Annotated in this window: 106 protein-coding genes and 1 pseudogene (2 of these 107 running past the window's edge); 60 read left to right on the forward strand and 47 right to left on the reverse strand. The window is 61.0% G+C overall.

Going from position 1 to position 113,275, the window contains the following annotated elements; translation table 11 throughout:
• Positions 1-129: the end of a threonine/homoserine exporter RhtA gene (rhtA, locus tag AB4O16_RS07845; protein WP_160388981.1), read on the forward strand. The gene continues 759 nt to the left of window position 1, outside the view; only the last 129 of its 888 coding nucleotides appear in the window; its start codon lies beyond the left edge, outside the window; the stop codon is at positions 127-129.
• Between the two features lie 169 nt (positions 130-298).
• On the forward strand, positions 299-580 hold the full coding sequence (locus tag AB4O16_RS07850; protein ID WP_160388980.1) for a hypothetical protein: 282 nt from the start codon (positions 299-301) through the stop codon (positions 578-580).
• A 15-nt stretch (positions 581-595) separates the two neighbouring features.
• On the opposite strand, the gene AB4O16_RS07855 is transcribed toward AB4O16_RS07850, so the two are convergent.
• Positions 596-1,156: a TetR/AcrR family transcriptional regulator gene (locus AB4O16_RS07855; RefSeq protein ID WP_160388979.1), complete on the reverse strand. Its 561-nt coding sequence runs from the start codon at positions 1,154-1,156 to the stop codon at positions 596-598.
• Between the two features lie 94 nt (positions 1,157-1,250).
• Here AB4O16_RS07855 and AB4O16_RS07860 point away from each other — a divergent pair, with 94 nt between their 5' ends.
• Complete coding sequence (locus tag AB4O16_RS07860; RefSeq protein ID WP_460157464.1) at positions 1,251-1,979, forward strand: SDR family oxidoreductase; 729 nt, start codon at positions 1,251-1,253, stop codon at positions 1,977-1,979.
• 36 nt (positions 1,980-2,015) lie between these two features.
• Positions 2,016-2,606, forward strand: a complete 591-nt coding sequence (locus tag AB4O16_RS07865; protein WP_160388977.1) for a 2-hydroxychromene-2-carboxylate isomerase — start codon at positions 2,016-2,018, stop codon at positions 2,604-2,606.
• Here AB4O16_RS07865 and AB4O16_RS07870 read toward each other — a convergent pair.
• Complete coding sequence (locus AB4O16_RS07870; RefSeq protein ID WP_460157465.1) at positions 2,603-3,601, reverse strand: zinc-dependent alcohol dehydrogenase family protein; 999 nt, start codon at positions 3,599-3,601, stop codon at positions 2,603-2,605. The two genes, AB4O16_RS07865 and AB4O16_RS07870, sit on opposite strands and share 4 nt — an antisense overlap.
• Positions 3,602-3,704: 103 nt before the next feature.
• On the opposite strand from AB4O16_RS07870, the gene AB4O16_RS07875 reads away from it, so the two are divergent.
• Complete coding sequence (locus AB4O16_RS07875) at positions 3,705-4,625, forward strand: LysR family transcriptional regulator (protein ID WP_460157466.1); 921 nt, start codon at positions 3,705-3,707, stop codon at positions 4,623-4,625.
• Here AB4O16_RS07875 and AB4O16_RS07880 read toward each other — a convergent pair.
• From AB4O16_RS07880 to AB4O16_RS07895, 4 genes are all read right to left on the reverse strand, one after another.
• The gene (locus AB4O16_RS07880; RefSeq protein WP_460157467.1) at positions 4,618-6,426 is read right to left on the reverse strand and encodes an aminopeptidase P family protein; all 1,809 of its coding nucleotides are present in this window, start codon (positions 6,424-6,426) and stop codon (positions 4,618-4,620) included. The two genes, AB4O16_RS07875 and AB4O16_RS07880, sit on opposite strands and share 8 nt — an antisense overlap.
• Before the next feature lie 65 nt (positions 6,427-6,491).
• On the reverse strand, positions 6,492-7,649 hold the full coding sequence (locus AB4O16_RS07885) for a cysteine desulfurase family protein (RefSeq protein WP_160388973.1): 1,158 nt from the start codon (positions 7,647-7,649) through the stop codon (positions 6,492-6,494).
• Positions 7,650-7,854: 205 nt separating this feature from the next.
• Entirely contained in the window at positions 7,855-8,469 is a 615-nt protein-coding gene (locus tag AB4O16_RS07890; RefSeq protein ID WP_460157468.1) for a LysE family translocator, read from the reverse strand.
• Between the two features lie 100 nt (positions 8,470-8,569).
• A complete protein-coding gene (locus AB4O16_RS07895; RefSeq protein WP_460157469.1) occupies positions 8,570-8,839 on the reverse strand; it encodes a hypothetical protein in 270 nt (89 codons plus the stop codon).
• A 275-nt stretch (positions 8,840-9,114) separates the two neighbouring features.
• Here AB4O16_RS07895 and AB4O16_RS07900 point away from each other — a divergent pair, with 275 nt between their 5' ends.
• The 10 genes from AB4O16_RS07900 to AB4O16_RS07945 all read left to right on the forward strand — a co-directional run bounded on the left by AB4O16_RS07900 (position 9,115) and on the right by AB4O16_RS07945 (position 17,060).
• Positions 9,115-9,573: a VOC family protein gene (locus tag AB4O16_RS07900; RefSeq protein WP_460157470.1), complete on the forward strand. Its 459-nt coding sequence runs from the start codon at positions 9,115-9,117 to the stop codon at positions 9,571-9,573.
• A 163-nt stretch (positions 9,574-9,736) separates the two neighbouring features.
• Positions 9,737-10,612, forward strand: a complete 876-nt coding sequence (locus AB4O16_RS07905) for an alpha/beta fold hydrolase (protein WP_460157471.1) — start codon at positions 9,737-9,739, stop codon at positions 10,610-10,612.
• 304 nt (positions 10,613-10,916) lie between these two features.
• Positions 10,917-12,119 carry a PepSY-associated TM helix domain-containing protein gene (locus AB4O16_RS07910; protein ID WP_460157472.1) on the forward strand — a complete coding sequence of 401 codons (1,203 nt, stop codon included), beginning with the start codon at positions 10,917-10,919 and terminating at the stop codon, positions 12,117-12,119.
• Entirely contained in the window at positions 12,116-12,658 is a 543-nt protein-coding gene (locus AB4O16_RS07915; protein ID WP_160388967.1) for a thiamine pyrophosphate-binding protein, read from the forward strand. Before AB4O16_RS07910 ends, AB4O16_RS07915 begins: the two co-directional genes overlap by 4 nt.
• Positions 12,655-12,984 (forward strand): hypothetical protein, encoded by a 330-nt coding sequence (locus tag AB4O16_RS07920; protein WP_160388966.1) that lies wholly within the window; start codon positions 12,655-12,657, stop codon positions 12,982-12,984. The genes AB4O16_RS07915 and AB4O16_RS07920 overlap by 4 nt, the downstream gene beginning before the upstream one ends.
• Complete coding sequence (locus AB4O16_RS07925) at positions 12,981-13,553, forward strand: DUF6162 family protein (protein WP_160388965.1); 573 nt, start codon at positions 12,981-12,983, stop codon at positions 13,551-13,553. The genes AB4O16_RS07920 and AB4O16_RS07925 overlap by 4 nt, the downstream gene beginning before the upstream one ends.
• Positions 13,554-13,588: 35 nt before the next feature.
• Entirely contained in the window at positions 13,589-14,518 is a 930-nt protein-coding gene (locus AB4O16_RS07930) for a metal ABC transporter substrate-binding protein (protein WP_160388964.1), read from the forward strand.
• On the forward strand, positions 14,515-15,258 hold the full coding sequence (locus tag AB4O16_RS07935) for a metal ABC transporter ATP-binding protein (protein WP_460157473.1): 744 nt from the start codon (positions 14,515-14,517) through the stop codon (positions 15,256-15,258). Before AB4O16_RS07930 ends, AB4O16_RS07935 begins: the two co-directional genes overlap by 4 nt.
• Complete coding sequence (locus AB4O16_RS07940) at positions 15,258-16,157, forward strand: metal ABC transporter permease (RefSeq protein WP_160388963.1); 900 nt, start codon at positions 15,258-15,260, stop codon at positions 16,155-16,157. The genes AB4O16_RS07935 and AB4O16_RS07940 overlap by 1 nt, the downstream gene beginning before the upstream one ends.
• Complete coding sequence (locus tag AB4O16_RS07945) at positions 16,158-17,060, forward strand: metal ABC transporter substrate-binding protein (RefSeq protein ID WP_460157474.1); 903 nt, start codon at positions 16,158-16,160, stop codon at positions 17,058-17,060.
• 73 nt (positions 17,061-17,133) lie between these two features.
• Here AB4O16_RS07945 and AB4O16_RS07950 read toward each other — a convergent pair whose 3' ends face one another.
• From AB4O16_RS07950 to AB4O16_RS07965, 4 genes are all read right to left on the reverse strand, one after another.
• Complete coding sequence (locus tag AB4O16_RS07950; RefSeq protein WP_150718166.1) at positions 17,134-17,358, reverse strand: MbtH family protein; 225 nt, start codon at positions 17,356-17,358, stop codon at positions 17,134-17,136.
• An 81-nt stretch (positions 17,359-17,439) separates the two neighbouring features.
• Positions 17,440-18,840 (reverse strand): diaminobutyrate--2-oxoglutarate transaminase, encoded by a 1,401-nt coding sequence (locus tag AB4O16_RS07955; RefSeq protein WP_460157475.1) that lies wholly within the window; start codon positions 18,838-18,840, stop codon positions 17,440-17,442.
• A 183-nt stretch (positions 18,841-19,023) separates the two neighbouring features.
• Positions 19,024-20,349: an ATP-binding protein gene (locus tag AB4O16_RS07960; RefSeq protein ID WP_460157476.1), complete on the reverse strand. Its 1,326-nt coding sequence runs from the start codon at positions 20,347-20,349 to the stop codon at positions 19,024-19,026.
• Positions 20,346-21,026, reverse strand: a complete 681-nt coding sequence (locus tag AB4O16_RS07965; protein ID WP_008020398.1) for a response regulator — start codon at positions 21,024-21,026, stop codon at positions 20,346-20,348. The genes AB4O16_RS07960 and AB4O16_RS07965 overlap by 4 nt, the downstream gene beginning before the upstream one ends.
• Before the next feature lie 312 nt (positions 21,027-21,338).
• On the opposite strand from AB4O16_RS07965, the gene AB4O16_RS07970 reads away from it, so the two are divergent.
• The 4 genes from AB4O16_RS07970 (at position 21,339) to dsbG (ending at position 25,487) form a co-directional block, all read left to right on the forward strand.
• Complete coding sequence (locus AB4O16_RS07970) at positions 21,339-22,058, forward strand: hypothetical protein (protein ID WP_160388959.1); 720 nt, start codon at positions 21,339-21,341, stop codon at positions 22,056-22,058.
• 95 nt (positions 22,059-22,153) lie between these two features.
• Positions 22,154-23,890, forward strand: coding sequence for a protein-disulfide reductase DsbD (gene dsbD / locus AB4O16_RS07975; RefSeq protein WP_460157477.1), 1,737 nt, complete (start codon positions 22,154-22,156; stop codon positions 23,888-23,890).
• Positions 23,890-24,744, forward strand: a complete 855-nt coding sequence (locus tag AB4O16_RS07980; protein WP_460157478.1) for a TlpA family protein disulfide reductase — start codon at positions 23,890-23,892, stop codon at positions 24,742-24,744. Before dsbD ends, AB4O16_RS07980 begins: the two co-directional genes overlap by 1 nt.
• Positions 24,720-25,487 (forward strand): thiol:disulfide interchange protein DsbG, encoded by a 768-nt coding sequence (dsbG, locus tag AB4O16_RS07985; RefSeq protein WP_160388956.1) that lies wholly within the window; start codon positions 24,720-24,722, stop codon positions 25,485-25,487. The genes AB4O16_RS07980 and dsbG overlap by 25 nt, the downstream gene beginning before the upstream one ends.
• Before the next feature lie 147 nt (positions 25,488-25,634).
• Here dsbG and AB4O16_RS07990 read toward each other — a convergent pair whose 3' ends face one another.
• Together AB4O16_RS07990 and AB4O16_RS07995 are read right to left on the reverse strand one after the other, a co-directional pair.
• Complete coding sequence (locus AB4O16_RS07990; protein ID WP_460157479.1) at positions 25,635-26,447, reverse strand: alpha/beta fold hydrolase; 813 nt, start codon at positions 26,445-26,447, stop codon at positions 25,635-25,637.
• A 205-nt stretch (positions 26,448-26,652) separates the two neighbouring features.
• On the reverse strand, positions 26,653-39,651 hold the full coding sequence (locus AB4O16_RS07995; protein ID WP_460157480.1) for a non-ribosomal peptide synthetase: 12,999 nt from the start codon (positions 39,649-39,651) through the stop codon (positions 26,653-26,655).
• A 377-nt stretch (positions 39,652-40,028) separates the two neighbouring features.
• Between AB4O16_RS07995 and AB4O16_RS08000 the strand changes: the two genes are divergently transcribed.
• Complete coding sequence (locus AB4O16_RS08000) at positions 40,029-40,577, forward strand: RNA polymerase factor sigma-70 (RefSeq protein WP_160388953.1); 549 nt, start codon at positions 40,029-40,031, stop codon at positions 40,575-40,577.
• Positions 40,578-40,696: 119 nt separating this feature from the next.
• On the opposite strand, the gene AB4O16_RS08005 is transcribed toward AB4O16_RS08000, so the two are convergent.
• The 3 genes from AB4O16_RS08005 to AB4O16_RS08015 form a co-directional block, all read right to left on the reverse strand.
• On the reverse strand, positions 40,697-41,710 hold the full coding sequence (locus tag AB4O16_RS08005; RefSeq protein WP_460157481.1) for a GNAT family N-acetyltransferase: 1,014 nt from the start codon (positions 41,708-41,710) through the stop codon (positions 40,697-40,699).
• A gap of 75 nt (positions 41,711-41,785) precedes the next feature.
• Positions 41,786-42,604 (reverse strand): substrate-binding periplasmic protein, encoded by an 819-nt coding sequence (locus AB4O16_RS08010; protein ID WP_460157482.1) that lies wholly within the window; start codon positions 42,602-42,604, stop codon positions 41,786-41,788.
• A 93-nt stretch (positions 42,605-42,697) separates the two neighbouring features.
• Positions 42,698-43,324, reverse strand: coding sequence for a TetR/AcrR family transcriptional regulator (locus AB4O16_RS08015; RefSeq protein WP_460157483.1), 627 nt, complete (start codon positions 43,322-43,324; stop codon positions 42,698-42,700).
• 178 nt (positions 43,325-43,502) lie between these two features.
• Here AB4O16_RS08015 and AB4O16_RS08020 point away from each other — a divergent pair, with 178 nt between their 5' ends.
• The 8 genes from AB4O16_RS08020 to ppnP all read left to right on the forward strand — a co-directional run bounded on the left by AB4O16_RS08020 (position 43,503) and on the right by ppnP (position 52,821).
• The gene (locus AB4O16_RS08020) at positions 43,503-45,305 is read left to right on the forward strand and encodes an acyclic terpene utilization AtuA family protein (RefSeq protein WP_460157484.1); all 1,803 of its coding nucleotides are present in this window, start codon (positions 43,503-43,505) and stop codon (positions 45,303-45,305) included.
• Between the two features lie 12 nt (positions 45,306-45,317).
• Positions 45,318-46,187 (forward strand): SDR family oxidoreductase, encoded by an 870-nt coding sequence (locus AB4O16_RS08025; protein ID WP_460157485.1) that lies wholly within the window; start codon positions 45,318-45,320, stop codon positions 46,185-46,187.
• Between the two features lie 3 nt (positions 46,188-46,190).
• Positions 46,191-47,807, forward strand: a complete 1,617-nt coding sequence (gene atuC, locus AB4O16_RS08030) for a geranyl-CoA carboxylase subunit beta (RefSeq protein WP_460157486.1) — start codon at positions 46,191-46,193, stop codon at positions 47,805-47,807.
• Between the two features lie 24 nt (positions 47,808-47,831).
• Positions 47,832-48,989, forward strand: coding sequence for a citronellyl-CoA dehydrogenase (gene atuD, locus AB4O16_RS08035; protein WP_160388947.1), 1,158 nt, complete (start codon positions 47,832-47,834; stop codon positions 48,987-48,989).
• Positions 48,986-49,783 carry an enoyl-CoA hydratase-related protein gene (locus AB4O16_RS08040; RefSeq protein WP_460157487.1) on the forward strand — a complete coding sequence of 266 codons (798 nt, stop codon included), beginning with the start codon at positions 48,986-48,988 and terminating at the stop codon, positions 49,781-49,783. Before atuD ends, AB4O16_RS08040 begins: the two co-directional genes overlap by 4 nt.
• Before the next feature lie 109 nt (positions 49,784-49,892).
• Complete coding sequence (locus AB4O16_RS08045) at positions 49,893-51,854, forward strand: acetyl/propionyl/methylcrotonyl-CoA carboxylase subunit alpha (protein WP_460157488.1); 1,962 nt, start codon at positions 49,893-49,895, stop codon at positions 51,852-51,854.
• A 70-nt stretch (positions 51,855-51,924) separates the two neighbouring features.
• Positions 51,925-52,467, forward strand: a complete 543-nt coding sequence (locus tag AB4O16_RS08050; RefSeq protein ID WP_150718148.1) for a 3'-5' exonuclease — start codon at positions 51,925-51,927, stop codon at positions 52,465-52,467.
• A 69-nt stretch (positions 52,468-52,536) separates the two neighbouring features.
• A complete protein-coding gene (gene ppnP, locus AB4O16_RS08055) occupies positions 52,537-52,821 on the forward strand; it encodes a pyrimidine/purine nucleoside phosphorylase (RefSeq protein ID WP_007940055.1) in 285 nt (94 codons plus the stop codon).
• Positions 52,822-52,904: 83 nt separating this feature from the next.
• Here the strand turns inward: ppnP and AB4O16_RS08060 are convergent, their stop codons facing one another.
• A complete protein-coding gene (locus tag AB4O16_RS08060) occupies positions 52,905-53,711 on the reverse strand; it encodes an MOSC domain-containing protein (RefSeq protein WP_160389335.1) in 807 nt (268 codons plus the stop codon).
• A 177-nt stretch (positions 53,712-53,888) separates the two neighbouring features.
• A complete protein-coding gene (locus AB4O16_RS08065; RefSeq protein ID WP_160389334.1) occupies positions 53,889-54,824 on the reverse strand; it encodes a chemotaxis protein CheV in 936 nt (311 codons plus the stop codon).
• Between the two features lie 468 nt (positions 54,825-55,292).
• On the opposite strand from AB4O16_RS08065, the gene AB4O16_RS08070 reads away from it, so the two are divergent.
• From AB4O16_RS08070 to AB4O16_RS08080, 3 genes are all read left to right on the forward strand, one after another.
• Positions 55,293-55,763, forward strand: coding sequence for a hypothetical protein (locus AB4O16_RS08070; protein WP_160389333.1), 471 nt, complete (start codon positions 55,293-55,295; stop codon positions 55,761-55,763).
• A 466-nt stretch (positions 55,764-56,229) separates the two neighbouring features.
• Positions 56,230-57,123: a sensor histidine kinase gene (locus AB4O16_RS08075; protein WP_160389340.1), complete on the forward strand. Its 894-nt coding sequence runs from the start codon at positions 56,230-56,232 to the stop codon at positions 57,121-57,123.
• Positions 57,120-57,779 carry a response regulator gene (locus AB4O16_RS08080; protein WP_460157489.1) on the forward strand — a complete coding sequence of 220 codons (660 nt, stop codon included), beginning with the start codon at positions 57,120-57,122 and terminating at the stop codon, positions 57,777-57,779. The genes AB4O16_RS08075 and AB4O16_RS08080 overlap by 4 nt, the downstream gene beginning before the upstream one ends.
• Here AB4O16_RS08080 and yegS read toward each other — a convergent pair.
• Positions 57,763-58,680 (reverse strand): lipid kinase YegS, encoded by a 918-nt coding sequence (yegS, locus tag AB4O16_RS08085; protein ID WP_460157490.1) that lies wholly within the window; start codon positions 58,678-58,680, stop codon positions 57,763-57,765. The genes AB4O16_RS08080 and yegS overlap by 17 nt on opposite strands.
• Before the next feature lie 211 nt (positions 58,681-58,891).
• Between yegS and AB4O16_RS08090 the strand changes: the two genes are divergently transcribed.
• Complete coding sequence (locus AB4O16_RS08090) at positions 58,892-59,146, forward strand: hypothetical protein (protein WP_256678338.1); 255 nt, start codon at positions 58,892-58,894, stop codon at positions 59,144-59,146.
• A 62-nt stretch (positions 59,147-59,208) separates the two neighbouring features.
• Here AB4O16_RS08090 and AB4O16_RS08095 read toward each other — a convergent pair whose 3' ends face one another.
• Both AB4O16_RS08095 and moaB read right to left on the reverse strand, forming a co-directional pair.
• Positions 59,209-60,396, reverse strand: coding sequence for a molybdopterin molybdotransferase MoeA (locus tag AB4O16_RS08095; protein ID WP_460158043.1), 1,188 nt, complete (start codon positions 60,394-60,396; stop codon positions 59,209-59,211).
• Positions 60,397-60,418: 22 nt separating this feature from the next.
• The gene (moaB, locus tag AB4O16_RS08100; RefSeq protein ID WP_160389330.1) at positions 60,419-60,958 is read right to left on the reverse strand and encodes a molybdenum cofactor biosynthesis protein B; all 540 of its coding nucleotides are present in this window, start codon (positions 60,956-60,958) and stop codon (positions 60,419-60,421) included.
• 81 nt (positions 60,959-61,039) lie between these two features.
• Between moaB and mobA the strand changes: the two genes are divergently transcribed.
• Positions 61,040-61,642: a molybdenum cofactor guanylyltransferase MobA gene (mobA, locus tag AB4O16_RS08105; RefSeq protein ID WP_160389329.1), complete on the forward strand. Its 603-nt coding sequence runs from the start codon at positions 61,040-61,042 to the stop codon at positions 61,640-61,642.
• A 78-nt stretch (positions 61,643-61,720) separates the two neighbouring features.
• The gene (locus AB4O16_RS08110; RefSeq protein ID WP_160389328.1) at positions 61,721-61,942 is read left to right on the forward strand and encodes a YgdI/YgdR family lipoprotein; all 222 of its coding nucleotides are present in this window, start codon (positions 61,721-61,723) and stop codon (positions 61,940-61,942) included.
• A gap of 84 nt (positions 61,943-62,026) precedes the next feature.
• Here AB4O16_RS08110 and AB4O16_RS08115 read toward each other — a convergent pair whose 3' ends face one another.
• The 4 genes from AB4O16_RS08115 to AB4O16_RS08130 all read right to left on the reverse strand — a co-directional run bounded on the left by AB4O16_RS08115 (position 62,027) and on the right by AB4O16_RS08130 (position 65,028).
• Entirely contained in the window at positions 62,027-62,917 is an 891-nt protein-coding gene (locus tag AB4O16_RS08115; RefSeq protein WP_460157491.1) for a pseudouridine synthase, read from the reverse strand.
• A 71-nt stretch (positions 62,918-62,988) separates the two neighbouring features.
• Positions 62,989-63,306 carry a transcriptional regulator gene (locus tag AB4O16_RS08120; protein WP_104448902.1) on the reverse strand — a complete coding sequence of 106 codons (318 nt, stop codon included), beginning with the start codon at positions 63,304-63,306 and terminating at the stop codon, positions 62,989-62,991.
• A 171-nt stretch (positions 63,307-63,477) separates the two neighbouring features.
• The gene (locus AB4O16_RS08125) at positions 63,478-63,714 is read right to left on the reverse strand and encodes a glutaredoxin family protein (RefSeq protein ID WP_160389326.1); all 237 of its coding nucleotides are present in this window, start codon (positions 63,712-63,714) and stop codon (positions 63,478-63,480) included.
• Positions 63,715-63,819: 105 nt separating this feature from the next.
• Entirely contained in the window at positions 63,820-65,028 is a 1,209-nt protein-coding gene (locus AB4O16_RS08130; protein ID WP_460157492.1) for an ammonium transporter, read from the reverse strand.
• Between the two features lie 328 nt (positions 65,029-65,356).
• Between AB4O16_RS08130 and AB4O16_RS08135 the strand changes: the two genes are divergently transcribed.
• The 8 genes from AB4O16_RS08135 to AB4O16_RS08170 all read left to right on the forward strand — a co-directional run bounded on the left by AB4O16_RS08135 (position 65,357) and on the right by AB4O16_RS08170 (position 75,990).
• Entirely contained in the window at positions 65,357-65,671 is a 315-nt protein-coding gene (locus AB4O16_RS08135) for an ElaB/YgaM/YqjD family protein (protein ID WP_007983472.1), read from the forward strand.
• 1 nt (position 65,672) lies between these two features.
• Entirely contained in the window at positions 65,673-66,062 is a 390-nt protein-coding gene (locus AB4O16_RS08140; protein ID WP_160389324.1) for a phage holin family protein, read from the forward strand.
• Positions 66,059-66,403 (forward strand): hypothetical protein, encoded by a 345-nt coding sequence (locus tag AB4O16_RS08145; protein WP_150718135.1) that lies wholly within the window; start codon positions 66,059-66,061, stop codon positions 66,401-66,403. Before AB4O16_RS08140 ends, AB4O16_RS08145 begins: the two co-directional genes overlap by 4 nt.
• A 173-nt stretch (positions 66,404-66,576) precedes the next feature.
• The gene (locus AB4O16_RS08150; RefSeq protein ID WP_150718134.1) at positions 66,577-67,905 is read left to right on the forward strand and encodes a deoxyguanosinetriphosphate triphosphohydrolase; all 1,329 of its coding nucleotides are present in this window, start codon (positions 66,577-66,579) and stop codon (positions 67,903-67,905) included.
• A 178-nt stretch (positions 67,906-68,083) separates the two neighbouring features.
• A complete protein-coding gene (locus AB4O16_RS08155) occupies positions 68,084-68,476 on the forward strand; it encodes a response regulator (RefSeq protein WP_160389323.1) in 393 nt (130 codons plus the stop codon).
• A 248-nt stretch (positions 68,477-68,724) separates the two neighbouring features.
• On the forward strand, positions 68,725-69,351 hold the full coding sequence (locus tag AB4O16_RS08160; RefSeq protein WP_150718132.1) for a response regulator transcription factor: 627 nt from the start codon (positions 68,725-68,727) through the stop codon (positions 69,349-69,351).
• Positions 69,352-69,359: 8 nt separating this feature from the next.
• Positions 69,360-73,001 carry a transporter substrate-binding domain-containing protein gene (locus AB4O16_RS08165; RefSeq protein WP_460157493.1) on the forward strand — a complete coding sequence of 1,214 codons (3,642 nt, stop codon included), beginning with the start codon at positions 69,360-69,362 and terminating at the stop codon, positions 72,999-73,001.
• A 49-nt stretch (positions 73,002-73,050) separates the two neighbouring features.
• Positions 73,051-75,990, forward strand: coding sequence for an HD domain-containing phosphohydrolase (locus AB4O16_RS08170; protein ID WP_460157494.1), 2,940 nt, complete (start codon positions 73,051-73,053; stop codon positions 75,988-75,990).
• On the opposite strand, the gene AB4O16_RS08175 is transcribed toward AB4O16_RS08170, so the two are convergent.
• Positions 75,991-76,473, reverse strand: coding sequence for a GAF domain-containing protein (locus AB4O16_RS08175; RefSeq protein ID WP_160389320.1), 483 nt, complete (start codon positions 76,471-76,473; stop codon positions 75,991-75,993). It abuts the gene before it with no gap.
• Positions 76,470-77,360, reverse strand: a complete 891-nt coding sequence (locus AB4O16_RS08180) for an ATP-binding protein (protein ID WP_160389319.1) — start codon at positions 77,358-77,360, stop codon at positions 76,470-76,472. Before AB4O16_RS08180 ends, AB4O16_RS08175 begins: the two co-directional genes overlap by 4 nt.
• A gap of 122 nt (positions 77,361-77,482) precedes the next feature.
• Here AB4O16_RS08180 and AB4O16_RS08185 point away from each other — a divergent pair, with 122 nt between their 5' ends.
• Positions 77,483-79,846 (forward strand): hybrid sensor histidine kinase/response regulator, encoded by a 2,364-nt coding sequence (locus tag AB4O16_RS08185; RefSeq protein ID WP_460157495.1) that lies wholly within the window; start codon positions 77,483-77,485, stop codon positions 79,844-79,846.
• Here AB4O16_RS08185 and AB4O16_RS08190 read toward each other — a convergent pair.
• From AB4O16_RS08190 to msrB, 3 genes are all read right to left on the reverse strand, one after another.
• Positions 79,830-80,291, reverse strand: a complete 462-nt coding sequence (locus AB4O16_RS08190; protein ID WP_460157496.1) for a MarR family winged helix-turn-helix transcriptional regulator — start codon at positions 80,289-80,291, stop codon at positions 79,830-79,832. The two genes, AB4O16_RS08185 and AB4O16_RS08190, sit on opposite strands and share 17 nt — an antisense overlap.
• Positions 80,288-80,773 carry a glutathione peroxidase gene (locus tag AB4O16_RS08195; protein ID WP_110659420.1) on the reverse strand — a complete coding sequence of 162 codons (486 nt, stop codon included), beginning with the start codon at positions 80,771-80,773 and terminating at the stop codon, positions 80,288-80,290. The genes AB4O16_RS08190 and AB4O16_RS08195 overlap by 4 nt, the downstream gene beginning before the upstream one ends.
• Positions 80,774-80,953: 180 nt before the next feature.
• Complete coding sequence (msrB, locus tag AB4O16_RS08200; protein ID WP_460157497.1) at positions 80,954-81,349, reverse strand: peptide-methionine (R)-S-oxide reductase MsrB; 396 nt, start codon at positions 81,347-81,349, stop codon at positions 80,954-80,956.
• A gap of 226 nt (positions 81,350-81,575) precedes the next feature.
• On the opposite strand from msrB, the gene AB4O16_RS08205 reads away from it, so the two are divergent.
• Both AB4O16_RS08205 and htpX read left to right on the forward strand, forming a co-directional pair.
• Complete coding sequence (locus tag AB4O16_RS08205; RefSeq protein WP_007973513.1) at positions 81,576-82,787, forward strand: pyridoxal phosphate-dependent aminotransferase; 1,212 nt, start codon at positions 81,576-81,578, stop codon at positions 82,785-82,787.
• A 318-nt stretch (positions 82,788-83,105) separates the two neighbouring features.
• On the forward strand, positions 83,106-83,996 hold the full coding sequence (gene htpX, locus AB4O16_RS08210; protein ID WP_095061105.1) for a protease HtpX: 891 nt from the start codon (positions 83,106-83,108) through the stop codon (positions 83,994-83,996).
• Between the two features lie 172 nt (positions 83,997-84,168).
• Here the strand turns inward: htpX and AB4O16_RS08215 are convergent, their stop codons facing one another.
• Positions 84,169-84,825: a thiopurine S-methyltransferase gene (locus AB4O16_RS08215; protein ID WP_460157498.1), complete on the reverse strand. Its 657-nt coding sequence runs from the start codon at positions 84,823-84,825 to the stop codon at positions 84,169-84,171.
• A gap of 102 nt (positions 84,826-84,927) precedes the next feature.
• Between AB4O16_RS08215 and AB4O16_RS08220 the strand changes: the two genes are divergently transcribed.
• Complete coding sequence (locus tag AB4O16_RS08220; protein ID WP_460157499.1) at positions 84,928-85,695, forward strand: DODA-type extradiol aromatic ring-opening family dioxygenase; 768 nt, start codon at positions 84,928-84,930, stop codon at positions 85,693-85,695.
• Positions 85,696-85,771: 76 nt separating this feature from the next.
• Here AB4O16_RS08220 and AB4O16_RS08225 read toward each other — a convergent pair whose 3' ends face one another.
• Positions 85,772-87,445, reverse strand: a complete 1,674-nt coding sequence (locus AB4O16_RS08225) for a DEAD/DEAH box helicase (protein ID WP_034150150.1) — start codon at positions 87,443-87,445, stop codon at positions 85,772-85,774.
• A gap of 422 nt (positions 87,446-87,867) precedes the next feature.
• Between AB4O16_RS08225 and AB4O16_RS08230 the strand changes: the two genes are divergently transcribed.
• Entirely contained in the window at positions 87,868-88,659 is a 792-nt protein-coding gene (locus tag AB4O16_RS08230; RefSeq protein ID WP_460157500.1) for a crotonase/enoyl-CoA hydratase family protein, read from the forward strand.
• A 123-nt stretch (positions 88,660-88,782) separates the two neighbouring features.
• On the opposite strand, the gene AB4O16_RS08235 is transcribed toward AB4O16_RS08230, so the two are convergent.
• A complete protein-coding gene (locus AB4O16_RS08235) occupies positions 88,783-89,538 on the reverse strand; it encodes a spermidine synthase (protein ID WP_160389312.1) in 756 nt (251 codons plus the stop codon).
• 150 nt (positions 89,539-89,688) lie between these two features.
• On the opposite strand from AB4O16_RS08235, the gene AB4O16_RS08240 reads away from it, so the two are divergent.
• Complete coding sequence (locus AB4O16_RS08240; RefSeq protein WP_056727104.1) at positions 89,689-91,035, forward strand: class II 3-deoxy-7-phosphoheptulonate synthase; 1,347 nt, start codon at positions 89,689-89,691, stop codon at positions 91,033-91,035.
• Positions 91,036-91,147: 112 nt separating this feature from the next.
• On the opposite strand, the gene AB4O16_RS08245 is transcribed toward AB4O16_RS08240, so the two are convergent.
• The 3 genes from AB4O16_RS08245 to AB4O16_RS08255 form a co-directional block, all read right to left on the reverse strand.
• A complete protein-coding gene (locus AB4O16_RS08245) occupies positions 91,148-92,377 on the reverse strand; it encodes a winged helix-turn-helix domain-containing protein (RefSeq protein WP_460157501.1) in 1,230 nt (409 codons plus the stop codon).
• A 67-nt stretch (positions 92,378-92,444) separates the two neighbouring features.
• Positions 92,445-92,684 (reverse strand): DUF1127 domain-containing protein, encoded by a 240-nt coding sequence (locus AB4O16_RS08250; protein WP_460157502.1) that lies wholly within the window; start codon positions 92,682-92,684, stop codon positions 92,445-92,447.
• A gap of 162 nt (positions 92,685-92,846) precedes the next feature.
• Complete coding sequence (locus tag AB4O16_RS08255; protein ID WP_150717529.1) at positions 92,847-93,068, reverse strand: DUF1127 domain-containing protein; 222 nt, start codon at positions 93,066-93,068, stop codon at positions 92,847-92,849.
• Between the two features lie 95 nt (positions 93,069-93,163).
• On the opposite strand from AB4O16_RS08255, the gene AB4O16_RS08260 reads away from it, so the two are divergent.
• Positions 93,164-94,018, forward strand: a complete 855-nt coding sequence (locus AB4O16_RS08260) for a LysR substrate-binding domain-containing protein (protein ID WP_460157503.1) — start codon at positions 93,164-93,166, stop codon at positions 94,016-94,018.
• On the opposite strand, the gene AB4O16_RS08265 is transcribed toward AB4O16_RS08260, so the two are convergent.
• Positions 94,008-94,742 carry a sulfite exporter TauE/SafE family protein gene (locus AB4O16_RS08265; protein ID WP_460158044.1) on the reverse strand — a complete coding sequence of 245 codons (735 nt, stop codon included), beginning with the start codon at positions 94,740-94,742 and terminating at the stop codon, positions 94,008-94,010. The two genes, AB4O16_RS08260 and AB4O16_RS08265, sit on opposite strands and share 11 nt — an antisense overlap.
• Before the next feature lie 125 nt (positions 94,743-94,867).
• Here AB4O16_RS08265 and AB4O16_RS08270 point away from each other — a divergent pair, with 125 nt between their 5' ends.
• The 4 genes from AB4O16_RS08270 (at position 94,868) to AB4O16_RS08285 (ending at position 98,170) form a co-directional block, all read left to right on the forward strand.
• The gene (locus tag AB4O16_RS08270; protein WP_460157504.1) at positions 94,868-95,824 is read left to right on the forward strand and encodes a LysR family transcriptional regulator; all 957 of its coding nucleotides are present in this window, start codon (positions 94,868-94,870) and stop codon (positions 95,822-95,824) included.
• A gap of 67 nt (positions 95,825-95,891) precedes the next feature.
• Entirely contained in the window at positions 95,892-96,353 is a 462-nt protein-coding gene (locus tag AB4O16_RS08275; RefSeq protein ID WP_160389306.1) for a MarR family winged helix-turn-helix transcriptional regulator, read from the forward strand.
• Between the two features lie 346 nt (positions 96,354-96,699).
• A complete protein-coding gene (locus tag AB4O16_RS08280) occupies positions 96,700-97,119 on the forward strand; it encodes an organic hydroperoxide resistance protein (RefSeq protein WP_046031808.1) in 420 nt (139 codons plus the stop codon).
• 34 nt (positions 97,120-97,153) lie between these two features.
• A complete protein-coding gene (locus AB4O16_RS08285) occupies positions 97,154-98,170 on the forward strand; it encodes an alpha/beta hydrolase (RefSeq protein ID WP_460157505.1) in 1,017 nt (338 codons plus the stop codon).
• A gap of 131 nt (positions 98,171-98,301) precedes the next feature.
• On the opposite strand, the gene AB4O16_RS08290 is transcribed toward AB4O16_RS08285, so the two are convergent.
• The gene (locus AB4O16_RS08290; protein ID WP_160388943.1) at positions 98,302-98,871 is read right to left on the reverse strand and encodes an elongation factor P; all 570 of its coding nucleotides are present in this window, start codon (positions 98,869-98,871) and stop codon (positions 98,302-98,304) included.
• A gap of 48 nt (positions 98,872-98,919) precedes the next feature.
• Positions 98,920-100,062: an elongation factor P maturation arginine rhamnosyltransferase EarP gene (gene earP / locus AB4O16_RS08295; RefSeq protein WP_160388942.1), complete on the reverse strand. Its 1,143-nt coding sequence runs from the start codon at positions 100,060-100,062 to the stop codon at positions 98,920-98,922.
• 124 nt (positions 100,063-100,186) lie between these two features.
• On the opposite strand from earP, the gene AB4O16_RS08300 reads away from it, so the two are divergent.
• Complete coding sequence (locus AB4O16_RS08300) at positions 100,187-100,597, forward strand: hypothetical protein (RefSeq protein WP_160388941.1); 411 nt, start codon at positions 100,187-100,189, stop codon at positions 100,595-100,597.
• Positions 100,598-100,599: 2 nt separating this feature from the next.
• Positions 100,600-101,082, forward strand: coding sequence for a GreA/GreB family elongation factor (locus AB4O16_RS08305; RefSeq protein ID WP_460157506.1), 483 nt, complete (start codon positions 100,600-100,602; stop codon positions 101,080-101,082).
• A gap of 16 nt (positions 101,083-101,098) precedes the next feature.
• Here the strand turns inward: AB4O16_RS08305 and cysB are convergent, their stop codons facing one another.
• From cysB to AB4O16_RS08330, 5 genes are all read right to left on the reverse strand, one after another.
• Complete coding sequence (gene cysB / locus AB4O16_RS08310; protein WP_015094029.1) at positions 101,099-102,073, reverse strand: HTH-type transcriptional regulator CysB; 975 nt, start codon at positions 102,071-102,073, stop codon at positions 101,099-101,101.
• 113 nt (positions 102,074-102,186) lie between these two features.
• Positions 102,187-102,690, reverse strand: a complete 504-nt coding sequence (locus AB4O16_RS08315; protein ID WP_160388939.1) for a universal stress protein — start codon at positions 102,688-102,690, stop codon at positions 102,187-102,189.
• A 95-nt stretch (positions 102,691-102,785) separates the two neighbouring features.
• A complete protein-coding gene (locus tag AB4O16_RS08320; protein WP_150717542.1) occupies positions 102,786-103,691 on the reverse strand; it encodes a 5'-nucleotidase in 906 nt (301 codons plus the stop codon).
• A 26-nt stretch (positions 103,692-103,717) separates the two neighbouring features.
• Entirely contained in the window at positions 103,718-104,671 is a 954-nt protein-coding gene (locus tag AB4O16_RS08325) for a putative 2-dehydropantoate 2-reductase (RefSeq protein ID WP_460157507.1), read from the reverse strand.
• Positions 104,668-105,054: a thioredoxin family protein gene (locus tag AB4O16_RS08330; protein ID WP_460157508.1), complete on the reverse strand. Its 387-nt coding sequence runs from the start codon at positions 105,052-105,054 to the stop codon at positions 104,668-104,670. The genes AB4O16_RS08325 and AB4O16_RS08330 overlap by 4 nt, the downstream gene beginning before the upstream one ends.
• Between AB4O16_RS08330 and AB4O16_RS08335 the strand changes: the two genes are divergently transcribed.
• Positions 105,053-105,496, forward strand: coding sequence for a PilZ domain-containing protein (locus AB4O16_RS08335; RefSeq protein WP_110659444.1), 444 nt, complete (start codon positions 105,053-105,055; stop codon positions 105,494-105,496). The genes AB4O16_RS08330 and AB4O16_RS08335 overlap by 2 nt on opposite strands.
• Positions 105,497-105,683: 187 nt before the next feature.
• Entirely contained in the window at positions 105,684-106,760 is a 1,077-nt protein-coding gene (locus AB4O16_RS08340) for a 3-deoxy-7-phosphoheptulonate synthase (protein ID WP_160388935.1), read from the forward strand.
• An 84-nt stretch (positions 106,761-106,844) separates the two neighbouring features.
• Here AB4O16_RS08340 and AB4O16_RS08345 read toward each other — a convergent pair whose 3' ends face one another.
• A complete protein-coding gene (locus AB4O16_RS08345) occupies positions 106,845-107,132 on the reverse strand; it encodes a GNAT family N-acetyltransferase (protein WP_007973562.1) in 288 nt (95 codons plus the stop codon).
• Positions 107,133-107,772: 640 nt separating this feature from the next.
• Here AB4O16_RS08345 and oprI point away from each other — a divergent pair.
• Positions 107,773-108,024: an outer membrane lipoprotei OprI gene (oprI, locus tag AB4O16_RS08350; RefSeq protein WP_003199355.1), complete on the forward strand. Its 252-nt coding sequence runs from the start codon at positions 107,773-107,775 to the stop codon at positions 108,022-108,024.
• Between the two features lie 124 nt (positions 108,025-108,148).
• Here oprI and AB4O16_RS08355 read toward each other — a convergent pair whose 3' ends face one another.
• The 3 genes from AB4O16_RS08355 to AB4O16_RS08365 form a co-directional block, all read right to left on the reverse strand.
• Positions 108,149-109,123, reverse strand: a complete 975-nt coding sequence (locus tag AB4O16_RS08355) for a L,D-transpeptidase family protein (protein WP_160388934.1) — start codon at positions 109,121-109,123, stop codon at positions 108,149-108,151.
• Positions 109,124-110,127: 1,004 nt separating this feature from the next.
• Complete coding sequence (locus tag AB4O16_RS08360; RefSeq protein WP_007991769.1) at positions 110,128-110,421, reverse strand: hypothetical protein; 294 nt, start codon at positions 110,419-110,421, stop codon at positions 110,128-110,130.
• A 56-nt stretch (positions 110,422-110,477) separates the two neighbouring features.
• The gene (locus tag AB4O16_RS08365) at positions 110,478-111,083 is read right to left on the reverse strand and encodes an arylesterase (protein ID WP_160386032.1); all 606 of its coding nucleotides are present in this window, start codon (positions 111,081-111,083) and stop codon (positions 110,478-110,480) included.
• Between the two features lie 10 nt (positions 111,084-111,093).
• Between AB4O16_RS08365 and AB4O16_RS08370 the strand changes: the two genes are divergently transcribed.
• Positions 111,094-111,777 (forward strand): ABC transporter ATP-binding protein, encoded by a 684-nt coding sequence (locus AB4O16_RS08370; RefSeq protein WP_150717549.1) that lies wholly within the window; start codon positions 111,094-111,096, stop codon positions 111,775-111,777.
• Positions 111,777-113,275, forward strand: a pseudogene (locus tag AB4O16_RS08375) (ABC transporter permease) (it continues 1,005 nt past the right edge of the window). Before AB4O16_RS08370 ends, AB4O16_RS08375 begins: the two are co-directional and overlap by 1 nt.

Consider the following 113,275-nt stretch of genomic DNA (forward strand, 5'->3'; position numbering starts at 1 on the left):
GGCTTGCTGTTCCTGCATGAATACCTCTCGCTGTCGCAGTGGATGGCAATCATGTGCATCATTCTGGCTTCTGTCGGTGCAACCATGACCATGGGCGCTGCCGCCAGGCCCGCTGTAGCGGCAGATTGATAGCAGATATGACGCGGGTCTGGTATTTGCCGCTCAATTAGGCCATGTTTAGCCCCGCACTCCAGAGTCATGCCATGGACAATTTCAGATAGGGATATCGGTACGCTTCAAGCGAAAGCGAATGCAGTCAGACTCGGGCACAAGACCCGGGGACGCTATAAGGACAGTAATGAAACGAATTTTGATACTGATCGCCGTACTTGCAATTGCGGGCTGCGCAGCGACTTCCAACACACAGACCAAGCACGGCAAGAAAGGGTTACATATCAACTGTTCGGGGCTGTCTTCGTCCTGGGACAAGTGCTACGCCAGCGCCGCCAACTCCTGTGCGCCCAAGGGGTACAAGGTCATCGCCAAGTCGGGCGACTCCGTGGAAGAGCCCGGTGATTATCCGTTTGGTCTCAATCCTGCCGGCTATACCAGCCGCAGCATGATTGTCATCTGCAAATAGGCAGGGGCCGTCGAGTCAGGTTCTCGGGCTTGCGATCTGACGGCCGATTTCGTCGTAGCTGGACTTCAGCACTGTGCGCTGGATATCCGGGCTAGCCAGCATGCGCGCAACGACCAGCGCGCCAATGCATTGCGACAGGATTGCCCACGCCAGGCTGTCGCTTTGCAGGACACCCGCCCAACTTTCCTGAAGCCGACAAATCCAGTGCTCTGCCTGTTGCCGAACCGCCAGGTCGGAACGGGCGATTTCCGCTCCCAATGCCGGTAGCGCACAACCGGTTTCCGGACTCTCGACGTGAGACATGCTCAGGTACAGTTTCAGGCAGCGCTCAAGCTTGTCCCGGTCCTGTCCTACCCCCAGCCGCGCCAGGCTTTGTCCCAGCTCACGCTCGACAATGATGGCGAACAACTCGTCCTTGGACGAAAAGTGGCTATAGAAGGCCCCGCCACTCAAGCCAATCGCTTTCATCAGGCCGTCCACCCCCACCGTTGAAAATCCGGACTTCTTGGCCGACAACGCACTGCTTTCCAGCAGCTTCTGCCTGGTTTCCAGCTTGTGACTGGCCGAGTAACGCATTGTCCTTCTCCCGTAGTTGATCACCTTGACGCCTGTTCAATCGTAGCATAACGTTCGTTTAGTTAACGATCGTTTACCAAAAAGGGATCTACCCATGAATAACAAGAAGGTCGTACTGGTCGTCGGTGCAGGGGATGCCACGGGCGGCGCCATTGCCAAGCGTTTTGCCCAGGAAGGTTTTGTCGCCTGCGTCACCCGCCGCAGCGCGGACAAACTCCAGCCATTGGTGGATGCCATCAAGGCCGATGGTGGCGAGGCCCAAGGTTTTGCCTGCGATGCACGCAAGGAGGAAGACGTGATCGTGCTGGTCGAGCAAATCGAAAGCCAGATCGGCCCCATCGAAGCCTTTGTCTTCAACATCGGCGCCAACGTGCCGTGCAGCATTCTCGAAGAAACCGCCCGCAAGTATTTCAAGATCTGGGAAATGGCCTGTTTTTCCGGTTTTCTCAACGGGCGTGAAGTGGCCAAACGCATGGCTAAGCGCCAGCGCGGCACGATCCTGTTCACCGGCGCCACCGCCGGCATGCGTGGCGCTGCCGGCTTCGCTGCATTTGCCGGTGCCAAGCACGGCATTCGCGCGCTGGCGCAAAGCATGGCTCGAGAGCTTGGCCCGATGAACATTCACGTTGCCCATGTCGTCGTCGACGGCGCGATCGATACCGACTTCATCCGCGAAAGCTTCCCCGAAAAATACGCCACCAGGGAACAGGATGGCATCCTCAATCCCGAGCATATCGCCGAAAACTACTGGTACCTGCACAGCCAGCCCCGTGACGCCTGGACCTTCGAGCTGGACCTTCGCCCCTGGAGCGAACGCTGGTAATTACCCTCAGACAACAATAAGACGAGCGCCTTGAACATGAGCAAAACCGTGGAGTTCTACTTCGACCTCGGCAGCCCCGCCACCTATCTGGCCTATACCCAACTGCCAAAGATCTGCGCACAGACTGACACCCAGTTGATCTACATACCGCTCTTGCTGGGCGGAGTGTTCAAAGCCACCGGCAATGCCTCTCCGGCGACGGTCCCGGCGAAGGGCCGCTACATGTTTCAGGACCTGGACCGCTACGCCAAACGCTACGGCGTACCCCTGAAATTCAATCCGCACTTCCCGATCAACACCTTGATGCTGATGCGCGCAGTGACAGGCATGCAGTTACGCCACCCTGAACGGTTTGCCGCCTTCATCGACTGCCTGTTCAAGGCCCTTTGGGTCGACGGTCGCAGCCTGGACGAACCGGCGACCGTCGCCGCAGTGCTCAGCGAAAACGGTTTCGATCCACAAGAGGTACTGGCCCTGACTGCCGATGAAGAAGTCAAAGCCCTGCTCAAGGACAACACCGAAAAAGCCGTACAGCGAGGCGTATTCGGAGCCCCGAGCATGTTTGTCGATAACCGGCTGTATTTCGGCCAGGACCGACTGGACTTCGTACTCGAAGCCTTGAGTTAGATCTCGACCACCAACCGCCCCTTTGCCGCTCCCGACAAGAGCAGTTGATGGGCGGCCTCTGCGGACTCCAGCGTGAACGAGTGCGGGTCAAGCAATGGCGCGAGCTTGCCCGCTTCGATCAACCGCGCCGCATCGCGCAGAATCTCGCCGTGATGCTCGCGCCCCTGCCCCGTCAGCAACGGCAGCAAAGTGAAGACCCCGGAGTAAGTCGCCCCGCGAAAGGAAAGCGGTGCCAGACTGTGCTGCCCCCATCCAAGGCAACTGAGCACATGCCCGTGATACATCCGTACCGCCTTGAATGACGCATCCAGGGTTTCGCCCCCCACTGTGTCATAGACAAGGTCGAAGCCCTCACCGGCCGTATGTTCAGCCACATAGTCCTCAACCGAAGACTTGCGGTAATCGATGAACGTCGCGCCGAATCCTTCAATGATCGCTTGTTGCCCGGCCGAGCCCGTGGCAAAAACCTCGGCGCCAAAAGCGCTGGCGATTTGCACGGCGACATGGCCAACGCCACCGGCACCGCCATGAATCAATACCTTCTGCCCGGCTCGAACGCGAGCCCGGTCCACCAGGCCTTCCCACGCCGTAATCAACACCAGCGGCAATCCGGCAGCCTCGCGCATGCTCAGGTTGTGCGGTTTGCGAGCCAACAGTCGCGCATCGACCGCCGCATATTCGGCCAATGAACCTTGAACACCGCCAATGCCGGTGGCCATGGCGTACACCTCATCCCCCGGCAGCCAGCCACTGACGCCCTCCCCCAGCGCCTCTACGGTCCCGGCCAGATCCATTCCCACTATCGCCGGCAATGGTTGAGCAGCATGGGCCGCCTGCCCGCAGCGGATTTTTCCATCCAGTGGATTCACACCGCTGGCCTGGATCCTGACCAATACCTGCCCTGCCTGGGGCTCCGGACGTGCAATGGATACCAAACGCAATGGCGCATTGGCAGAGTCGACCATCAGAGCGCGCATATTCAGTGAGTCAGTCATTTCGCCATGTCCCGTCAGAAGTGGATGTGGACCCATTCTGCTTCGTTCAACTCATGCCGATAAGACGCCATATCGCTATAGTGATCATGCCTGTTTCGCATGAATGAGGAATCCCGTGGACAAACTCAACGCAATGGCGATTTTCGTGAGGGTGGTCGAACGAGGCAGTTTCTCCGCCGTTGCCCGGGAGTTGCAGACCAGCCAGCCGACCATTAGCAAAGTGCTGCAGGCGCTGGAAAGCCAACTGGGCGGAAAGCTGATTGCCCGCAGTACCCGCAAGTTATCCCTGACAGACGAAGGTCAGCGCTATTACAACGAATGCCGGATGATCCTGGCCGCCGTGGATGCCGCAGAACATAGCTTCCAGTCCGGTCGGGAAAGGGTTGCCGGGGCGCTGAAAATCGGTTCGTCGGTCAGTTTCGGCCGCCTGCAGATCGCCCCGCGGTTGCCGGACTTTCTCAAACACTACCCCGACGTACAGATAGATTTGCAATTGAGTGATCAGAACCAGGACCTGGTCAGCGAAGGGATGGACGTCACCTTCCGCATCGGCACCCTGAACGACAGCGGCCTGATCGCTCGCCTTGTCGGCACCACCCATCGGGTGACCGTCGCCTCACCTGACTACCTCAGGCAAAACGGCCAGCCGCAAACGCCAGAGGAACTGGGCAGGCACAACTGCCTGATGTTCAACCTGCTGAGCAGTCAGAACCTGTGGGCTTACACAAAAGACGCGGAACGTCACGAGGTGCGGATCAAGGGCAATGCACAGAGCAACAATTCCGAGGCGATCCGCGAACTGGTGCTGGGGGGATTGGGAATTGCGCTGTCACCGGTGTGGTTGTTCAGCGAAGACCTGATTGCTGGCCGGGTGGTCGCGATTCTGCAGGACTACAACACGCTGTCGCTGCCGATCCATGCCGTATCCCCGGCGAATCGTCGCCAATCCGCCAGGGTCAAAGCCTTTGTCGACTTTATGGCTCAGGCGCTGGATAACGCGCCTGAGTTGCAGCCGGTCAAATAGCTGCGGTGCGGGTATTGAGCCACTCCAGTGCGGCGCCCTCGACCAATGGGCTCAGGCGTTCGCGCACTTCGGCGTGGTAGGCGTTGAACCACTGTTTTTCCTCTATGGTCAGCAGCGATGTTTCCAGGCAACGCGTGTCGATCGGGCACAGGGTCAGCGTTTCGAACTGCAAAAACTCGCCGAATTCGCTTTTGCCTGCCTCACGGTTCATCGCCAGGTTTTCGATGCGCACACCCCAACGCCCCGGACGGTAGGTGCCCGGCTCGATGGACGTGATCATGCCCGCTTGCATCGCGGTTTGCGGTGCAGGTGCGGCCTGATAGGCGATGACTTGCGGACCTTCGTGGACGTTGAGGAAGTAACCGACGCCATGACCGGTGCCGTGACCATAGTCGACACTTTCCGCCCAGATGGGCGCGCGGGCGATGGCGTCGAGCAGCGGCGACAGAATGCCTTTGGGGAACTGCGCGCGGGACAAGGCAATCACGCCCTTGAGCACGCGGGTGCAATCGCGTTTCTGCTCTTCGGTCGGCGTGCCCACTGCCACCATCCGTGTGATGTCGGTGGTGCCGCCCAGGTACTGGCCGCCGGAGTCGATCAACAGCAGACCGTCCCCTTCGATGACCGCGTGTTCCTCTTCAGTGGCGTGATAGTGCGGCATCGCGCCATTGGCGTTGTACGCGGCGATGGTATTGAAGCTCAGCGACACATAATCCGGGCGGCGCTCACGGGCCGCGGTGAGTTTTTCGTCGATGGTCAGTTCGGTGATGCGCTCGCGGCCCAGCGCCGAGTCCAGCCAGGCGAAGAATTCGCACAGCGCCGCACCGTCCTGTTCCATGGCCTGGCGGATGTGTTCGGCATCGGCCAGGCTTTTTTGCGATTTGGCCAGGGTCGTCGGGTTCAGGCCTTCGATCAGTTTCACCCCGCTGTCGAGGTTGTCCAGCAACCCCGCGGTGACCCGCGCCGGGTCGACTTGCAGGCTCGCGCCACTCGGCACGGCACGCAATGCGGCAGCGACTTCGCTGTAATCGCGCAAGGTCACGCCGTCCTGTTCGAGGACTGCACGCAACTCGGCGCTGACCTTGCTCAAGGCCACGAACAGCGTGGCCTGTTGCTGATTGATCAGGGCAAAGGAAACGAATACCGGGTTGAACGACACGTCGCCGCCGCGCAGGTTGAACAGCCAGGCGATGTCATCCAGTGTGGCGATGAAATGCCAGTCGGCACCCCGCGCCTTGAGGGTGTCACGCAGTTGGGCGAGTTTTTCGCCACGACTGACCGTCGCTTGCGGTGGCAGGTGTTGATAGATCGGTTCGTTCGGCAGACCTGGGCGGTCGCTCCAGACACCGCTCAACAGGTCGATGTCGGTGCGCAGACGGGCGCCACGCTCTTCAAGTTTGCTGCCCAGGGTCCGTGCCGAAGCCACGGCCATGACCGCGCCATCGACTGCCACAACGCCACCCTCGGGAGTTTGCTCGGCTAGCCATTCCAGTGGCCCGGGTTGACCCGGTTGCAGCTTGACCAGGTCAATGCCGCTGCCCTTGAGTTCCTTGGTCGCCTGCTCCCAATAACGGCTGTCGGCCCAGACGCCGGCAAAATCCGCAGTCACGATCAGGGTACCGACCGACCCATGGAAACCCGACAACCACTGGCGCCCCTGCCAGTAACCCGGCAGGTATTCGGACAGGTGCGGGTCGGCCGACGGCACCAGCAAGGCGTGAATGCCCTCCCGGCTCATCAGTTCGCGGGTTTGCGCCAGGCGCTGGGGCACCGATCCATTGATCGAAAACTGCGTATTCATCGTGTCTCCTGCTAACCACTTGGTCATTATTGTTGAGCGCCGATCAATGTCGGCGCTTCCTCGCCCTATTGCCAGAATGCCGGGGCACTGGCGCAGGCTGCCTTGATCAGTTGAACCGCCTGGTCGATATCCTGCTCGGTGGTGAAGCGCCCGAGGCTCAAGCGGATGGTGCGGCTGGCCGAACGGGCATCATGCCCCAGGGCCAGCAGCACATGGGATGGGGCATTGCTCGCGGAATTGCAGGCCGAGGTCGCGGAAAACGCGATCGAGGCCAGTAACGCCGCCGGGTTGAACTCGCCTTCACTGAAGGTCAGGCTCAGGGTATGGGGGATGCGCCGGGTCGGGCTGCCGTTGAGACGCACACCGGGAATGCTCTGCAATTGCTCGAGCAAGCGCTCACGCAAATGCACGATGGTGGCTTTCTCTTCATCGAAGGACGCTGCCGCCAGTGCGAATGCCGAACCCATGGCCACGATCTGATGGGTCGCCAGGGTGCCGGAGCGCAAACCGCCCTCATGCCCGCCGCCATGGATCTGCGCCTGCAATCGCTGCTGTGCACGCGGCCCGACATACAACGCACCGATACCCTTGGGGCCGTACAGTTTGTGCGCGGAAAACGACATCAGGTCCACCGGCCACTGCGCGAGGTCGATCGCCACTTTGCCCGCACCCTGTGCGGCGTCGACATGGAACAATGCCCCGCGCTCACGCACCACCTGGCCAATGGCGGGTATGTCGTTGAGGGTACCCAGTTCGTTGTTGACCAGCATCAGCGACACCAGGAAGGTGTCCTCGCGCATGGCTTCGCTGACTGCCTGCGCAGTGATCAGGCCCTCGGCGTCCGGCACCAGATACGTCACGGCCACACCGGCATCCTGCAATTGCCTGGCGGTATCGAGAATGGCTTTGTGTTCGATCTGGCTGGTGATGATATGGCCGCCGCCGGTACCGCGGGCCTGGGCCACGCCCTTGAGCGCGAGGTTGTTGGATTCGGTGGCGCCTGAGGTCCAGACAATCTGCTCGGGCATCGCACCGACCAGTTCGGCGACCTGGCGTCGCGCCTGTTCCACCGATAGCCGGGCCTGCTGGCCGAAGATATGGGAGCTGGAGGCCGGGTTGCCGAAATTGCCGGTAAAGCCCAGACACTCGACCATCACTTTGATGACCCGCTCATCCACCGGCGTGGTGGCGGCGTAATCGAAATACAACGGACGTTTATTCATAAAAGACTCGCAGAGCGTGTTCCGGGATCAGGAAGCTCGTGACTGCAAACGGCAAAGCGCAGCCTTGTGAGCTGCGCGCTGTTTTCAGAACGTACCAATACCTGATCGGATGCCGTTAAAGAAGAACTACTTCATTTAAAAGTGCGTAGGAACGCTCCTGAAAAGTCAGCTTAACAGGCATCGGGCAACCGGTTGAAGCAATGCGTCAGCCAAAGCTTTCGAGCAACAGCGGATACAGCGAGGCCACGAGCAGCGCGGCCATGCCCCAATTGAACAGGCGCAGCCAGCGGCGATCCTTCAGAACGCTGCGCAACAGCGTGCCGCAAGCGGCCCAGACACCGACGCTCGGCAGGTTGATGATGGCAAAAACCGCCGCGATCACGATCACATTGGTGAAGTAACCCTGCATCGGCGTGTAGGTGCTGATGGCGCCAATGGCCATGATCCAGGCCTTGGGATTGACCCACTGGAACGCGGCGGCGCCCAGATAACTGATCGGTTTCGCCTCGCTTTGCTGACTCTCCGACATGGGGCCGGAATGGGCGATTTTCCACGCCAGATACAGCAAATACGCCGCCCCCACATAACGCAGCACGGTGTAGAGCAAAGGGTACGTCTGGAATACCGCGCCAAGGCCAAAGCCGACCGCCACCACCAGTACAAAGAAGCCACAGGTGATGCCGAGCATGTGCGGAATCGTGCGGTTGAAGCCGAAGTTCACCCCGGATGCCAGCAACATGGTGTTGTTCGGACCGGGAGTGATCGAGGTGACGAGGGCGAACAGGGCGAAGCCCAGCAGCAGGTCGAGTGAGAGTGTCATGGCGGGCAGTCCGTGAGGTCGGTCAGGTGTTGACCCTATCGCACACCCCGGGCGAAACCCATGGACAGTTACGCGAAACTTGCAGCAGTACAGTTTTGCCTCAGCTTGGACGACCGTGCAGCTGTACAGATCGCCCGACGCTCATTTCACCCTGATTATCGAAGCCGAACGACTTGCGCGGCTCACCGAGCAGTTCGGCTTTTTTCGCGTGGTATTCCTCGAAGGACAACCCGCGACGGTTCAACGCTTCCAGCGCCAGTTCCTTGCTTTCTTCAGCCGTGTAAGGGCGAAGTTCGGGGGAAACATGGCTGGCGCATCCGGCGAGCAGGGAGACGGCGAGCATCAGCATCGTAGCGATCATGGGTTTCATATCTGGCGTCCTGGCGACTGGGTTCGAGGCAATGAACACAGGCTACCCGCGCCTCCCGGACAGCAGAAATCAACGCTTTCAATAGTGGCTATCAGGAAATGGCGATCATTGTCGAGGCGAAGGGAGTGAGTTGGCTGGAGCCGAGCTGATGGCACTTGTATTGCGCTGCTGCTCGTCGGCCGCTCGGTAAGCGCAAAGCGGCTGGCCTATATTTATTCGGTCGTACAACGGCACGGGCCGTTTCCATTCACACAATAAAAACAGGGAGATCCATCATGAGCGTCAAACCCATTCCAGAGGGGTATCACAGCATTACGCCCTATCTGGGCATCCGCAAAGCCGCCGAAGCCATCGACTTCTACAAAAAAGCCTTCGGCGCCACTGAGGTCATGCGCCTGGCCATGCCCGACGGTGGCATCGGTCACGCCGAGCTGCGCATCGGCGACTGCCCGATCATGTTGGGCACGCCCTGCGATCAGGGACCGTTGAGCAATCCGGACAATTCGCCGTCCGTGGGTCTGCATTTGTACGTGCAGGATGTCGACAAGTCCTACAAACAGGCCATCGATGCCGGTGCAACGGTTGTGTCCGAGGTCAAGGATCAGTTCTACGGTGACCGCTCGGGCACCTTGAAGGATCCCTACGGGCACCTGTGGTTCCTGGCCACGCGCAAGGAAGACCTGACCCAAGAGCAGATCGAGCAACGGGCCAGGGAGATGTTTGCCCAGGGGTGAAATCTTCAGGGTTGGAGCGGGCCTCTTCGCGAACAGGCTCGCTCCACAGTGGCGTACTGGCTGCCCGTTACACACGGTTCATGAATAAACACACCACGGTTTGTACCTTGCTCTCGGCCGCCGGGGATTTCAGGATGGCGGCAACCATTACAGGGAGCCACCCATGTTTGCCGGATTCCGCAAAGACCAGCGCCACGTCAACGCTGTAGAAATCGCCTATCGGATCGGCGGTAGCGGGCCTGCCCTGCTGTTGCTGCACGGTCATCCACAGACTCACGTCATCTGGCACAAGGTCGCCGAGCAACTGGCTGCGCACTTCACCGTGGTGGCCGCCGACCTGCGCGGTTATGGCGATAGCGGCAAGCCGCCGGCCGATGAACAGCATGCCCACTATTCAAAACGGGAAATGGCCCGGGACGCCGTCGAATTGATGCGATCCCTGGGCTTCGAGCGGTTTTCCGTGCTGGCCCACGACCGTGGCGCGCGGGTGGCTCATCGACTGGCACTCGATCATCCCGAGAGCGTGCAGCGCATGGTCTTGCTCGATATCGCCCCGACCCTGTCGATGTATACGCAAACCAACGAAGCCTTTGCCCGTGCCTATTGGCACTGGTTCTTCCTGATCCGTCCGGCACCGCTACCGGAAACCCTGATCGAGGCCGACCCGCAGGCCTATCTGCGCAGCGTCATGGGCAGCCGCAGCGCCGGGCTCAAGCCCTTCACTGACGAAGCCTTCGGCGAATACCTGCGCGGCCTGAAACAACCGGGCGCCGCACGCGGCATCTGCGAAGACTATCGCGCCAGCGCCAGCATCGACCTGGACCACGACCGCGCCGATATCGAGGCCGGTCATCATCTGAAGCTGCCCCTGTTGGTGTTGTGGGGTGCCGAAGGTACGGTCGGGCGCTGCTTCGAGCCACTCAAGGAATGGCAACAAGTGGCGTGCGACGTGCGTGGCAAAGCGTTGCCGACCGGCCATTACATTGCCGAGGAGGCGCCAGAACTGCTGCTCGCCGAGGCGCTAGACTTTCTGCGCTGATACGTCCCCCCCGCGCCGGGTTCACCGCGCGCGGGTTGGTTCTCTCGTTGTTTCTCTCCCCTCCTCTGTGCCTCGCTCGCAATCACTGCGCGGCCCCTCCAGGCACTTTGCCAGCAAGCCAACTCCAGGTTTGCGGCAATGCGAAACATTTTCTTTCATTTCCCCGTTCGGGATTTCCTTTGCTCATCCGTCTTACATAGATGCAGTCCTGTCGCGTAGGCAAAAGCCACGACTGGACGTTCAGGGCGCTCCCCCCTGCGAAGCCCGCAGACGAGCTGCCTCTCATCCAGGCAAGACCTCCAATATGTCGAAGAAGTCCCGTTCAAAAATCTGGTTCCTGGTCCATAGCTGGCTGGCGCTGCCAATCTGGTTTTTCGTGCTGATCGTCTGCGTGACCGGCACCCTGGCGGTGATCAGCCAGGAAATCGTCTGGCTGGCCAACCCGCCCATGCGCGCCAGCCAGCCCGTGGACGATGCACCGCTTCTCAGTTATCAGCAGGTCATCGAGGCCATCAACAAGGCCGAGCCGCAGACCGTGGTGCAGAGCATCAGTCGGCCCGACGAGTCGCACTTCGCGCTGGATGTCGAAGTCAGCTATCCCGACGGGCGCTCGGTGGTGATTTACGTCAATCCGTACAGCGGCGTGATCCAGGGTGTCGCGCCGGAGTTCAACTTCCGCGCGTTCACCCGCGCCCTGCACGGTTGGTGGCTGGTGCCGTTCACCAATGGCTATAGCTGGGGCTGGTACCTGGTGTCGTTTCTTGGCTTGCCGCTGCTGGCTTCGCTCGTTACCGGACTGGTTGTCTACAAACGTTTCTGGAAAGGCTTTTTCCGCCCGACCCTGCGCATTCGCCACGGCGCGCGGATTTTCTGGGGCGACTTCCACCGCTTGAGCGGCATCTGGTCGATCTGGTTCATCGCGGTGATTTCTGTCACCGGCACCTGGTTCCTGATCCAGGCACTGCTGTTCGACAACCATATTTCCATTTCCACGGAAAAGATCATCCCGGCGATGTCCCGCGAAGCGGTACCGCTGTCGTCCGATGGTTCGCCTGCGCCGCGCATCGACCTTGACCGCGCGATTGCCATTGCCTCGCAGAAGATTTCCGGACTGGAGGCCAGTTTCGTCAGCCTGCCGGGCAATGCCTACAGCCATCTGGATGTCGGTGGACGCGGCTGGTATCCGCTGATGTTCCAGACCGCGACCATCAACCCGTATAACGGCGAAGTCGCCGCCACGCGCCTGATTTCGGACCGTTCGACCCTGGAGTTCGTCACCGAGTCCATGCGCCCGCTGCATACCGGCGACTTCGGTGGCCTGTGGATCAAGCTGATCTGGGCGTTCTTCGGCCTGTTGCTGAGCATGATGGTGCTCAGCGGTTTGTTGATCTGGACCAAGCGCACGGCCCTGGCCACGGCCAATGCCTTCAAGCGCAGCAACAAAAAAACCCGTATTACCGCTGCGCAACCGGCCACGAACAATGAACCATCGGAGGTCAACCTGTGAGCAAAGTCATTGCGGCCTCACAACCTTCGCGCCTGAGCGTGTTCTGGCACAAATGGCGCTTTCACCTGAATGTCCTGTTGCTCCTGATTCCACTCGGTTTCATGCCCAAGTACTTCGCCGACGAAGCGCTGATGCGTGGCGACAGTGGCCTGGGCGAACGCGAAGTCGGTGAAGTCCAGGTCGGCCCCTGGAGCCTGCGCCTGGCGGAGCTGCGCAACGCCGCGCCCACGCTCGATGGCCCGGCCGGCTACATGAAGGGTTTCAACGCGGCGCTGTGCGAGGCCTGCATCGGACAGGTCAAGGCCACTTACCTGCGCATCGGCAAACCCCGCAGCCTGCGCGCCGCCGGAGTGATTTTCTTCGGCACGCCGTACCGCATGGGCGCTTCGCTGCCCGTCCCGGAAAAGACCACGGCCAACGCCGAGCTGTGGATCACCATGGAAGGCTGGGACGGCTCCATGCATCAGGCATCCATTCCTTTGAGCCAGGCCTCCCCCTCCACCATCGCCTGGCTGAACAAACAAGGAGGCAAACCATGATCAACCCGCTTCGTCCACTCAATGCCGTGTTGCTGCTGCTATGCGCCGGCTTCAGCGCCAGCGCGCTGGCCCACAACCCGATGTGCGAATGCAAGGCCATCGACGCCGAGCAGATCAAATGCACCGGCGGTTTTTCCGACGGCAGCGGCGCGCCGGGCGTGACCCTCGATGTGATCGGCTACGACGAAACCATTCTGGTGCCGGGCAAACTCGGCGCCGATTCGACCCTGACCTTCAAGAAACCGGGTGCCGAGTTCTACGTGCTGTTCGACGCAGGCCCGGGTCACGTGGTGGAAATCGACCAAGCGGACATCGAGGCACCATGAGCACGCCAACGACCCAAGTCGTACGCCCGGCCGGTGCCGGCCACGAAACCCTCTACGTCCTGCTTCTGTGCCTGCTGATCCTTGCGGTCGCAGGCTCGGTGGTGCTCTGGCGCGGTGAGTCCCATGAGGTCAGCAGCGTCAACAGCCACCAACTGGATGCGCGCCGCGACCTCAGTGCTTCCGAGCAAGGCATCTACGCCGATTTGCGGGTGACGCTGGACGAAATTCATTTGCTGCGCCAGGAACAGCAGACCCTGCCGACTCCCGAGGTCCTCGCCGACGAGGGTTTTGCCCCGTTTGCCCAGGACGCCAGCTCCGTCAGCCGTGGCGGCCATGCCTGGCAATTGCTCAACGCCAAGGCCTACTTCGGCCTGAGCCAGGTACCGACGGTCGCCGGCTCATTCCTGATGCGCCTGACTGCCACCGATGACGCTCCTGACATCTGGCTCAATCGCGCCAGCACGCTCACGGCTCCGGCCGATCTCAGCGATACCGCGCTCGAAAGCTCGGGCTGGCAACAGATCGTCGCGCAATACGATGCCGGCGTGACTCGCCAGCACCGGCACTGAATCCTCGCCCCCATCCGAGAGAAGACCGCTTTCCCATGCCCATTCCATCTCAACGTTCCACCTTGCGCTTGCTGCTGGTCGGCCTGCTGGCCTGCCTGCTGCCATCCCTCGCCAGTGCCGACGACGCAGCCAAACGCCTGCGCATCGGCATCACCCTGCATCCTTATTACAGCTACGTGGCGAACATCGTCGGCGACAAGGCCGAAGTGGTACCGCTGATTCCGGCCGGCTTCAACCCGCATGCCTACGAACCCCGCGCCGAAGACATCAAGCGCATCAGCGGGCTGGACGTGGTCGTGCTCAACGGCGTGGGCCATGACGATTTCGCCGACCGCATGATCGCCGCCAGCGAAACCCCGAACGTGCCGGTGATCGAAGCCAACGAAAACGTGCCGCTGCTGGCGGCCACCGGTGTGGCTGCACGCGGTGCCGGCAAAGTGGTGAACCCGCACACCTTCCTGTCGATCAGTGCCTCGATTGCCCAGGTCAACAACATCGCCCGGGAGCTGGGCAAACTCGATCCGGCCAATGCCAAGGCCTACACCGAGAACGCCCGCGCCTACGGCAAGCGCCTGCGCAAGATGCGCGCCGATGCCCTGGCCAAACTGACCCAGGCGCCGAACGCCGAGCTGCGGGTGGCCACGGTGCACGCGGCGTACGACTACCTGCTGCGCGAATTCGGCCTGGAAGTGACAGCCGTGGTCGAGCCGGCCCATGGCATCGAGCCGAGCCCGAGCCAGCTGAAAAAAACCATCGATCAGCTGCGTGAACTGGACGTGAAAGTGATCTTCTCGGAGATGGACTTTCCCTCCACCTACGTCGACACCATCCAGCGTGAGTCCGGGGTGAAGCTGTATCCGCTGTCGCACATCTCCTACGGCGAATACACCGCCGACAAGTACGAAAAGGAAATGACCGGCAACCTCAACACCGTGGTGCGGGCGATTCAGGAGTCTGGCGCATGACGGCTCAAGAAAACCTGCTCCTGCAAAACCACGGCCCGACGCTGGATTTTGCCGACATCAGCCTGACCCTCGGGCGCACGACAATCCTCGACAACGTGACCTTTCAGGTCCGCCCCGGCAGCGTGCACGCACTGGTCGGCCCCAATGGCGGCGGCAAGAGTTCACTGATCAAGACCCTGCTCGGGCAGATGCCGCATCAGGGCCGCTTGAGCCTGCAATGGCCGGGCGAGCCCGGCACCATTGGCTACGTGCCACAGGCACTGGAATTCGACCGGGGCTTGCCGATGACCGTCGACGATTTCATGGCCGCCATGTGCCAGCGTCGCCCGGCCTTTCTCGGCTTGAGCAAACATTTCGCGGCGGCGATTGGCGAGGCCCTTGAACGGGTCGGCATGCAGGACAAACGCAAGCGCCGCATGGGCGCACTGTCTGGCGGTGAGCGCCAACGGGTGTTGCTGGCCCAGGGGTTGATTCCGCCTCCGCAATTGCTGGTGCTCGACGAGCCGATGTCGGCCCTCGATGAGGCCGGCATTCAAGTGTTCGAACGCTTGCTCGGTGATTGGCGAGCGGCGGGCATCACCGTGCTGTGGATCGAGCACGACCTGGAAGCGGTCGGGCGCCTGGCCGATCACGTCACCGGGCTCAATCGCCGCGTGCTGTTCGACGCCACACCGCAACAGGCACTGACGCCGGAACGCCTGCTGACCCTGTTCTCGACCCACCCACGGAGCCTTGCCTGATGAGTTACGAAGCTTTTCGCCTGATGGTCCAGGGTTGGGCATCGTCGGGTTATCTGCCCGAGGCGCTGGCCTATGGGTTTGTGGTCAATGCCCTGCTCGCCGGCCTGCTGATCGGCCCGGTGCTGGGTGGCCTGGGGACATTGGTGGTGGTCAAGCGCTTCGCGTTTTTCTCCGAGGCGGTCGGTCACGCCGCGCTCACCGGCGTGGCCGTCGGCATTTTGCTCGGCGAACCCTACACCGGCCCCTACGGCAGCCTGTTCGGTTACTGCCTGCTGTTCGGCATCTTGCTCAACTACCTGCGCAACCGTACCGGCCTGGCACCGGACACCTTGATCGGCGTGTTCCTCTCGGTGTCGCTGGCCCTGGGCGCGAGCCTGCTGTTGATTCTGGCGGGCAAGATCAACGTGCACATTCTGGAAAACGTGCTGTTCGGCTCGGTGTTGACGGTGAACGGCAATGACCTGCTGGTGTTGGCCATCGTCGGTTCGCTGGTCATGGCCCTGGCCTTGCCGTTGTACAACCGCATCATGCTCGCCAGTTTCAATCCGCAACTGGCGGCCGTGCGCGGGGTGGCGGTGAAGACCCTGGATTATCTGTTCGTGATTCTGGTGACGCTGATCACCGTTGCCGCGGTGAAAGTCATCGGCGCGATTCTGGTCGGCGCGCTGCTGGTGATTCCGGCGGCGGCGGCACGTTTGCTCAGCCAATCGCTGAAGGGCTTTTTCTGGTGTTCGGTGTTGATCGCCACCGTCAGCACGCTGTGCGGGATTCTCGCGCCGATTGTCTTCGACCTGCCGATTCCGTCCGGCGCCGCGATCATCCTCGTGGCCGGCATCGCCTTCGCCCTGGCCGCCCTCGCGCGCGGCATTGTCCCCAGCCTGAAAGGAAACCTTGGATAAATGATTTTTTCTCTGCGCCAACTGACCCTCGCCGTGGCCCTGTGCGGGCTGGCCACCACGACCTTCGCCGCCGGCAGCGGCAAACCGCTGCGGGTGCTGGCCTCCTTGCCGATTACTTATGGCCTGGGTGAGGTACTGCTCAAAGGCACCGATGTCAGCCTTGAACGCGCCGCGCCGGCCAATCTGCCCGGCAGTCGCCAGACCGCCTACTTCACCGGACGTGGCGCACCGGCGCTGGCCGGTCTGGCGAACGATGCCGACGCGGTGATCGGCCTGCGCTCACTGTGGCCGGATGACCCGCTGTACCCGATCTCCCGACGCAGCAATATCCGCATCGTCGAAGTCGATGCCGCCCGCCCGGTGGATGGTGCCCTGCCCGGCATTGCGGTACAGCCCGACAACAAGGTCGACGGACTGAACAGCCAGCCCTGGCTCTCCAGCAACAACATGGGACGCATGGCCGATGTGATGGCGGCGGACCTGGTGCGACTGGCTCCCGAGGCCAAGCCGACCATCGACGCCAACCTGGCCGCGCTGAAACAGCGCTTGCTCAAGCTCAGCGCCGCCAGCGAGGCGCGACTGGCCGATGCGGACAACCTCAGTGTGATGAGCCTGAGCGATCATTTCGGCTACCTGATCGGTGGTCTCAACCTGGAATTGATCGGTCAGGATGCACGTCCCGATGCCGAGTGGAGCGCCGATGCGCTCAAGCAACTGGGCACAACACTCAAGGACAACGACGTGGCGGTGGTATTGCATCACCGGCAGCCGTCGGATGCTGTGAAAGCGGTGATTGCCGGAGCGGGTAGCCGCTTGGTGGTGCTGAGTACCGATGCCGAAGATCCGGTGGCGGAGCTGGAGGGGAATGTGGATCTGGTCATCAAGGGGCTGAGTGGCGCGTAACCCCGTGTTGCACACGACATGAAAAAGCCCGCTGACTGTCACCAGTCCAGCGGGCTTTTTCATGTGTGACGAATCAGTGTGCCACAGCCGCCTCGTCCATCTTCTGGCGCAGGCTCAACGGGCGCATGTCGGTCCAGGTCTCTTCGATATAAGCCAGGCATTCCTTTTTCAGGCCGCTTTTGCCCACGGTGCGCCAGCCTTGCGGCACGGCCTTGTAGTCGGGCCAGATCGAGTATTGCTCTTCATGGTTGACCACGACCTGAAAGAGGATGTCCTCGCGGTCGAATACTGAAGTCATGCTGTCTCTCCATCGATGTTGGGCGGGCTACGCCGTGTGCGCAGCCGTTATGTAGAAGGAACGTTGCGCACAGCGAAAAATTTATAGGTCGCGGGTGGCCGCAGCCAGGGCTCGGCCGAAAATCCCGGCCACCTGATCGATTTCCGCAGCACTGATCACCAGCGGCGGCAGGAAACGCACCACCGCGCCATGACGGCCACCGAGCTCCAGGATCAAGCCACGCTTGAGGCATTCGCGCTGCACCAGCGGTGCCAGGCGGGCGAAGGCCGGTGGATGACCCTGGGCATCCAGCGCACCCGTCGGATCGACCAGTTCGACACCGAGCATCAAGCCACGCCCACGAATATCGCCCAGTTGCGGGAAGTCCCGCTGCAGGATGCGCAGGTGCTCGGCCAGGCGCTCGCCCATCGCGGCGGCATGCTCGCAGACCTTGTTTTCGACCAGATAACGCATCACCGCGGAACCGGCGGCCATGGCCATCTGGTTGCCACGGAACGTCCCCGCATGGGCACCCGGCAGCCAGGTGTCGAGCCAGTCGCGGTAGACCACCACCGCCAGCGGCAGGCTGCCGCCGATGGCCTTGGACATCACCACGACATCGGGAATGATCCCGGCGTGCTCGAAGGCGAACATCTTGCCGGTGCGGGCGAATCCACTCTGGATCTCATCGACGATCAGCGCGACACCCGCCTTTTCGGTGATCCGCCGCACACCGCGCAGCCAGTCCAGATCCGCCGGGATCACCCCGCCCTCGCCCTGCACCACTTCCACAATCACCGCCGCCGGTAGTTGCACACCAGCCTCGGGATCGTTGAGCAGGTTTTCCAGATAACTCAGGTTGGCGTTCACCCCTTGCGCACCGCCGAGCCCGAACGGGCAGCGGTAATCGTATGGATACGGCATGAACTGCACGCCGCTGCCAAGCAAGGCGCCCAAAGGTTTTTTCGGCCCAAGGCTGCCCATCAGGCTCAACGCGCCCTGGCTCATGCCGTGATAACCGCCCTGGAACGAGATCACGGTGCTGCGGCCGGTGGCGGTACGCACCAGTTTCAGGGCAGCTTCCACGGCGTCGGTGCCGGTGGGGCCGCAGAACTGGATCTTCGCTTCAGCGGCCAGCGCAGGCGGCAGCAGACCGAACAGATCCTGAACGAACTGGTCCTTGACCGGCGTGGTCAGGTCCAGGGTGTGCAGCGGCAGTTCATCGGACAGCACTTGTTGGATGGCTTGGATCACCACCGGGTGGTTGTGCCCCAGGGCCAGCGTCCCGGCACCGGCCAGGCAGTCGATGAACGTGCGGCCTTCGACGTCTTCGACATGGATGCCCTTGGCGCGCTTGAGCGCCAGGGGAATGCGTCGCGGATAGCTGCGGGCGTTGGATTCCTGCTGACTCTGACGGGCGAGCAATGGCGATTCGTTGAACTGATAAAGCGTCTCGGCGGACGTCGCCGGCTGCTCTTCGATAAGGCTGGTAGCGACTGACATCTCTCTAACCCTCAATGAAGTTTTCCTGTTCTGGAAACGCATCAGCGCTTGAGGGATTTAGGCGGTAACACGCAAACCTCTGCTCGCGATGGACTCAAGAACACCGCGTGCATTCAGAAAGCACGCGTTTTCGTTTTCGACCATCGCGAGCAGAGCTCGCGCCTACAGTGGCATGTGGTGTTTTCAGACCGGTTGCAGTGGCATCGTCAGCTCGACCCGCAGGCCATCCGGTCGGCTATCGAATTGCAACGTGCAGCCGCAACGCTGGACGATGGCCTGGACAATCGCCAGCCCCAGGCCACAACCGGTGCTCTGGCCGTTGCGCCAGAAGCGCTGGGTCAAGTGTTGCAAATCCTCTTCGGCAATCCCCGGCCCATGGTCGCGCACCACGAACTGCACTCGATTGCCGGTGGTTTCCAGGCTCAACTCCACGGCCTTGTCGGCGGGGGTATGGCGCAGTGCGTTGTCGAGCAGGTTGCGCAGCGCGGCAATCGACAGCACGGCGGGCATTTGTACAGGTGCCGCGGAGACCTTGCCCGGCGCCTGGAACCTGATGCGCTGGCGATCACCGCTCGCCGCGTCCTGGATCGCCAGTTTCGCCACTTGCTCGGCGTTGCACTGCACACCGTCGTCAAACGACAGGCTGCCCTCGACTCGCGCCAGTAGCAGCAATTGCTCGAGGGTGCGGTGCATGCGGTCCGCGCCTTCTTCGGCGCGCGCCAGGGACTGGTCCCGGGCGTTGCCGTCGGTCATGCGCGCCACTTGCAGGTGGGTCTTGATGGCGGTCAGCGGGCTGCGCAGCTCATGGGCCGCGTCCCCGGTCAGGCGTCGCTCGCGTTCGATGGTCTTGCCGATGCGCTGCAGCAACTGGTTCTGGGTTTCCAGCAAGGGTTGCAACTCGCTGGGCAACGGCTGGATCTGCAACGGCTCGAGGGAGTCGGCACTGCGGCGCATCAAGGCGTCACGCATGCGGTTGAGCGGCGCCAGCCCCTGGCCGATGCCCAGCCAGAGCAGGCACAGGCAACCAAGCAGCGCCACGCCCACCGGTACCGAGGCGGCCAGCAGGATCGACATGTTCAACGCCTCGCGTTCGATCTGCCGGTCGGCGGTGGTGATGCGCAGATCGCCCCGGACCAGAGTGAAACTGCGCCAGGGCGCGCCGTCGATCATCTGATCGTGAAAGCCCAGTTTCTCGGCCTCCAGGGTCTGCTGCGGATCGGTATGGCTGCGGGCAAGGATTTCACCGCGCAGCGAGCTGACCTGACAGGCCATGCCTCCCGGAATGTTCAGTTGTTCGGCGCTGAAGTGGGTGCCCTCGCCCTTGCTCGGCACAGGCGGCAGTTGCTCCATCAGGCCGGCGACCATGCGCGCCGACGCCACCAGGCGCTGGTCGAGGGAAAACATCATCTGATTGCGCAGATCGCTGAGCATCCAGGCCGCGGCCAGGGCCCAGATCAGCGCAAACGCGGCACCGAGCGTCAGGCTCAGGCGCAAACGCAGACTCATCACTTCGATTCTTCTCCGCCATCAGCCGGCCCCAGGCGATAGCCCAGGCCGCGCACGGTCTCGACAATGCCGTTGCCGAGCTTGCGCCGCAGGTGATGGATATGGACGTTGAGGGCGTTGCTCTCCAGTTCGTCGTTGAAACCGTAGACGCTGTCCTTCAATTGCTCGGTGGACAGCACCCGGCCACGGTTATGCAACAAGGCCTGCAGCAGCGACTGCTCGCGACGCGAGAGGTCCACCGGCTGGCCTGCAAGTGTGGTTTCGCGGCTGCTCGGGTCGTAGGTCAGGGCGCCGTGTTCGATCAGGTTGACGCTGCGCCCCGCCACCCGCCGCAACAGCGTGTGCAAGCGCGCAGCAAGCTCACGCAGGTCGAACGGTTTGAGCAGGTAATCATCGGCGCCGGCCTGCAGGCCATCGACGCGGTCGGTGACCGAATCACGCGCGGTGAGGATCAGGACCGGCAGTTCCAGGCCTTGATGACGCAATTGCTGGAGCAGCTTGAGACCGTCTTCGTCCGGCAAGCCGAGGTCGAGCACCATGACATCGAACTCCGCGACCTTCAGCATCGCCCGGGCGGCGGACGCGGTGGCGACGTGCTCCACGGTCAGGCCCTGGGCAGTCAGGCCGGCGACAATGCCGCTGGCGATCAGCTCATCGTCTTCACAAACCAGTACGTGCATGGCAGATCCCTGATTAAAAACGTGAGTCAAGCAGGTGAGGATTAAGGCTCAATTATGACAAGCCATTTGAATGAGGAGAAGCGCCAGGACCGCCCAGAGCCGTTGTATCAGCTATCACCTGCCCTTTGAACAAACCTGAAACAACTAACATTTAATCAGGCCATTTAAATAACGAAACAAAGCTCACTGAATAGATCTTTAAAAACTGCATAAAGTCATACAACTGGCGCCCCCCCTCACGCTATCGCCAGACTGAATATAGATCCAAACCTACCGCTGAATAACATCGATAAAACTGAAAGGAATCAGAACATGCGTACATTAAAAAACATGGTCGCCGTCGATTGGCGATCCGGAAAAGATCGTTATTACTTCTTTTTCACAGACACCGAAACCTACACCCGCTTCGATATTGGAGACAACAGCGTTCCTGACGGATACCCAGCATCAGTCACGCCAGATAATTGGGACAGCTTTCACTCGGAGGTCAAAAACCTGCGATTCGGGTTCTCAACCACCAATCTTTACAAGTTCGATGGGCAGGAAGCTTTTGACCGGGATTATCTTCTGCTCTTCTATTACGAAGGCAAAACACCCATGTGCTGCTGGTACGACCAAGATGATGACAAGGTAACTCGCCGTCGACCCGTGGCAACTACTCATTGGCGCCCTATTCTTCCGTACTTTGATAAAATTGTGGCGGGCACATGGTGGGAAACCGGCGGTGCAAACTGGATAGGCAAACCGTCACCCTTTCGATTCCTTATGAGCGACGGGCAGTGTTTCTGGTTTGATATTTATAGGTCGGATGTGCTCCTTCAGCCCATCGATGAACAGACCTGGCCTGGCTTGGCACCGTACAAGGATCGGATTCTCACCGGCGTACAAAATGACCGAACTCTGGCACAGAGTCATTTCCATATCTTCCTGACCAATAATGAGTTCATGACCTATACCATTCCTAATGGCGAACTCGTGCACGGCCCCGAGAAAGTCGATGAACAGACCTGGCCCGGTCTGCTTCGCGACTGAGCCTGGCCAGACCACAGCAGGTAAGCGGTGGTTAATCATCGGTTAATCGCCGTCATCCATTGTCCTTCTCACTTGCACAGGGACAAGGCTTACCCATGCGTCGATTGTTTTTCCTCTTTGCTCTATTGATCTCGGGCCTGGCCCAGGCCAGTACCAATCCGTTCGAAACCAAACCTGACTTTCTTCCGGTCGGCAACGCGTTCATTTTTACTTCCGAACGCCTGGAATCCGGTGAAACCCAGCTGTTCTGGCAGATTGCCGACGGCTATTACCTGTATCAGAAGCGCCTGAAATTCGATGGTCTGCCGGAACAGCACAAACCCGTGCTACCGGAGGGCGAAGCCCACAGCGACGAGTTTTTCGGCGAGCAGCAAGTCTACCGCCAGGGTCTGGAACTGAAGATACCGGCCGGTGCCAGCGGCCAGGTCAAGGTCAGTTACCAGGGTTGTGCCGATGCCGGTTTGTGTTATCCGCCGCAAACCCAAGTCGTGGACCTGGGTAACGTCAATGCGCAGAGCGCGGCCAATGAAGCACCAGACCAGGCGCTGGCCAGCAGCCTGCAACAACGGGCACTGGGCTGGAGCCTTTTGTTGTTCTTCGGCCTTGGCCTTCTGCTGGCCTTCACCCCGTGTTCATTGCCGATGCTGCCGATTCTGGCCGGGTTGATCGTCGGTAGCGGCGCCACGCCCAAACGCGGTTTCGCCCTGGCCAGCAGTTACGTGTTCAGCATGGCGCTGGTGTATGCGGCGATGGGGGTTGTGGCCGCCTCCCTCGGTGCGAACCTGCAAGCCTGGCTGCAGAACCCCTGGCTGCTGGGCAGTTTCGCGGCGATATTCGTGTTGCTGGCACTGCCGATGTTCGGTTTCTTCGAGCTGCAACTGCCTGTGGCCGTGCGTGATCGACTGGAAAACGTTTCGCGCAATCAGCGCGGCGGCAGCCTGATCGGCGCCGGAGTGCTGGGAGCCCTGTCCGGCCTGCTGGTCGGTCCCTGCATGACCGCACCGCTGGCCGGCGCCCTGCTCTACATCGCGCAAAGCGGTAACGCGCTGCATGGCGGATTGATCCTGTTTGTCATGGGCATCGGTATCGGCGTTCCGCTGCTGTTGCTGGTAACCGTCGGCAATCGCTTCATGCCCAAGCCCGGCGCCTGGATGAACCTGATCAAAGGCATCTTCGGTTTCCTGTTCCTCGCCACCGCGCTGCTGATGCTGCGCCCGGTGCTGGACGAATCCCTGTGGGTCGGCCTGTGCGGTGCCCTGCTGTTGATCACGGCCTACAGCGCCTGGAAGCAGTCGGAAGGTTTCGGCCGTATCGCGCAGCTGTTTGGCGCCAGCTCGTTGCTGCTCGGTTTGTGGGGCAGCCTGCTGGTGATCGGGGCGGCCGGTGGCAGTGACGATCCGTTCAAACCGTTGCAGGTCTTCCGTGCCTCGAACCAGGCGGTGGCCGCCGTGCCGGTTGGCCACGATGCCTTCACCACCATCAAGGACCCGCAAGCCTTGCAACGTGAACTCGACGCGGCACAGGCTCGGGGCCAATGGGTGCTGCTGGACTACTACGCTGACTGGTGCGTGTCGTGCAAGGTCATGGAAAAACAGGTCTTCGGCAAAACCAACGTCATGCAAGCCTTGAGCGATGTGCGCTTGCTCCGCCTGGACGTGACCGCCGACAATGCCGCCAGCCGCGAGCTGCTCGGCCGTTACAAAGTGCCGGGGCCACCGAGCCTGCTGTGGATTGGCGCTGACGGTGAAGAGCGGCGCAGCCGGCGCATCACCGGCGAGGTCGATGCCGAGACTTTCCTGCAACGCTGGATTAGCACCCGAGACGCCCATTAATGCTGACCTTCACCCTCGGCACCTTTGCCATCGCGCTCAATCACCTGCTGCTGATCAGTGCGCTGGCGCTGGCCACTTTTGTCGGCTGGCGGGTCGCCAAGCGTGGCGGCGAAAACCCCGAGTCGGCGCTGTTCAGCCTGTTTCTGCTGGGCATGCTCGCGGCCCGGATCAGTTTCGTGGCGGTGTATTGGGCGCACTACCGCAACGATCCGTGGCAGGTCATCGACCTGCGCGATGGCGGCTTCCTCGCCTGGCCCGGGGTGATTGTCGTTGTGCTTGCCACGCTGTATCGAGGCTGGCGTCGCCCGGGTTTGCGCCGTCCATTGGGCTTTGGCGCGGCCAGCGGCCTGGCGTTCTGGCTATTGGCAACGTTCTCCCTGTCGATCTATGAACAAGGCACACGCCTGCCGGAAATCACCCTGCGCAATGCCGCCGGCGAAACCGTGCAGTTGGCCGACTACAAGGGCGGCCCGTTGGTGATCAATCTCTGGGCCACCTGGTGCCCGCCGTGCCGCCGGGAAATGCCGGTGCTGGAAAACGCCCAGCAACAGCGGCCGGACCTGACGTTCCTGTTCGTCAATCAGGCGGAAAGCATGCAGAGCGTGGCGACCTTTCTGGAAACCCAGGGCCTGAGTTTGTCCAACGTGCTGTTCGACGGCGGCGGACGACTGGGCCAGGCCGTCGGTTCCATGGCATTGCCGACTACGCTGTTCTACAACCCCGAAGGTCGCCTGCTGGGCAGCCATCTGGGTGAGTTGTCGGACGCCAGCCTGGCCCGCGCGCTGGAAAATTTCGACACCGTACCCGCCACTTCTTCAAGGAAACTGCCATGCCCCGCCTCCGCCACCTGCTGACCCTGAGCCTCGGTGCCGTCCTGTTGCACCTGCCATCGGTGCAGGCCGAAGAGCTGCCCGATGCCGTCAAGAAAATCGAGGCCAAGGGCGCGAAAATCGTCGGCCAGTTCGATGCCCCCGACGGTTTGCGCGGTTATGCCGCGCAGTATCAGGGCCGCGGTATGGCGCTGTACCTGACACCTGACGGCAAACACGTGTTGCTGGGCAACCTGTACGACGCCGAGGGCAATGATCTGAGCAGCGCGCCGTTGCAGAAACTGGTGTATGCGCCGATGGCCAAGGAAGTCTGGGCCAAGTTCGAAACCAGCAACTGGATCGGCGACGGCAAAAAGGATGCACCGCGCGTGGTGTACCTCTTCAGCGACCCGAATTGCCCGTACTGCAACATGTTCTGGGAACAGGCGCGGCCCTGGGTCAAGGCCGGCAAGGTGCAGTTGCGCCACATCATGGTGGGCATCATCCGCGAAGACAGCCCGGGGAAATCCGCCGCACTGCTCGCCGCCAAAGACCCGGAAAAAGCCCTGCAAGACCACGAAGCCGCCGGCAAGGGCAGTTCGCTCAAGGCCTTGAAGGAAGTGCCGCCAGCCGTTCAGGCAAAACTGGCGGCCAACATGCAATTGATGGAAGAGCTGGAGTTGCAGGCGACACCGGCGATTTTCTACATGGACGACAAGGGGGAACTGCAACAACAGCAGGGCGCGCCGTCGCCGGACAAGTTGGCGAAGATTCTCGGGCCGAAGTAAGTAGTCCGCCGTCGGATTCACGGTGACAACGCTGACGCCATCGCGGGCAAGCCCGCTCCCACAGGAGTCTAGGGTGCCCACAAAATATGTGTTCACCACCTGCCCTTGTAGGAGCGGGCATGCCCGCGATGGGACCAGGACAACCGGCTAAGTTCTCTCAGCTAAAAAATTCAGCAGTTCGGTGGTGACGAACCCGGGATTCTCCAGATTGGAAATATGCCCCGCCTCCGGCACCAATACACACGGACAACCAATCAATTCGGCCATTTCTCGAGCTTCACTCGGTGGCCGAGGCTTGTCCTGGTCGCCGCACATCACCAGTGTGTTCGCTGCGTCCAGTTCGCCCAGTCGTGATAACTGGTCATCGCGTCCAAATGTAATCCGCCCCATCGGCACGATACTTTCACGCAGGCGATCCGCCGGTAGAGCCGCGAGGGAAGCACAAAAATCCCGGTAGAGCGCCGACTGCGGATCAATGCCCGGCCGGAAGAAAATCGGCACCACGATATCCAGCAGTTCTGGCGTGATGACACCAGCCTCTTCGATCTGCTTCAACAGTGAAAAGTAATACTGGCGAGTCGGCTCCGGCTCGGCGCCCAGGTAGGTGTCCATCAGCACCAGCCCGTTGATGCGCTGCGGCGCCGACAGCGCCAGGCGCGCGCCCCACATGCCGCCCACCGACAGGCCGACCAGCGTTATCCGCTCGATGTCCAGATGATCGAGAAGGAGCAGGGCCTGACGCGCAATGTCATCAAGTGACGTGGTACCGACAGGTATTGGCCCGGATTGGCCATGTCCCCAAAGATCGAGGGCAATCACTCGATACTGCTGCGCCAGCGCCGCAATCTGCGGCGCCCACATGCCCTGGTCCCACAGGTAACTGCCGGCCAGCAGCACCACCGGGCCGGTGCCTTGGTCAATGTAGTGAAGGGCTTGTCCGTCTATCGTTACGAAGGGCATCGACTGTCTCCGCGAGCAAAAATGGGAGCCGGAAGACTGAGCGGCAGACAGTCCATCGTCAACCGTAGGAGTGTGTGCGCTTGTGCCACCGCCTTCGCTGACAAGCCAGCTCCCACAGGTTTTGAGGTGTTCATATCTCATGAGTCCACCACCGAACTTGCAGGAGCCCGCTTGCCCGCGATGAGGTCCCTCCAGCCGCTGGAGACTACAACCCCTCCAGCTCCGCCATCAGGTCATTCAGGCGATCCACCTTCTCCTCGGTGATATCCGTCGCCGCCAGCCCCTCGATGTACCCGGCCAGTTCCTCGACCGTGCTGCATTCGAACATCGCACGCAGTGGCACATCCCGCTGCAGGGTTTTCTGCACCCGTGAGGCAATTTGCGTGGCCAGTAGCGAATGCCCGCCCAATTCGAAGAAGTTGTCGCGAACGCCTACCCGTTCGACCTTCAGCACCTCGGCCCAGATGTCAGCCAGGGTTTGCTCCAGTTCATTGCGCGGGGCCTGGTAGTCGTGACTCTGAACCTGGCCGATCTCCAGCACCGGCAGGGCCTTGCGGTCCAGTTTGCCGTTGGCGTTGAGTGGCATCTTGTCCAGCCATAGCCAGTGCAGCGGCACCATGTATTCCGGCAGTTCAGCGCGCAAGCGTTGCTTGATGCGCTCAAGACTTTCCGCCGGACTCAGCGAGAGGCCCGCCGCGACCAAATAGCCGACAAGGTGCTTGCCATTCACGCCTTCCTGCACGCCAACCGCCGCATCACGAATCTCCGGCTGCTCATGCAGGCGCGCTTCGATCTCTCCCAACTCGATGCGGTAGCCGCGAATCTTGATCTGGTGGTCGACCCGGCCAACGTATTCCAGAACACCATCACTGCGACGGCGGGCCAGGTCGCCGGTGCGATACAGGCGTTCACCGGGTGCGCCGAACGGATTTGGCACAAACACCGGGGCGGTGCGCAGCGGATCGCTGACATAGCCGCGCCCGACCCCGGTCCCTGCCACGCACAGTTCACCCACCGCGCCCAACGGCACCAGCTCCAGCGCTCCGTCGAGCAGGTACAAACGGTTGTTGTCGGTCGGCGTTCCGATCGGCAGGTAGCTGCCGCGAGTCGACGCCATATCGACACGGAAGAACGCCACGTCGTCCGAGCACTCCGCCGGACCGTAGGCGTTTACCAGGCCGATGTCCGGATAGCGCTGCAACCATTGATGCGCCAGCTCCGGCGGCATCGCCTCACCGGTCGGCAGCATCCAGCGCAGACCGTCGAGGCTCATGCGCTCCTGGGCGAGCATGCCCTGGATCAGCGACGGCACGCTTTCCAGCACGGTGATGCCCTGGGTCGCGACATGCGCCAGCAAGCCCTGGGGATCATGGGCGATGGTGTTCGGCACGATGTCCACCCGCGCGCCGAACAACGGCGCGGCGAGGAACTGCCACACGGAAATGTCGAAGCTTTGCGAGGCGGTCTGGGCGATGACGTCAGCGTCGCTCAGGTTCAGGTACGGCACCTTGCTCAACTGGTTATTGAGCATGCCGCGCTGTTCGACCATCACGCCTTTGGGCAAACCGGTGGAACCGGACGTGTAGATCACGTAGGCCAGGTTGTCCGGGGTGCTGTAACGACCAGGATTGTCCGCCGACAACGCCAGGGCCTGAACCTCTTCCCAGACCAGCAGTCGTGGCCGGCTGACGCAGGCGAATTCGTCGAGCAGAGCCTGCGCCTGTTCACGGCACGCTTCGGTGCACACCAGCAATGGCGTGCGGCTCAGGTCGATGATCCGGCTCAGACGCTGAGTCGGCAGCCCCGGGTCCAGTGGCAGGTAACCCGCCCCCGCCTTGAAGCTGCCGATGATCATGCCCAGCAATTCGAGGCTGCGTTCGGCCAGCAGCGCCACCGGTTGATCGCGCCCGACTCCGGCGGCGATCAGCGCATGACCGAGACGGTTGCTGCGCTGGTTCAGCTCCAGATAACTGTACTGGCGGTCCAGACAACTGGCGGCAATCCGCTGCGGGTGCATCGCGACCTGGGTTTCGAACATCGCAACGTAGCTCTGTTCCAGCGGATAGTCGTGTTCGCTCTGGTTGCAACCATGGATGAGGAAGTCCTGCTCCTCGGTACCCAACAACGGCAGGTCGGCCATGTCGCCATGGAAGCCGTCCACCAGCGCCAGCAGCAATCGCTTGAACTCGCCGAGCATGCGTTCGACCGTGGCCACATCGAAGTAGCGCTGGTCGTAGGACAGGTGCAAGCCCAGGTCATCCCCCGGATAACACACGGCCGTCAGCGGGAAGTTGGTGTGCGTGCGGCCCGAATCCGAGGTCGCGTTGAGGCTTTGCGCTCGGTCCAGCACCGAGACTTCCACCGGGGCGTTTTCAAACACGAACAGGCTGTCGAACAGCGGTTGGCCTTTCGGTAGTTCGCTTTGTTCCTGGATATTCACCAGCGGCAGGTATTCGTACTCACGCAGTTGCATGTTGCTGTCGAGCAGCCCGCTGAGCCACTGGCGCACGCTGCAACGCTGACCGTCCTCGGGCATTTTCACTCGCAGCGCGATGCTGTTGATGAACAGGCCGACGGTGCGCTGCATCTGCGGCATGTCCACCGGACGTCCGGCCACGGTGACGCCGAACAGCACGTCGCGATCACCGCTCATGCGCCGCAGCACCAGCGCCCACGCCGCCTGGGCGAAGGTGTTGATGGTCAACTGATGGGCCTGGGCCAGTTCGCGCAATTGCGCACCGTCACGGGCATCGAGCCTTGTGTAGCAGTCGCCGACGATCATGCCGCCGCTGTCGCCGGCATGTTCGCGCAGCAATGGCCGGTCGCTCGGGATCGGCGTGGTCCGCTCGAAGCCTTGCAGGTTGGTTTTCCACCATTGCCGCGCTTCGGCCAGGCTCTGGCGTTGCAGCCAGCCGATGTAGTCGCGATAGCGCGGCGGCACCGCTAATTGCGCTTCCCGGCCTTCGCCCAGGGCGCTGTAGATTTCGAAGAAATCGTTCATCAGCAGCGAACGGCACCAGGCATCGATGAGGATGTGGTGGTTGCTCATCATGAACCAGTAGCGCGCCACGCCGACCCGGATCAGGCGCAAGTGGAACGGCGCCTGGTTGAGCAGATCGAAACCCGCCTCGCGTTCGGTCTTGAGCAAGGTTTGCAGCTTCGGCTCTTGCTCGGCTTCGTCAATGTCGCTCCAGTCGAGGTACTCGATCGGCGTGCTGCCCGGTTTGTGGATCACTTGCAGCATGTCTTCGCCGACGTTCCAGCAGAACGACGCGCGCAACGCTTCGTGGCGGGCGATCACCGCTTGCCAGGCCTGGGCGAAACGCTGCGGATCGAGCTCGCTGTTGATGCGATAGCGGTCCTGCATGTAGTACAGGCCGGTGCCCGGCTCCAGCAAGGTGTGCAACAGCATGCCTTCCTGCATCGGGGTCAGCGGGTAGACGTCTTCAATGACAGCGGCCGGCACCGGCAGTGCATCCAGTTGCGCCTGATCGAGCTGCGCCAGAGGGAAATCCGACGGCGTCAGGCCGCCCGCGTCGTCGCGCAGGCAATGCTCGATCAGGCTGCTCAACTCGCCGAGGTAGGCATCGGCCAACTCGCCGATGGTTGTCGGATCGAAGCGTTCGGCGCTGAACGTCCAGCGCAACACCAGTTCACCGCCATACACCTGACTGTCGACGCTCAGCTCGTTGGGCAACGGCGCATTGGCATCGTGGGCCGCGCCGATGGCCTCATCCAAAGGATGGAACAACGCGTCAGACCCGAAGCTCTGGTCGAACTGGCCAAGGTAGTTGAAGGTGATCGGTGCCTGTGGCAACGCCGCCATGCTGTGGCGACTCGGCTCATCGGCGAGGTAGCGCAGCACGCCATGACCGAGGCCTTTGTGCGGCACGGCACGCAATTGCTCCTTGATCGCCTTGATCGACGCGCCCTGCCCGGCGGCCTCTTCGACGTTCGACGGCGTCAGGCGCAGCGGATAGGCGCTGGTGAACCAGCCGACGGTGCGGGTCAGGTCGATCTCGTCGAACAGCGCTTCGCGGCCGTGGCCTTCCAGTTGAATCAGCGCCGATGTCTGACCGCTCCAGCGGCACAGCACCCGGGCCAATGCGGTCAACAGCAAGTCGTTGACCTGGGTGCGATAAGCACTCGGTGCCTGTTGCAGCAACTGCCGCGTACGCTCGCTGTCGAGACGCACGCTGACAGTTTGCGCGTGGCGGTTCTGCCGTCCGCCATCAGGGTGATCGCAGGGCAAACCGGCTGTTGGCCCGGCCAGTTGCGCCTGCCACCAACCCAGTTCTTCACGCAGGGACTCACTGCCGGCGTAGGCCTGCAAGCGAGCAGCCCAGTCCTTGAAAGCGCTGGTTTTCGCCGGCAGTTTCACCGCCTGCTGCGCATCCAGTTGGCGGTACACCGTTTGCAGATCATCCAGCAGCACCCGCCACGACACTCCGTCCACCACCAAGTGGTGAATGGCGATAAACAAACGCTGCTGGCTTTCAGGTCCATCGACCAGCAATACGCGCAGCAACGGCCCCTCTTCCAGGTCAAGACTGCGTTGAGCATCGGCGAACAGGGCGGCGCACTTGTCCATCGACGAAACCCGCACTTGCCACAGCACCGGCGCATCCCAGATCGGCTGGTGCATGGCCTGCCACTGACCGGCGACCTTGCTGAAGCGCAGGCGCAAGGCGTCGTGCTGTTCGATCACCGCCAGCAGCGCTTGCTCCAGACGATGAGGTTCCAGGACCGCCGCCGGCTGCAGCAGCAACGCCTGGTTCCAGTGCTGGCGTTGCGCGATGTCGGTGTCGAAGAACCAGTGCTGGATAGGCGTCAGGTGCGACTCACCCATGATCAGGCCCTGCTCGGCGCTGATCTGCTCGCTGCGAGTGGCGACGGCGGCGAGGGTCTGCACCGTCTGGTGCTGGAACAGGTCGCGAGGGCTGAAGTGGATGCCCTGCTGCCGCGCCCGGCTGACCACCTGGATCGACAGGATCGAGTCGCCGCCCAGTTCGAAGAAGTTGTCGTTCAGACCCACCTGAGCGACGTTCAGCACGTCGCACCAGATCTGCGCGAGCGTGACTTCGAGCTCGTTGCTCGGCGCCACGTAATCCTGGCGATTCGACTCCGGGTCCGGCGCCGGGAGCGCGCGGCGGTCGAGTTTGCCGTTGGCGGTCAGTGGCATGCTCGCCAGCAGGATCAGGTGCGCGGGCACCATGTAATCGGGCAATTGCGATTTCAAATGGGCCTTGAGCGACTCACGCAATGCGCTTTGTTGTGCTTCGTCCTGTTCGGCAACATCGGTCACCAGGTAACCGGCCAGTTGCTTGCCGCTCGGGGCATCCAGCGCCAACACCACGGCTTCACGGATCGACTCGTGCTCCAGCAGGCGGGTTTCGATTTCACCGAGTTCGATGCGGAATCCGCGAATCTTCACTTGATGGTCAATACGCCCCAGGTACTCCACCAGGCCATCGGCACACTGACGCACCAGGTCGCCGGTGCGGTAAATACGCCCGCCGTCTTCTGCGAACGGGTCCGCCACAAAACGTTCAGCCGTCATCCCCGGGCGCTGGTGGTAACCCTGCGCCAGCCCCGCGCCACCGACGTACAACTCCCCCGTCGCGCCTTGCGGCACCAACGCCAGATCGGCATCGAGAATGTAGGCCACGCGGTCGCCGATCACGCTGCCGATCGGTACGCTGCCGACGCCCTCCTCCAGCACTTCGGGCGCCAGGCTGGCCAGCGGCATGACCACGGTCTCGGTCGGGCCGTAGGCGTTGAAGAACTGGCTCGGCGTGAAAGCTGCGCGAATGCGCGCCAGGTGTTCACCGGTCAGCGCTTCGCCGCCGGTGATGATCATGCGCACCGGCAGGGTCTGGTCCCGGGTCGCCAGCCATTGCGCCAATTGGCTGCCATAGCTCGGCGTGAAACCGAGCACATTGATCCGGTGACGACGGATCAGGTCACAGATTTCTTCCGCGTCCCACTGTCCTTGAGCCCGCAGCACCACTTGCGCGCCGCTGAGCAGCGGTACCAGCAAGCGCTCGGTGGCGGCGTCGAAGTTGATCGAATAGAAGTGCAGTTCGCAGTCATCGGCGCGCATGCCGAAACGCTCGATCACCGCGCGGCAATGCATGGCGATTTCGCCGTGGGACACCACCACGCCCTTGGGTTTCCCGGTCGAGCCCGAGGTGTAGATCAGGTAGGCCTGATGCTGCGGCAAGCTGATCAGCGGCAGCTCGGTGGCCGGGTAACGGGCGAGCGCGGCTGCGTCTTCTTCCACGCACCAGCGGCCAACCGTTGGCGGTAGCTCGCCGAGCGCCTTGAACATCGCCGCATCGCTGAGCAGCAAACCGACGCCGCTGTCTTCGATCATGTAATGCAAGCGGTCCAGCGGGTATTCCGGGTCCAGCGGCACATACGCACCGCCGGCCTTGAGGATCGCCAGCAAGCCGATGACCATCTCCAGCGAACGTTCCAGCGCCAGCCCCACACGCACCTGCGGTCCGACGCCACGCTCACGCAGCATCCAGGCCAGGCGGTTGGCGCGGCTGTCGAGTTCGGCGTAGCTCAGGGTCTGCCCGGCGAAAATCAGGGCCGGCGCGTCCTGGCGCATCAGGGCTTGCTCGGCGAACAGATGATGGATGCATTGATCCAGCCGATGTTCGCCCGCCTCGACGCCGAGGCTGTCGAGCAGACGTTGTTGTTCGCCGGATGCCAGCAGCGGCAACTCGCTCAGGCGCTGTTGCGGATCGGCGATCAGCGCCTCCAGCAGATTGCGCCAATGCCCCGCCATGCGGGCGATGCGCGGTTCGTCGAACAGGTCGGTGCTGTAGGTCAGGCAGCAACCGAGGCGATGGTCGAGGTCGGTGACTTCCAGGTTGAGGTCGAACTTGGTCGCGCGGGCATCGTTGGCCAGGTACTCGACCGTCATGCCGGCCAGGCTCCGGCGTTGCTGGAACTCCCAGCGTTGCACGTTGCACATCACCTGGAACAGCGGGTTGTAGGCTGCGCTGCGCGGTGGCTGCAAGGCTTCCACCAGATGGTCGAACGGCAAATCCTGATGGGACTGGCCCTCGATCACCGTATGGCGCACCTGCTCGAACAGCTCGCCGACAGACATCTGCCCGTCGAGCTGGCAGCGCAGCACCTGGGTGTTGAGGAATGCGCCGATCAGCCCTTCGCTTTCCGGCCGGATGCGGTTGGCCACCGGCGCGCCGATGCGCAGATCGGTCTGGCCGCTGTAGCGGTACAGCAGCGTCGCCAGGGCGGCGGTCATGGTCATGAACAGGGTCAGGCCATGTTGCGCATTGAAGGCGCGGACCCGTGCCGCCAGATCATCGCTCAGGTCGAAGCGGTACAACTCACCCTGATGGCTTTGCACCGGCGGGCGCGGACGGTCGGCCGGCAACTCCAGCAGCGGGTGTTCGCGGCCCAGTTGCGTGGTCCAGTAGTCGAGCTGGCGCTGACGTTCGCCGGACTCCAGCCACTGCCGCTGCCACACGCTGTAGTCCAGGTACTGCACCGGCAACGGCGCGAGCGGCGACTCACGTTCATCGACAAAGGCTTCGTACAGCGCGCTCAGCTCCCGGGCAAAGATGTCCATCGCCCAGCCTTCGGTGACGATGTGATGCAAGGTCAGGACGAAGTAGTGTTCCTGCTCGGCGGTCTTGACCAGGCACGCGCGCAGCAAGGGGCCGGTTTCCAGATCGAACGGCTGGTGCGCTTCGTCGTCGGCCAGTTGCTGGACCTGCCACTCGCGGCCATCGGCATCCAGCGCAGTGAAATCCTTCCACGCCATGCGCACTCCGGTTTGCGTGTGCACCTGCTGGCGGGCGACGCCGTCGATGCTCGGGAAGGTAGTGCGCAAGGTTTCGTGACGCATGATCAAGGCTTGCAGCGCCGCTTCGAAACGCACGACATCCAGCACGCCGCGCAGCCGCGCCATGCCGCCGACGTTGTAGGCCGGGCTGTCCGGCTCCATCTGCCAGAGGAACCACATGCGCTGCTGGGAATAGGACAACGGCACCGCCTGACTGCGGTCGACTTTTTCAATCGGCGGCTGTTTGTTGGTGCTGCCGCTGGCCTGGATCAAGCGAACCTGTTCGGCAAATGCACCGAGTTCGCTGTGCTCGAACAGCGCTCGCAGTGGCAACTCGACGTCGCAGGCCTGACGGGTACGGGAGATGATTTGCGTGGCCAGCAGCGAGTGGCCGCCGAGCGCAAAGAAATCATCGCGCAGACCGACTTGTGCCAGGCCCAGCACCTGGCGCCAGATAGCGGCAATCTGTCGTTCCAGTTCGGTCACCGGCTCGACGTGTTCGCGCACTTGCCATTGCGGCTCCGGCAAGGCGCGGCGGTCGAGTTTGCCGCTTGGGCCCAGGGGCATTTCTTCCAGGCGCATCAGCTGTGCCGGGACCATGTACTCCGGTAGCTCTGCCGCCAGCGCCGCTTTCAGGCGAGCCGTCTGCGCATCGATGGCTTCGCTGGTGTCGGTGGCGGTGAAGTAACCGATCAGTTGCCCGCCCGCCGACGTTTCGCGCACCAGCACCACCGCTTGGGCGACACCCTCCTGCGCCAGCAGGCGTGCTTCGATTTCTTGCGGCTCGACGCGGAAGCCGCGCAGCTTGACCTGCTGATCGAGGCGCCCGAGATATTCAATCACGCCATCGCCCATCCAGCGTGCACGGTCACCGGTGCGGTACAGGCGCGCGCCATGCTCGCCCAACGGATCGACGACAAAGCGTTCGGCGGTCAGGCCCGGACGACCCAGATAGCCGCGGGCCAGGCCCACGCCGCTGATGCACAACTCACCCGGCACGCCGGCCGGCACCGGATTGAGCTCGCTGTCGAGCACGCGGCAGATCACATTGCCCAGCGGCCGGCCAATCGGCGAGCGTTCGCCGTCAGCGCCGGAGCACTGCCAGTGCGTGACGTTGATCGCGGTTTCGGTCGGGCCGTAGCGGTTGTGCAACTGTACCGCCGGCAGTTGCGCCAGCACGCGGTTGCGCAGCTCCGCAGGCAAGGCTTCGCCGCCGGAGAACACCCGGCGCAGGCTGGAGCATTGGGCACTGAGCGGTTCGTCGATGAACAGCGAAAGCAGCGGCGGCACGAAGTGCAACGTGGTCACGCCATGCGCTTGCACAAGCTGTGCGATGCGCTGCGGATCGCGGTGTTCGCCAGGGTCGGCGATCACCAGCCGTGCACCGGTGATCAGCGGCCAGAAGCACTCCCACACCGACACGTCGAAGCTGATCGGCGCCTTTTGCATCAGCACATCGGTTTCGTTCAGTTGATAGGTCTGCTGCATCCATTGCAGGCGCTCGGCCAGCGCCGCGTGGGTGTTGCCGACGCCTTTTGGCTGGCCGGTGGAGCCGGAGGTGTAGATCACATAGGCGAGGTTGTCGCCGTGCAGGTGCAGGCCCGGCGACTGGCTAGGCCAGCTCTCCAGATGCAACGCATCCATGGCGATCACGCTGACGCCGTCGCTGGCCGGCAACCGGTCGAGCAGTTCAGTCTGGGTCAGCAGCAGTTCAACGCCGCTGTCGTTGAGCATGTAGGCCAGGCGGTCGGCCGGGTAGTCCGGATCCAGCGGTACATAGGCACCACCGGCCTTGATGATCGCCAGCAGGCCGATCAGCAGTTGCGGCGAACGTTCGCAGGCGATGGCCACGCAGACATCCGGGCCGACGCCCTTGTCGCGCAGGTAATGGGCCAGGCGGTTGGCGCGGGTGTGCAGTTCGGCGAAGTCCAATTGACCGCCGTCCCACAAAAGTGCGGTGCGCTGCGGGGTCAGTCGGGCTTGTTCGTTGAGCAGTTCCGGCAGCCATTGGCTGGCAGGTGCGCACGGCGCAACGGACCAGTTCGCTTGCTTATCGTGCTCGGGTTCAGTCAGCAGCTGCAGATCGCCGAGGGCCGTTTGTGGGCGCTCGCAGACTTCGCCCAACAGGTTGGCGTAATGCTCGGCCAGACGCTCGATGGTCGTCGCATCGAACAACTCGCTGGCGTAGTCGAAGGACAGGTTCAAGCGACCGTTGCGATCTTCTTCACTGTGCAACTGCAAATCGAACTTGGCTTCGCGGCTGTGCCACGGCAGCTCTTCGGCCAGTAATCCCGGCAGGCGTTTCAAGGCACCGAGGTCGCGTTGCTGGTGGTTGAACATGACCTGGAACAGACCCTGCTCGCGAGCCTGCGGGAAAGCTTCAAGCAACTGCTCGAACGGCAGGTCCTGATGCGCTTGCGCACCCAATGCCGCCTGACGGGTTTGCCCCAGCAGTTCAACGAACGGCAGACGCGAATCCACCTCGGCGCGCAGCACCTGGGTGTTGATGAAAAAGCCGATCAAGCCCTGGGTTTCCAGGCGTGGCCGGTTGGCGTTCGGTACGCCGATGCGGATGTCACGCTGGCCGCTGTAGCGATGCAACAGCGTCTGGAACGCGGCGAGCAACAGCATGAAGGTAGTTGATTCATGAGCCTGGGCGGTCTGGCGAATCGCATTGCTCAGGGCCGCGCCCAGACGCACAGTGTGGCGGGCGGCGCTGTGCCGTTGTTGTGCCGAGCGCGGATGGTCGGTAGCCAGGTTCAGGGTCGGATGTTCATCGCCCAAGCGGTCTTTCCAGTAGGCCAGTTGCCGCTCACCCTCCCCTTGCGCCAGCCATTGGCGCTGCCAGCTGCCGTAGTCGGCGTACTGCGTCGGCAACGGCGCCAGTTGCGCTTGCTGGCCCTGGGAAGCCGCCGCATACAGGCGCGAGAACTCGTCGATCAGCACATTCAGCGACCAGCCGTCGGCGATGATGTGGTGCAGGGTCACCAGCAACTGATGATCCTCATCGTCGAGGCGTACGAGTGTCACCCACAGCAGCGGCCCCTGTTGCAGATCGAACTGGGTACGGGCTTCGTCCTCGCGGATTTGCACTGCACGGGCTTCACGCTCGGCAACCGGCAGGTCGCTGATGTCGATCATTTGCAGGTTGAATTCAGTGGCCGGATCGACCTGTTGCAACGCCACGCCATCACGCTCGAAGAACCGCGTGCGCAGGGATTCGTGGCGCTCGATCAACTGCTGGAAGCTGGCGCGCAACGCGTCCTCATCCAGCTCGCCACGCAAGCGCAAGGCACCCGGAATGTTGTAGGCGCTGCTGTGCGGGTCGAGTTGCCAGGTGATCCACAAACGGTTTTGTGCCAGCGATTGCGGCATTGGTTGCTGGCGCGACAGCGCAGTGATCGCGCCCTGGGCCAGGCCACCGTCCTGCTGCTGACGGGCCACGACATCAGCGAATGCGCCGAGGGTCGGCGCTTCGAACAGCAGGCGCAGGTTCAACTCCAGCCCCAGCTCTTCACGCAGGCGCGCCACCACTTGCGTCGCGGCGATGGAGTTGCCGCCGAGCAGGAAGAAATGATCGTCGGCGCCCACCTGCCCAACCTGCAACTGTTCGCACCAGATGCGACCGATGAGATCTTGCAGCTCGGAGCCCGACTCGACCAGCCCTGCACTTTCGACGCTGGCCGACGGGAATACCGCATAGCTGTCGAGGCTGCCATCCGCCAGGCGACTGCGGCACGCCGAGCGCTGCAATTTGCCGCTGGAGGTCTTGGGCAGCGCACCCGGGTTGAGCAGCACCACCACGCTCGGTGCCTCCTGATACGCCTCGGCGACGGCCTGGCGAATGGCTTTGATCAGGGATTCGGGCGGCAGGATTTTCTGCACGCTGCGGCTGATTTCGGCGGCGATGCCGATGCCTTCCTGACCATCGACAGTGACGGCAAAGGCGGCAACGCGGCCCTTGCGCACCACTTCCACTTCACGTTCGACGGTCTGCTCGATGTCCTGCGGATACAGGTTGTGCCCGCGCACGATCAGCATGTCTTTCAGGCGGCCGGTGATGAACAGTTCACCGTCGCGCATGAAACCCAGGTCGCCGGTGCGCAGCCAGGTCTGGCCAGCGTGCTGGACGAAGGTCTTGGCGGATGCCTCGGGGTTGCGCCAGTAACCGAGGGCGATGCTCGGCCCGCTGGCCCAGACTTCGCCGACGACGTTGTCGGCCTGTTCGCTGAGCGAGACCGGGTCGATGATCAGCACGGCGTGAGCCGGCTGGCTGCTACCACAGCTCATGATCGGGCTGCCCTCGCCCGCTTCGACCCGGTTCTGCGCCAGGGCCTGATCGTCCACCCGCAGGTTGCCGATGCCTTCGCCGCGCGGCGTGCCGGCCACGAACAGCGTGGCCTCAGCCAGGCCATAGGAGGCCATGAAGCTGTCCGCGCTGAAGCCGCAGGTCGCGAACTTCCCGGCGAAGCGTTCCAGGGTGTCGAGGCGAATCGGTTCGGAACCGGAATACGCCACGCGCCAGCCACTCAGGTCGAGCCGTGCCAGGGCTGACTCGCTGACCCGCTCGCTGCACAGGCGATAGGCAAAATCCGGCCCGCCGCTGATGGTGCCGCCGTATTCGCTGATCGCCTCCAGCCAGCGCAATGGCCGGCCGAGGAAGTACGCAGGCGACATCAACACACAAGGCACGCCGCTGAAAATCGGCTGCAGCAGGCCGCCGATCAGGCCCATGTCGTGATACAGCGGCAGCCAGCTGACGATCACGTCGTCAGGGTTGAGGTCGATGCCGAAACCGTGACGAATCAGCAACTCGTTGGCCACCAGGTTGCCGTGGCTGACTTGCACGCCCTTGGGCAGCGCGGTGGAGCCGGAGGTGTATTGCAGGAACGCGATGTGGTCGTCCTGCAAATCCGCCGCGACCCAGCGTTCGGCCAGTGCCTCGTCGAGGGTATCGACACACAGCAACGGCGGCGCCCCTTCGATTTGCTGCAACGCATCGCGCAGGCCGGCGCTGGTCAGCAGCAGGCGCGGCTGGGCATCGCCGATGATCGACAGCAGGCGTTCCTGGTGATGACGGCGCGCCGATTCCGGCGGGTAGGCCGGCACCGCGATCACCCCGGCGTACAGGCAACCAACGAACGCCGCGACGTAATCCGGACCGCTGGGGAACAGCAACACGGCGCGATCGCCGAAATCCGCCTGAGCCTGCAATGCGCCGGCAATCATCCGCGCCCGTTGATCCAGCTCGCGATAACTGAGCACCACAGCGTGTTCCGGGGTCTCGGCGAGAAAACGCAGGGCCACCCGATCCGGCGTCAGGGCCGCGCGGCGCTGAAGGGCTTGGACCATTGTGCTGGGGAGTTCGAACGCGTCGGTCATGAGGTTTCCTGCCTGATTTCGGCTTGCAATTGGAATCGGTTTTCTGACGTCGCACCCTGATCGAGGGCGCGCGGGACGCGGTCTTCGCCGACCGCGCAAGGCATTGGCAATGCGCTTGTGACCGGGGCTGCTGCCCGGTGCCATTCACCAATGAGAACGGATGACGTCTTGAAATAATTAGTCGTCAGGCTGCAACACCAGGCGTGTTGAGGGGGCGTCAACGTGTCGCAGTTCGCACTCTGCGCCTTTGTAGTGCATTAGTTCTTCTTCTCATTTGACAATCATTATCATTAAGCCTAATTTGTCGCTCGATTGTGCAGGACGGCCCCCCGGTTTCTCCCCCGTCCCACTAACCTTTTGGCAGCAGGGTGATTTCCATGATGGAACCAGTGTCCACAAGCAGGTGCGATACACCGCTACTTCAGGCATTCGTCGATAATCGACTGATTCTGGTGAAGATCGCAGCCCGTATTACCGGTTGCCGCTCGCGAGCCGAGGATGTGGTGCAGGACGCGTTTTTCCGGTTGCAATCGGCACCGCCGATCACCAGTTCGATCAAGGCCCAGCTCAGCTACCTGTTCCAGATCGTGCGCAACCTGGCGATCGATCACTACCGCAAGCAGGCGCTGGAGCTGAAGTATTCCGGACCTGAAGAGGAAGGGCTGAACGTGGTGATCCAGGGTGCGTCACCGGAAACTTCGCATATCAACTTCTCGACGCTGGAGCACATTGCCGATGCGTTGACCGAGCTGCCGAGCCGCACCCGCTACGCCTTCGAGATGTATCGCCTGCACGGCGTACCGCAAAAAGACATCGCCAAGGAACTCGGCGTCTCGCCGACCCTGGTGAACTTCATGATTCGCGATGCGCTGGTGCACTGCCGCAAGGTGTCGGGCACGCGTGGTGATATGGCTGCTCGCCAGTAAAATCCGGGATCTGCATCGCGCCCATCGCGAGCAAGCTCGCTCCCACAGGTTCAGCGCACACCCTGTGGGAGCGAGCTTGCTCGCGATGGGGCACTCAAGAACACCAAAGATCTTGAGTATCAAGCCAGCCTGCACCGGTCAAAAAACCGCTCCCGCCCCAACACCATCAAGGCTGCGCGCTTGTGCGGGAAGTCGAACTCTTTCTCGCAGTGAAAACACTGGTTCTGCATATACCCGATCATCTTCGCGTTATCGGCGCGCGGTTCGGCAACCACCCGATGTGTGCGCGGATCATCGAGAAACAGGTAATGCACCAGCGCCGATAACCAGCTCGCCACCTTGTGCGGACCGCGATGGTTTTCTTCGCCCACCAGCATGTGAATGCCACGGTCGTAATCGCCGGCATCGTAGAAAGGTGCGATGCGATCTTCCTTGGCCCAATAGGCTTCGAAGTAAGCGAACGGCTGATCGTCAAAACACCCGATCAGCGTCAGGGTGTGCGGATCGGCCGCGAGTTTGCCCAGGTATTGGCGATGCTGTTCGAGGCTGCCCTCCTCCTGCCAGAAACCGGCGACGCGCGGGCTGTTCTGCCAGCGATTGAAACGCGCCAGGTCTTGCTCGATTTCCAGCGTGCGCAGGGACACCCAGGCGCCCAGCCGGGCATCGAAGCGTCGATACACCTCACCCCGGGGTTTCACCGCTCGCAGCGGATGACGCTTGCCACCGGTGATGACCATTTGCTGCGGGTAACTGCCGGTCAACGAATGGCCCAGCCATGGCTGCGGCAACTGCCAGAACAAGGTGCGCTCGCAGAAATACTGGCCACTCACGGGCGTCGAAATCAGCAAACCGCTCAGCAGCGCTTCGCTCGGTACCTCTTGCAGTTGCCAAATCAGGCGCTGACAGTCGGGGTCGCGAGCGAACAGCCAATAGCAGGCCGCCCAGATCGCTTGTCCTTCGGGGCGACTGAAACGCTCGAGCAATTGCACCTGCAACTCGGGGCCAGGGCTCATCTGCAGGGTGAGCAACGGTTGCCCTTCCAGGCTGAGGCTCAGGCGGCCTTGCGTTTCATCGGCGGCAAGACAGCTGCCGGTCGGCAGACACAGGTCAGTCAGGTCATTCAGATTGGACATGGGGCGGGCTCACGATAATCGTCGACAGTTCAACGAGGTGACGTCAGCCACGGCGGGAAATTTAGGGGGAAACCGTCAATTGGCGACTTGAGCTGCCGGTTCGTCGTGCGGCACCGGCACCACCGCAATCTTGTACGGATCGAAAATCCTCAGCATCTGGCCATTGTCCCGCAAGCCTTGCAACAACTTGCCGAAGGCCTCGCCGCTGATGGGCGCGGCCGGGCGCAGGATGGCGTAGTGGTGATAGACCTGATCGATGCGATCGGACACCAGCAGCTCTTTGGCGACATTCAGATTGCGCAAAAAATAGTCATTGAGGTAGGAGCGCGTGACCAGGGCGATGTCGGCGCGACCGCGTAATACCATCAGCAGATTGCTGTCATGAGAATAGGTCAGCGTGGCGTTGTAGTTTTGCGCCAGGTACCGGGGCTCGGCATTGAAGTTGGCGAACTCGTAGTGATAGCCGCTGAACAGTGCCAGACGCTTGCCGCTCAGGTCGGCAAAATAGCCTTGCTGCCGATCGGGCAGGCGTTGCGCGACAAAAATCTCGGCGTCTTCGAGCCCCATGTCGACGGCGCTATGGGGAATGTCTTCCCAGCCCCAGGCCGGATTTTCGAAGATGGCCATGTCGATCCGGCCCTGCTTGAAGTCACCGAAGCGCCGTGGAATGGAGGTGGGCACCAGGACAAACTGATAGTCGTTTTGCGCTGCGTTGAGGGCCTCGACCAGTTGCGGCAGCAACCCGGTATCGGCCCCGGATTCGGGGCGCACGGTGTAGGGCGGAAAGTGCGCGGCACCAATGCGCACCAGTTGCGCAGCCTGGGATGGCAGCACCGTTAATGCCGCAAGCGTCGCCAGCAAAAGCCGCGAGGCTGTCCGAATTGGCGAACCCATCAAAACAAGTCCACTCCCCAATAAAACGGCATCAATGCCTTCAAGCCAGGCGTTTTCGTCCAGTTAGCCAGTTTAATGCTGGCCAGCACAAGCCTATTGCTGGTCTTTCAACACCAGAATCAACGCTTCTTCGGCCAACTGGTCGAGGCTCATGCTGCCGCCGGCGCGAAACCAGGTGGTGGTCCAGGACAACGCGCCGGTCAGGAAGCGTCGGGTGATGAACACATCGCCGCGAACGAACCCGGCGGTCCTGGCTTCACCCAGTACTTGCAACCAGATGTCTTCATAGATGTCGCGCAACTCCAGGACCTTGGCCTGGCCCTCTTCGGACAGTGAGCGCCATTCGTAGACCAGCACCGCCATGGCCTCGCCGCTGCCGCCCATGATCGACTGCAATTCACAGCGGATCAGCGCCAGCACCCGCTCGCGCACATTGCCGGCGTCGGCGATGGCCGCACGCATCAACGCGGTATTGTAGCGTATGGTTTCTTCCATCACGGCGCGCAGGATTTCGTCCTTGCTCTTGAAGTGATGAAAAATACTCCCGGACTGAATGCCCACGGCACCGGCCAGGTCGCGCACGGTCGTGCGTTCATAGCCTTTATTGCGGAACAGGTGGGCGGCCACTTGCAGCAGCTTGCCACGGGCGCTGTCCGGGTCGGTCAACTGGCCGCCGTCGACCAATTCACGCATGACCCTCAGGGCTTTTTGCTCGTCCACCCGTTCTCTCCTACAGTCGATCAATCAATAACGCCGAGCCCCCCGAAAACACCGGGGTTGCGCGGGCAATTTAAGCTGACGGATGGAACCAAGCAAGCGCTTGGGCAGAAGAAAATCAAGTCATTTACAAACCAAGCGCTTGCTTGGTAATGTCGATACACTTCGGTTGGAGGTAGCTATGGAAAGGACTGCGCCCAAAACAATTCGCATCGGTTGCGCCAGCGCCTTCTGGGGCGATACCTCGACCGCTGCCGCGCAACTCGTGGAACACGGGCATCTGGACTATCTGGTCTTCGATTACCTGGCCGAAATCACCCTGTCGATCATGGCCGGTGCGCGGATGAAAGATCCCCGGGCCGGCTATGCGGGCGACTTCATCGAAGTCCTCGCGCCCTTGCTGCCGCAACTCGCGCAACACAACATCCGGGTCATCAGCAATGCTGGCGGGGTCAATCCCCAAGCGTGCGCCGCCGCCCTGCAAGCGGCCTGCGACAAGGCCGGGGTGGCGCTGAAGATCGCCGTGCTGCTGGGTGATGACCTGCAACCGCAATTCAAACAGCTGGGCAGCCAGGGCATTCACGAAATGTTCAGCGGCGCGCCCCTGCCATCGATGTGCGTGTCGACCAATGCCTACCTCGGCGCACCCGGCATTGTCGAAGCCCTGCGCCTGGGCGCGGACATCGTGATCACCGGGCGCGTGGTCGACAGCGCGGTGGTCAGCGCCGCGCTGGTGCATGAGTTCGGCTGGTCGTGGCACGACTACGACAAGCTCGCCCAGGCGGCATTGGCCGGGCACATCATCGAATGCGGCGCCCAGTGCACCGGCGGCAACTTCACCGACTGGCGCGACGTGCCCGACTACGAACACATCGGCTTTCCCATCGTCGAAGTCAGCGCCGACAGCCAGTTCATCGTCAGCAAACCCGAAGGGACCGGCGGGCTGGTCACGCCACTGACGGTGGGCGAGCAGATGCTCTACGAAATCGGTGACCCGCGGGCGTACCTGCTGCCCGATGTGGTGTGCGACTTCACTCAGGTCAAACTGCTGCAACAAGGCAAGAACGCGGTGCAGGTGCACGGTGCCAAGGGCCTGGCGCCGACGGCTCAATACAAGGTCAGCGCCACGTACCCCGATGGTTTTCGCTGTACCGCCAGTTGCCTGATTGCCGGCATCGATGCCGTCGACAAGGCGCGGCGCGTTGGCGATGCGATCATCAACAAGACCTCGGAAATGTTCCGCCAGCGCGGTTGGGCGCCGTACAGCGACGTGAATATCGAGTTGCTGGGCAGCGAGGCCACCTACGGTCCCCACGGCCAACGCCAGGACAGCCGCGAAGTGGTGATCAAGCTCGCCGTGCGCCATCCCGACAAGCAGGCATTGATCGTGTTCTCCCGGGAAATCGCCCAGGCCGCCACCGGCATGGCGCCGGGGCTGACCGGCATTGTCGGTGGCCGGCCGACGGTGTATCCGCTGATCCGTCTGTTCTCGTTCCTGATCGACAAAACCGCCTGCACGCTGGAGATTGATTTCATGGGCCAGCGCCACGGGTGCGCCCTGCCCGCCCTCGATGTGCTCGACCCGCTGGACCTGCCAGCCGCGCTGGCGCCGCCGAAACCGACTGGCCTGGCCGACGCCAGCGTGGCCCTGGTCAAACTGGCGGTCGCCCGCTCCGGCGACAAGGGCAACCACAGCAACATCGGTGTCATGGCCCGCGAGCCCGAATTCCTGCCCTGGATCGCCGAAGCCCTGACCCCGGAAGTGATCGTCGACTGGATGGGCCACGTCCTCGACCCGATTCATGGGCGGGTCGAACGCTGGTACTTGCCTGCCAGCCACAGCCTGAATTTCCTGCTGGAGAACGCCCTCGGCGGCGGCGGTGTCGCCAGCCTGCGCATCGATCCGCAAGGCAAGGCCTTCGCCCAGCAACTGCTGGACATCCAGATCCCGGTGCCACAGCGCATCGCCGACCAGTTCAACTAGAGGATTGCCGCCATGGCCTACGATTCGATTTTCAAAGCCGATCTGTTTGCCGGCCAAAACATCATCGTCACCGGTGGCGGCAGTGGCATCGGCCGCTGCACCGCCCACGAACTGGCGGCTCTCGGCGCCCATGTGCTGCTGGTCGGGCGCAAGGCCGACAAGCTGAAAAACGTTGCGGCGGAGATCGCCGACGACGGCGGCAAGGCCGATTGGGCGATTTGCGACATCCGCGAGGAAGAAGCGGTGACGCACCTGGTCAGCGAATTGATCCGCAAGCATGGCCCCATTCATGGCCTGGTCAACAATGCGGGCGGGCAGTACCCGTCGCCCCTGGCCTCGATCAATCAGAAGGGTTTCGAAACCGTGATGCGCACCAATCTGGTGGGCGGTTTCCTGATGGCCCGGGAAGTCTTCAACCAGTCCATGAGCAAACACGGCGGCGCCATCGTCAACATGCTCGCCGACATGTGGGGCGGCATGCCCGGCATGGGCCACTCCGGCGCGGCACGTTCGGGCATGGACAACCTGACCAAGACCGCCGCGTACGAATGGGGGCATGCCGGGGTACGGGTCAATGCCGTGGCGCCGGGCTGGATTGCCTCCAGCGGCATGGACACCTACGAAGGCGCCTTCAAGGCGGTGATCCCGACCCTGCGCGAACACGTGCCGCTCAAGCGCATCGGCACCGAATCGGAGGTCAGCGCGGCGATTGTTTTCCTGCTCAGCCCGGCCGCGGCGTTCGTCAGCGGCAGCACCTTGCGCATCGACGGCGCCGCCAGCCTCGGCGGACGCGCCTGGCCGATCCACAAGGCGACCAACAGCGAGTCGTACAACGGTTTCCACCGCGCCTACATACCCGACGTGTTGAAGGACAAGGAATAACCCATGCCGGTGATTCAGTCGTTACTCGATCCCCACAGCGAGCCGTTCGCCCGCAACCGTGTGGCGATGCTGAGCGCCATCGAACAAGTCCGCGCGCTCGAACAGAACTTGCTGAACAAGGCGGCCGAAGCCCAATCGAAATTCGAAAAGCGCGGTCAGTTGCTGCCCCGCGAACGCCTCAATCTGCTGCTGGACCCCGGCGCGCCGTTTCTCGAACTGGCCAGCCTGGCCGGCTACAAGCTGCACGACGACAAGGACGGCAGCTCCGCCGGTGGCGGCCTGATCGCCGGCATCGGCTACGTGTCCGGCGTGCGCGTGCTGGTGGTGGCGAACAACAGCGCGATCAAGGGCGGGACCATTTCCCCCAGCGGTCTGAAAAAATCCCTGCGCCTGCAACAGATCGCCATGGAAAACAAACTGCCGGTGATCACCCTCGCCGAAAGCGGCGGCGCCAACCTCAACTACGCGGCGGAGATTTTCGTCGAGGGCGCACGCAGCTTTGCCAATCAGGCGCGGATGTCGGCCATGGGCTTGCCGCAGATCACCGTGGTGCACGGCTCGGCCACGGCGGGCGGTGCCTATCAGCCGGGGCTGTCGGACTACGTGGTGGTGGTGCGCGGCAAGGCCAAGCTGTTTCTCGCAGGTCCGCCACTGCTCAAGGCCGCCACCGGCGAAGTCGCCACCGATGAAGAGTTGGGCGGCGCCGAGATGCACGCACAAACCGCCGGCACCGCCGAATACCTGGCTGAAAACGACGCCGACGGTGTGCGTCAGGTACGCGAGATCGTCGCTTTGTTGCCGTGGAACGAACAGTTGCCGCCGCGCCCCGAACGTCGCTGGGATGACCCGCTATACCCCATCGACGAACTGCTGGGCCTGATCCCGGATGACCCGAAAAAGCCCTACGACGTGCGCGAAATCATTGCTCGCCTCGCCGACGCTTCGAACTTTCTTGAGTTCAAAGGCGAATTCGATCAGCAGACCGTCTGCGGCCATCTGAAAATTCAGGGCCGCGCCTGTGGCTTCATCGGCAACAACGGCCCGATCACGCCGAAAGGCGCGAGCAAGGCCGCCCAGTTCATCCAGCTGTGCGACCAGAGCCAGACGCCGCTGCTGTTTTTCCACAACACCACCGGGTTCATGGTCGGCACCGAATCGGAACAGCAAGGCGTGATCAAACACGGCGCGAAAATGATTCAAGCGGTGGCCAACGCCCGCGTGCCGAAGCTGACCATCGTCGTCGGCGGCTCCTATGGCGCCGGCAACTATGCGATGTGCGGACGCGGCCTCGACCCGCGCTTCATCTTCGCCTGGCCCAACAGCCGCACCGCCGTGATGGGCGGTGCGCAAGCGGGCAAGGTGCTGCGCATCGTCACCGAGGCCAAACAGGCCAAGGACGGCCTGGTGCCCGATCCAAAAATGCTCGACATGCTCGAACAGGTCACCGCGCAGAAACTCGACAGCCAGTCCACGGCGCTCTACGGCAGCGCCAACCTGTGGGACGACGGCTTGATCGACCCGCGCGATACCCGGACCTTGCTCGGTTACTTGCTGGACATCTGTCACGAGGCCCAGGTGCGGCCATTGCAAGCCAACAGTTTTGGCGTAGCCCGCCTCTAGGCCGGCTCAAGGAGAACAATAAAAATGATCTTCACCCAGGAACACGAAGCACTGCGCCGCACCGTTCGCCAGTTCGTCGAGCACGAGATCAACCCCCACGTCGAGGAATGGGAAAAGGCCGGGCGCTTCCCCATCCACGACATCTTCCGCAAGGCCGGCGACCTCGGCTTGCTGGGGATTTCCAAGCCGGAAAAATTCGGCGGCATGGGGCTCGACTACAGCTATTCGATCGTCGCCGCCGAAGAGTTCGGCACCATTCATTGTGGCGGCATCCCGATGTCCATCGGCGTGCAGACCGACATGTGCACCCCGGCGCTGGCCCGGTTTGGCTCTGATGAGTTGCGCGAGGAATTCCTGCGCCCGGCCATCAGCGGCGAGCAGGTCGGCTGCATCGGTGTCTCCGAAGTCGGCGCCGGCTCCGACGTCGCCGGGCTGAAAACCAGCGCACGCAAGGACGGCGACGACTACGTGATCAACGGCAGCAAGATGTGGATCACCAACTCGCCGAGCGCCGACTTCATCTGCCTGCTGGCCAACACCTCGGACGACAAACCGCACATCAACAAGTCGCTGATCATGGTGCCGATGAACACGCCGGGCATCAGCTTGAGCTCGCACCTGGACAAGCTCGGCATGCGCAGCTCGGAAACCGCCCAGGTGTTTTTCGACAACGTACGCGTGCCGCAACGCAACCGCATCGGCCATGAAGGCGCGGGGTTCATGATGCAGATGCTGCAGTTCCAGGAGGAGCGTCTGTTTGGCGCGGCCAACATGATCAAGGGCCTGGAATACTGCGTCGACAGCACCATCGAGTACTGCAAGGAGCGCAAGACCTTCGGCAACGCGCTGATCGACAACCAGGTCATCCACTTCCGCCTGGCGGAACTGCAAACCGAAATCGAATGCCTGCGCGCGCTGGTCTATCAGGCCACCGAGCAATACATCAAGGGCCAGGACGTCACGCGCCTGGCCTCCATGGCCAAGCTCAAGGCCGGGCGGCTGGGGCGCGAAGTCAGTGACAGTTGCCTGCAATACTGGGGCGGCATGGGCTTCATGTGGGACAACCCGGTGGCCCGGGCTTACCGCGATGTGCGGCTGGTGTCGATTGGCGGTGGCGCCGACGAAATCATGCTGGGGATCATCTGCAAACTCATGGGCATTCTGCCGGGGAAAAAGAAATGAACAACCTGCCGGTTTGCCAGACGCTGTTGCTGGAACTGCACAACGGCGTGTTGCACATCACCCTCAACCGCCCGGAATACCGCAATGCGATGAGCCTGCAGATGGTCGCCGAGTTGCGCTCGGTGCTGGCCGCGGTTCGCGATAAACCAGGGGTTCGCGCACTGGTGATCGGCGGCGTCGGTGGGCACTTCTGTGCCGGCGGCGACCTCAAGGACATGGCCAACGCCCGCGCTCAAGGCCCAACGGCACACCGGGATATGAACCGGGTGTTCGGCGCGCTATTGCAAGAAGTGCAAAACGCACCGCAAGTGGTGATCACGGTGCTGCAGGGTGCAGTGCTCGGCGGCGGTCTCGGCCTGGCCTGTGTCAGCGATGTCGCCCTGGCCGATCACCAGGCACAATTCGGCCTGCCGGAAACCAGCCTCGGCCTGTTGCCGGCGCAGATCGCGCCGTTCGTGGTGCAGCGCATCGGCCTGACCGAGACCCGGCGCCTGGCCCTGACGGCCGCGCGTTTTGACGGCACTCACGCGCGGCGCATGGGGCTGGTGCATTTTGTCGAGCATGATCCGCAAGCCCTGGCCGAGCGTCTCGATGAGGTGTTGGCCCATGTGTTGTGCTGTGCGCCGGGGGCGAATGCGGCGACCAAGAAACTCTTGCTGGCGAGTGCCGGGCAGCCCTCGGATGCCCTGCTGGATCAAGCAGCTGAATGGTTCAGCGAAGCGGTGATAGGAGCCGAAGGCGTCGAGGGAACCATGGCCTTCGTGCAAAAGCGCAAACCGGGGTGGGCCTCTTAAAAGCTTCGCGAGCAGGCTCGCTCCCACATTTGCAATGTATTCCCCTGTGGGAGCGAGCCTGCTCGCGAAGAGGCCAGCACTTTCACCGCACAACTTGAGAGACGTCCCTATGCCCGGACTCAAGAAAATCCTCATCGCCAATCGCGGTGAAATCGCCTGCCGCATCCAGCGCACGGCCCAGGCGCTGGGTTATCGCACGGTCGCCGTGTTCAGCGATGCCGATGCCGATGCCCTGCACGTGCAGATGGCCGACGAAGCGGTCAACATCGGCCCGGCGGCGGTGCAACAGTCTTACCTGAACATCCCCGCCATCCTCGACGCGGCCCGGCGCACGGGGGCGGATGCGATCCATCCGGGCTACGGTTTCCTCTCGGAAAACCCATGCTTTGCCCTCGCCTGCCGGGATGCCGGCCTCACCTTCATCGGCCCCAGCCCCGAAGCCATCGAACTGATGGGCAGCAAGCGCCTGTCGAAGATCGCCATGCTCGAAGCCGGCGTGCCCTGCATCAAGGGCTATCAAGGCGCCGAACAGGACGACGCCACCCTCAGTCGCGAAGCCGCGCGCATCGGCTATCCGTTGATGATCAAGGCCAGCGCCGGCGGTGGCGGACGCGGCATGCGCCTGGTGCACGATGCCAGCGATTTGCCGGATCAGATCCGTACCGCGCGTTCCGAAGCCTTGAACGGTTTTGGCAGCGGTGAACTTATTCTCGAGCAGGCACTGGTCGAACCTCGTCATGTCGAGATCCAGCTGTTCGGTGACCAGCACGGCAACCTGATCTACCTCGGCGAGCGCGATTGCTCGGTGCAGCGCCGACACCAGAAAGTCATCGAGGAAGCCCCCTGCCCGGTGATGACGCCTGAACTGCGTCAGGCCATGGGCGAAGCGGCGCTCAAGGCCGGGCGGGCAGTGCAGTATGTCGGTGCGGGCACCGTGGAGTTTTTGCTGGATGCGCGCGGACAATTTTACTTCCTGGAGATGAACACCCGGCTGCAAGTGGAGCACCCGGTCACCGAACTGATCACCGGGCTGGACCTGGTGGCCTGGCAGTTGAACATCGCCGAAGGGCAGCCGCTGCCCTTGCGCCAGGAACAGGTGCAACTCCACGGGCACGCCATGGAAGTGCGCCTGTATGCCGAAGATCCGGCCCAGGGTTTCCTGCCGCAGACCGGGCGTGTCGTGGCCTGGGAACCGGGTCTGCAGGACGGCGTGCGGATCGACCATGGCCTGATCGAAGGTCAGGTCATCAGCCCCTTCTACGACCCGATGCTCGGCAAGCTCATCGCCCATGGGGCCACCCGCGAGGAAGCCCGGCGCAAATTGCTGCGGGCGGTGCAAGACAGCGTACTGCTGGGCGTGCAAAGCAATCAGCGCTTGCTCGCCAACCTGCTGGATCACCCGCAGTTCGCTGGCGGCGATTTCAGCACCGGGTTCATCGCGCAGCATTTTTCCGCGCATGCCTGCCTGCAACCCCACGCCCCTGACGCGCAACACCTGGCGATCGCCACCGCCCTCCTCTATCAGGCTTCGGCGCAGGCTCATCCGGCCCCGCTTTGTGGTTGGCGCAACAACGCCAGCGTACCGCTGCACTATCGCATCGGCCTTGAGGATCAGGACTGGCCCGTAGCGCTGCTCGCCATCCCGGGCGAACCGCTGCGCATTCAGGCCGCCGAACGCACCCTCGAACTGAAGATCATCCATTGCGACGGACGCTGGGCCACCCTCGAAATCGACGGTATCCGCCAACGTCACGCCTACCGTCTGGAGACCGGGCGACTTTGGTTGTTCACCCGGCCCGGCAGTCTGCAGTTCACCGATCGCACTCAAGCGCCGGTCAGCAGCCAGGCCAATGTCAGCTCCGGTACCCTCAAGGCACCGATGGACGGGGCGATTGTCGACGTCCTGGTCAACGAAGGCAGCAAGGTGACCAAGGGCCAACTGCTGGTGGTGCTGGAGGCGATGAAAATGGAGCACCCATTGAAATCGGGCGTCGACGGCGTTCTCAAGCGCTTGCAAGTCAAAGTCGGGGATCAAGTGAAAAACCGGCAGATTCTGTTGGAGGTCGAATAAGCCGCTAGGCGGAACCGCCGGGTTTGGCTACGCTCAAACCCTACAGGACGCGGATACCAGGAACCCTGCAATGCCTCATTGGCTGGTCATTGATCTGGAGGCCACCACCGATGAGGGGGGATGGCCCGTAACGGATATGGAAATCATTGAAATCGGCGCCACTCTGGTGGACCGCAAGGGACGCGAACTGGATCACTTCCAGCGCTTCGTCCGCCCTGTGCGGCGGCCGTTGCTGACGCCGTTTTGCCGCGAGCTGACGCACATCACCCAGGCAAACATCGATGCCGCACAACCGCTGGGTGAAGTCTGGCCGGCGTTTGAGCGCTGGCTTGGCCATCACCACACGCGTCTCGAAGGCTGGGTCAGCTGGGGCGATTACGATCGCAAACAACTGCTTCAGGAATGGCAGCGCCTGGGACTCGCCAGCGTGCTGGCCAACGTGCCGCACATGAACCTCAAACAGCGCTTTGCCAAGGCCCGCCGCCTGGAACGTCCGCTGGGGCTCAACGGCGCGCTGCAACTGGCCGGGCTGCAGTTTACCGGCCAGCAACACCGGGCACTGGAGGATGCGCGCAATACCGCACGCCTGCTGCCACTGGTTCTTCCGCTTTAGACAGGTGACGACTCCCGGGGCCTTGTGCATACTGGCCGGCCCTTTTTAGCCCTTTTCGAGGAATCGCCCATGTTTAAAGTCAACGAGTACTTCGACGGCACCGTCAAGTCGATCGCCTTTGGCACCGCAGAAGGTCCAGCGACCATCGGCGTCATGGCACCGGGCGAATACGAATTCGGCACCAGCCAGCGTGAAATCATGCACGTGGTCAGCGGTGCACTGACCGTCAAACTGCCGGACAGCAGCGACTGGGAAACCTTCGCCGCCGGCAGCCAGTTCAACGTACCGGCCAACAGCAAGTTCCAGCTGAAAGTCGCCGTCGACACCGCTTACCTGTGCGAATACCGTGGCTAAACCTGCGCGGCCTCTTCCAAAAAAGTCGCCGCAATAAAAATGCCCGTGTTGTCAGACACGGGCATTTTTTATTCTGCAAAAAACTACTCGAGGATCTCCACCGGCATGCCGACTTCGAGTCGACCGTTGCCGTCGTTGACCAGGTTCTGGCCGAACATTGCGCCGTCGGCCTGCGAACGGTATTTCTGCAAGGTTGCCAAGGGCTCGCGGTCGTCGCTGCGCTCCCCGGTCTGCGGATCGATAGTGGTCAGGATGCAACGTGAACAGGACTTGACCACGCGGAACTCGACCTCGCCGATACGGACACGCTTCCAGCCGTCCTCGGCGAAGGCTTCACTGCCTTCGATCACCAGGTTTGGCCGGAAACGCAGCATCTCCAATGGACGCCCGACCCGTTGCGACAAGTCCTCGAGGGAGGCCTGGCCAATCAGCAGCAGCGGATAACCATCGGCGAATGCCACCTGATCGTCGTCCTTGCCGAACCCGGCCTCGGTCATCCGCGCCCGATCCAGCGGCACTTGCACCAGGCGTGTCGGCTTGCCAATGAACCGGCTGACCCAAGCCCCTGCTTCATCGCCTGCATCGGGGACTCGCAAGGTGTCGCGCCAGATGGTCACGCCACGCAGCTCTGCATCACTGCCGGGCAAAGCGATGTCGATCGGCGAATGGCCGGCTGCACTGAGGGTCAAGCCGCCTGCGGCATTCCACAACGCCGACAACTGGCTCATCTGCGCCACCGCACGCTGGGTCAGGAAGCGACCGCTGGCCTCATCCACCAGCATCCAGCGGCGATCGCCGTCCAACCCGAGTTTATCGAGACCGATCTGTTGCAGGGCCTCACCCCTGGCGGACTTCAACGGATAACGATACAACGCGCTCAGACGCAACATGGCCAGCTCCCTGGTTAGCAAAACGCCACCCTATACGAGCTTGAAGGCCGAATCAAAGGCTGACGAGCACCCTGTGGGAGCGAGCTCGCTCGCGATTGCGGTAGGACAGTCAACATTGATGCTGAATGCAATATCGCCATCGCGAGCAAGCTCGCTCCCACAATGATCGTATCTTGATCAGGCCGGTACTTCGTCCAGCATCAGGCGCTGACGGACCACGTCGACGAGTTTGTCCGGCTGGAACTTGGAGAGGAAATTGTCGCAGCCGACCTTTTTCACCATCGAGTCGTTGAAGCTGCCGGACAAAGACGTGTGCAGCACCACGTACAAGCCACGCAGGCGCGGGTCGTTGCGGATCTCGGTGGTCAGGCGATAGCCATCCATTTCCGGCATTTCCGCATCGGTGAAGACCATCAGCAGCTTTTCGGTCATGTCCACGCCGGTGTCGGCCCAGGCCTTGAGCATGTTCAACGCCTTCAACCCGTCGCTGGCGATGTGCATCTTCACGCCCAGTTGTCCCAGGGTATCGCGCAACTGCGCCAGGGCGACGTTGGAGTCATCCACCAACAGCACTTCACGGCCACGGGCGCGTTCCAGTACCGGATCTTCAAGTTTTTCGCGAGAGACCTTGGCGTTGTACGGGACGATTTCGGCCAGGACCTTTTCGACGTCGATGATTTCCACCAGTTGATCATCGACTTTGCTGATGGCCGTCAGGTAGTGCTGGCGGCCGGCGCTGGTCGGCGGCGGCAGGATGGCTTCCCAGTTCATGTTGACGATCCGGTCAACGCCACCGACCAGGAAGGCCTGCACCGAACGGTTGTATTCGGTGACGATGATCGTGCTGCCAGGCCCCGGCACCAAGGGACGCATGCCGATGGCCTGGGACAGGTCGATCACCGGCAGGGTCTGACCACGCAGGTTGACCACGCCGCACACGAAAGGATGGCGCTGCGGCATCAGCGTCAACTTTGGCAGTTGCAAGACTTCCTGTACTTTAAAGACGTTGATCGCGAACAGTTGTCGTCCGGCGAGGCGGAACATGAGAATTTCCAGGCGATTCTCACCCACCAGTTGCGTGCGTTGGTCTACCGTGTCGAGAATGCCGGCCATCAATGACTCCTGGTCTTGTTCGGATGAATCCACTTGAAGAAGGTTATCGGCTGTCTTTGCCGAAGCTTGACCCTCGCTAAAATGCCACGCGCAGGCATTGATGTCACATTAACATCATGCTTAACTGACGCTGCAGTTACATCTCATCCGCCGCACTTCAACGCCTCGCGACCCCGGTTTTCGTGAAAGGTTCCGCTGCGTAAGGGATTCCCCTATCAACAATCAGGTGCAACCTGATATTCGCAATATCCAATAGCCATTAATGTGACGCCATTCTCATTGCATGAACGGAGTCAGGCTTTTGTGTGCGATCGCAAGTAAGTGGCCAACCACCCTCTCGTGTTCCCCAGCCTGCCTGTGGGCCAGTCGCAGCCCGTCCACCCGACGACTCGGCAATGCCGGGGTCCCGACCGCCCTCGTCGACACACACGATATCCCCTCATTTGCCATGACGTTGTGGAGATAAGTATGCCGAACGACCGTAAAGAGTGGGCCCTGCGGCTCCCGGAGTTTCTCGTCGAGGCTGAAACACTCCTGGCTAAAACCGAGGAATGCCTGAGTCATCTTCAACTGATCAGCAATGACAAGGACGCCATCGACTGCATGCTCAGTACGCTGCTCAAGCTGGCCAACAAGGCCGATGCCCTGGCATTGGCCGCCGTGTCGGAATTTTCCCTGCATATACATGGCCTGCTGAACCACGCACAGAACACCATGAGCCTGCACGACGAGGCGTTGAGCGCACTGAAAGACTGTCTGACCCTGATTGCCTGGCAACTCGAACTCATCGACCAGACCACCGGACAACTCAGCCTCGACGACAGCGAACAGGCCACCCTTATCGAAGCCTTCGCCTTTCAGGTCGGACAAAGCCGGTTCCAGCCACCGGTCAACGCCAGGCCGTTCACCCTCGTGTCCTATTCGGAACGTCAGGCGTGAACTGACCCAACTCTGCCGTCTGGCGTGACTGGGTTATCAATCCCGCACTGTTACTTGAGTGTGCACATGTCGCAAATGAATATCTCATAGCTATAAGCGACATCTTTCAACAACCACTTTTACTCATCGACTAGTTCACGACCGTATAGACAAGGGCATTGCCTGACCTCGGCATTCTGCCAACTTGCTGCATTATGGAACCATCGTCCAAACGGCTGAATTCCTGACTTCCCGGACATGTATACAGACGCGACCAACGGTATCTTAAGTGCTACTATGCCGCCTGTTAGTTGGCGCCAATTAATGGCAGTGTGGTTGCAGCCGGACACAGCTCGCTCCCGTTCGGGGCGAACTCTCCATTTAAAAGTACATTCCGTTGAAGTCGACGCTCCACATAAAAAAACAGGGGCCTGTCAGCCAGCATGACCGGTCAGCCCGCAGCGAACATCCATTGGCTCCATCCGCTATGCACGCCAGCCTCAAGTCAATCGCCACGTGGCCACCTTCCCGAGAAAATGCACGCACATTCACGCTGTTGCTATGCACCTTCTCGACGCTTGGCAGTTTGCTGGTCTATGGCTTGTCCATCCCTTTGCCCCTGCCATTGCTGCTGCTCGACATTGCCGCCCTGAGCAGCGTTGCCGTGCAGTACCGCCTCTCGCGCAAATCCATCAAGTTCCAGCCTCAGGAACTGGCCGACCGGCTGCTGCAGGTGCAGGAAAACGAACGTCACCGGTTGAGCCGCGAACTGCATGATGACATCGGCCAATTACTGACCGCCGCAAAGCTGCAAAGCGACTGGCTCAAGCGCCGGATGCCCGAAGAACTCCACGGGCAATGCTCGGTCCTGTGCGACACGCTGGAGGAAACCCTGGCCAAAGTGCGTGACGTCTCCGCCATTCTCAATCCCCGGCAGTTGACCAGCCTCGGGCTGGAAGCCAGTCTGCGCGCGCACTTGCTCAAGACCCTGGCCAACACCCCGGTGAACTGGAGCCTGGAATGCCAGCAGCGCCTGACCGGCATACCGGAGGAAATGGCCGTGGCCGCTTTCCGCATCACCCAGGAAGCGGTCACCAACATCCTGCGCCATGCCCAGGCCAAGAACCTGCTGGTATGCCTGCAGCGCCTGCCCCAAGGCCTGCAGTTGCAGATCCGCGATGATGGCCAGGGTTTCGCGCCGGCAACCGACCCAGGGCGCGAAGGGCAACGTGGCATGGCCGGGATGTCGGAACGGATCGACCAACTGGGCGGCACGCTGACCGTGACCAGCGAGCCGGGCAAAGGCACTCAAATCGAAGCTCTATTTCCCTGGGCGCCCCGTGCACTCGAACGGGCCAGTTCGAATAAGGTTATGCATTGACTTGTAATTTACTACTGGTGGATGACCACTCGCTGATCAGGGCTGGCGTGCGCGCCCTGGTGATGGACCTGCCCGGCTATGCCGTCATCGGTGAGGCCAGTGACGGCTCGCAGTTGCTCGAAATGGTCGCGCATCTGTCCCCGGATATTGTTCTGCTGGATATTTCGATGCGCCACACCGGCGGCCTCGAAGCCTTGCAGCAGCTCAAGCGGGTGCGCCCGCAGAGCAAGGTCCTGATCCTGTCGATGCACACCGACCCGACCCTGATCATGCAGGCGCTGGAATCCGGCGCCCACGGCTACCTGCTCAAGGACACCACGGCGACCGAACTCGAGCATGCGCTGGACGCCTTGCGCAACAACGAGCGCTATCTGAGCCCGGCCATTGCCCACACGGTGATCACTCAGGCGCTGACCCGCAACCAGAAGCACCAACCCGACCCTGCCGACTCGCACAACCTGACGGCACGTCAGCTGGAAATCCTGCGGTTGATCGTTCGCGGCAAATCCACCCGAGAGATCGCCAACGGTCTGGGGCTGAGCGTGAAGACCGTCGAAACCCACCGTTCGCAGATCATGAAGCGTTTGCAGATCTACGATGTGGCCGGCCTGGTGCTGTTTGCCGTGCGTGAACAAATCATCAGCCTTGATGACTAGGTACTTCACTGGCCCGTAGCAGCGGTGATTTTTCGGGCATATGCACGAGCAACGCCGCCGGGCGAACCGCGAAACGCAGGCTGTCCCCTTCAAGAGGCTCACCATCCAGGTTGATATAGAGCCCTTCCGAGACCTTGATCTCGACCCAGGGCAGGCGCGCACGGACAAACATGCTGTCGATGCCAAAGCCTTCGGTCAGCAGGTTTTTCAATGTAGCGACCACCTCCTGCGGTGCCGGCAAGATACTGATATCCAGCAAACCGTCGTCTACCAGCGCCTGCGGGCACAACTCCCGTCCACCACCTGCCTGCCGGCCATTGCCGATGCCCAGCGCCAGCAGATCGCCGCGCCATTGAAAACCCGGTCCCTGCAATTCACCGTAGGCGGTATGCAGCTCATTGAAGCGTGACAGGCCGGTAAACAGGTACGCCGCGCCGCCGAGGATTTTCTTCAGATCCTCCGGGGTGTTCGCTGTGACCTGGCTGCCAAACCCACCGGTCGCCATGTTCAGGAATACCTGCCCGTCGACCTCGCCCAGATCAATGGCAGTCGGCACCACATCTAGCAGCGCCAGCGCCTGATCGGGCTCCAGGGGCACGCCCGCCGCACGCGCAAAATCGTTGGCGGTTCCCAGCGGCATCAAAACCAGGCTGGCCGTTTTCGGATGCTCCGCCATGGCTTCGGCAATATCGCGCAAAGTGCCATCGCCGCCACCGGCAATGATGTGTCGATACCCTGCCGCCAACGCTTCGCCCACCAGTCTCTGCGCATCGCCAGCTTCCCAAGTCAATCGAACAGCCAGCTCCCAACCTTGCTCACGCCGGCTTTCGACAGCGGCGCGAACCGCCTCGTTGAGTGCCTGTTTGCCGTGCAGAATCAACAATGCCTTGCGATCGCCCATCAGTTCACTCCCGGTTTGGATGCCATCTGGGAGATGTTGACCGCAAAGGCTCGGTTAAAAGTCGCAGACAACCGAATTATTTCCATTCGGACAGTCTTGATCGCTACACAACAGGATTTTTCTTACAAAACATGAGGAATCGGCTCAATTGACCGGAAATCCGAATTGGGAGACTTTTGGGGGCCACAGCAGGACACCACAAGGACGTGCCATGCAAAGCCAAGACCTCGGATCAGCGGCCAGCACAAAGGCCACGGGAGAAATTGATATGGAACCGCGCGTCACCGAGCTGGAAACACACCTCAAGCACATACGCAGGGACATGGACGAAATCCGCGCTGACCTCAATTCCATCAAGCACAGGCTTGCCTACTCGGCATGCGGAACGATCGTGATCCTCGGCCTCCTTGGCTGGATCGCCAATAGCCGCTTCGAACAGGTCGTTTCATTGCTTCTGGCGAGTTGAATGACCATCAACCTGAAACCCGGTCAATCGACCGGGTTTCATGTAACAAAGGCGCTGCAATTTCAGCTCAGGACTTCGCTCAGTGGAATGAAGAAAACGCTGTCGCCCTGAACCAGTGTGCGACCTTCCAGGACTTCTACCAGCCCATCCGCCCAGGCAGCGCTGCGCAGCACGCCGGAACTCTGGTTTTTGTAGATAGTCGCCCTGCCGTTCTCCAGCCGCCCGCGCAAATACTCACGCCGATTGCCAGGCTGCGGCCAGTCAAACCCTGCCGGCACCTGCACCTTCAGTGGCTCAACCTCTTTTACACCCTGACGACGCAGGAGATATGGCCTGGTCAACAAGGCAAAGGTCACGAGGGTCGATGCCGGATTGCCCGGCAAGCCAATCACCGGCACCCCGCGAAAATGCCCGAACGTCAGCGGTTTCCCAGGCTTGATGGCGAGCTTCCACAGCGTCAACTCGCCCTCTTCGCGCAAGGCGATACCGAGAAAATCGGCTTCTCCCACCGATACGCCGCCGGTCGAGAGGATCAGGTCGACATCCTTCAACTCAGCCAATCGGGAACGGGTGGTTTGCAGATTGTCCGGCAGAATGCCCGCGTCGACGACCTCACACCCCAAACGCTGCAACCAGCTACACAACAACACCCGGTTGCTGTTGTAGATCTGTCCTGGCCCCAGCGTTTGCCCGGGTTCAATCAATTCGTCGCCGGTAGACAGCACCGCCACTCGCACCTTGCGAACCACTTCCAGCTCGGCGCACCCCAGCGAGGCAGCCAGCCCTTGCTCGATCGGCCCCAGCCGCGTACCCGCTGGCAGAATCAATTCGCCGACGGTGGCTTCCTGGCCTTGCGGGCGAATGTTCTGGCTTTGGGCCAGGGCTTGGGTGAAGCGCACTCGCTCATCGGCCTGAACCTCGGCGTTCTCCTGCATCTCGACACAATCGGCACCGGCGGGCACAGGTGCCCCGGTGAAAATGCGCGCACAGGTGCCTGGCTGCAACGGATCGGGGGCCTGGCCGGCAAACACCTTCTGGCTGACCGCCAACGGCTCTCCCGTCCAGTCCGCCATGCGCAAGGCATAACCGTCCATGGCACTGTTGGGCCAGGGCGGCAGGTCAAGGGTCGACAGCAGATCTTCAGCCAGTACACGCCCCTGTACCTGCGCCAACGGCAAGCGTTCACGCTCGACAATCCTTGAGGCCTCGGCCATTTCCAGCAAGCGCGCCAGCGCCTGCTCGACCGGCATCAGGCTGCCGGTCTTGCCAGGCTTACCCACGGGATTCACAAGGCGCAGCCTGTTTCAGGTGAGGCACGAAATTGCACGGACGATGCCGCGCATCCAGTTGCTCGGCCAGAATGCCGTCCCAACCGGTGCGCACGGCATTGGTCGAGCCCGGCAAACAGCAAACCAGCGTGCCATTGGCCAGACCGGCCAACGTCCGGGACTGAACGGTCGAGGTGCCGATATCGGCAACCGAGATCTGGCGGAACAGCTCGCCAAACCCATCAACCTGTTTGTCCAGCAGGCAACTGACGGCTTCCGGCGTGCTGTCACGCCCGGTAAAACCGGTGCCGCCGGTGATCAGGACAACCTGTACGACATCGTCGGCAATCCAGTTGGCGACTTGCGCGCGAATTTTGTAGAGATCATCTTTGAGCAACACCCGGGCTGCCAGGTTATGACCGGCAGCGGTCAAACGGTCGACAAAGAGCTGGCCCGAAGTGTCGGTGTCCAGTGTGCGGGTATCGCTGACAGTCAGCACAGCAATGTTCAGCGGTGCGAAAGGTACATCAGCCTTGGCTTTCATAGGCTCGTCCAGTTGTAGGAGAAACAGCCCGGTGTTATATCACAGCGCTCCGTTTTTTCGCCGCTCCCATGGAGAGCTGCCATGACCACGAATTCACAATTGCCGCCCTGCTCCATTCTGCTCCTGGCGGGCGGTCGCGGCCAACGCATGGGTGGCCAGGACAAAGGGTTGCTGGACTGGCGTGGCGAACCACTGATTGCGCATTTGCATCGCAAGACTCGCCCGCTGACCGATGACCTGATCATCTCCTGCAATCGCAACCTAGAGAAGTACGCCCCCTACGCCGACCAGTTGGTCCACGATGACGAGGGTGACTTCCCCGGGCCGCTGGCTGGAATTCGCGCTGGCCTCAAGGCTGCCCGGCACACCCACCTGCTGGTCCTGCCCTGTGACGTTCCGGGCATTGATGCGGCACTGATCGGCACGATGCGCGAGACCGCCAACCTGCACCCGGACAAGCCGCTGATGGTGCGGCATGACGAGCACTGGGAGCCATTGTTGTGTGTAATTCCCGTGCTGCACGGGGCAGCCTTTGAACAGGCCTGGAACGAGGGTGAGCGCAGCCCTGGCCGATTGATGCGCAAGCTCGGCGCGACCGCGCTGCAATGTCCCGACAAAGACCCGCGGCTGGCCAACCTCAACACGCCGGAACTATTAAGCGGTCATGACACTGTGTCAGACTGACGGTGATCCGGAACTTGCGCGGGCGGTACACGTCTCAAGTTCAGTAACCAAAGATTTCTTATTCGGAGACACACACTCATGACTCAACGGACCCTCGCCACTTTCATGCTCGCACTCGGCCTGGCCACCCTCGCCGGTTGCGCATCACCTACGGTGATCACCTTGAATGACGGTCGCGAAATCCAGGCCGTCGACACGCCAGAGTTCGACAAGGATTCCGGTTTCTACGAATTCGAACAGCTTGACGGCAAGCAGACCCGCATCAACAAGGATCAGGTTCGTACCGTTAAAGAGCTGTAATCCGACGCTGCCGGATACAGAAAAGCCCGCTTGATGCGGGCTTTTTCATGCCTGAAGCACGGCACTGCAGGGGCGCTTTCCTGATCACCATTGCAGGGTGATTTCACTCTCGAACACTCGCTCCTGGCCCGTGACCGGATCGATGAACTTCAGCCCCTGAGCCAACAGTTTCAAAGGATTGGCGTAGTCATCCTGCGCATCCTTGAGCACCTCGGGGTAAAACGGGTCGTTGCAGATAGCGGCGCCCAACGCGGCCATGTGTACCCGCAACTGATGTTTCTTGCCCGTCACCGGGTAAAGACCATAACGCCAGAGATCGCCCTGTTTCTCCCTGACTTCGACCGCCGTCTCGGTGTTGCTGGCCCCAGGCCCTTCCTGCATGCGGAAGAACGGCTCGCCATCGACCAGCCGGCTTTTATGCACCAACGGGAAAGCAACGTCGGGCAACGCCGCTGCGATGGCCTCGTAGCGTTTTTCGATCCGACGGGTAGGAAACAACGACTGATAAGCCGAGCGGCTCTGCGGATTGGCGGAAAACAGGACCAGCCCTGCGGTATGCCGGTCGATGCGATGCAATGGCACCAGGTGCGGATTGTCCAGGCGACGGATCAAGCGCCTCAGCAGCGTCTGTTCGACGTATTCGCCCGCCGGCGTCACGGGTAGAAAATGCGGTTTGTCCGCCACCACCAGATGCTCGTCCGCGTACAGGATCGACTCGGTCACCGGAATCGGCTTCTCATCCGGCACTTCGCGAAAATAATGAATCCGCAAACCTTCCTTGTAGGCCAGATCGAGGGCGATCGGCTTGCCCTGCCCATCGAGGACCCGGCCACGGGCGATTCTGTCCAGCCATTGTTCACGACCGATGGCGCTGAAATGCTCACACAGGCAATCGACAACGGTGTGCCACGGGCCAGGTGGCAAGTAGAGCGTACTGGCCTGACTGTGTGCCGCGGAAAAAGAAGAAGTGGACATACGAAAGCTCTAACCCTCAGTGCAGGGCAGCATTATCCAACAGCAGCGGAAATGAACCTAGAGGAGATTCCTCAAGCCGGGATCTGCGTGCGTGCCGCGGCTTCGGTGTACTCCTTGAGCCAGCGCAGTACATCGACCGCCTCCCAGCGAGCCGGGTCATAAAGGGCGTAAAGCAATCCCTGGTAACCCACGACATCGAGTTGCCGGTGATAGCCCGCGCGTTGAAACAAAGCTTCGATTTCAGCGAAACAGGTATTGAAATGCGTTTTGTTGAAGGGCGTTTTCCCCTCGGTCACCAGTCCGTCCAGGCGCAACTCCAGGACGGCCTCGCGCACGATGTCCGCGGACATCCGGTTCACGCTGTTCTTCAACTGTTCGACATTGACCACTATTCATCCCTCTCACGCCCGGGGCCGCCTGCTTACTTCCGAAAATCGGCTACGGCAAGGCAGGCACCGCGAATAACTGTATGCGCATACAGTATCCGATCAACACCGATTAAGCCAAGGGGATCAATCGCAAAGTTCGACAGGCGGGACATGCCGCCAGGGCAAAACCGCTTAACGCAGGAACGCCACCACCTCATCGGCACTGAACGGCCAGCCCAGTTCGGCACCGGTGTCGACTCGCCGCAACACCGGAATACGCAGGCTGTAGGCGGCGAACCAGGATTCATCCTCAGCGATGTCCACCAGTTCCACCAGCAGGCCACGCTCGACAAACTCCATCAGCATGGCTTCGGCTACTTCACAGAGATGGCATCCAAGGGTGCCGAACAGCTGACATTCGGGAAGCATGAGCGCTCAACCAGAAAATGAAGTGACCATTCTAGGCCTGCCCCGAAAAACCGTCGAGCCATTGAATCTCCTGCCCGGATGCCACCAACGATGAAGAGACCCGAGTCAGTCCTGACTCACGGCGCCGATCTTGTGGATCGACAGGTCCGCGCCGTAATACTCCTGTTCCTGGCTCAGGCGCAAGCCATGCAGCGCCTTGATCACGCCATACACCGCGAAGCCGCCGACCAGTGCCACAGTCACGCCCAGTGCAGTGCCGATCAACTGACTGATCAGACTGACTCCACCCAGCCCGCCCAGCGCGCTCTGGCCGAAAATGCCGCAGGCAATGCCGCCCCATACACCGCACAAGCCATGCAAAGGCCAGACACCCAACACATCGTCGATGCGCCATTTGACCTGGGCGGCGGTAAAGCACCAGACAAACAAGGCGCCCGCGACGGCGCCAGTGACCAGCGCGCCGACAGGATGCATCAGGTCGGACCCGGCACAGATTGCCACGAGCCCCGCCAACGGGCCGTTGTGCAGGAAACCGGGGTCGTTGCGCCCGACAATCAGCGCCGCCACCGTACCGCCAACCATGGCCATCAGCGAGTTCACCGCCACCAGTCCGCTGACGCCTTGCAGGGTTTGCGCGCTCATGACGTTGAAGCCGAACCAGCCAACGATCAGGATCCACGAGCCCAACGCCAGAAACGGGATGCTCGAGGGTGCGAACGCGACCAGCCGTCCCTCGCGATAGCGGCCATTGCGCGGCCCGAGCAACAGCACCGCCGCCAGTGCCAGCCAACCGCCCATGGCATGCACCACCACTGATCCTGCGAAATCATGGAAACCGGCGCCAAAGCGCTCCAGCAACCAGGCCTGCAAGCCCAGGTTGCCGTTCCAGACCATGCCTTCGAAGAACGGATAGATGAACGCGACGATCAATGCGGTTGCACACAGTTGGGGAACAAACCGGGCGCGCTCGGCGATCCCTCCGGAAATGATCGCCGGGATCGCCGCAGCAAAGGTCAACAGGAAGAAAAATTTCACCAGCCCATAACCATGATCGGCATTTAGCACGGCCGCCGGTTGCATGAACGTCACGCCATAAGAAATCCAATAGCCTATAAAGAAGTAGGCCAGTGTCGATACGGCGAAGTCGCTGAGGATTTTCGACAACGCATTGACCTGGTTTTTCTGTCGCACGGTTCCGACTTCAAGAAAGGCAAAACCGGCGTGCATGGCCAGAACCATGACCGCACCGATCAGAATGAACAGCGTGTTGGAACTATGGACCAGGGTGTCCACTGCGCTTTGCAGATTTTCCATGGGATGGGCAGACCTTATGGCAGAAAAAAGCACCAAAGCAGTTCGCGACGACCATCCATGCACCAAGTTGCGGCTTCGAAGCATCAGAGGACTGAACTCGTCGAACCACTTTGGCGCACGGACACCGTCCAGGAAAAACCTGCCCCGGACGTTTGCGCGAGTTTTTGATTGTTGGTCCTACGGTTTTACTGAAATCATGCCCGGCTATAGCGCAATGGTGCGGACCGGCGCACCACGACACAGCAAAAGTTGTACCAGTCATTTGTACTGAACCTTCGCCGAAGGCTCATACTCGAACACATCAGAAAGCCACTTATGGAGATCCCCCATGGCCCGCACCCAGGCAAAGACTGCTCAAGAAATCCTGATGAACGACTTTCAGACACTGGTCAGCGATACCGAACGCTTGCTGGAGCACACCGCGACCCTGGCAGGTGACCAGGCCGACGAGTTGCGCGAGCAGATTCACGACAGTCTCCTGCGCGCCCGTGAAACCCTGAAACTGACCGAAGACTCCCTGCGCGAACGCGGCAAGGCTGCTGTCACCGCCACGGAGGACTATGTCCAGGCCAACCCTTGGCAATCCGTCGGCATCGCGGCCGGTGTGGGATTCCTGATCGGCCTGCTGGCCAGCCGGCGCTGATATGTCGATCGGCGAATCCGGCCCGTCCATGACGGGAACAAGCTCCTCATCGCGGCGCCTGGGTGCTGCCTTCCTTGGGTTGCTGCACAGTCATGTCGAACTGTTCGGCATCGAATTGCAGGAACAGAAAGCCCGCACCGTCAGCCTGTTGCTGTTTGCCGGCCTGGCGCTGGTGTTTGCCTTGCTGTTGTTGGTGGGGCTGTCGACGCTGGTGCTCATCCTGTTCTGGGATACGTATCGCCTGGCCGCGATCATCGGGCTCTGTGTGTTCTACACCCTCGCCGCCATCTTCTGTGGAATGCGCTTGAGAGCGGCGATTTTCGATGAGTCCTCGCCCTTCCACGGCACCCTGGAAGAGCTGGCCAACGATCGGGAGCGCCTGCTGCCATGAGCCTGCCTGAATTGCCACAAAACAGCTCACGCACGGAAATGCGCAAGGCGCTGATCCGCCTGCGCATGGAAATGCATCGCCAGGAAATCCGCCACGAATCCGCGCAACTGCTGCAGCCTTTGCAACGGGTACGTGGAATGACGCAAAACCTGCAGGACGGTTTCGGCATCAAACACGCGCCACTCTGGGGCGTGGCCGCCGTCACCCTGCTGGGTTTTCTGACCGGCAAGGGTGCAAAAAACGGCGGAGGCCTGAGCAGCCTGACCAGGCTGGTCCGCCTCGGCACCACATTGGGGCCGCTGATCAAACTGATCATGCAGGGTTCTTCACGCAAAGACTGATCTTGACGCACGCTTGCAATGTTCACGGAATGCCCCCCTCCATCGAGGGGCGCAATCCTGTGCGCCTGCCCGGCTGCTCATCGATATCGACTTCACCGGCTCCCGTTCCCCTTGCAGGTCCGCGCGCGAAACGGGAAGCTAGGCCATCAGTCACCTGACGGAGAGACCCCGCCTTGGATTGGCACACCCTGCTCACCCGCGAACGCCTCGGAAAACCTCTGCACAGCCCGGAAGAACTCGGCCGCAGCCCTTTTCACAAAGACCACGACCGCATCATTTTCTCGGGGGCTTTCCGCCGCCTCGGGCGCAAGACCCAGGTCCATCCGGTGTCCAGCAACGATCACATTCATACGCGCCTGACCCACTCGCTGGAAGTCAGTTGCGTGGGGCGCTCACTGGGCATGCGGGTCGGTGAAACCATCCGCAACACCCTGCCCGACTGGTGCGAACCCAGCGACCTGGGAATGGTGGTGCAATCGGCCTGCCTGGCGCACGACATCGGCAACCCGCCTTTCGGCCATTCCGGTGAAGACGCGATCCGCCACTGGTTCCAGCAGGCCGCCGGGCGTGGCTGGCTGGATGCAATGAGTGAAGCCGAGCGCAATGACTTCCTGAATTTCGAAGGCAATGCCCAGGGCTTTCGGGTGCTCACTCAACTGGAGTACCACCAGTTCGACGGCGGCACCCGACTGACCTATGCAACGCTGGGCACCTACCTGAAGTATCCATGGACGGCCAAGCACGCCGACTCGCTGGGCTACAAGAAACACAAGTTCGGCTGTTATCAGAGCGAGCTGCCGCTACTGGAGCAGATCGCCCAGAAACTCGGCTTGCCGCAACTGGAGGAGCAACGCTGGGCGCGGCATCCGCTGGTGTACCTGATGGAAGCCGCCGACGACATCTGCTATGCGCTGATCGACCTGGAAGACGGCCTGGAAATGGAGTTGCTGGAATACGCCGAAGTCGAGTCCCTGCTGCTGGGCCTGGTGGGCGACGACTTGCCGGAGACCTACCGCCAACTCGGCCCCGGCGACTCGCGTCGACGCAAGCTGGCGATCCTGCGCGGCAAAGCCATCGAACACCTGACCAATGCCGCAGCCCGCGCCTTCGTCGAGCAACAGGACGCACTGCTGGCCGGCACATTGCCCGGCGACCTGGTGGAGCACATGCACGGCCCCGCCAAACGTTGTGTGCTGAACGCCAAGGACATGGCCCGCAAGAAAATCTTCCAGGACAAGCGCAAGACCCTGCACGAAATCGGCGCCTACACCACGCTGGAAATCCTGCTCAACGCCTTTTGCGGCGCAGCTCTGGAGCAGCACAACGGTCGGACTCCGTCGTTCAAAAGCCGGCGCATTCTTGATCTGCTGGGTAACAATGCTCCCGACCCTCACGGCCCGCTGCACACCTCCTTTTTACGCATGATTGATTTCATCGCAGGCATGACTGACAGTTATGCCAGTGACATGGCCTTGGAAATGACCGGACGCGCCAGCCACTGAGGTGTATCGAGTGATCAGCCATTGCGGCATTCGTTATGGCTGATCCCCCCTTCAACAACCAACAGCGCTCAAGCTTCGTCGAATCGCCCTACAACACATGGCGAGCGAACTGATCGCTTGTCCGCCACTCTCGCGAAACAATCCCCATTCCTTCTGTTCGACAGATGAAGTGCGCCCCATGGCCGAAGACGATCTACGCATCCTCGTGGTGGAGGACCACCCCTTTCAACTCATAGCGACTCAATATCTGCTGGAAAGTTATGGCTTCACCCGACTGACGACCACCGACAGCGCCAAAGGCGCCATGCAGCGAATGCTCGAGGTCGACCAGCCATTCGACATTCTTTTATGCGATCAATGCCTGCCTGATCTGACAGGACTCGATCTGGTCCGGTTCGCCGGCCGGCAAGGGCTGATCAAGCATGCAATCCTTCTGAGCAGCCTGACGACCTGCGAACTGGACGAATTGGTAAAAACGGCCACTGAAGACGGATTGCCATTATTGGGTTACTTGATAAAACCTTTGAAACAATCTGAATTTAGAGACTTGTTGACCTCAGCATCAACATAAGAAATAGACATATATAAAAAACCGACAAAGACACTACGTAAAACTTACAAACAACCTTCTCAAAAAACGCACTAGATAACTGATTTTTCCTATCCTTCCTAATAAGAAACCTAGTTAATGCGTAGTCCTATTCCTTTTAATTTGTAGGACTTCTCCTAAATTGCTGCTACAGCTCGGTCCGTTCATGCGTCCCTGCAAGTATCTGAGCTAAGGTGCGCGCTTTATTTGAGCTCGCATGGGACTTGATTATGAACTCCGTTTTTATTGTCGACGATCACCCGGTTATCCGCCTTGCTGTTCGAATGCTGCTGGAACACGAAGGTTACAAAGTTGTCGGCGAAACTGATAATGGGGTCGACGCCATGCAGATGGTTCGCGAATGCATGCCGGACCTGGTCATTCTCGACATCAGCATTCCAAAACTCGATGGTCTGGAAGTGCTTTCCCGCTTCAACGCAATGAGCAACCCTCCTAAAACACTGGTACTGACTGCACAATGCCCGACACTCTTCGGTATTCGCTGCATGCAATCCGGTGCCTCGGGTTATGTCTGCAAACAAGAAGACATCAGTGAACTGGTCAGTTCCATAAGAGCGGTATTTTCAGGTTACAACTATTTCCCGAGTGAGGCATTGAACCCCATCCATGGCGATGAAACACGCTGTATTGAATTGGAACTTTTCAAATCCGTAAACGACCGGGAACTGATGGTCTTGCAACTTTTTGCCCAAGGTCGCACAAACAAGGAGATCGCCAAGGGCATGTTTCTGAGCAACAAGACCGTGAGCACTTACAAAAAGCGCCTCATGCAAAAACTCAAAGCCAAATCCCTGGTTGAACTGATCGAGATGGCAAAACGTAACGCACTCGTGTGAGAACCTGGATGCCCAGCCGCTTGAAGGTCTACCTGATTCAATTGACCGCAGGTCTATGCGTGTGTACCTCGTTGTTCGGGGCACCGGCCAATGAAAATTACACCCTGCTCAGCCGCTCGAAGGCCGGGGCTCTGGAGATTCGACTGGATGAATCCCAGCGCCAATGGATAAAAAACAAAAATCAGCTGACGCTCGGCACCTCAGCCCCCGACTATCCTCCTTTCGACCTGACCACCAGCGGCCAGGACTATGAAGGGTTTACCGCCGATTACGCCGGTCTTCTGGAAAAAGTAACCGGTTTGCCCATCAAGGTTCAGCGCTTCGATTCCCGAGGGGCCGCGATCGCTGCGCTGCAGAACGGCGATGTCGATCTGCTTGGCACCGCCAATGGATTCGAAGCCGGCATTGCCGGCATCACACTGTCCATACCCTATGCCGTCGACCAACCCGTGTTGGTGACCCGCGAAGGAGAAACCCGATCCCTGACCGATGGCCTGGCCGGATTGCGCCTGAGCATGGTGTATCACTACTTGCCGCTGGAGGAAGTCAAGGCGCTGTATCCAAAGGCCATCATCACGTCCTATCCGTCCTACCAGAATGCGATCAACGCCGTTGCATTCGATCAGGCGGACGTGTTTCTCGGTGACACGATTTCAACGCACTACATGATCAACAAGGGGTACCTGAACAACATCCGGATGGCCAACTTCGGCAAACATGAAGCCCATGGCTTCAGCTTTGCCGTCAGCAGGAACAACCCCGAGCTGCTCGTCATCATCAACGCGATGATCAGGGCCATCCCCCCCAGCGAACGTGAAAACATCGCCAAACGCTGGAGCGCCGGCAGCGACATCCTGCTGACCGATCAAAAACTGCAGCTCACTGATCGGGAAGAACGCTGGCTGGCGCACCACCCGACTGTGCGAGTCGTCGTCAACGAAGCTTTTGCACCCCTGTCGTTTTTCGACAGCGATGGCAACTTTCGCGGAGTCACCGCAGATTTGCTTGAGCTGATCAGGCTGCGCACCGGTTTGCGCTTTGACATCCAGCGCAGTCGAAGCGATCACGAGATGATCAAACAGATCAAGGACGAAAAGGCCGATGTGATCGCCGCGTTGCTCCCCAGCGCCAAACGTCAGACCCAACTGAACTTTACCCGCCCCTTTCTGGAAAATTCCTACGTCCTGCTGACCCGCAAAGCCGTCGACAGCCCGACCAACCTCGAGCAGTTGCAGGGCAAACGCCTGGCCATTGCCCGCGGCAATCCACTCATGGATTACCTGCGCAAAGAATTTCCCCGGATCAAATTGATCGAAGCCGCGGACACCTTCAGCGCCGTAGAGCTGCTCGACGAAGGTCAGGCCGAGGGCGCGGTGAACTCACTGGTGATTGCCAACTACTTCATTTCGTCACGGCTGTTCGAGCACTCATTGCAAATCAGCACCACCATCGGCACCGAGCAGGCAGCGTTTTCCCTTGCCACCGCCCGGGGTGCCAGAGAGCTCAACGCCATTCTGAACAAGGCGTTACTGAGCATCTCGCCTGAAGAGCTGGGCGTCATCAACAGTCGTTGGCGCGGCTATTCGGCGTCCTCGCAAAGTACCTGGCGCAACTATCAAAGACTGTTCTACCAAATCGCCATCGGTGCCGGTGCGCTATTGCTGATTTCCATTGCGTGGAACGACTACATGCGACGCCAGATCAAGCAGCGCAAGGCCGCCGAGCGAGCCTTGAACGATCAGTTCGAGTTCATGCGCTCGCTGGTCAACGGCACCCCTCATCCGATCTACGTACGTGATCGCCAGGGGCTGCTGCAAAGTTGCAACGACAGTTACCTGCAAGCGTTCTGCGCCAGGCGTGAAGATGTCATCGGCAAAAGCGTCATGCACGGATCGATGAGCAATGTGTTCGAAGCCCGGGAGTATCAGGCTGACTACCAGCGCGTAGTGGCCGAGGGCAGACCGCTGATCGTCGATCGCGAACTGCACATAGGTGGCCGGCGGCTGACGATCTATCACTGGATTCTTCCCTACCGCGATTCCAGCGCGAAAGTGCAAGGCATTATCGGTGGCTGGATCGACATCAGCGAACGGCGGCAGCTGCTCGATGACCTGCGTTGCGCGAAAGAGCGCGCCGATAACGCCAACCGGGCCAAAAGCACGTTTCTGGCTACGATGAGCCATGAGATCCGCACGCCGATGAACGCAATCATCGGCATGCTTGAACTGACCCTCAAGCGTCTTGATCACCAGCACCCGGAGCGTCCGGCCATCGATGTCGCGCACAACTCGGCGAAAGGATTGCTGGAACTGATCGGCGACATCCTCGACATAGCCAGAATCGAATCCGGGCGCTTGAGCCTGAGCCCGGAGCGCGTCAATCCGGGTGAACTCGTGGCCTCGGTCGTGCGGATTTTCGATGGCCTGGCCCGACAGAAGGAACTCGAACTGATATTGGAATTTTCTCCGGCCACCCCGACCTTCGATGTGTTGTTGGACCCTTTACGCTTCAAGCAGGTGCTGTCCAACCTGATCAGCAATGCCATCAAGTTTACCGAGCAAGGCCAGGTCCGGATCATTGTCGACCTGCACCCGGCAACGCTGCCTGATCGCGCGCAAATGCGGGTGCAGGTCCACGACAGCGGTATCGGGATCAGTGAACAGGATCAATACCGGCTGTTCGAACCTTTCGCCCAGGCCGACAACGCCATTCAATCGGCCAGGGGCGGCGCGGGACTGGGGCTGGTCATCAGCCGCAACCTCTGCGAGATGATGGGCGGCAGTCTGCAATTGCGCAGCGAACCGGGCGTCGGCACCCAGGTGGAGGTATCGCTGCAGCTGGAAACGTTGCCGCTGCAACCCTCAGCCCAGGTGGCCGAAACGCAAATTGTCGTTGCCACAACCCCTTTGAATGTTCTGGTCGTCGACGATCACTCGGCCAATCGCTTGCTCACCTGCCAGCAACTGGAGTTCCTTGGCCATCGATTTACCGTTGCGGCCGATGGTCAGGAGGGATTGGAGGCTTGGAAAGGCCAACCGTTCGATCTGGTGATCGCCGATTGCAACATGCCGGTCATGAACGGTTACGAGCTGGCCCGCGCCATTCGAAAGCAGGAAAGACAAAACCATCGTCCTCCCTGCACCGTGCTCGGCTTTACCGCCAACGCCCAACCGGAAGAAATCCAACGCTGCAAGCAAGCCGGGATGGACGACTGCCTGTTCAAACCCCTCAGCCTCGGCGCCTTGAGTCAGTGGCTGGAAAACATTCAACCCACCCGGATAGCCCCGGCGTTCAGCCTGCACGGATTGAAACTGCTGACCGGCGGCAATCCGGTGTTGAACCGCAGATTGCTCAATGAACTGGTGAACAGCAACCGCCAGGATCTGCAAACGCTGTTGTCGCTATCCAGCTCCGGGGATACGCAGGCGCTGCTGGATATTGCCCACAAAATCAAAGGCGCAGCCCGGATCGTGCAGGCCTCCCCCCTGATCGACCGCTGCGAGGCGCTCGAAGCTGCCTGCCATGAGGATTTCGCTCACGAAAAAGTGGCTGGATGCTGCAAATTCATGGAGCGCACGATGCTTGAGTTGGAGGACGCGTTAATACGTCAGATCGCCCATTACGACGAAGGCAAAATCGCAGAGCCTTAACTATGCTTGGACCCTCGGCAGTGTGTTGACCATCATGGAGAAACCCGCAATGCCACTGCGCACGGTTCAACGCCGGTTTCCACTGCATGTCCATATCAGCGTGATGTTCACCTTCCTGTTGTTGCTGACCGGAGTGCTGCTGGGTCTTTTCAACTACCGGCAAACGACCCAGATCATATTGTCGAGCAGTGAAAAACTCTTCAACCGTATCGAGCAGGATGTCCGGCTGGACCTGCACTCGACCTATGCACCCATTCGCCATCTGTTGAGCCTGCTGGCACTCGATCCGGCGGGCCAGTCCGCTGACCTGGAGCACCGCCTGGCACTGCTCGAGCCGTTCAGCCAGTCGCTCGAGGACAACCCCAATCTGGCTTCGCTGTACCTGGGCTACGACAATGGAGACTTTTTCATGGTCCGCCCGCTACCTACCCCAGAGGTCAAGGCCCTGGTCAAGGCCCCGGACACGGCGGCTTACCAGGTCTGGAGCATCGAGCACGACAGCAGCGGCCAGGCCCGTTCCCAGTCGTTGTTTTTCGACACGAACCTGGCACTCGTCAGCCGCCAGGACAACCTGAACGACCCCTACGACCCTCGCAGCCGTGCCTGGTTTACCAGTGCGCGCAACGACAGTGACCAGATCACGACCGAACCCTATATCTTTTTTTCCACCCATAACATTGGCACAACGCTGGCACGACGCAGTGGCGACAAGGCAATCATCGCCGCCGACCTGACCCTGGCCGAACTCAGCGCGACCCTGGCCAAACACGTCGTGACTCCCAATACCGAAATCGTGCTGTTCGACGGCGAAGGCAATGCCATTGCCTACCCCGACAGCCGCAGGCTGATCATCGACGATCAGACATCGCGCCTGATCAAGGCGGCGGATCTGAGCCCCAGCCTGGCTGCGTTGCTCGGCAACCCCGCGCAAGGCAATCGCCTGGACGCCAATGGCCGACAGTGGATCGTCGCCCGCAGCAGCATGCAGGAAGGCGGACCACAAGGTCTGCAACTGGCTTTGCTGGTACCGGAAGACGAGTTGCTCGTCGATGCTTACCGGATGCGCTGGCAAGGCGCGCTGATTACTCTGGCAACATTGCTGTTATGCGTGCCGCTGGGCTGGCTGACGTCAAGGATCCTGGTCAAACCCTTGCGCGCCCTGGTGCAGGAGGCCGATGCGATTCGCAGTTTCGATTTCAACTTTCCGCTTTCCCGTCGCTCACCGGTGCTCGAAGTCGACCAACTGAGTGTGTCGATGGCACGGATGAAAGACACGCTGGCGAGCTTCTTCCAGATCACTGACAGCCTCAGCGCGGAAACCCGTTTCGCCCCGCTGCTGCAACGGGTGTTGTTTGAAACGGTGAAAATCGGGCAGGCCCAGGCCGGCCTGATCTATCTGCGCGAAGCTGATGGCGGGCACATGCAACCCCACGGACTGGTCATCAATAACACCGCCGAAAACCTGCAATCCTTCGGCATCCGCGGGCATTCGCTGGAAAACCCGCAAAGCCCGCCTTGGCTGCAGCAATTGGCAAACGTCGACAATGTCGTCAGCAACCTTGGATTCGAGCAGGCGGGCGATCTGCAGAAAGTCTTGCTCGCGCTGAACAGTCCCCGGGTCCATCTGGTCGGAATCCGCCTGCACAACCGTCACAACGAAACCGTGGGACTGCTGGTGTTGCTATTGGCCGACAGTGGCGAGCAGAGCGACCTGGACAAACTGCGGCCGGACCGCATTGCGTTCCTCCAGGCCGTATCCGGCGCGGCGGCCGTGTGCATCGAAAGCCAGCGCCTGCAAGCCCGGCAAAAACAACTGCTGGACTCCTTCATACAGCTGCTGGCCGGTGCCATCGACGCCAAAAGCCCCTATACCGGCGGCCATTGCCAGCGCGTCCCGGAACTGACCCTGATGCTGGCCCACGCGGCGGCGGCCAGCCAGGAACCGGCCTTCAGTGAATATCAGCCGAGCGAAGATGAATGGGAGGCACTGCACATCGCCGCCTGGCTGCACGATTGCGGCAAGGTCACCACACCGGAATACGTCGTCGACAAAGCCACGAAGCTGGAAACCCTGACCGATCGCATCCACGAAATCCGTACCCGCTTCGAGGTGCTCAAGCGCGATGTCTGGATCGGTTACTGGCAGGCCATTGCCCTGGGCGGCGACGAGCAATCGCTGGCAGAACTGCGCAATGCCAACCTGGCCGGGCTGGATGACGATTTCGCCTTCGTTGCCCGCTGCAATCTGGGTGGCGAAGCCATGGCCGACGCTGATCTGCATCGCCTGCGCAACCTGGCCGGACGCACCTGGACCCGGACCCTGGATGACCGGCTGGGCGTGTCCTGGGAAGAGAACCGGCGTCAGGCCCGAACGCCCGCCCCCACCCTGCCCGTCTGCGAACCGTTACTGGCGGACAAACCCGAGCACCTGTTCGAACGCAACGAAAACGAAGTGATACCACAAGACAATCCCCTAGGCTTCAAACTCGACGTTCCGCCTCACAAATACAATCGCGGCGAGCTGTACAACCTGAGCATTGTCCGCGGCACCCTGACGAGCGAGGAGCGTTATGTCATCAATAACCACATCGTCCAGACGATCCTGATGCTCAACCATCTGCCGTTTCCCGCGCACCTGCGCAGCGTCGCGGAAATAGCCGGCGGGCATCACGAGAAAATGGACGGCAGCGGTTACCCGAAACGCTTGAAGCGGGAAGAGATGAGCCTGCCGGCGCGGATGATGGCGATTGCCGATATCTTCGAAGCGTTGACGGCAGCCGACCGCCCCTACAAAAAAGCCAAGACCTTGAGCGAGGCGCTGGGCATCATGGCGTTCATGTGCCGTGATGCCCACATCGACCCGGAACTGTTCGGGCTGTTCATCAAGGCGCAGATCTACTTGCAGTACGCCAGACGCTTCCTCGACCCTGCGCAGATCGATGCGGTGGACGCATCGGGCCTGCTGGCCAAGGCCGGCCTGGCGTCTTGATCAGCAGTCGGTCAGGCGCAGGAAAATCGTCGCCAGTTGTTCGATGCCGGCCTGGTCCTGCGCAGTGAAACGCGCCAGTTTCGGGCTGTCGAGGTCGAGCACGCCGATCAACCGGCCGTCCTTGACCAGCGGTACCACCAGCTCGCTGTTCGAGGCGCTGTCACAGGCAATGTGACCGGGGAACGCATGCACATCTTCGACCAACTGAGTCTGCAAGGTGGCGGCCGCCGCCCCGCAGACACCACGCCCGAAAGGGATCCGCACGCAGGCGATCTGCCCCTGAAACGGGCCGAGCACCAGCTCCTCATTACGGTTGAGGTAGAACCCGGCCCAGTTCAGGTCATCGAGCTGATTGAACAGAAACGCCGAGAACTGCGCGGCATTGGCGATGAAATCCCGCTCGTCCGCCAGCAAGGACTCCAGTTGCGCATGCAGCATGCCGTAGCCTTCGAGGCCCTGGCCGCTCTGCTGTAAATCGATCATGCCTTGTGCTCCAACAGTTTCAGCCCGACCCAGTAACGGGCAAATTGATAGGCGCAACGTCCATTGCGATTGCCCCGGCCGGTGGCCCAGCGTACCGCCAGAATGTCCAGCTCTTCGCTGCGTTGCCATGCCAGCCCGGCCTTCGCGGCCAACTGGCCGATCCAGTGCTCGACAACGTTGAGGAAGTGTTCCTGGGTAAACGGATAGAACGACAGCCACAGGCCGAAGCGGTCCGAGAGCGCGATCTTGTCTTCCACGGCTTCGCTTGGATGCAGCTCGCCGTCGACCCGTTTCCAGTTTTCGTTGTCGCTTTCCTTTTCCGGCACCAGGTGGCGACGGTTGGACGTGGCGTACAGCAGAACGTTGTCCGGTGCCTGCTCCAGCGAACCATCCAGGACGCTTTTGAGCACTCGGTAATCGCCCTCGCCCGACTCGAACGAAAGGTCGTCGCAAAACAGCACGAAACGCTGGGGCAGCTTGCCGATCTGTTCGACCACCCGCGGCAGGTCTGCCAGGTGATCGCGTTCAATCTCGATCAAACGCAAACCGGCTTGAGCGTGCTCGGCCAACAAGGCGCGCACCAGCGACGACTTGCCGGTGCCGCGCGAGCCCCAGAGCAAGGCATGGTTGGCGGGCATGCCATCGAGGAACTGCTGGGTATTGCGCCCCAACTGTTCGACTTGCCGGTCGACGCCAATCAGGTCGGACAGGCGCATGTCGAGGCTGACTTCCAGCGGCATCAGATAACCGCCGCGCGACTCACGCTGCCAGCGCGCGGCCAGGCATTGCGTCCAGTCGATGGCTGGCCTTGGTGCCGGCAGCAACGGCTCGATACGGGCCAGAACGGCATCGGCACGTTCAAGAAAAGCATTCAATCGGGAATCCACGACTTCTCCTCGGGCACGTTCACAGTAATGATGGTGATACAGCGGCCAAACACCGCGTCACACAGTGGCTGACCCCGCAGTACAGGCCTCGCGAGAACGTCAGCAGACAGACATGATCGGCTATGCTTGAGCAGCGAAAGGAAACGGAAGTGGTTCACCCCCCCATGGACATCAAATTCACCAACCGGCTGTCATTCAAGCAAGCCCGGCTTACCGTGCTGGTCGGTTTCATTTTGGGCACGCTGCTCAGCCTGCTGCAAATAGGCATCGATTATGCCAGTGAAGACGCCTCCATCAATCGTGAAATCCTTTCATTACTTGAAATCAGCCACAACCCGGCCTCGCGAATCGCCTACAACATCGACGCCGAACTCGCCAAGGAACTGACCCAGGGCCTGCTGCGCTCGCCGGCAATCATCGGCGCGAAACTGACCGACAACAACGGCACCGTGCTGGCCAACGTCAAACGATCCGGCATGCAGAACGACTATCGATTGTTCAGTGACTTCCTGTTCGGGGCCAATCGGCAGTTCGAAGACCGGCTCTACCTGGATCATTTACCCAACGAGTCCCTGGGCACACTGCGGCTGAACGTCGACACTTATGCCTTCGGCAACCGTTTCCTGCGCCGGGCCGAAGTGACCCTGCTCAATGGCTTCGCCCGTAGCCTGCTGCTGTCCGGCATCCTGCTGGCGCTGTTCTATGTGATGCTGACCAAACCTCTGGTGCGGGTCATCCGCGAGCTCAGCGGTCGCGACCCGAGCAGTACCGAACCGACGTCGCTGGAGTGTCCCGCCGGGCACGCCAACGATGAGATCGGCGTGCTGGTCAAGGTTGCCAACCAGCAATTCAAGAACATCGCCACCGAAATCCAGCAGCGGCGCAATGCGGAAAACCGTCTGACCGAATATCTGGGTCAACTGGAAAACATCGTCTCGGCCCGCACCGCCGAGCTCAAGGCGATCAACGCCCGGCTGAGCCAATCCAATGAGGAACTGGAAGCCGCCCGCAGTACCGCCCTGGACATGGCCGAAGCCCGCTCGGTGTTCCTGGCGAACATGAGCCATGAAATCCGCACGCCCCTCAACGGCTTGCTCGGGATGATCGCACTGTCCCTCGACGGACCGCTGAATGCCGAACAACAGCAACAACTGTCGATCGCCCATGACTCCGGCAAGGTGCTGGTGGAATTGCTCAACGATATTCTCGATCTGTCGAAGTTCGATGCCGGCCAACTCGAACTCGAACACATCCCTTTCGACCTCGGCTCGCTGATCGAAGACACCGCCAACCTGTTGTCGCAGAACGCCGCCCCCAGTGTCGAACTGACCTGCCTGATCGATCCGCATTTCCCGGCGCTGGTGCTCGGCGATCCGACCCGCGTGCGGCAGATCGTCAGTAATCTGCTGTCCAACGCTCTCAAGTTCACCCGGTTCGGGCGAGTCGACGTGCGCCTGTCGACGTTCGGCGACGGTGTCCGGATCGAGGTGTGCGACACCGGCATCGGCATTCCTCAAGATGCCCAGGTCAAGATATTCCAGCCCTTCACCCAGGCGGGTGCCGGCATTACCCGCCAGTTTGGCGGTACCGGGCTGGGTCTGGCGCTGACCTACAACCTGTGTGAAGCCATGCAGGGACGCCTGTCGATCAGCTCCGAGGCGGGTTTTGGCAGCCAGTTCTGCGCGGACTTGCCATTACCCAGCCATACCCGCGCAATGCCTGCCGTTTCGCTCAAGGGCAAAGTCATCGCCATCACGGCCGCCAGCAGCGGGCTGGGCGAGCTGCTGAACAGCCTGTTGCCTGGCTGGGGGCTGGACTATGAACGGCGCTCCATGGATGACCCACTGCTTGGCCTGGCGGCCGACGTGCTCATCACCGACTGCCCCGAATGCCTGTTCACTTTGCGCCCCACCCTCAGTGCGCCGATCCTGCTGATCACCGCCTATGGTAATTTCATGCCCGGCGAAGAGGTCCACGCCCTCGCCCCCCTGCAACAACAGGCCCGCCCCCTGGCCCGCAATACGCTGTTTCAGACCTTGCGGCGGATCCTGCAACCGCAAGCCCGGCCGGTCAACGATGTCCCGCTCGACGCGCAATGTCCGCAACGACGCGGGCGCGTACTGCTGGTGGAAGACAATCCGGTGAACCAAATGGTGGCCAAGGGCATGCTCGGCAAGCTCGGCTGCGAGGTCACCACGGCGGCTCATGGTGGCGAGGCCCTGGATCAACTCGAACAACGGGAGTTCGATCTGGTGCTGATGGACTGCAACATGCCGGTGATGGACGGCTATGAAGCCAGCCGGCAAATCCGCCGCAGCGGACGCTGGCCTCAACTGCCGATCGTCGCCCTGACGGCCAACGCCATGTCGGAGGAGCGCGAGCGCTGCCGTGCCGCGGGTATGAGCGACTACCTGGCCAAACCCTTCCGGCGCGAAGAACTGGCCGCCCTGCTGGACTTGTGGATCCCCGCTACGACAGCGCCTTGATCTGCCCCAGCAGATGATCGAGACCATCGCGCAAGTCGTTGAGACGATTCGGATCGACCCCGCTGTCGCACAACAGGCGCGCCTTGAGTGGCCCGACCTGATCGCGCAAGGCCATGCCGGCCGGGGACAGGCTCAGATGCACCTCACGCTCATCGCGCGCCGAACGCTGACGCTGCACCAGTTGCAGTTGTTCGAGGCGCTTGAGCAAGGGTGTCAGCGTGCCGGAATCCAGGGCCAGACGCTCACCCAATGCCTTCACGGTCGGTTGCTCGGGAGCTGCCTGCTGCCACTCCCACAGCACCAGCATCGCCAGGTACTGAGGGTAAGTCAGGCCCAACTGATCGAGCATGGGCTTGTAGGCGCGAATCACCGCCCGGGAAGCAGCGTACAGCTTGAAACACAGCTGGCTGTCGAGCTTCAGGGAATCAACTGACAAGGTGGTCATTTGAGCAGGGCTTCGATCTCTTGGGTCAGGTCCTGCGGCTTGGTCGCCGGGGCGAAGCGCTTGACCAGTTGCCCGTCCTTGCCGATCAGGAACTTGGTGAAGTTCCACTTGATGCCCTGGGAGCCCAGCACACCCGGAGCGCGCTTTTTCAATTGCACGAACAGCGGATGGGCGTCGGCACCGTTAACGTCGATCTTTTTGAACAGTGGAAAGCTGACACCGAAGTTCAGCTCGCAGAACTCGGAGATCGCCCCTTCATTGCCCGGCTCTTGCTTGCCGAACTGGTTGCAGGGAAAACCGAGCACCACCAGGCCCTGGTCCTTGTAGGTCTGCCAGAGTTCTTCCAGGCCTTTGTACTGCGGAGTGAAACCGCATTTGCTGGCCGTGTTGACCACCAGCACGGCTTTGCCGGCGAAATCCGCCAGGGTCTTTTGCTCACCCTTGATCGTGGTGCAAGGGATGCTCAGCAGGTTGTCGCTCATGTTTGGGGTTCCGAGTGAATGCCAGAGACAACAAAATAGCGAGCAATTGAATTGTGTGCAATTTAAATAACTGCACAAGCGATCAACTGTAGGAGCTGGCTTGCCAGCGATGGCGTCCGTTGGTGCACCGCTGCACTTGAGGGCCTCTTCGCTGGCAAGCCAGCTCCTACAGGGCTCGCATTACGAGCGGGGTACGAGGTCCAGGCACACCGAATTGATGCAATAACGCAGGCCCGTCGGCGGCGGACCATCAGGGAATACATGCCCCAGGTGCGCGTCGCATTTGGCGCAGACCACTTCGGTGCGGATCATGCCGTGGCTGACATCACGGATTTCGGTCATGGCGCTGTCGCCGATCGGCGCATGGAAGCTGGGCCAGCCGCAGCCGGAATCGAATTTGGTCGCCGAGTCGAACAGCGGCTCGTTGCAGCAGATGCAGTGGTAGACACCGTCGGTCTTGGTGGCGTTGTACTTGCCGGAAAACGGTCGTTCGGTGCCTTTGAGGCGGCACACGTTGTACTGCTCTGGATCGAGCATCGCCTTCCATTCTTCCAGGGTTTTTTCCAACTTTTCCATCATCACACCTCAGCGGCTGAAAAAGCCCGATCTGTACCTTTTCCACGGATCGGGCGGCACGTATGATTGCGCCTCGTCAAACGCCAGTCTGGCAGCCAGACCACGCGCATTCAAACGGAAATATGGGTGCTGCATCTCAAGGCGTCAGGCCTGTGTGAATACGCAGGATTCCCAGTACGGTTGTCCAAACGCCGTCTGGATCGTTCATTTTCGGGAACACATCGCCATGCAGGTCAGCAAATCGAACAAGCTCGCCAACGTCTGCTACGACATTCGCGGCCCGGTGCTCAAGCACGCCAAGCGCCTGGAAGAGGAAGGCCATCGCATCCTCAAGCTGAACATCGGCAACCCGGCGCCTTTTGGTTTCGAAGCGCCGGATGAAATCCTCCAGGACGTGATCCGCAACCTGCCGACAGCCCAGGGCTATAGCGATTCCAAGGGTCTGTTCAGTGCGCGCAAGGCCGTGATGCAGTACTACCAGCAAAAGCAGGTGGAAGGCGTCGGCATTGAAGACATTTACCTGGGCAATGGCGTGTCCGAACTGATCGTGATGTCGATGCAGGCCCTGCTCAACAACGGCGACGAAGTGTTGGTGCCCGCTCCCGACTATCCGCTGTGGACCGCAGCCGTGAGCCTGTCCGGCGGCAATCCGGTGCACTACCTGTGCGACGAGCAGGCCAACTGGTGGCCGGACCTGGCCGACATCAAGGCCAAGATCACCCCGAACACCAAGGCGCTGGTGATCATCAACCCGAACAACCCGACCGGCGCGGTGTATTCGAAGGAAGTGCTGCTGGGCATGCTGGAACTGGCCCGCCAGCACAATCTGGTGGTGTTCTCCGACGAGATCTACGACAAGATCCTTTATGACGATGCCGTGCACATCTGCACCGCCTCCCTGGCGCCGGACCTGCTGTGCCTGACCTTCAACGGTCTGTCCAAATCCTATCGCGTGGCCGGTTTCCGTTCCGGCTGGATCGCCATTTCCGGCCCGAAACACCACGCCCAGAGCTACATCGAAGGCATCGACATGCTGGCTAACATGCGCCTGTGCGCCAACGTGCCGAGCCAGCACGCTATCCAGACCGCCCTCGGCGGTTATCAGAGCATCAATGACCTGGTGCTGCCGCAGGGCCGCCTGCTGGAACAACGCAACCGCACCTGGGAATTGCTCAACGATATTCCGGGCGTAAGCTGCGTCAAGCCGATGGGCGCGCTGTATGCATTCCCGCGCATCGACCCCAAGGTCTGCCCGATCCATAACGACGAAAAATTCGTCCTCGACCTGCTCCTTTCCGAAAAGCTGCTGGTGGTTCAAGGCACTGCATTCAACTGGCCATGGCCAGACCACTTCCGCGTCGTGACCCTGCCACGGGTCGATGACCTGGAGATGGCCATCGGGCGCATTGGCGGCTTCCTCAAGTCATACCGCCAGTAACCGGCCCGTCACCGTGCGACGCTGCTGCAGCGTCGCACGGTGATTCATTCAGCAACACATGCATGCGCGCCACCGGTGGCAGCCGCTTCGCGCCCTGCCGGATGTCGCCCGACCTGCTCGCGCCTAACAAAGGCGGGGGCTTTCGACAGGATTTGACTGACAAACACTTCCCGCACTCGCGCCGGAAATGCCCTGCAAGCAGCTAGACTATTGCCGTAGGACACAGTTTGAAATAGTCACCCGGTTGAATACCCCGGTGCAGCACCTTATATACCCCGCAGTAAGCTACATCTTTAGCATGAGGAGATTTCTACAACCATGATGCGCATCCTGCTGTTCTTGGCCACTAACCTGGCGGTCGTGCTGATTGCCAGCATCACCCTGAGCCTTTTCGGCTTCAACGGGTTCATGGCGGCCAATGGGGTTGATCTGAACCTCAATCAGCTGCTGATCTTCTGTGCGGTCTTTGGTTTCGCAGGTTCGCTGTTCTCGCTGTTCATCTCCAAGTGGATGGCGAAGATGAGCACCAGCACCCAGATCATCACCCAGCCACGCACCCGTCACGAGCAATGGCTGCTGCAAACCGTCGAGCAACTGTCCCGCGAAGCCGGGATCAAGATGCCCGAAGTCGGTATCTTCCCAGCCTATGAGGCGAACGCCTTCGCCACCGGCTGGAACAAGAACGACGCACTGGTCGCGGTGAGCCAGGGCTTGCTCGAGCGCTTCTCGCCGGATGAGGTGAAAGCCGTCCTGGCCCACGAAATCGGCCACGTGGCAAATGGCGACATGGTTACCCTGGCGCTGATCCAGGGCGTGGTTAACACGTTCGTGATGTTCTTCGCCCGGATCATCGGCAATTTCGTCGACAAAGTGATTTTCAAGAACGAAGAAGGCCAGGGCATTGCCTACTATGTGGCGACCATCTTCGCCGAACTGGTCCTGGGCATCCTCGCCAGCTCCATCGTCATGTGGTTCTCGCGCAAACGCGAATTCCGTGCCGACGAAGCCGGCGCAAACCTGGCCGGTACTGCCGCAATGATTGGCGCCCTGCAGCGCCTGCGTGCGGAACAAGGCCTGCCGGTGCACATGCCCGACACCTTGAACGCCTTCGGCATCAACGGTGGCATCAAGCAAGGGTTCGCTCGCATGTTCATGAGCCACCCGCCGCTGGAAGAGCGTATCGACGCCTTGGCGCGTCGTCGGGGCTAACAGGCTCCACAGCAAATCAAAAGGCCCGCTGCGATGCGGGCCTTTTTTTGTCTGCTGATTATTGGGGTGTCTGTGAGGCCCTCATCGCGAGCAAGCTCGCTCCCACAGGGGATCGCGGTCAAATGTGGGAGCGAGCTTGCTCGCGATGAGGCCAGAACAAACAACCTGTCTTTTAGCGGGTGGAAACTCGATACACCCGCTCCTCAAGCCGCGTCACACCCGCCTCCAGGAATTTCCCGCTCTCGCTCAACACATCCTGATCTTCCAGGATCTTCAGCGCCCATGAGTCCCCGAACAACCGCTGCACCTCATCGTCAAGCACGGCAAATGGCGGGCCGGGCAATTGCGCCTGGTCATAGTCCAGGGTAATCAACAAGCCATGGGACTCTTTGGGCAGTATCCGCTTCAAATGGGCGGCGTAACGCTCTCGCATTTCCGCCGGCAACGCGATCAACGCCGCACGATCATAAACAGCCGAGCAATCGGCAACATCGCCGGCCGTGAGCTCAAAGAAATCACCGCACCACAGCTCGATGGAGCCAGCCCGATAGACATTGAACGGCCCCTGCTCGCTGACGGCCGGATCAAAGCCATGCTCGCTGAAAAACTCCTCGATGGCTTTTTCCGACAATTCGACGCCCAGGACCTCATGGCCTTGATGGGCGAGCCATAGCAAATCCAGGCTTTTTCCACATAACGGCACCAGCACGCGTGCCCCCTCTTCAAGGCTTAACGCTGGCCAGAACCGCTTCAGATGAGGGTTCACCTGCGGCAGGTGAAAGCCGATCTGGTTCGCCGCCCACTTTTTGTGCCAAAACTCCGGCTGCATAAATAACCCCGAAAATTCGATCAAAACACCCTAAAACTTATATTAGATTTAGATCAATGATCTGACTGAAGATGTTGCATCTTAACTCTCAGGAGCTCATTCATGTTCCCCAGCCTGTACATATCCCACGGCTCCCCCATGCTCGCCCTCGAGCCCGGCCCCAGCGGGCCGGTCCTCGCCCGCCTGGCCGCCGAAATACCCAGGCCCAAGGCCATCGTGATTGTGTCGGCGCACTGGGAAAGCCATGAGCTGCTGGTCAGCGGCAATCCACAACCGGAAACCTGGCATGACTTCGGCGGCTTCCCCAAAGCCCTGTTCGAGGTCCGCTACCCGGCTCCCGGCGATACACGACTCGCCGCAGAGGTTGCCGAGTTACTGCAAACCGCTGGTTTGCCTGCACGTATCGACAGCAATCGGCCTTTCGACCATGGCGTGTGGGTGCCTTTATCGCTGATGTACCCGCAAGCAGACATCCCGATTGTCCAGGTTTCGCTGCCCACCCGCGGCGGCCCCGCCCTGCAGACCGGCGTCGGCCACGCACTGGCCAGCCTGCGCGAGCACGGAGTCCTGCTGATTGGCTCCGGCAGCATCACGCACAACCTGCGCGAACTCGACTGGCATGCCGGCCCCGAGAGCGTTGAACCGTGGGCCCAGGCGTTTCGCGACTGGATGATCGACAAGCTCGCCGCGAACGACGAAGCCGCGTTGCACGACTATCGCGCGCAAGCACCGAATGCCGTGCGCAACCACCCCAGCGACGAACACTTGCTGCCGCTGTACTTTGCCCGCGCTGCCGGCGGACCGTTCAGCATTGCCCATCAGGGGTTCACCATGGGTGCGTTGGGCATGGACATCTACCGCTTCGGCTGAGGCTTTTGCGCAGGCAAAAAAAATCCCCGAACCTGTCGGGGATTTTTCATGTTCGATCAATCAGCTCGAGAGCGGATCAATCTTCGCGGTAGCGACGCAGCTTCAACTGCTTGCCGGCAACGCGAGTGTCCTTCAGCTTGGTCAGCAACTTCTCGAGACCGTCTTCCGGCAGCTCGACGAGGCTGAAGCTGTCACGCACCTGGATGCGACCGATCGCTTCACGGGCCAGACCACCTTCGTTGAGGATGGCGCCCAGCAGGTTCTTGGCAGCGATACCGTCACGCGCGCCCAGCGCGGTACGGCAACGTGCACGGCCTTCGCCCAGTGGCATCGGAGCACGACGCTCGCGGTCACCACGCTCAGGACGATCACCGGAACGCTCTGGACGATCGCCACGCGGTGCGTTGTTCGGCACCAGTGGACGCTCTTTCTCGATAGCGGCCAGGTTCAGCGCTTGACCGTTGGTTGCCTTGCGCAGCAGGGCTGCGGCCAGGGCACGCGGGCTGCAACCGATGTCGGCGGTCAGGCGATCGAGCAGATCACCGTGAGTCGATTCGGCCTCGGCCACCAGCGGCGACAGGCTGTTGGTCAGTTTCTTGATGCGCGCATCCAGAACGGCTTGAGCGTCCGGCAGGCGAACTTCAGCAACTTTCTGACCGGTTACACGCTCGATCACTTGCAGCATGCGGCGCTCACGCGGAGTCACCAGCAGCAGTGCACGACCTTCGCGACCGGCACGGCCGGTACGGCCGATACGGTGAACGTAGGACTCTGGGTCGTACGGCATGTCAACGTTGAATACGTGAGTGATGCGCGGAACGTCCAGGCCACGAGCAGCAACGTCGGTCGCCACAACGATGTCCAGACGGCCATCCTTGAGGGAGTCGATCACGCGCTCACGCTGGTTCTGGGCGATGTCACCGTTCAGCGCAGCGGCTTTGTAGCCTTTGGCTTCCAGGGCACTGGCCAGGTCCAGGGTCGCTTGCTTGGTGCGCACGAACATGATCAGGGCGTCGAAATCTTCCACTTCCAGCAAGCTGAGAACGGCCGAAGTCTTCTGGTCAGCGTGAACCAGCAGGTGAGCCTGCTCGATCGCGGTAACGGTCTGGGTCTTGGTCTGGATCTTCACGTGTTGCGGATCGCGCAGGTGGCGTTCGGCAATGGCACGGATCGACTGCGGCAAGGTGGCCGAGAACAATACGGTCTGACGGGTTGCAGGCAGAGCCTTGAAGATAACTTCCAGGTCGTCCATGAAGCCCAGTTTGAGCATTTCGTCAGCTTCGTCGAGAACCAGGTGGTTCACGGTCGCCAGTACTTTTTCGTCACGACGCAGGTGGTCGCACAGACGGCCCGGAGTGGCGACAACGATCTGTGCGCCATTACGGATTGCTTTCAATTGTGGGCCCATCGGCGCGCCGCCGTAGACAGCCACAACAGTTACGCCCGGCATTTGCTTGGCGTAGGTTTCGAAAGCGGTTGCAACTTGTAGCGCCAACTCACGAGTTGGGGCCAGGATCAGGGCTTGCGGCTCGCGCTTTGCAGGATCGATGCGATGCAGGATCGGCAGGGCGAACGCAGCGGTTTTACCCGTACCGGTTTGCGCCTGACCAATCATGTCGTGACCGGCCATGATGATCGGGATCGATTGCTGCTGAATAGCCGATGGCTCTTCGTAGCCAGTCGCGGTGACGGCTGCAAGAATATTCGGATTAAGATTAAAAGCGGCGAAGCCGCCGGTTTCCTGGGTCATGGGTCTGCCTCTAAGTGCATCCGCAAAGACCCATGCTCCAAAGCTGCGCGTGCCGTGTTGAGACTCAAGAGTCGCCCTGGCAGCTTTGTCGGCGGGGATTTGCGAAAACGAATGAATGAAAAGAATCGTCAAGGGAGAGTCCGCAGTACGGACATGCAGCCGAAGCTGACTTCGGGGAATTGCTCTACCTAAACGCGGCCCGGCTAAAGGCCGGCGCGCACTATACCGGAATTCGCCCAAAAAGGGAGCTTTTTTTATCGGAAATCCACCGGATACACCGTTGTGTCACAGGCTTTGCGAATAATCGGTCAGCCGTCTATTTTTCAAAGGCCCGGCTTGGCGGGTGACGGCGCTAAAACGGTTCACCCTTTGCCGTGCAGACCGCAGGTCCCGCACGCCTTTCCCACCCCGAGGATCGCTCCATGAGTCAGCCCAGTTCCAGTCGAGTCAGCCGCGAACGGCGTGGTCATGTGTTCCTGATCGGCCTGGATCGGGTAACCAAGCGCAACGCCTTCGATCTCGACCTGCTCAACGCCTTGAGCCTGGCCTATGGCGAGTTCGAAGCCGACAGCGAAGCGCGGGTGGCGGTGGTGTTCGCGCATGGCGAGCACTTTACCGCCGGGCTCGACCTGGTCAATGCCAGCGTCACACTCGCCGAAGGCTGGCAGGTCCCTCCTGGCGGCTGTGATCCGTGGGGGGTGTTCGCCGGTCCCGGGGTCAGCAAACCGGTGATCGTCGCCGCCCAGGGATATTGCCTGACCATCGGCATCGAGCTGATGCTGGCCGCCGACATCAACCTGTGCGCCAGCAACACCCGGTTCGCGCAGATGGAAGTGCAACGCGGGATCTTCCCGTTCGGCGGCGCCACCCTGCGCCTGCATCAGGTCGCCGGCTGGGGCAACGCCATGCGCTGGTTGTTGACCGGTGATGAGTTCGACGCCCGCGACGCCTTGCACCTGGGGCTGGTGCAGGAGGTCATGGCCAGCGAGGACTTGCTGCCCCGGGCGGTTGAACTGGCAGAACGAATCGCCCGCCAGGCCCCGCTTGGGGTACAGGCGACACTGATGTCCGCGCGACAGGCTCGCTATGAAGGAGAAACCGCAGCGGCACAGGCGTTGCCGCTGCTGGTCAAGAAATTGATGGCCAGCGAGGATGTCAAGGAAGGTGTGCGGTCGATGGTGGAGCGGCGGCCGGGGGTCTTCAAAGGGCTTTAGCCCTGCATTGCCCGTTAGAAAGCCATCGCGGGCAAGCCCGCTCCCACAGGGTCTTGTGGACACCGAAGATCCACTGTGGGAGCGGGCTTGCCCGCGAAGGGGCCCGTCCAGACGATCAATTAATCAGGTAGCCGGACGAATGCACTTGATCAACGAATCCAGCGAATACCCCAACCGCGGCGCCAGCGCTTCGGCGCGGGTGATCAGCCCGTCCATGTCCAGATCCTGATCCAGCTCCGACGGCACGATCAGGATCACGTTGCCCTCCTTCACCGGCAGTTCCCAGTAATGTCGGTGATACAACCCGCGCAACAAGGCGGCACCCAGGGGTTTGCCATCGTCGGTAGCCCACTGATTGATGACCAGCCAGCCCCCAGGATTCAATCGCTTCTGGCAGTTTTCCAGGAAACTCCAGGCCAGATGCCCGACACCCGGGCCGACATCGGTATAAAGGTCGACGAAAATCAGGTCGGCCGATTCCGCGGTATCCAGCAACTCCAGCGCATCGCCAACGCGGATGTACAGGCGCGGATCGTCATCCAGCCCAAGGTATTCGATGGCCAGGCGCGGCACGTCCGGGCGCAGTTCGATGGCTTCGACATCTTCCAGCGGCAGGAACTTGAGGCAGGCCTGGGTCAGCGTCCCGGCGCCGAGGCCGAGAAACAGTGCGCTGTCCGGTTGTTCATGGCACAGCGCACCGATCAGCATCGCCCGGGTGTAGTCGTATTCGAGCCAGCTCGGATCGGCCGTGAACACGCAGCTTTGCTCGATGGCATCACCGAACTCGAGAAAACGGTAATCGGCCACTTCCAGCACACGAATCACGCCGAACTCGTCCTGCACCTCGGCGAGCAGATGCTCGACGCGCTCCTCAGTCATTTCATCTCCTGATCGTCACCGGGGCCGGCAACGCAATAACACCGCGTGTAGAGAGCGGCAAAGGCGAGATTGTCGACGAAGCGACGGGAACAGGTCACGCACTAATTTGCTGATAACATGGACGTCCGAGCGAAAACACTAGAGACCGTGATGAGCCAACCCTGGAGCCCTGACAGCTGGCGCGCCCTGCCGATCCAGCAACAACCCCGATACCCCGACGCCGCGCATTTGCAGCAGGTCGAACAGACCCTGGCCAGCTATCCGCCGCTGGTGTTTGCCGGCGAAGCCCGGGAGTTGCGCCGTCAGTTCGCCGAGGTGACCCAGGGCCGTGCGTTTCTGTTGCAGGGTGGCGACTGCGCCGAAAGCTTCGCAGAGTTCTCCGCGGCGAAAATCCGCGACACCTTCAAGGTGTTGCTGCAGATGGCCATCGTGATGACGTTTGCCGCCGGCTGCCCGGTGGTCAAGGTCGGGCGCATGGCCGGGCAGTTCGCCAAGCCGCGCTCGGCCAACGACGAAACAATCGATGGCGTGACCCTGCCCGCCTACCGTGGCGATATCGTCAACGGCATCGGTTTCGACGAAAAAAGCCGCGTGCCGGACCCGGAACGCCTGCTGCAGTCCTATCACCAGTCCACCGCCACCCTGAACCTGTTGCGCGCGTTCGCCCAGGGCGGTTTTGCCGACCTGCATCAGGTGCACAAGTGGAACCTGGACTTCATTGCCAACTCGGCGCTGGCGGAAAAATACAGCCACCTGGCCGACCGCATCGATGAAACCCTGGCGTTCATGCGCGCTTGTGGCATGGACACTTCGCCACAACTGCGCGAGACCAGCTTCTTCACCGCCCACGAAGCACTGCTGCTGAACTACGAAGAAGCGTTCGTGCGTCGCGACAGCCTGACCAACGATTACTACGACTGCTCGGCGCACATGCTGTGGATCGGCGACCGCACCCGCCAGTTGGACGGTGCCCACGTCGAATTCCTGCGCGGGGTGAACAACCCGATCGGGGTCAAGGTCGGCCCGAGCATGAACCCCGACGACCTGATTCGCCTGATCGATGTGCTCAACCCGGACAACGACCCGGGCCGCCTGAACCTGATTGCGCGAATGGGCGCGAACAAGGTCGGCGATCACTTGCCGCAGCTGATCCGTGCCGTCCAGCGTGAAGGCAAGCAGGTGCTGTGGAGCTCCGACCCGATGCACGGCAACACCATCAAGGCCAGCAGCGGCTACAAGACACGCGACTTCGCGCAGATCCTTGGCGAGGTGAAACAGTTCTTCCAGGTGCACGAAGCCGAAGGCAGTTATGCCGGTGGTATTCACATCGAAATGACCGGGCAGAACGTGACCGAGTGCATCGGCGGTGCACGGCCGATTACCGAGGACGGTTTGTCGGACCGCTACCACACCCATTGCGACCCGCGGATGAATGCCGATCAGTCGCTGGAGCTGGCGTTTTTGATTGCCGAGACACTGAAGCAGGTTCGACGCTAAATCCCGTCGCCGCCATCGCGAGCAAGCTCGCTCCCACATTGACCGCGTCGCTCACAGATTTTGTGTGCGGCGCGGATCCTGTGGGAGCGAGCTTGCTCGCGATGGCGTCAGATCAAACACCACCAATTTGTGTGAATGCCACCCGCAACCGCGCCGCACTCGCCCGCGGGCAATTCAACTGAACCTGCGCCAACCCCAGCCAATCCGCCATCTGCCGCAGATTGACCGCCAACGCCAGCATCCCCTCCTCATCCAGCCCCGTTTCCTCTTCATGCACCGCATGCACTGCCAAACGTCCGGCGGCCCGCTCGGCACGCAGATCGACCCGTGCGGCAATCCGTTCGTTGTGCAGGAAGGGCAGCACGTAATAGCCATAAACGCGCTTGTCCTGCGGCGTGTAGATCTCCAGCCGATAGCGGAAATCAAACAGTCGCTCAGTCCGGTTGCGCTCCCAGATCAACGAATCGAACGGCGAAAGCAATGCACTGGCCGCGACTTTGCGTGGCACTTTTGGCTCGGGCAGACAATAGGCCGGTTGTCGCCAGCCCTGGACTTCGCAAGTGAGCAATTCTCCGGCCTCGACCAGTTCAGCCAGTCGCGGACGGCTATCGGCGGGGTTCAAACGGAAATAGTCACGCAAGTCCTTCTCCGTACCGACACCCAGGGCCGCTGCCGCATGCCGCAACAGGCCACGCTGGGCATCGCCTTCACTCAGGACGGGGTGCGCGAGTACAGCCGAGGGAATCACCCGCTCCGGCAGATCGTAGAGCCTTTCGAATCCGCGCCGTCCAGCAACGGTCACTTCACCGGCAGCGAACAACCATTCCAGCGCATGCTTCTCCGCGCTCCAGTCCCACCAAGGCCCGGCCCGCTCCTTTCGGGTCGACAGGCTCCCGGCGCCCAATGCGCCCTGCTGCTCGACCGACGCCAGCACCCGACGAATAGTGTCTTGCTGTTCACGCCCAAAACGCGCCAATTGCTGATAGATGTCTTCGCCACGGCTCGCACGCTGCATCCGCCAACGCATCAAGGGATACATGGAAAGAGGCAGCAACGAGGCTTCATGGCCCCAATATTCAAAGAGTGTTCGGCGACGGCCCTGACTCCAGGCAGCCTGGTCGAGCAAATCGGCAGAATAGTTGCCAAGGCGGGAAAACAGCGGAAGGTAGTGCGAACGCACCAAAGCATTGACCGAGTCGATCTGCAAGATACCCAGGCGCTCGATCAAGCGGTTGATCCCGGCAGGCTTGATCGCAACTGGCGGCTGACGCCCGGTAAAACCTTGGGCAGTCAGCGCCAGGCGCCTGGCCTGTTTCATGGAAAAGCTCAGGGAAGCAATCATTCAATGGCTCATCGGCAAGGCTCTCGCCACCATAGCGGCAGGCGCGAAAAACGCCAAGGCCGACGCGTCAGCGCTTGAGCGGATCATCCCAGAATGGCCGCGATGCCTCCCGTACCACATCGGCCCGACTCAAGCCGATATCGCGCAGACGCTCATCACTCAGACGCACCAGTTCCACGCGCTCGTTGCTCAGTTGATGCCAACGCCGCAGTTTCACGACCACGTTGGTTAGCGGTTTCCTGAACGTTCTCAGTGCAACGCCCACTGCCTGTAACGTAACGCTTCCTGCAATGTTTTTTCGTTCCATCACTGCATACCTCGAAATTGAGGACGCAATCTTCGATGGGTCCGGGAAAACGCTCCAGTCAGGGTCTATGACGATCTGTTGCGGGCCGGTGCCGACCCCTTTAGCCCGGGCTTTTGCCAGGATAACGGGGTCGTGACCGGAGATTTCAACAATCCGCCGGACTTACTTTCCGCGCCCCATCGGATCCTGCCAGAAGTGCAGTTCAGCTTCGTGTGCAACGTCCGCGCGACTGAGTCCGATGTCCTTCAGCGCCTCATCACTCATGCCCGCCAGCATTTCGCGTTCACGGTGCAGTTCGTACCAGCGATTGATTTTGTGCAGCAGGTCCGATACCAGGTGGATGGAGTGTTTTTCAACTTCGACAAAACCTTTTTGACCTTTCATCTTGTTGCCCTCCGTTTGGATGGCCCCAGTCTCGCGCCAGGTCTAAGATCAATCCAACGAATGTTTCTGATGTCACACATCTCGGAGATTGATGGATGTCCGCCTACCCGAGTATCGATACCGAAGTGCTGCGTACCTTCGTCGCGATCGCCGACCAGGGTGGCTTTACCCGTGCAGGTGAATTGGTCAACCGCACTCAGTCCGCCGTCAGCATGCAGATGAAGCGACTGGAAGAAGATGTACTGCAGCGCCAGTTGTTCCAACGCGACGGCCGGCAGGTGCGACTGACCGCCGAAGGCCAGATATTGCTGGGCTATGCGCGGCGGATCCTCAAGTTGCACAGCGAGGTCTTCAATACCCTGCGTGAGCCCGACATGGTCGGCACGGTGCGCATCGGTACGCCGGACGATTACGTGATGCGATTCCTCCCGGGGATTCTGCGCCGGTTTGCCCAGACCTACCCGCTGATCCAGATCGAAGTGCACTGCGAATCATCGAAACAGCTGTTGATGCGCCAGGACTTGGACCTGTCCATCGTGACCCGCGAACCGGGCAGCGAAATCGGCCAGTTGTTGCGCAAGGAACGTTTTGTCTGGGCCGAGGCGCAATGCTACAGCGCTCACGAACAGACACCGCTGCCGCTGGCGATGTTCAACAGTGATTGCTTCTGCCGCCTGTGGGCCTGCAATGCCCTCGATGCCCAGGGGCGCGATTACCGGGTGGCGTACAACAGTGACAGCCTGTCGGCGATCATGGCAGTGGTCAGTGCCGGCCTTGCCGTCACCGCGCAGCTGGAAAGCCTGATTACCGCGGACATGCGCGTCCTCGGTGAAGCCGAGGATCTGCCGTTGTTGCCCGAGGCCAGCATCATGCTCGTGCGCAATTTGCATAACCCGTCACCCATCACCGAGTGCCTGGCCGAGCACATCGTTGAAGGCTTCAAACTTTGAAGGCGAGCATCACCGCGCAGAACACCAGGAACCCGCAAAACAGCCCGCGCAACAACCGCTCCGGCAATGCGTGGGCAACCTTCACGCCCCAACTGATGCTCATCAGCCCGCCGACCGCCAAGGGTAGGCCGATCACCCAGCTGACCTGATGGTGCACGGCGTAGGTCACCAGCGTAACCCCGGTACTCGGCAAGGCCAGCGCCAATGACAACCCCTGCGCAACAACCTGGCTGGTGCCGAAAAGACTGGTCAGCACCGGTGTCGCCACCACCGCGCCCCCCACGCCGAACAGCCCGCCCATCGTGCCGGAAGCAGCGCCAAGCACGCCCAGCCAGGGCCATGAGTAGTTCATCTGCGAAGCCGCCGGGGCGTTGGCGGTGAACATGCGCACGAGGTTGTACGCCGACAGTGCGATCAGGAACGCGACAAAGCCTATGCGCATGGTTTGCGCATCAATGCCCACGGCACAGATCGATCCGAGCCAGGCGAAGCAGAATCCCATGATGGCCAACGGTAGCGCGTGGCTCAGCTCGATCCGGTTGCGCTGATGATAGCGCCACAGCGCCAGCATCACGTTCGGCACCACCATCACCAACGCTGTGCCTTGGGCAATCTGCTGGTCGAGCCCGAACAGCACGCCCAGCAGCGGAATGGCAATCAGGCCGCCACCGATTCCAAACAAACCGCCAAGCGTGCCCAGGGCGGCACCAAAGACCAGGTACATCAGAAACTCAATCACGGCCAATTTCTCCTCACTTCATGGAATCGATCCTACGCAGTTGCTTCTGGCGCGGAAACGCACAGCGACGCACAATGGCTGTGCCAACTTCGCATAAGCGTTTACCTGCCATGAACCCCACTCAACTGACCGACCAATTGGCTTTGTTCCTCGATGTACTGGAAACCGGCAGTTTTTCCGCCGCCTCACGCCGTCATCCGTTAACCCCTTCGGCCGTGGCACGGCGGATCGACAGCCTGGAAAACGCGGTCGGCAGCCAATTGTTCATCCGCAGCACTCACGCGGTACGCGCCACCCCGGCGGGATTGGCTTTTGCCGAGCGGGCACGGCGGATCGTCGCCGAGTTGCGCCTGGCCCGGGCCGAGGCGGTGTCCCTGAGCAGCGCCCCGGAAGGCCTGATTCGCATCGATGCACCCGCAGCCTTCGGGCGTCGACACCTGGCACCGGTGATTGCCGATTTCCTCATGCTCTACCCGGGGCTCGACGTCCAATTGCACCTGATCGACAGTTTCGTCGACATGCAGGGCCAGAACCTCGGCAAGGTCGATCTGGTGCTGCGCGCCGGACAATTGGCCGACACCCGACTGGTGGCCACGCCTCTGGCGAGCATGGTGCGTATCGCCTGTGCCAGCCCCGATTATTTGCGCCGCCGCGGCGTGCCGACCGACCCGTCACAGCTGACAGACCATGACGGACTCGATTGGGATGGCCTGGCCCCGCTTTTCGCCTGGCGATTCGAGCGGGATGGACAAATGCAATTGCACCGGCCGACGCGGGTCCGCATGAGCGCCAACAATGCCGAAGCACTGGTATGCGGCGCATTGGCCGGACTGGGAATTGCGCATCTGCCAACCTGGCTGGCCAGCGAATACCTGTTGCGCGGTGAGTTGCTGCCGCTGTTCTGCGACAGCGGCCTGCCGAAAGCGGAAAATACCGGCATCTATGCCTTGCGCCTGGAACAACAACCCAATTCCCGCAGCCGCTTGTTGCTGGAGTACCTGAAAACCCGCTTCAGCCCGGTTCCGCCCTGGGATCTGTTGCTGCAAACCCATTTGCAGCAACACTGATCAGAATTATCTGGCGCATTAAAGATTCGCCCGCTAGATTCTTCAGATCACAGATCAAGGCTTCGACATGACCACCGAGCGCAACACCCCGGATAATTGCGACAACCTGCTGCTGGACAATCAGGCCTGCTTCGCCCTGCATTCCACTTCGCTGATGATGACCAAGGTCTACAAACCCTTGCTGCAAGCGCTGGGCCTGACCTACCCGCAATACCTGGCGATGATGGTTTTGTGGGAACGGGATGGTTTGACCGTAGGGGAAATCAGCACGCGATTGCTGACCGATCCTGGCTCGTTGACGCCGCTGCTCAAGCGCCTGGAAGCCGAAGGCCTGCTGAGCCGTACCCGCAGCCGTGAGGATGAGCGCGTGGTGATTGTCGAACTCACCGAACAGGGCCGGGCCTTGCGCGACAAAGCCCGGGATGTTCCCCAATGCATTCTCGGCGCCAGCGGGATGACCCTGGAGCGCCTGCAAAACCTGCAAGCGGAGCTGCAGGAACTGCGTCGCCATCTGCAAGACAGCCTGTAATTTCAAGGCCAGCACATCCCCCCTGTGGGAGCGAGCCTGCTCGCGAAAGCGGTGGGTCAGTCGACATCTCTGTTGGATGTGCCGGCCTCTTCGCAAGCAGGCTCGCTCCCACATTTGTTTTGCGTGGGACCGAAAAGCCGGGTTCGCCACTTTTTCTTGAAAATCCCCCTCGATAGCTCTAGCTCAACACTTCCAACCAAAACTCCCCGCTGCCTTTTCGTCTATTTCAAATTTCTTTGAGAAATTATCTTGCACACTAAATATTTGCGAGATACATTTATCTCGCACTTACTTAGCGCGCAAACATTTAGCGCAAAATAAACCAACCCTGAACGAGGCTTCCACCATGCAAACTCTCTACACCGCAATCGCAACTTCCACCGGTGGCCGTGACGGTCGTGCGGTTTCCAGCGACAACATCCTCGACGTCAAACTCGCCACCCCGAAAGAACTCGGCGGTGCCGGTGGGGCAGCCACCAACCCCGAGCAACTGTTCGCCGCCGGCTACTCTGCCTGCTTCATCGGCGCGCTGAAATTTGTGGCCAGCCAGACCAAGCGCAGCATCCCGAACGACGCCTCGATCACTGCCCATGTCGGCATCGGCCAGATCCCTGGCGGCTTCGGTCTGGATATCGACCTGCACATCAGCCTGCCAGGTCTTGAACAGGCCGATGCACAAGCGCTGGTCGACGCGGCCCACCAGGTCTGCCCGTACTCCAACGCCACCCGTGGCAACGTCGATGTGCGTCTGCACGTAACCGTCTAAGCGCTGACTCCCCAGGCCCGAACAGGAAACGAACATGAACACTTTCAGCAAAGTCTTGACCGGTACCCTTCTCGCCCTGTCCATCAGCAACGCGTTTGCAGGCACCGGGGTCGAACACAACACCCAGGCATTCCTCGACGCTCTGAACGCCGGTACCGGCAAGCCGATGGAACAAATGACGCCCGCCGAAGCCCGCGCCGTTCTGGTAGGGGCGCAGGCCGGGGTGAAGCTGACGCTGCCAAAAGCCGATGTCAGCCAGAAGACCATTCAAGTCGAAGGCCAACCGATCAGCCTGACCATCGTCCGGCCGGCCGGGGTCAAGGGCGAGCTGCCGGTGTTCATGTTCTTCCACGGCGGTGGCTGGGTGCTGGGCGACTTCCCGACCCACGAGCGGCTGGTGCGTGATCTGGTGACGGGTTCCGGTGCAGCGGCCGTCTTCGTCAACTACACGCCGTCGCCGGAAGCGCACTACCCGGTGGCGATCAACCAGGCTTACGCCGCGACAAAATGGGTGGCCGAGCACGGCAAGGAAATCAACGTCGATGGCCAGCGCCTGGCGGTAGCCGGCAACAGTGTCGGCGGCAACATGGCGGCGGTGGTCGCGCTGATGGCCAAGGACAAGGGCTCACCGGCGATCAAGCTCCAGGTGCTGTTGTGGCCGGTGACTGATGCCAACTTCGAAACCGCGTCCTACAACCAGTTCGCCGAAGGGCACTTCCTCACCAAAAACATGATGAAGTGGTTCTGGGACAACTACACCACCGACGCCAACCAGCGTAACGAGATTTATGCCTCACCCCTGCGGGCAACCACCGCCCAGTTGAAAGGATTGCCTCCAGCGCTGGTGCAGACCGCCGGTGCCGACGTGTTGCGCGACGAAGGCGAAGCCTACGCCCGCAAGCTCGATGAAGCCGGCGTGCCGGTGACCTCGGTTCGCTATAACGGCATGATCCACGACTATGGTTTGCTCAACGTAGTGAGCCAGGTGCCGGCGGTGCGTTCGGCGATGCTTCAGGCCTCGCAGGAGCTCAAGGAACACCTGAAGAAGTAACACTCACCCTGTAGGAGCCCGGCTTGCCGGCGATAGCGGTCTCAAGGACGCCATCGCCGAAAAGCCGGGCTCCTACAGGGCACAAAAAAGCCCGACTCGATGGTCGGGCTTTTTCATTACTCAAGCAGTGCTTATTTGGCACGGCCTTTGTAGGAACCGCCTTCGCGGGTATCGATCTCGATCATGTCGCCGATTTCGATGAAGTCAGCAACCGACAGTTCGGTACCGTTCTTCAGTTTGGCAGGCTTCATCACCTTGCCGGAAGTGTCACCGCGAGCGGAACCTTCGGTGTAGTCAACCTGACGCACGATAGTGGTCGGCAGCTCTACGGAAACCAGACGTTCTTCGAAGAAGATCGCTTCGCAAACGTCGGTCATGCCTTCTTCAACGAAAGGCAGAACACTTTCGATGTCTTCGGCGTTCAGCTCGTACATGGTGTAGTCGGTGGTGTCCATGAACGTGTAGGTGTCGCCGCTGATGAAGGACAGGGTCGCTTCTTTGCGGTCGAGGATTACGTCGTCCAGTTTGTCATCGGCGCTGTAAACGATCTCGGTCTTGTAACCGGTCAGCAGGTTCTTCAGCTTGGTCTTCATGATCGCGCTGTTACGACCGGACTTGGTGAATTCAGCTTTCTGAACCAGCCAAGGATCGTTTTCGAGACGAATCACGGTCCCGGGTTTCAGTTCTTTACCAGTTTTCATTGCGAATATCCGAATTTGGATGGGATTTACAAAAATCTAGGCCGCGTATCATATCCAATTTCCATAAAACTGTACCAGCGCCGTGGCAAGATCGGCCTGCAAGGCCTGTTCCAGACACCACGTCTCGGCGTGTTTTTCCAGCTCTGGCCAGTGTTTACGGGTGAATTGCCAGTGGTCGGCCATTTTTTCGCCGGCGTTCCAGGCCCGCCAAAGACCGCTGATCGCCTCCCGCGCGGGCTCGGAAAGTCCCTTTACATAGAGTTCGAGGAAGGCTTCGAGCTTGTCCAGATGGATGTCTTCTTCCTGCCGGTAGATGTGCCAGAGGAATGGCCGGCCAGCCCATTGAGCGCGCACGAAGGAGTCTTCGCCGCGTACGGCGTTGAAATCGCAGCACCACAGCAAGCCGTCGTACTGGTCCTGGCGGACGAATGGCAGCACCTGCACGGTCAGGGCATCACGCACATGCACGGCGCCGGCCGCCAGCCCCTCCACACCGAGCCATCGTTCGACATCACCGAGAATCCGCCCTTCCGGCACCAGAAGATGAGTGGCCGTCGAATCGCCGGCCATCGCATCGAGCCAACTGGCCAGCGCGGTGTTTTCGTAGGCAAACAATGAGATCAACTGCGCGCCGGGGGCACGATCAATCCCCAGTCCTTGCAGGAATTCCGTTTGAGCTTGTGGGTCTTGCTGGAATTGCCGACGCCGTTCCAGCAACCCGCTTTCACGCAGCAACCCGCCCGTGCCCTTCTGGAACCCCGGGAAGAAAAAGAACTTCTGTACGTTTTTGTACTTCACCGAGGGCAAGCCGTGGCAGCCGATCACCCAGTCCTCGGCACTCAGGTAGTCGAGGTTCATCCATAGCGGCGTCTTTTCCCGTTCGACCATGGCGTCCATATAGGCGCTCGGCAATTGGCAGGCAAATGCGGCGATCACCACATCGGCGGCTTCGGTCGGCTGCCACTCGGCTGGCCACTGACGCACTTCGACGCCCTGCTGCCACTGCTGCAGGGCGTGGGTGTCGATTTGCGGACAAATACGCTCGAAGGCGCGCAAATCATCGACCCATAGACGCACTGCCAGCCCATGCTCGGCCACCAGCTGCCGGGCCAGGCGCCAGGTCACGCCGATGTCGCCGAAATTGTCGACCACAGTGCAAAAAATATCCCAGCGGGTTTTCAGTTCAGGCATTCCAGGCTCCCGTTGGCAAAGGCGCCGATTGTCCGCATAAATTACCCCGTGCAGAAGAGCCGACGGCGATTATTCTTCATGCGACAATCCCCCCTCGCCAGTGACCTTTCGCCAGGAGGCAAGCATGCCCCACCGTCCCACGCCGCGCCGCTCCTTCCCGATCAGCCTCAACGCCCTGCAACTGACCGGCAGCATCGCCCTGGGCATGTGGCTGGGATTCATTGCCATCGCGCTGACCTGCTGGCTCGCTTCGCGCCTGCTGTTCAACGAACAACTGGCACCCGTGGCGACAGCCGTGGAGCAATTGGCCAAACCTCCCGCGGTGGCTCAACCCGTGCCGGACATCCCGCCACAGAGCCCGCTGTTCGAACAATACGAAGAGAACCTGCGCAAGAACGAGCAACAGCAACGGCTCGATCAGGCGCGCAGCAGCAGTCGCAACCTGGCCAACCCGAACTGTCAGTTCTGGCTGCAACAGGACCGCACTGCACCCAGCGAAAAAAGCCGCGCCAATGTCCTGCAATTCTGCGATTGATCATGAATAAGCACAGCATCCACCAACTGATTCTCGACAAGCTGCGGATCGATCTCGACATCGCCGAACGGGCTGCGCAAACCGCTTACGAAACGGCGACCCACGAAGAAAACATCGCCGAGAACAAGTACGACACCCTGGGACTGGAAGCTTCGTATCTCGCCGCCGGGCAAGCCAGAAGAGTCGAGGAGATTCGCCAGTCACTGGCCCTCTGCCAGAATCTCGCCCTGCGCCCCTATGACGATCAGCGGGGCATCGAAGTGGGTGCGCTGCTCGGGCTCGAGGACGAAAAGGGTCGCGAGCAATGGCTGTTTCTCGCCCCCGATGCCGCCGGACTGAAGGTCGACCTGGTGGGGCAACTGATCACCGTCATTACCCCGCGCTCACCGCTGGGCAAAAGCCTGCTGGGCAAGTTCGAGGGCGATGAGGTGGAAATTACGGTGGCGGGCGCTCGGCAACAGTTCGCTGTCACCGAGGTCGTCTGAGAGGAATGAAACGCTATCAGTGAACGGGCAGTTCGACGCCTTCGAACAGCTCTTCCAGTTCCTGCTTGTTATGGCATTGAATGGCCTTGGCCATGACTTCACGGGTCAGGTGCGGCGCGAATTTCTCGATGAAATCGCACATGAAACCACGCAGGAAGGTGCCGCGACGGAAGCCGATCTTGGTCACGCTGGACTCGAACAACTCACTGGCATCGAGCACGACCAGGTCGCTGTCGAGCTTGGTGTCGACGGCCATTTTCGCCACGATGCCCACGCCCAGCCCCAGGCGAACATAGGTCTTGATCACGTCGGCGTCGGCGGCGGTGAACACCACTTTCGGCGTCAGACCACGATGGCTGAACGCTTCGTCGAGTTTCGAACGGCCGGTAAAACCGAACACGTACGTCACGATCGGGTACTCGGCCAGCGCTTCGAGGGTCAGTTTCGACAGCTTGGTCAGCGGGTGGCCCTGAGGCACGACCACGCAGCGGTTCCAGCGGTAGCACGGCATCATCACCAGATCGCCGAACAACTCCAACGCTTCGGTGGCGATGGCGAAATCCACGGTGCCGTCGGCGGCCATTTCGGCGATTTGCATCGGCGAACCCTGGTGCATGTGCAGGGCAACGTCCGGGTATTGCTTGATGAAATTGCTGATCACCGGCGGCAGCGCATAACGCGCCTGGGTGTGAGTGGTGGCGATCGACAGGGTGCCTTTCTTCTCGTTGGAGAACTCCTGGGCGATCTGCTTGATGCTTTCGACCTTGCGCAGAATCTCGCCGGCGGTGGTGATGATACGTTCACCGGCCGGGGTGACCCGGGTCAGATGCTTGCCGCTGCGGGCAAAAACCTCGACGCCCAGTTCGTCTTCGAGCAGGCGGATCTGCTTGCTGATGCCGGGTTGAGAGGTGTAAAGGCTTTGGGCTGTAGCGGAAACGTTGAGGTCGTGGTGCGCCACTTCCCAGATGTAGCGCAATTGTTGAAGCTTCATATGAATCCCTCAAAGCAGGTAGACGCCACGGGCATCAGCGACGATATATAACTATATTAATGGCATGAAGAATAAATCTAGAACTTTTTTATCAGATTGCCACTATTCGTGTTCTAGCGATCCCCTTGACGACGACGTTGCACCAGCGGCACCAGGTAGACCGGCACCTTGGACAGTTGCAACACACGGGCGGCGGTACGCCCCAGCGGCGTTTCCGCACCAGCACCATGGCTGTGACTACCTACGATCAATAAATCCACGGAGAGTTTCTGAGCCTGGTCCAGAATCACCTGCGACGGATCGCCCTGCAGCACCCGTACTGCCTGAATCCGCTCCAGGTCGTGCTCCCCCTCTTCCCCCAGCTCCTCACGAAAACTGTCGAGCACCCGCTGCTCGATACTGGCAATCACCGTATTGAGACCCTGGCTGTGAAACTCGTTCAGCGCCTGTTCATCGAGATAGCTTTGCAGCACCGATTCGGCAAACAACCCCATGGGCTCAACCGCATGCACGACATACAAACTGGCATTGAACGACCGGGCCAGCTCCAGGGCATGCTGCATCACCACGGGCGCGTACAGGCCAAGGTCAGTGGCGTACAGCATCGAACGAATCATATGACCTCCTCGACTGCCAACATGGCGGAGATTTGATTCAGCTTAGCAGTGCCTTGGCGACTACGACGTCCGGCGCAACACATTGAACGGCGGGCTTAAACCTTTTGCTCGTTGCTTATGCCATGGGGCACATGACCGGTGGCGACGACTTCACGGGCCAACTCGCAGTGGCCGGCCTGGTCGTCGAAAAACACATCGGCCGCGAAGGCTTCGAGAAAGGCGGACTTGGTCAGGCCGCCGAGGAACAGCGACTCATCGAGACGGATGTCCCACTCGCGCAACGTGCGGATGACCCGCTCATGGGCCGGCGCCGACCGCGCCGTAACCAGCGCGGTGCGGATCGGACAGGCGTCCTCCGGGAATTCACGCTGCAACAGATTGAGGGCGGCGAGAAAGCCCTTGAACGGCCCGCCACGCAACGGCTCGCGGGCGGCCTCGCGCTCGCTGGCCTGGAACGCTTCCAGACCACCGGCCTGATAGATGCGCTCCGACTCATCGGAAAACAGCACCGCGTCGCCGTCGAAGGCAATGCGCAGCTCGTCGCTGGCCGCACGGCTGGCGCCGCCCGACAAAATGGTCGCCGCGGCGAACCCGGCGTCCAGGGCACTGCGTACGTCTTCGGCGTGAGTGGAAAGAAACAGGTCGCAGCCGAAGGCCTTGAGGTAGGGATACGGACTGCGCCCGCCGACAAATGCCGCACGGGAAATCGCCAGTCCGTAGTGGTCGATCGAGTTGAATACCCGCAGCCCGGTGTCGGCGCTGTTGCGCGACACCAGAATCACCTCGACCCGGGCGCGGCCGAGGCTGTTGTTGAGGTTCAAGAGTTTTTGCACCAACGGAAAGGCATCGCCGGGCTCGAGGATTTCGTCCTCGTGTTCGATCTGATACTGCCGGTAGGCTTCGACGCCGCTCGCCAGATAGACCTTGTGGCTTTCGCTCAGATCGAACAGCGCGCGCGAAGAAATCGCCAGTACCAGCTTGTCGTCAATTGCCTTTGGCATGCCCTTCCCCCCTCAGGTCGGTCGACTCAGGTGTTGCGTCGATCAATGAAACTCAAGCTGCGATACAAGGCCTCGATGCGCGGCATTTCACACCCCGCGGCCTTGGCTGCCGCCAGTGGCCGGGCGTAGATGGCGGCCAGTTCCAGCGGCCGCTTGTGCAGGAAGTCGTGATACATGCTCGGCCAGTAGTCGGGCATTTTTTCAGTCACCATGAACAAGTGCTCGGCATACCCCGCCGGTACGTCGTGCCCGCAGGCAATTGCGCCTTGCACCACTTCAGCCATCAGCGCCTTGATCAGCTCGCGACTGTCGGCATCGGCCATCAACGGCGTGGTGCTCGCCCCCAGCAAAACCGAGAGACCGTTGTAAGGAATATTCCAGACCAGTTTTTGCCAGCGCGCCTGATGCAAATTCGCCATCGCCTGGGAATCGAGGCCGGCGCTGCGAAACAGACCGACACCCTCCTCGACGATCGCAGTGCGTGTCGGCCCTTCGGCGGGACCGCTGTGATATCCAACGTGCACCGCGCCCAGCGCCTGATGGGTGATGACGCCCGGCGCCTCGCGATGGACGCAGATGTAGCAGAGCCCACCGAGCACATGCAGTGAATCGGGGAGCAACTCACGTAGGCTGTCTTCGACGTCCAGGCCATTTTGCAACAGCAGCACTTTGGCGTTCGGTGCCGCCGCTTGCAGGATCGCGGGCGCAAGGCCTGCGTTGCTGGTGGTTTTCGCGCCCACCAGCAGCCAGTCGCAGGGCGGCATGTCTTCAGCGTTCGAGTAAGCCTGCACCGGGTTCAGCTTCAGCGCTCCATGGGGCGCGCTATCGACTTGCAACCCGTGCTCGGCCACCGCGGAAAACTCGCTGCGCAGCAGAAAATGCACATCAAAACCGGCACGCGCCAACATCACCCCGTAGAAACCGCCGATTGCGCCGGTCCCGATAATGCCGATCGTCGGCCTGGCAACTGTCCCCATCATGGCAACTCCTCTGCTGTTCGACCCAGCGCCTGGCGCACCGCCCGATTGAGTTCGGTGTCGGTCAGGCGCGATTTCAGTGCTCCGAAGAATTCGCCGTCGCGAACGACAAACAGCGCCGGCAAGTGAAAGACCTGATAACGCTCGACCACCCCGCCGTTGTTGCCGGCATCGATCCAGCACAGGCGATCGACTGCCAGGTCGAGTGTCGGCAATTGCTCCCGGGCAAAACGGCAACTGGCGCAGCCGACACTGGTGAAAATAACCAGCGATACGCCGCTCATCGCCAGCAGCCGTTGGTCGGCGTCAAAATCGGTCAGTTCCAATTCGACCACTATACTGGGGGAAACAATGTCAGATGGCCGACACATGGAGTCTGTGTTCATGGGACGTTTTATTCCTCACCCTGACGATGTTCCCGTCGAATTAACGTTGCTGAAACCTGATTGTATTTCGCGACGACAGCTGCACACTATCAGCCTCGGGGGCATGGCTTGCAATTATCACCGCGCGTGGCGTCACGGCACGGCGCTCGAGGTACGCATGCCGACCGTGAACCCGGACATGCGCTACCTGGGCTATGTCGCCTGGTGCCTGCGGCGCAAACGCGGATATCTGGTGGGCATCGCCTTCGTCGACGAACAAACGCTGTTCAGCGCCCGGATGGGTGAGCAGGTGTGCCAGATCGAACGCTACTGCCGCCTGCATGACGCCCACGAAGATTTGCAGGGTATTCAGGCCCTGGCCCTCGAATGGGTCCAGGAACATGCCGACGAGTTCTCTCACGAATCGGTGCGCAAGGCTTTTGCGCAGCCTGTGCCGGAATAGGAGCGTTCTTGATCAGTTTGCCCCCTGCGGCAGGGAAACTGACTGCGAAAGCCCACCAAACCGGCGTCTGCCCATTGTCGAGCCACGGTGTAACGCGCTAAGGTTCGGCTCCCCGACGCGCTTAATTTGCTGTGCTCCGCCGCGCGGGTTCGCTGGCGGCCGGCACCCGTGACCTGACGAGTAAACGATGGCTGATTTACCGATCAACGACCTAAACGTCGCCTCCAACGAGACGCTGATCACTCCTGATCAGCTCAAGCGCGATATTCCCCTGAGCGACGCCGCACTGCGCACCGTCACCAAGGGCCGCGAAGTCATTCGCAACATCCTGGATGGCACCGACCACCGCCTGTTCGTCGTCATCGGGCCTTGCTCGATCCACGACATCAAGGCCGCCCACGAATATGCCGATCGCCTGAAGGCACTCGCTGCCGAAGTGTCCGATACCCTGTATCTGGTCATGCGCGTGTATTTCGAGAAGCCACGCACTACCGTCGGCTGGAAAGGCTTGATCAACGACCCGTACCTGGACGACTCGTTCAAGATCCAGGATGGCTTGCACATCGGCCGCCAGTTGCTGCTGGACCTGGCTGAAAAAGGCCTGCCGACCGCCACCGAAGCCCTCGACCCGATCTCCCCGCAGTATCTGCAGGACCTGATCAGCTGGTCGGCCATCGGCGCGCGCACCACCGAATCCCAGACTCACCGTGAAATGGCGTCCGGCCTGTCCTCGGCCGTCGGCTTCAAGAACGGTACCGATGGCGGCCTGACCGTGGCGATCAACGCCCTGCAGTCGGTTTCCAGCCCGCACCGGTTCCTGGGCATCAACCAGGAAGGCGGCGTGTCGATCGTGACCACCAAGGGCAATGCCTACGGTCATGTGGTGCTGCGCGGCGGCAACGGCAAGCCGAACTACGATTCGGTCAGCGTTGCGCTCTGCGAGCAGGCGCTGAACAAGGCCAAGATCAAGCCGAACATCATGGTCGATTGCAGCCACGCCAACTCCAACAAGGATCCGGCCCTGCAACCGCTGGTGATGGAGAACGTCGCCAACCAGATCCTCGAAGGCAACCAGTCGATCATCGGCCTGATGGTTGAAAGCCACCTGAACTGGGGCGCCCAGGCAATCCCGAAAGACCTCGCCGACCTGCAATACGGCGTATCGATCACCGACGCCTGCATCGACTGGACCGCGACCGAAAACACCTTGCGCAGCATGCATGCCAAGCTCAAGGATGTGCTGCCTAAACGCGATCGCAACTGATCGCCAAACTGGCCGCACAAAAAGCGCAGACAAAAAAACGCCGGGTAGAACCCGGCGTTTTTTTTGCATTCGTTGTTCTGAAGGTCACTGACTCAGCTTGGCCGCATGCCGCTGGTGACGCTCCATGTAGCGCTCGACGTAGGAGCACGATGGAATGACGGTGTAGCCCATTTCGTCAGCGTACTCCAGCGCCTTCTCGGTCAAGGCTGCCGCAATACCGCGACCACGCAATGCGTTGGGCACGAAAGTACGATAGATATCCAGGGTCTGCTTCCCCAGATCCATATAGGTCAGATAGGCACGATGACCGTCCACATTGGTCTCGAACTGATGACCAGCCTGGTCATGGTGGATGGACAACGCCTCGCTCATCACTACTCCTCGCGGGTCTGGAATTCCGACCTCTACCTTACCGATGTTTTTCCGGCGAAGGAACATCTACGCCACCCCGTGCCTGAATGGACACCGAGAAGAGCTGCACCGATCTCGCGCTACCGAGCACGTACAAATAGTAGGCACCATTGACAGAAATGCTCAAGGTGCGCTCGTCATCGTGCAGGTTGGCGGGTGCTGCTCCGGTTCACGCAGGAATGGCTCGACCGAGGGTTACTGCGGGTCGATAGCCTGAACATTGCCGGATGTTGAGACTTAAGACGAGCGCCCGTTGTTAAAGTCACCTGAACATCGAGAAAGATATTGAGAGCTGCTGCGCAAAAGCCGAACAAAAGTGTAGACGAATCCATCTAGGCGGACTTTAGCCAGACCGGGAAAAAGAGCACTGTGCAGCGGGAACTTTTTCTCGCCAGCTCGCTCAGCAACGGGCCTTGCAGCTGGATATTTTTTAAACAGCTCAGTTAAAAGTTGCTCGAAAAAGAATCAACGCCTACAATTTTTTTTGCTTCTTGCTTCACGTCAGTTTTACTTACTACAAGTAATGGGTAGTATGTACGCCGGCTATTTCCTCAATCGGAGGAGATAGCTACTTAATAGAAAGTCCTTGAAGGGGAACACGATGAACAACGTTCTGAAATTCTCTGCTCTGGCTCTGGCCGCAGTTCTGGCTACCGGTTGCAGCAGCGCATCGAAAGAAACCGAAGCACGTCTGACCGCTACTGAAGACGCAGCTGCTCGCTCCCAGGCTCGTGCAGACGAAGCTTACCGTAAAGCTGATGAAGCTCTGGCTGCTGCTCAAAAAGCACAACAGACTGCTGACGAAGCTAACGAGCGTGCTCTGCGCATGCTGGACAAAGCTAGCCGCAAGTAATAGTCCTTCGGGATTGTTATCAAGCCGACCCATTTTTTGGGTCGGCTTTTTTTATTGCCCGGTGTTTCTCCAGGCAATAAAAAACCCGTCGACGCGGTCCGCGCCGACGGGTTCCTGACCTGCGTTACTGCAGCGGGTCGATCGGCGTGCTCGACACCATCGGCGCGGCGCCGTTGCCCGGCACAGCGATTTCCACCGGCAGGCCGTCTTCAGCGGCGACCACATCACGCACCACATCCCAGTTCATGCGCAGGTTGTTGGTGATGTCTTCGCGCTTGAGCATCGCATTGATGACCGCGGTGTGCTTGTCGACCACCGACGGGTTGCCCTTGTCATCCAGCGGCGTATGCGCCTCCAGATAGACCTTGCCGCCACTCATGCCGAACTTGTACGGGTCGTTGATGATCCGCACGGACGTACCGACCGGCACCATGCCCGCCATTTCCAGCACGTTGTTGTTGAACATGCGGAAGCAGCCGTGGCTGGTGCGCATGCCGATGCCGAACTTCTTGTTCGAACCGTGGATCAGGTAGCCCGGTGTGCCCAGGGTGAACTTGAAGGGCCCCAGCGGGTTGTCAGGGCCTGCCGGCACGACGTTGGGCAGCGGATCACCGTCTGCCGCGTGCTCGGCCTTGATCGACGCCGGAGGCGTCCAGGTCGGGTTGGGTGTCTTGGCGGTGATGCTGGTATGGGCAATCGGCGAGCCCCAGCCTTCGCGACCGATACCCAGCGGGAACGTGTAAACCACGTTCTTGCCTTTGGGGTAGTAGTAGAGGCGGTACTCGGCCAGGTTGATCACGATGCCTTCACGCGGGCCTGGTGGCAGGATGAAGCGGGTCGGCAGAATGATTTCCGTGCCGGCGCCCGGCAACCAGGCATCGACACCCGGGTTGGCCGCGACCATTTCCGTGTAGCCCAGATCGTAGGTAGTACCAAGGTCGGCGAAGGTGTCTTCATACTTGGCCTTGATCACCTGCACCTGGCCGATGATGTCCTCGCCGGGCGGTGGCAGGGGAAGCTCCAATGCTGCGACAGGGCCGGCCACAAAAAGGGCGGCAAGGGTCAGGCAGCGGGTGACGGCAGGAAAGCGCGGCAACATCCGGAAAATCCTTCGCATGATCAACTGAGGGTATAAGAACGCGATTGTACACTGCCGCCCGTTATTTCGGGGAGATGGCCTGTTTGCAGGCGATACAAGGTGTTTGGCGATCCTCGATTTCGCGTGGGATAGAGCGATGGCCTGACTTTTTTGAACGTGTACATATCCGTTTTTGCGGTAATGGCGGCTATTGGTTCTGCCCTTACGGCGGGTCACTTGGAAAAACGGAACGCCGCCCGGCCCCAAGTAACACTCTTGCCCCTTTCGTTTGGTGCCTCGCTGTGGCTCGGCATCCTCTCGAGGGGGCAAGAAGATCAAAAAGCCAAAGCGAGGCGGCCTGCCGGCCGGCCTGATCGCGAGGCTGTACATACCTCCTTGTAGGAGCTGCGGTGCGGCGATCCGACTTGCCGGCGATGGCGCCATCCCAGCCAACCCTGCGGCACCTGACACACCGCCATCGCCGGCAAGCCGGGCTCCTACAGAGATTGAGTACATCTGAGAGAGATTGGTTGGCATCCAGGCCGCCATCGCTAGCAAGCCAGCTCCTACAAGGGATCGACGTATGTCTGGGAGATATTGGTCGGCTTCCAGGTCGCCATCGCCAGCAGGCTGGCTCCCACAGAGGAACAACAGCAGATCGGCGTGCATCCACGCTCTCCACCACTCATCAGGCCGAGCGTTAGCTCGCCTGCAGCTCTTGATCTTGACTCACCCGCCCCCTCGGAAGGCTGAGTGGAGGTGTTCATCCGGGGATTGGCGCGCAGCGCCGTTCGACGCAGTCGAACTCATCGCATGTAGGTGCCAGCGAAGCCAACCGGAGGGCGATGCCCCCGGATGAATGCCGGAGCGAAGGAACCCCGAGCCTAAGCGAGGGGCCGTACGCAAGGGGCGAGCGTTTTTTTGGTTACTTTTTTTAGGCGCTTGTAAAAAAAGTGACTCGCCGTAAGGGCGAAACCATAAGCAGCCGTTACCGCAGCAACGGATATGTACACAACCACCCAGGATCAAAGCTCAAACCGCAACTCGGGCCAGATCGGCGAAGTCCCCCGCTTCTGCGACTCAAGAATAGCCCGACACAACGAACACAACCGCTGATCCTGAAACACCCGCCGATCAACACTCGACCAGCGAGGCGAAGCCGGCAACAAACTGCCACACAGGGTGCGATCGGCCGAACCACCCAACTCCAGTTGACGGGTCACCAGATGCACCCGCACTTCCTGGCAGGCGAACAGATCCAGCTGTTCGTCAGGCTCGATCAGTTGGTAGGCAAATAGTGACCAGGCAGGACGCGGCATCGGGGGCTCCAAATCGGGGGCGCCACCTTAGCCGAAAGCCTGCCTCTAGAAAAGTGTCATAACAGCGGTTTTAGGGTAGGCCAGACATTTTCCAGCAACTTGTCCTGGGCCCCGGCCGCCGGGTGTATGCCGTCAGCCTGCATCAAGTCCGGATGGCCACCCACGCCGTCGAGGAAAAACGGCACCAGCGGGATCTTTTTCTCATCGGCCAGGTTGCTGTAGACCTCGGCGAAGGCCTTGGTGTAGCGCACACCGTAATTGGGTGGCAATTGCATACCGAGCAGCAGCACCTTGGCCCCCGCCTCCTGCGATTGCTGGATCATCGAAGCAAGATTTTGTTGCAATTGAGTTGGCAGCAAACCGCGCAGGCCGTCATTGCCCCCCAACTCGAGGATCACCAGTTCCGGTTTATGCTCTGCAAGCAGCGCAGGCAGGCGCGCCTGGCCTCCGGCGCTGGTGTCGCCGCTGATGGACGCATTGATCACTTTATCGTCGAAACCTTCGCGCCTGAGCCGTTCTTCAAGCAACGACACCCACCCCAGCCGGGTATCCAGGCCGAAACCGGCGCTGATACTATCGCCAACGATCAGGACTGTACCCGCCGCTGCGTTTTGGGCCATGCACATCAAGGCCAGGCCAGCACTCAAAAACCAGACACGCATCGGACTCTCCATGGGCGCAAGCATTCTCATCGCGAAGGACCTTAGCAAAGTGGTTCCCAGCGCGGAAGGTGAACTGACCATCCTGCACGAACTCAGCCTGGAACTGAACAAGGGCGACAGCCTGGCCATCGTCGGCGCTTCGGGTTCCGGCAAATCCACCCTGCTGGGCCTGCTCGCGGGCCTCGACCTGCCGAGCAGCGGCGAGGTGACGCTCGCCGGGCAAGGCCTGAGCAACCTCGATGAAGACCAGCGTGCGCGCATCCGCGCCGAGCACGTAGGTTTCGTGTTCCAGTCATTCCAATTGCTCGACAGCCTCAATGCCCTGGAAAACGTCATGCTGCCGCTGGAACTCGATGGCCGCAGGGATGCCCGCGAACGCGCCACCGAGTTGCTGCAACGCGTGGGCCTGGGGCAACGCCTGACTCACTCGCCGCGCCAGCTCTCCGGGGGCGAGCAACAACGCGTGGCGATTGCCCGCGCATTTGCCGCCGAGCCCGACGTACTGTTCGCCGACGAACCGACCGGCAACCTCGACAGCCACACCGGCGAGCGTATCAGCGATTTGCTGTTCGAGCTCAACAAGGAGCGCGGCACGACCCTGGTGCTGGTGACTCACGATGAACGCCTGGCCCATCGCTGCCGGCGCCTGATCCGTCTTGAAGCCGGCCTGCTGGTCGCCCCTCTGGAGCCTTGATGGCACGCTTGCCGCTGTTGCGCCTGTTCAGTCTCGCCATCCGCCAATTGCTGCGCGACGCCCGCGCCGGCGAATTGCGCGTGTTGTTTTTTGCCTTGCTGGTGGCAGTCGCCGCCAGCACCGCCATCGGTTACTTCGGCGCCCGCCTGAACGGCGCCATGATGCTGCGCGCCACCGAGTTCCTCGGTGCCGACCTGCTGCTCGAGGGCAGTTCGCCAGCGCGCCCGGAGCAAATAAAAAGCGGCACCGAACTGGGTCTGCAACACGCGCAAGTCGTGGAATTTTCCAGCGTCATCGCCACCGACAACGGCATCCAGCTGTCGAGCATCAAGGCAGCCGATGACACTTATCCGCTACGCGGCGAACTGAAAAGCGCACCCGCGCCCTTCGCCGTGGAGCAACCCGGGGAGGACCGAAACCCGGTGAAGCCTGGGTCGAGGCACGACTGCTGACCGCCCTGGACCTGAAGATCGGCGACAGCATCGATGTCGGCATGAAAACCCTGAAACTGGCGCGGGTGCTGACGTACGAACCCGACCGCGCCGGCAATTTCTACAGCCTGACGCCACGGGTGCTGATCAACCTCGGCGATCTTGTGGCCACCGGCGTGGTGCAACCCGGCAGTCGTGTCAGCTATCGCGAGCTCTGGCGTGGCAATGCCGAGGCTCTGGAAACCTATCGGCAACTGATCAAGCCGGGACTCGCCGCCAACCAACGCTTGCAGGATGCCCGCGACGGCAACCGACAGATCGGCGGTGCCTTGGGCAAGGCAGAGCGCTACTTGAACATGGCCAGCCTGGTGGCGGTATTGCTCTGCGGCGTAGCGGTGGCGCTGTCGGCAACCCGCTTCGCCACCCGCCGCTTCGATGCCAGTGCGTTGCTGCGCTGTCTCGGCTTGTCGCGCCGGGAAACCCTGGCGCTGTTCAGCCTGCAACTGACCGTCCTCGGATTGCTCGCCAGCATCAGCGGCGCCCTCCTCGGCTGGCTGGCACAGCTTGGGTTGTTTGCCCTGCTGCATGACTTGCTGCCGACCGACGTACCTCCGGGTGGGTTGTTTCCGGCCATTGCCGGGATCGGCACCGGCCTGGTCGCACTGGCCGGTTTCGCCTTGCCGCCGCTGGCGGCCCTGGGCCGGGTTCCGCCATTGCGCGTATTGCGGCGGGACATGCTGCCGATCCCATCCAGCACCTGGATGGTCTACGGCGCGGCGTTGGGCGCGCTCGGCCTGATCATGTGGCGCCTGAGCCTGGACCTGGTGCTGACCTTTGCCCTGCTCGGCGGCGGCGTGATTGCAGCGCTGGTGCTGGGCGGTTTGTTGCTGCTGCTGTTGAAGAGTCTGCGGCGCATGCTCGCCCGTGCATCCTTGCCCTGGCGCCTGGGACTCGGCCAATTGCTGCGTCACCCGCTCGCTGCCGCGGGCCAGTCCCTGGCGTTCGGCCTGATTCTGCTGTCGATGGCGCTGATTGCGCTGCTGCGCGGTGAGTTGCTGGATACCTGG

Source organism: Pseudomonas sp. S2_H10, assembly GCF_054668285.1.

Excerpts from the sequence above, each read along its gene's own strand:
- AB4O16_RS07850 (WP_160388980.1), top strand. The coding sequence starts at position 299 with ATGAAACGAATTTTGATACTGATCGCCGTACTTGCAATTGCGGGCTGC.
- AB4O16_RS07855 (WP_160388979.1), bottom strand. The coding sequence starts at position 1,156 with ATGCGTTACTCGGCCAGTCACAAGCTGGAAACCAGGCAGAAGCTGCTG.
- AB4O16_RS07860 (WP_460157464.1), top strand. The coding sequence starts at position 1,251 with ATGAATAACAAGAAGGTCGTACTGGTCGTCGGTGCAGGGGATGCCACG.
- AB4O16_RS07865 (WP_160388977.1), top strand. The coding sequence starts at position 2,016 with ATGAGCAAAACCGTGGAGTTCTACTTCGACCTCGGCAGCCCCGCCACC.
- AB4O16_RS07870 (WP_460157465.1), bottom strand. The coding sequence starts at position 3,601 with ATGACTGACTCACTGAATATGCGCGCTCTGATGGTCGACTCTGCCAAT.
- AB4O16_RS07875 (WP_460157466.1), top strand. The coding sequence starts at position 3,705 with ATGAGGAATCCCGTGGACAAACTCAACGCAATGGCGATTTTCGTGAGG.
- AB4O16_RS07880 (WP_460157467.1), bottom strand. The coding sequence starts at position 6,426 with ATGAATACGCAGTTTTCGATCAATGGATCGGTGCCCCAGCGCCTGGCG.
- AB4O16_RS07885 (WP_160388973.1), bottom strand. The coding sequence starts at position 7,649 with ATGAATAAACGTCCGTTGTATTTCGATTACGCCGCCACCACGCCGGTG.
- AB4O16_RS07890 (WP_460157468.1), bottom strand. The coding sequence starts at position 8,469 with ATGACACTCTCACTCGACCTGCTGCTGGGCTTCGCCCTGTTCGCCCTC.
- AB4O16_RS07895 (WP_460157469.1), bottom strand. The coding sequence starts at position 8,839 with ATGAAACCCATGATCGCTACGATGCTGATGCTCGCCGTCTCCCTGCTC.
- AB4O16_RS07900 (WP_460157470.1), top strand. The coding sequence starts at position 9,115 with ATGAGCGTCAAACCCATTCCAGAGGGGTATCACAGCATTACGCCCTAT.
- AB4O16_RS07905 (WP_460157471.1), top strand. The coding sequence starts at position 9,737 with ATGTTTGCCGGATTCCGCAAAGACCAGCGCCACGTCAACGCTGTAGAA.
- AB4O16_RS07910 (WP_460157472.1), top strand. The coding sequence starts at position 10,917 with ATGTCGAAGAAGTCCCGTTCAAAAATCTGGTTCCTGGTCCATAGCTGG.
- AB4O16_RS07920 (WP_160388966.1), top strand. The coding sequence starts at position 12,655 with ATGATCAACCCGCTTCGTCCACTCAATGCCGTGTTGCTGCTGCTATGC.
- AB4O16_RS07925 (WP_160388965.1), top strand. The coding sequence starts at position 12,981 with ATGAGCACGCCAACGACCCAAGTCGTACGCCCGGCCGGTGCCGGCCAC.
- AB4O16_RS07930 (WP_160388964.1), top strand. The coding sequence starts at position 13,589 with ATGCCCATTCCATCTCAACGTTCCACCTTGCGCTTGCTGCTGGTCGGC.
- AB4O16_RS07935 (WP_460157473.1), top strand. The coding sequence starts at position 14,515 with ATGACGGCTCAAGAAAACCTGCTCCTGCAAAACCACGGCCCGACGCTG.
- AB4O16_RS07940 (WP_160388963.1), top strand. The coding sequence starts at position 15,258 with ATGAGTTACGAAGCTTTTCGCCTGATGGTCCAGGGTTGGGCATCGTCG.
- AB4O16_RS07945 (WP_460157474.1), top strand. The coding sequence starts at position 16,158 with ATGATTTTTTCTCTGCGCCAACTGACCCTCGCCGTGGCCCTGTGCGGG.
- AB4O16_RS07950 (WP_150718166.1), bottom strand. The coding sequence starts at position 17,358 with ATGACTTCAGTATTCGACCGCGAGGACATCCTCTTTCAGGTCGTGGTC.
- AB4O16_RS07955 (WP_460157475.1), bottom strand. The coding sequence starts at position 18,840 with ATGTCAGTCGCTACCAGCCTTATCGAAGAGCAGCCGGCGACGTCCGCC.
- AB4O16_RS07965 (WP_008020398.1), bottom strand. The coding sequence starts at position 21,026 with ATGCACGTACTGGTTTGTGAAGACGATGAGCTGATCGCCAGCGGCATT.
- AB4O16_RS07970 (WP_160388959.1), top strand. The coding sequence starts at position 21,339 with ATGCGTACATTAAAAAACATGGTCGCCGTCGATTGGCGATCCGGAAAA.
- dsbD (WP_460157477.1), top strand. The coding sequence starts at position 22,154 with ATGCGTCGATTGTTTTTCCTCTTTGCTCTATTGATCTCGGGCCTGGCC.
- AB4O16_RS07980 (WP_460157478.1), top strand. The coding sequence starts at position 23,890 with ATGCTGACCTTCACCCTCGGCACCTTTGCCATCGCGCTCAATCACCTG.
- dsbG (WP_160388956.1), top strand. The coding sequence starts at position 24,720 with ATGCCCCGCCTCCGCCACCTGCTGACCCTGAGCCTCGGTGCCGTCCTG.
- AB4O16_RS07990 (WP_460157479.1), bottom strand. The coding sequence starts at position 26,447 with ATGCCCTTCGTAACGATAGACGGACAAGCCCTTCACTACATTGACCAA.
- AB4O16_RS07995 (WP_460157480.1), bottom strand. The coding sequence starts at position 39,651 with ATGACCGACGCGTTCGAACTCCCCAGCACAATGGTCCAAGCCCTTCAG.
- AB4O16_RS08000 (WP_160388953.1), top strand. The coding sequence starts at position 40,029 with ATGATGGAACCAGTGTCCACAAGCAGGTGCGATACACCGCTACTTCAG.
- AB4O16_RS08005 (WP_460157481.1), bottom strand. The coding sequence starts at position 41,710 with ATGTCCAATCTGAATGACCTGACTGACCTGTGTCTGCCGACCGGCAGC.
- AB4O16_RS08010 (WP_460157482.1), bottom strand. The coding sequence starts at position 42,604 with ATGGGTTCGCCAATTCGGACAGCCTCGCGGCTTTTGCTGGCGACGCTT.
- AB4O16_RS08020 (WP_460157484.1), top strand. The coding sequence starts at position 43,503 with ATGGAAAGGACTGCGCCCAAAACAATTCGCATCGGTTGCGCCAGCGCC.
- AB4O16_RS08025 (WP_460157485.1), top strand. The coding sequence starts at position 45,318 with ATGGCCTACGATTCGATTTTCAAAGCCGATCTGTTTGCCGGCCAAAAC.
- atuC (WP_460157486.1), top strand. The coding sequence starts at position 46,191 with ATGCCGGTGATTCAGTCGTTACTCGATCCCCACAGCGAGCCGTTCGCC.
- atuD (WP_160388947.1), top strand. The coding sequence starts at position 47,832 with ATGATCTTCACCCAGGAACACGAAGCACTGCGCCGCACCGTTCGCCAG.
- AB4O16_RS08040 (WP_460157487.1), top strand. The coding sequence starts at position 48,986 with ATGAACAACCTGCCGGTTTGCCAGACGCTGTTGCTGGAACTGCACAAC.
- AB4O16_RS08045 (WP_460157488.1), top strand. The coding sequence starts at position 49,893 with ATGCCCGGACTCAAGAAAATCCTCATCGCCAATCGCGGTGAAATCGCC.
- AB4O16_RS08050 (WP_150718148.1), top strand. The coding sequence starts at position 51,925 with ATGCCTCATTGGCTGGTCATTGATCTGGAGGCCACCACCGATGAGGGG.
- ppnP (WP_007940055.1), top strand. The coding sequence starts at position 52,537 with ATGTTTAAAGTCAACGAGTACTTCGACGGCACCGTCAAGTCGATCGCC.
- AB4O16_RS08060 (WP_160389335.1), bottom strand. The coding sequence starts at position 53,711 with ATGTTGCGTCTGAGCGCGTTGTATCGTTATCCGTTGAAGTCCGCCAGG.
- AB4O16_RS08065 (WP_160389334.1), bottom strand. The coding sequence starts at position 54,824 with ATGGCCGGCATTCTCGACACGGTAGACCAACGCACGCAACTGGTGGGT.
- AB4O16_RS08070 (WP_160389333.1), top strand. The coding sequence starts at position 55,293 with ATGCCGAACGACCGTAAAGAGTGGGCCCTGCGGCTCCCGGAGTTTCTC.
- AB4O16_RS08075 (WP_160389340.1), top strand. The coding sequence starts at position 56,230 with ATGCACGCCAGCCTCAAGTCAATCGCCACGTGGCCACCTTCCCGAGAA.
- yegS (WP_460157490.1), bottom strand. The coding sequence starts at position 58,680 with ATGGGCGATCGCAAGGCATTGTTGATTCTGCACGGCAAACAGGCACTC.
- AB4O16_RS08090 (WP_256678338.1), top strand. The coding sequence starts at position 58,892 with ATGCAAAGCCAAGACCTCGGATCAGCGGCCAGCACAAAGGCCACGGGA.
- AB4O16_RS08095 (WP_460158043.1), bottom strand. The coding sequence starts at position 60,396 with ATGCCGGTCGAGCAGGCGCTGGCGCGCTTGCTGGAAATGGCCGAGGCC.
- moaB (WP_160389330.1), bottom strand. The coding sequence starts at position 60,958 with ATGAAAGCCAAGGCTGATGTACCTTTCGCACCGCTGAACATTGCTGTG.
- mobA (WP_160389329.1), top strand. The coding sequence starts at position 61,040 with ATGACCACGAATTCACAATTGCCGCCCTGCTCCATTCTGCTCCTGGCG.
- AB4O16_RS08110 (WP_160389328.1), top strand. The coding sequence starts at position 61,721 with ATGACTCAACGGACCCTCGCCACTTTCATGCTCGCACTCGGCCTGGCC.
- AB4O16_RS08115 (WP_460157491.1), bottom strand. The coding sequence starts at position 62,917 with ATGTCCACTTCTTCTTTTTCCGCGGCACACAGTCAGGCCAGTACGCTC.
- AB4O16_RS08125 (WP_160389326.1), bottom strand. The coding sequence starts at position 63,714 with ATGCTTCCCGAATGTCAGCTGTTCGGCACCCTTGGATGCCATCTCTGT.
- AB4O16_RS08130 (WP_460157492.1), bottom strand. The coding sequence starts at position 65,028 with ATGGAAAATCTGCAAAGCGCAGTGGACACCCTGGTCCATAGTTCCAAC.
- AB4O16_RS08135 (WP_007983472.1), top strand. The coding sequence starts at position 65,357 with ATGGCCCGCACCCAGGCAAAGACTGCTCAAGAAATCCTGATGAACGAC.
- AB4O16_RS08140 (WP_160389324.1), top strand. The coding sequence starts at position 65,673 with ATGTCGATCGGCGAATCCGGCCCGTCCATGACGGGAACAAGCTCCTCA.
- AB4O16_RS08145 (WP_150718135.1), top strand. The coding sequence starts at position 66,059 with ATGAGCCTGCCTGAATTGCCACAAAACAGCTCACGCACGGAAATGCGC.
- AB4O16_RS08155 (WP_160389323.1), top strand. The coding sequence starts at position 68,084 with ATGGCCGAAGACGATCTACGCATCCTCGTGGTGGAGGACCACCCCTTT.
- AB4O16_RS08160 (WP_150718132.1), top strand. The coding sequence starts at position 68,725 with ATGAACTCCGTTTTTATTGTCGACGATCACCCGGTTATCCGCCTTGCT.
- AB4O16_RS08165 (WP_460157493.1), top strand. The coding sequence starts at position 69,360 with ATGCCCAGCCGCTTGAAGGTCTACCTGATTCAATTGACCGCAGGTCTA.
- AB4O16_RS08170 (WP_460157494.1), top strand. The coding sequence starts at position 73,051 with ATGCCACTGCGCACGGTTCAACGCCGGTTTCCACTGCATGTCCATATC.
- AB4O16_RS08175 (WP_160389320.1), bottom strand. The coding sequence starts at position 76,473 with ATGATCGATTTACAGCAGAGCGGCCAGGGCCTCGAAGGCTACGGCATG.
- AB4O16_RS08185 (WP_460157495.1), top strand. The coding sequence starts at position 77,483 with ATGCTTGAGCAGCGAAAGGAAACGGAAGTGGTTCACCCCCCCATGGAC.
- AB4O16_RS08190 (WP_460157496.1), bottom strand. The coding sequence starts at position 80,291 with ATGACCACCTTGTCAGTTGATTCCCTGAAGCTCGACAGCCAGCTGTGT.
- AB4O16_RS08195 (WP_110659420.1), bottom strand. The coding sequence starts at position 80,773 with ATGAGCGACAACCTGCTGAGCATCCCTTGCACCACGATCAAGGGTGAG.
- msrB (WP_460157497.1), bottom strand. The coding sequence starts at position 81,349 with ATGGAAAAGTTGGAAAAAACCCTGGAAGAATGGAAGGCGATGCTCGAT.
- AB4O16_RS08205 (WP_007973513.1), top strand. The coding sequence starts at position 81,576 with ATGCAGGTCAGCAAATCGAACAAGCTCGCCAACGTCTGCTACGACATT.
- htpX (WP_095061105.1), top strand. The coding sequence starts at position 83,106 with ATGATGCGCATCCTGCTGTTCTTGGCCACTAACCTGGCGGTCGTGCTG.
- AB4O16_RS08215 (WP_460157498.1), bottom strand. The coding sequence starts at position 84,825 with ATGCAGCCGGAGTTTTGGCACAAAAAGTGGGCGGCGAACCAGATCGGC.
- AB4O16_RS08220 (WP_460157499.1), top strand. The coding sequence starts at position 84,928 with ATGTTCCCCAGCCTGTACATATCCCACGGCTCCCCCATGCTCGCCCTC.
- AB4O16_RS08225 (WP_034150150.1), bottom strand. The coding sequence starts at position 87,445 with ATGACCCAGGAAACCGGCGGCTTCGCCGCTTTTAATCTTAATCCGAAT.
- AB4O16_RS08230 (WP_460157500.1), top strand. The coding sequence starts at position 87,868 with ATGAGTCAGCCCAGTTCCAGTCGAGTCAGCCGCGAACGGCGTGGTCAT.
- AB4O16_RS08235 (WP_160389312.1), bottom strand. The coding sequence starts at position 89,538 with ATGACTGAGGAGCGCGTCGAGCATCTGCTCGCCGAGGTGCAGGACGAG.
- AB4O16_RS08240 (WP_056727104.1), top strand. The coding sequence starts at position 89,689 with ATGAGCCAACCCTGGAGCCCTGACAGCTGGCGCGCCCTGCCGATCCAG.
- AB4O16_RS08245 (WP_460157501.1), bottom strand. The coding sequence starts at position 92,377 with ATGATTGCTTCCCTGAGCTTTTCCATGAAACAGGCCAGGCGCCTGGCG.
- AB4O16_RS08250 (WP_460157502.1), bottom strand. The coding sequence starts at position 92,684 with ATGGAACGAAAAAACATTGCAGGAAGCGTTACGTTACAGGCAGTGGGC.
- AB4O16_RS08255 (WP_150717529.1), bottom strand. The coding sequence starts at position 93,068 with ATGAAAGGTCAAAAAGGTTTTGTCGAAGTTGAAAAACACTCCATCCAC.
- AB4O16_RS08260 (WP_460157503.1), top strand. The coding sequence starts at position 93,164 with ATGTCCGCCTACCCGAGTATCGATACCGAAGTGCTGCGTACCTTCGTC.
- AB4O16_RS08265 (WP_460158044.1), bottom strand. The coding sequence starts at position 94,742 with ATGTACCTGGTCTTTGGTGCCGCCCTGGGCACGCTTGGCGGTTTGTTT.
- AB4O16_RS08270 (WP_460157504.1), top strand. The coding sequence starts at position 94,868 with ATGAACCCCACTCAACTGACCGACCAATTGGCTTTGTTCCTCGATGTA.
- AB4O16_RS08275 (WP_160389306.1), top strand. The coding sequence starts at position 95,892 with ATGACCACCGAGCGCAACACCCCGGATAATTGCGACAACCTGCTGCTG.
- AB4O16_RS08280 (WP_046031808.1), top strand. The coding sequence starts at position 96,700 with ATGCAAACTCTCTACACCGCAATCGCAACTTCCACCGGTGGCCGTGAC.
- AB4O16_RS08285 (WP_460157505.1), top strand. The coding sequence starts at position 97,154 with ATGAACACTTTCAGCAAAGTCTTGACCGGTACCCTTCTCGCCCTGTCC.
- AB4O16_RS08290 (WP_160388943.1), bottom strand. The coding sequence starts at position 98,871 with ATGAAAACTGGTAAAGAACTGAAACCCGGGACCGTGATTCGTCTCGAA.
- earP (WP_160388942.1), bottom strand. The coding sequence starts at position 100,062 with ATGCCTGAACTGAAAACCCGCTGGGATATTTTTTGCACTGTGGTCGAC.
- AB4O16_RS08300 (WP_160388941.1), top strand. The coding sequence starts at position 100,187 with ATGCCCCACCGTCCCACGCCGCGCCGCTCCTTCCCGATCAGCCTCAAC.
- AB4O16_RS08305 (WP_460157506.1), top strand. The coding sequence starts at position 100,600 with ATGAATAAGCACAGCATCCACCAACTGATTCTCGACAAGCTGCGGATC.
- cysB (WP_015094029.1), bottom strand. The coding sequence starts at position 102,073 with ATGAAGCTTCAACAATTGCGCTACATCTGGGAAGTGGCGCACCACGAC.
- AB4O16_RS08315 (WP_160388939.1), bottom strand. The coding sequence starts at position 102,690 with ATGATTCGTTCGATGCTGTACGCCACTGACCTTGGCCTGTACGCGCCC.
- AB4O16_RS08320 (WP_150717542.1), bottom strand. The coding sequence starts at position 103,691 with ATGCCAAAGGCAATTGACGACAAGCTGGTACTGGCGATTTCTTCGCGC.
- AB4O16_RS08325 (WP_460157507.1), bottom strand. The coding sequence starts at position 104,671 with ATGATGGGGACAGTTGCCAGGCCGACGATCGGCATTATCGGGACCGGC.
- AB4O16_RS08335 (WP_110659444.1), top strand. The coding sequence starts at position 105,053 with ATGGGACGTTTTATTCCTCACCCTGACGATGTTCCCGTCGAATTAACG.
- AB4O16_RS08330 (WP_460157508.1), bottom strand. The coding sequence starts at position 105,054 with ATGAACACAGACTCCATGTGTCGGCCATCTGACATTGTTTCCCCCAGT.
- AB4O16_RS08340 (WP_160388935.1), top strand. The coding sequence starts at position 105,684 with ATGGCTGATTTACCGATCAACGACCTAAACGTCGCCTCCAACGAGACG.
- AB4O16_RS08345 (WP_007973562.1), bottom strand. The coding sequence starts at position 107,132 with ATGAGCGAGGCGTTGTCCATCCACCATGACCAGGCTGGTCATCAGTTC.
- oprI (WP_003199355.1), top strand. The coding sequence starts at position 107,773 with ATGAACAACGTTCTGAAATTCTCTGCTCTGGCTCTGGCCGCAGTTCTG.
- AB4O16_RS08355 (WP_160388934.1), bottom strand. The coding sequence starts at position 109,123 with ATGTTGCCGCGCTTTCCTGCCGTCACCCGCTGCCTGACCCTTGCCGCC.
- AB4O16_RS08360 (WP_007991769.1), bottom strand. The coding sequence starts at position 110,421 with ATGCCGCGTCCTGCCTGGTCACTATTTGCCTACCAACTGATCGAGCCT.
- AB4O16_RS08365 (WP_160386032.1), bottom strand. The coding sequence starts at position 111,083 with ATGCGTGTCTGGTTTTTGAGTGCTGGCCTGGCCTTGATGTGCATGGCC.
- AB4O16_RS08370 (WP_150717549.1), top strand. The coding sequence starts at position 111,094 with ATGGGCGCAAGCATTCTCATCGCGAAGGACCTTAGCAAAGTGGTTCCC.